Here is a 110,379-nt window from a genome sequence, read left to right as displayed (position 1 = left end):
CCACCGAACAGCAACGCACCGCCCATCAGCGCGCCCTGGAGGCGTTCGCCGACCTCGACGACGGCAATCGGCTGCGTCTCGCCGGGGGCGACGTTCTCGACGAGTCCGGCGATGAAGCCCTGGGGGACGGCGGCGCTCATCACGATGAGCACCAGCGCGTAGATGACGGTCACGAGGACGACGCTGCCGATGACGGCCCGCGGGAGGTTCTTGCCGGGGTCCTTTATCTCCTCGGCGACGCTCGTAATCTGGACGAAACCCAGGTAGGAGACGAAGATGAAGCCGGTCGTCCCCAGCGTCTCGCTGACCGTGCTCGCCCGCGGGAGGTTCGCGGGGTCGGCCCGCAGCGTCCCGAGCAGCGTGAAGACGAACAGAATCCCCACCAGCACGATGACGATGATGTTCTGCAGGCGGCCCGTCTCCTTCGCCCCGACGTAGTTGATGAGCACGAAGAACGCGCCGCCGACGAGTGCCGCCAGCGTGACGACAGAGATGGAGAGGGGACCGATTCCGACGCCGCCGCTGACGCCGAAGATGCGCGAGATGTAGCGGCCGAAGCCGACCATGTAGAACGCGCTGGCGAAGGCCAGCCCCAGCCAGTTCGCCCACCCCGCAACGGAGCCGAACATCGGTCCGAGCGCGTGGTTTACGTAGTAGTACGCGCCGCCGGAGCGAGGCATCGCCGTCCCGAGTTCGCTGGCCGACAGCGCGGTGAAAATCGCGATGACGCCGCCGAGGACGAACGCGACCGACGCCAGCGAGCCGGCCCGGAGGATGGCCTCGCCCGGGAGGACGAAGATACCCGCACCGATCATCGTCCCGACGCCGATGGTCAGCGCCGCCAGCGGGCCGAGGTCCTTCGCCAGTTCGGTGTCGTCACCGCTCACGCCGCGTCACCTCCGTCCTCAGCCGTCTCCTCGGTCGCCGCATCGCCGTCCGTCTCCGGTTCTTCGGGGACGTCCGGCAGGACGACGACCGGTCTATCCGTCTCGGTCACGAGGTCCAGCGCGACGTCGCCGGTCAACAGCCGGACCCATCGGCTCCCGCCCCGCGGCGTGATGATGATGGCGGTCGCGTCGTGGTCGCTCGCCGCCGCGAAGATGGTCTCCGAGACGTCTGTACCGTACCGCAGGTCCGTCTCGACGTCCCGGTCGTCGTCGAGCGCGTCGTGGACGGCCGCGAATATCTCCTCGGCGCGCTCCTCGCGTTGCTCGACGCTGGCCTTGTCGGGCGCGCCGCCGGCCTTCTCGATGACGTGGACGGCGACGACGCTGCCGGTCAGGTACTGGCGGGCCGCCCGGCAGGTGGCGACGGCGTCCTCGACGGTGGCGACGGGCAGGAGCACCCGTTCGAAGATGTCAGCCATGGTCGTGGTGGTACTGCAGTGTTCGTTCTGCGTTCTCCCGTCCGTGGAGAGCCTGGGCGATTGCTGCGTGCATGCGAGTCCGGATGTTCGGACGAACCTTAATTGTCACGTCGTGGGAACGCGTGACGTGGCGCCGGTATTCGCCGAATAGAAACCGACTTAGGGCGGGGGCCAGAATGCTCCCGCCATGGAACATCCGGGGGGCCGACGATGCGAATCGTAATCGTCGGCGCTGGCGAAGTCGGCTCCTCCATCGCGAAGAGCCTCTGTGACACACACGAGGTCGTCGTCGTGGACAACGACCCCGAGCGGGTCGAGTCCGTGACCTACAACATCGACGTCCTCGCTATCGAGGGCGACGGGGTCACGCTGTCCACGCTGGCGGAGACGGACGTGGCGGAGGCGGACATCCTCATCGCCAGCACCGACGACGACGAGACGAACATCATCACCTGCGGGACCGCGAAGACGCTCGGTGACCCGTTCACCATCGCCCGCGTCAGGGACACGAAGTTTCTGGACACCTGGCAGCAGGCCGAGGGCGCACTCGGCGTGGACTTCATGGTCGGCACGACGCTGCTGGCCGCCCGGTCCGTCGTCCGCGTCATCGGCCTGCCGTCGGCCCGCGACGTCGACACCTTCGCCGGCGGGCGCGTGCAGATGGCCGAGTTCGAGATTCCGCCGGACAGCCCGGTCGCCGGCCAGACCGTCCAGGAGGCGGACCGCTTCGAGTCGCTGACCTTCGCGGCCATCCTCCGCCCGGACGACGTCGTGATTCCGAGCGGCCAGACGCGAATCGAGGCCGGCGACGAGGTGGTCGTCATCGGCTCCGAATCGAGCGTCCAGGCCCTGGCGGCCGAAGTGTCACCCCACGCCGGCACGGTGGACGACATCCTCATCGTCGGCGGGACGGACATCGGCTACCAGATCGCAAAACTGCTCGGCGAGCAGGGGCTGACCCCGCGCCTCGTCGAGCGCGACCACGACCGGGCGCGCGAACTCGCCGAGTTGCTGCCGAACACGACGGTCCTGGAGAGCGACGGGACCGACCGGGACTTCCTGGAGCGCGAGCACATCTCCGAGGTCGACACCGTCGTCTCGGCGCTGAACCGCAACGAGCGCAACCTGCTCGCCTCGCTGCTGGCCAAGCGCCTGGGTGCCGAACGCGCCGTCGCCATCGTCGGCGAGATGGAGTACGTCGACCTCTTCGAGGCCGTCGGCGTCGACGTGGCAATCAACCCGCGGGAGGCGACCGCAGAGGAGATTACCCGGTTCACCCGCGAGCGCCGCGCAGAGAACGTCGCGCTCATCGAGAACGACCGCGCGGAGGTCATCGAGATAGAGGTCGACGAGGACAGCGTGCTGGCCGGCAAGCCCATCCAGGAGTCGGTCGTCGACCTCCCCGACGGCGTCGTCATCGGCGCGATAACGCGCAACGGCGACTTCGTCATCCCGCGCGGTGGCACAGTCGTCGAACCCGGCGATACCGCCGTTCTCTTCGTCGACGCGGATGTCGTCGAGGAGGCGACGGCGGTGCTCTGAGAGCCCCCGATGAACCTCCGCGTCGACTGGCGAGCCAGCGTGAGTCTCGTCGGGTCCGTACTCAAGTACCTCTCCCTGCCGCTCGCTCTCCCGGCAGCGGTGGCCATCGTCTACGACAACGGCGTCCTCGCCTTCCTGCCGGTCATGGCGCTGACGCTGGTCGCCGGGGTGGGGCTGGAACGCCTCGACCCCGACCCGGACATCGGGGCCCGCGAGGGCTTTCTGATGGTGGCGCTGACGTGGCTCGCGGTGGCTCTCGTCGGGATGCTCCCCTACGTCATCGCGGGCATGGGGACCGAATCGACGCTCGCGGACCCGGTCAACGCTCTCTTCGAGAGCATGAGCGGGTTCACGACGACTGGCGCGACGGTCATGGGCTCCATCGGGTTCGACCACCACTCCCACGCGCTCATGCTCTGGCGGCAGTTGACCCAGTGGCTCGGCGGCATGGGTATCGTCGTCCTCGCCGTCGCCATCCTGCCGGAGCTGTCGGTCGGGGGCGCGCAGTTGATGGACGCGGAGGCTCCGGGGCCCGGCATCGAGAAGCTCACGCCCCGCATCGCGGAGACGGCGCGGGTCCTGTGGCTCATCTACCTCGGGTTCACTGTCCTCCAATTTCTGCTGCTGTACGGCCTGCACCACGCCGGACTGGCCCCGAACATGGGACTTTACAACGCCATCGCACACCCGCTGACGACGATGCCGACCGGCGGGTTCTCGCCGGAGGCCCGCAGCATCGAGGCGTTCTCGTCCGTCGTCCAGTGGGTCATCATCCCCTTCATGGTCGCCGCGGGGACCAACTTCGCGCTGTTCTGGAAAGCGCTCAACGGGGACGTGCGCTCGGTTTTCCGGGACAGCGAGTTCCGCTTCTACGCCGGGACGCTCGCCGTCTTCGCGGCGCTGGGTGCCGGATTGCTCTACGGGGGTGTCGGCGTCGGCCTCGCCGAACTCCCCGTCGAGGTGCCCCCGATTGCCGGTGAGTTCGAGGATGCGCTGCGCCACAGCACCTTTCAGGTCGTCTCCATCGTCACGACCACCGGCTACGCGAGCATGGACTTCAACACCTGGAGCCCGGTCGCGCAGTTCCTGCTGGTGTTCGGGATGTTCATCGGCGGGTCGGCGGGGTCGACCGGCGGTGCCATCAAGATGGTCCGGACGCTGGTCATCCTGAAGTCGCTCAAGCGGGAACTGTTCACGACGGTCCACCCGGACGCCGTCTCGCCGGTGCGCCTGGCCGGGAAGCCACTCGACGAGCGTGCGCTCCGGGGCATCTACGCGTTCACGCTGCTGTACGTCGTGCTCTTTTTCGTCGCCTCGGGGCTGGTCCTGCTGGACGCGACGCGGATTCCCGAGTCGGTGACGGCCTTCGAGGGGATGTCCGCCGTCGCGGCGACGCTCGGCAACGTCGGACCGGGCGTCGGCATCGTCGGGCCGATGAACAACTACCTCGCGTTCCCCGACACGTCGAAACTGTTCATGGTGTTCCTGATGTGGGTCGGCCGGTTGGAGGTCATCCCGGTCTTCGTGTTGCTGACCGGGGCCTACTGGCGGTCCTGAGCCGCGGGAAACGACAGGTTTTCTTCCGTTCCGTCCAAGGTTCAGTCATGACCACAGGGGTCGTTCTACTGAACTTCGGCGAGCCGTCCGTACCCGAGCGAGAGCCAGTCGTCGACTACCTCGAACGCATCTTCATGGCCAACGCCGACCTCGAAGAGTACGACTCCAGGGAGGCCGCCCGGAAGCGCTCGCGGAAACTCGCCGAGCGCCGCGCCCCCGGACTGCTGGAGGAGTACGAGAACATCGGCGGGTCGCCGCTCAACGAGCAGGCCAAGGCCCAGGCCGACGCCCTGGAGACCACGCTCCAGAACCGCGACTTCGACGTCCTGACCTACCTCGGGATGCAGTACATCGAGCCGTTCATCGGGGACGCCGCCGCGGACGCGATGGCGGACGACGTGGACCGCGTCATCGGCCTGCCGATCTTCCCGCTGTGTGGCCCCTCGACGAACGTCATCTCGCTGGACGAACTCGAAGACGAGATGGAGGAGATGGGCTTCGACGTCCCCTTCCAGGCCATCACCGGGTGGCACAAACACCCCAAGTACAACCGCGTCCGCGCGGAGAACATCGCCGACTTCGCCGACGACGAGGGCGTCGACCTCCACGACGAGGACACCGCGCTGGTCTTCTCCGCCCACGGCACCCCCAAGCACTACCTGGAGGAGGGGAGCCGCTACGACATCTACGTCGAGGAGTACTGCTCGGTCGTCGCCTCGCTGCTCGGCGTCGACGACTACCACATCGGCTTCCAGAACCACGAGAACCGCGACATCCCCTGGACCGAACCCGACGTGGAGGACCTCATCGAGGACATCGACGCCGAACGCGTGGTCGTCGAACCCGTCAGTTTCCTCCACGAGCAAAGCGAGACGCTGTCGGAACTCGACGTCGAACTCCGCGAGGAGGCCGAGGAGGTGGGACTGGACTTCTACCGCGTGCCCATCCCCCACGACGACGAGCGCATCCCCGAAGTGTTCGCGGACCTCGTCGAGCCGTTCCTGGCCGATTTCGACCCCGAGTACTACCAGTTCCGGCAGTGCCAGTGCCGCGACGAGCCGGGGACGATGTGCCTGAACGCGCCACAGACCACGTCCCACGTAGAGGGCGAGGAAGCGCCAGCCGAGACGGACGACTGACATGCGCGTCGCCGTCGTCGGCGCGGGCATCACGGGGCTCGCGCTCACGCACCACCTCGCCGAGCGGGGTATCGACTCGGTCACGTACGAGGCCGACAACCAGCCCGGCGGCGTCATCCGCTCGGAGACAATCGACGGCCGCACGGTCGAGGTCGGGCCGCAGCGGCTCCGACTGACGCCCGGCGTCGAGGACCTCGTGGAAGCTGTTGGTCTCTCCGACGCCGTCGTCGAAGCCGGGGAGGAGCACCTGTTCGTCTACGCGGACGGCCGACTCCGGGAGGCCCCGCTAGACCGCGAGGCGTTCCTCCGGACCGACCTGCTCTCCTGGCGCGGGAAACTGCGCCTGCTCGCGGAACCGCTGACCCGCGACGGGATGCGCGAGGAGTCCGCCGCGGAACTGTTCACCCGGAAGTTCGGCCGCCAGGCCTACGAGCGGTTCATCGGGCCGCTGTACGGCGGCATCTACGGCTCGGACCCGGCCGAGATGCCGGCGACCTTCGCGCTGGACGGGCTGCTGAAACGCGAACAGGAGACGGGCAGTTTCCTCCGGGCGTTCCTCAAGCGCGTCGGCCAGGGCCAGCAGTCCCCGCCTATCTCCTTCGAGGCCGGCAACCAGCAGTTACCCAATGGGCTCGCGGAGGCGTACGCCGACCGCATCGAACTCGGGACAGCGGTCACGGACGTTCGACCGGCTGCAGGCGACGCGGGGACGGACCGGCAACCGGCCGCAGCGACGGACGGCGGCGGTCAGTACGTCGTCGAGACCGACAGCGGTGCGGAGACGTTCGACCACGTCGTCGTGACGACGCCGGCGGGAGTCACCGCCGACATCCTCGACGGCGTCGCAACGGGGACCGAGGGCCTCGCCAACCTCACCTACAATCCGCTGGCGATGGTCCACCTCGACGCCGACTGCGAGCAGGAGGGCTTCGGCTACCAGGTCGCCTACGGCGAGGACATCCACACGCTCGGCGCGTCGTGGAACGACAGCATGTTCGACCGCGAGAACCTCTACACCGTCTTCCTCGGCGGGATGCACGAACCCGACATCGTCGACCGGCCGGACGAGGAAATCGGTGCTATCGCCGCCGAGGAGTTCGAACAGGTCATGGGTTCGCCCGCGGAGGTCCTGAACGTCGCCACCCGCGAGAAGTGGTTCCCGGCGTACGACCGGTCGTGGTACGCGCTGGAGGCCTTCGAGGCGCCGCCGGGCGTCCACCTCGCGACGAACTACACCGCGCGGATGGGGATTCCCAGCCGCGTCCGGGAAGCGCGCGAACTGGCCGAGGAGCTGGCGGCCGGGGCCTGAGCGGGTCGCAAGTCACAGACCCACTTCTCCGTCTCTCAGCCGGCAAATACCGAGGAACCGAGAGGGGCTACCCGCCTCAATCGGGACAATCGACGGTGCGAGTGAGCGTCGTTGCCAGTCCGTCAGTCGACGCCACCACGGTAATCGTGGAACCACACTCGACGGATTCGAACCTGGCGGTCCCCGTCTCCTCCGCGTCGAACGTCTCGTCTGCCGTCATGTCGGTCGTCTGGCCGTCGACGGTGACCTCCAGGCCCGTCAGTGTCGTGCCGGAAGGGAACTGGTTGGTCAGCGCCACCGTGAGGTTCGTCGTCCCGTTTGCCGTCCCCGAGGCGGACTGTTCGAAGGTGAGATACGCAGAGAGGTCGCCGGTGGTGGCCAGTTCCAGGTCCCTGTCCGCCGTCATCGACGTCACGCCGCTGGTTCCGCTGACGAGCGTTACCGTCAGGACGAGGATAGCGATCAGAACGACCTGTCTGCTGGTCACCATCACTCGCCCACCTCCGGCGGCCTGTCACGCGCCCCGAGGCGCATTCGATAGTAGTTGTCGTAGAAGTGTGCGACCGAGGAGACGGTCAGCGTCGTGCTGAGGAAGACGCCGTACATCGTCGGTGGGACGACCGAGAGCGGGTACACACCCGCCCAGAGGCCGACGAGACAGACAACACTCAGCGCCGAGAGCCCGAGATAGTACACGCCCCAGGGGATGCTGGCTCCAGTCAGCGAGTCGACGTAGAAGTTGGCGTTCGATGCCGCGTCGGTGAGTCGCACCGTACCCCGCTGAGCGTCGTACTCGATGAAGCCGCACTCGTCCATCTTCGGCAGGTGGAACTGCCGCAGGGCGTTTCGGACGCGCTTTCGCTCCTTGTGAGAGAGCGCGTCGACTGGCTTGCCGTTCTCCCAGCTCGCGACGGTATCCGTGAGTTCGGACACCGTGACACGACCGCTCCCGTTCTGCTTGAGCATGTGCACGACGAAGCGGCGTCGCTGATTGCTGAGCACCTCCAGCGTGGTGTCCCTGGAAAAGTCGTTTCCGGTCGTCCGTGACGACTGTGTGCCCGCGCTCGCGCTACTCATGCCGTACCCCCTCCCGTTTTCGCATCCGTTCCTCTGCGAACCCCATTCTACCAGAGTTGTTGTCAGAATACCATTTTAGTATACAGTCCCCTCGGGGGGAGCAATCGGTCATTGATTGTCTCCGAGAGGGAACATCTCCACGCGCCGCCCGATTCGGAGGAACCGCTCTCGTCCGTGGTTATACTGTTTCTAAACACGCCGCTGTGGTACTGTAACCAAACAATCACATCCCGGTGAACGACCGTTCTCTCGGCCGCCGAAGTGTTAGGGAGACTACGGTTGCACAAACGGTGACTGTGCGCGCCACAGGGGGTGCATGCGGATTCACCAGAGGTCGTATGTGGCCGTTGCAAAGCCTCTATCCGATATTTTCTGGCAGTTCATTCCAAAGTGGGTACATCCCCATTGCTGGAATGCGTGCCTGGACGAGGGGGAGCGGTCACCGCCGAGACGGACTGTCGCCCACACGGGTGCGCACCAACGGAGACAACAAACAATGAAACGACGCAAATTCGTTGTCGGACTCGGATCGCTCGCAGCCGGTGCCGGTACTGCCATGGGGACCGGCGCGTTCTCGGGACAGAGCTCGAAGCGCAAGTTCTACATAGCGTCTAAAGGTGACGCGGATGCCTTCACGAAGTTGAAGAAGGTGACGAGCTGGCCCCACAGTGCCGAGTACACCTACTACGACGGCGGTCACCTTGTGGTTGACATCCCGCGGCTGAACTCGGACAGCAAGTGGTACTTCAAGAAGCTGTTCAAGCTTGGAGCGAACCTGACGAAAAACGACGGTAAGCACAAGTACTGGATCAAGAACAAGTACAGCCAGTACTGCAAGGACAACGGAGGCACGCACTACGACGGAAAACAGCGTGTCCGCTGGTTCTGTACGTCGATTTACAATGGGAACGACAATAAGAAGAGGGACTGTGATGACGACTACATTCACATCCCCAAACCGTCCGGCGGAAAAAAGAAGATCGGTGTGGAGTGGCTCAGCGGTGGTGATTACCTGAAGCTCTCGCCCGGAGACTACTGCGCTGTGGGCGTCTGCATCAACACCCGCGGTCTGAACGTCGACGACTGGAAGGACAAGGAGCCCATCCTCAAGAAGGCGTACGTCCAGGCGAAGGCAGCGGACCACGAATAAACCAGGCGACCTCGCAGTAGGTCAGCCAAGCCCGTTTTTTGACCAGCTTTTCGATAATGAAGTGACTTACAATACGAGAACGACTGGAGTTTTCGCCAAGACACGCTATGGGAATCAGACGACTCCTCGCGACGCTGGTCACGGCTACGCTCGTGCTCGCAGCCCTCGCCCTGGTGCTCGGGAGCCTGCTGGGCCAGCCGATTCTCCTGAGCTACGTCGAGACGGAAAGCATGCAGCCGACGCTGGACCCCGGCGACGGGTTCGTCGCCGTCCCCAGCGCCGTCGCTGGTCCGGTCGAACAGGGTGACGTCGTCGTCTTCCAAGCACAGGAACTCCACGGCGGCGGGCTGACGACGCATCGCGTGGTGGGACGGACCAACCAGGGATACGTGACCGGCGGCGACAATAACCCGTTCACCGACCAGGCCGGTACGGAGCCACCCGTAGCGGACGAACAGATCGTAGCCGAAGCGTTGAAAGTCAACGGCGAGGTTCTCGTGATTCCCCACCTCGGGGACGTCGTGACCGGCCTCTCCGGGGGGCTCGAAGACGTCCGGTACTGGCTGGCCGCGTTCACGGGGCTCGGGATTTTCGCCGGGCCGCAGGGCCTGCCAGCCCTGCTGATACTCGGGCTGGTGCTGTACTACGCCGTCGACGTCCTGCGAGAACGCGGACAGCGACAGTACGACCGGACGACCGAGCGCGAGACGGGGCTGAACACCAGACTCGTGGTCGGCGCGCTCGCGGTCTTTCTCGTTTTCTCCGCGACGATGGGTATGGTCGGACCGTCCGGGACCAACGAGTACGGCATCGTCAGCGCGGCCTACGAGGACGAGCGTCAGGACGTCGTCCCGGCGGGCGAGTCGAAGAACAACACGCTCGGCGTTACCAACGGCGGGTTCCTCCCGGTGGTCGTCTTCTACGAACCTGGCGATATGGCGGACGTCCACCCCAGGGAGGTGTACGTCCCGGCGCGGGGCGAGGCGAACGTGACGGCGACGTTCACCGCGCCGCCAGAGACCGGGGGATACAGCAGGTACATCGTCGAGCGCCGCTACTTCGCGGTGCTTCCGGTCTCGGTAATCCGCTCGCTCTACCAGGTCCACCCGTGGCTCCCCATCGTCGCCATCGACCTCCTGCTCGGGGTCCCGTTCTACGTCGCCGGGCGCAAACTGCTCGGCTCCGGCCGGATACGTGAGCGGACTCGCGACCGGGGACTCTCGCGGCTCGCGTCGCTCAAGCGAGCGCTCAGGGGCCGCGAGTGAGTCCGTGGGTCGGGCCGCGAACACGGGTCCGTTCTCCCTGTGGAGACCAGCCGTCGATAGACCACCTCGCAGGTATTCGTCGGTAGGCGGTTATTATCCCTGTTCAGACGGTGCATAACAAACGCTCATACGTGTCTTGTCGGCTACAATGGCTGACTGGAAGTTACGCACTCGGCACGTCATCGATAATTCCATCTCGATTATCGTGGGTGCTCTCGTTCTCCTCGCTCTCCTCGGTGGCTGGCTCACCTACACTACCTACGCTGCGCCAGCGACCACGACCGAACAGCGGCCGGGGCCGTCGTCGGAGACGAGAGCGTGGTTCAATCACTCGGCGACGGTTACCGAGAACAACTCGGTCTACCCCGTCGGGACGACACTCGCCGACCGGCAGGTCTACTTCTCCAGTATCACGCCCTCGCTGAACGGGTCATACTCGTTCACCTACCAGGCGAGCGAGAGCGGTCAGCTGAACGCGACGGTCGCGCTCGACCTCGTGTATCGCGGTGTCGAGGACGGCGAGGTGGGCGACAGAGTCGTCTGGGAGACGACGCGAACGCTCCGGGGAACCGTAAGCAAGTCGCTCGGGCCAGGCGACACGCTCACCGTTCCGTTCTCGGTGGACGTGAACCGGACCGGACAGCGGCTGGCAGCTATCGAGGAGCAACTCGGGGACCCACCCGGGCAATCCCAGGTGCGGGTCCGCGCACGGACTACCCTCCAAGGGACGGTCAACGCCGAGCCGGTCGACAGAACGACGCCGCACACCCTGCCGATAGACCTCGGGGGTAGCACCTACCGCATCGGTCAGCCTGGACCGATGACGGACAGCGAGGAGACCACCAGAACGGTCACCGTCGAGAAGGAGTACGGACCGGCACGGAGCGTCGGCGCACCGGGTCTGCTCCTGGTCTCGCTCTCCGGCCTCGTCGGGCTTGGCTTCGTGAGATACACTGACCGGCTGGGACTCTCCCGGGCAGAAAGGCGCCGTCTGACGTACGAGGAAGACAAACGCGAGTACGACGACTGGATATCGAGGGTCCAGTTGCCGGAGGAGGCGCTGGCCCTGCCGCGGGCGACGACAACCTCCCTGGCGGCCCTCGTGGACTTCGCCATCGACACCGACAATCGCGTCATCGAGGACCCGCAGGAACAGACGTACTACGTCGTTCACGACGGCTACCTCTACGAGTATCGCCCGCCCACCCGCGGGCCGGCGGGTGAATTTACGCTCCCGCCCAGTGCTGGCTCCGGCACGCGTCCACCGAGAGACGGCGACTCGCCGTCAGTGACGGCAGAATCGGAGAATGGGGACGAGCCGGTCAACTCGCCCAGCGAGACTCACCCCGAGGACTAGCGGCGCGTCGAGCGGCCGGGCCTGACTCAGACCTCGCGCTCTATCGACTTCGCCGTCTCTACGAACGCCCGCACCGACTCCACCGGCGTGTCCTTGTTCACACCGTGTCCGAGATTCAGGATGTGCCCTTCGGGCCCCGCAGCCTCGATGACCTCACGCGTCTTCTCCCGAACGAACTCCGGCTCGCCGAACAGATACGACGGGTCCAGATTCCCCTGCACCGGCATCTCTCCCAACTGCTCCCGCGCCTCGGCCATGTCCACGGTCCAGTCCAGCGCCACGGCGTCCGCGCCGCTGTCGGCCAGCAGGTCCAGCCGGCCGTTCATCCGCCGGACGAAGACGATGGTCGGCGCGTTCAGGTCAGACAGAATCTCCCGGTGCAGCGGCAGCACGAACTCGCGGTAGTCCTCGGGCGTCAGCGTCCCGGCGTAGGTGTCGAACAGTTGCACCACGTCCGCGCCGTTGCCAATCTGGAACGCCAGGTAGTCCTTCACGACGTCGGCGAACGCAGACAGCAGCGTCCGGAAGGCGTCGGGATGCTGCGCGCGGAGTTTCCGCAGCGGCATGTTCGTCCGCGAGGGACCGCCGGCGACGGCGTAGGAGGCGAGCGTGAACGGGCCGCCAGCGAAGCCGATGATGGCCGTCTCGTCGCCGACGCGGTTGTTCAGGCGAACGAGCAGTTCGCCGACGTAGTCCAGTTCGCGGGCCACGTCGCCGTGGGAACGGTCAACGTCGTCGGGGCCGGAGACGGGGTTCTCGACGACGGGCCCGACGCCGCTCTCGATGTGGTAGGAGAAGCCGAGCGGTTCGAGGACGGTCAGGATGTCCGAGAACATGACGAGGCCGTCGGGCTCGTAGTACTCCCAGGGCAGCAGAGTTATTTCCTCGGCGACCTCGGGCGTCTTGATGGCCTCCAGGAAGGAGTAGTCCTCGCGAATCTCGCGGTACTCGGGGATGTGCCGCCCGGCCTGACGCATCAGCCACACCGGCGGGCGCTCCGTCCGCTCTCCGCGGGCAGCACGCACGAGCAGGTGGTCCATTGCCCGACCGTTGGCGGGTCGGAGGCTAAGGGTTTCGGATGTCTGTCCGTCAGGCGCCGGCGAGTCTGTCCCGCAGTCCGGGAAGCACGCGCCGGTAGCCCAGCAGGTACAGGCCGCCATACAGGGCGAGGGCACCGACGTAGACGTACCAGAGTCCCAGCGTTTCGCCGCTGGTCACGCTCGCCACGCCGGTCTGCTCACTGAGGATACCGACGGTGGTCAGGATGCCAGCCAGGACGATTTCGAGAGCGAAGACGACGGTTTCGGAGACGAACTCCACCAGTACTTCTCGCATGGGGGAGTCCAGCCCACACGGCGGAATATGCGTTACGGTCGGTCCGTCTGTCCCCGATTGGTCGGCGGTGCCGGTTGCTGCCACGCCCGGTCAGAAACGTTTACGTGTCACCTTGGCGGAGGCGTCGATATGGCGCACACGAGTTCGATGGACTACGGCAAGCGCGCGAAGCAGGGTTTTCTCCTCGGGGTCGGGCTCTTCGCGTTCGGCGCGCTCGGGGAGATTCTCGTCCACTCGGTCTTCGGAGGGGTTCCGGGCTGGGAGCGAGCACTGTTGTTCGACGCCGAGGTGCTCGGGATTCTCATCGGGTTGCTCTCCCCGTTCGTCTTCGGCATCGCCCTGCCGCTTATGGAGTGAGTGAGTCCCACTCCGTGGGGCGCTCGGGTTTGGACAATGATTTAACCCCGGCCGGGGAAACGCGGACTATGAGCGCACCGCGAGTACTCATCCTCGGACCGCCCGGCGCAGGTAAGGGCACACAGAGCGGCCGCATCGCCGACACCTACGGCGTCGAACACATCACGACCGGCGACGCGCTCCGTGCCAACAAGGACATGGACATCTCCGACATGGACACGGAGTACGACACGCCGCGTGAGTACATGGAGGCCGGCGACCTCGTCCCGGACGCCGTCGTCAACGCCATCGTCGAGGAGGCACTCTCACAGGCGGACGGCTTCGTACTCGACGGCTACCCGCGGAACCTCGACCAGGCCGAGGAACTGGAGGACATGACTGACCTCGATATCGTCCTCTCGCTGGACGTGAGCCGCGAGGAACTCATCGACCGCCTCACCGGTCGGCGGGTCTGCTCGGAGTGTGGCACGAACTTCCACGTCGAGTTCGACCAGCCGGAGGAGGAGGGCGTCTGCGACGAGTGCGGCGGCGAACTCATCCAGCGCGACGACGACAACCGGGAGTCCGTCGAGAACCGCCTGGACGTCTTCGAGGAGAACACCCAGCCAGTCATCGACCACTACAGCGACCACGACGGATTCGTGTCGATCGACGGGGAGCAAGCCCCCGATGACGTCTGGGCGGACATCGAGGACGCCATCGACGCACAGGAGTAAAAGATTGATTAACGCGCGTCGCCCTATAGGATACTAATGCCGCGGACAGCACAGAAAGTAGACGAACTCGCCGAGGAGGGGGAGGCGATGACCGACGCCCTCACCACCGTCCTCAACGTGGCCGACGAGAAGGGCACGGTCACGTGGAGCGACGTGAGCGACGACCTCACCAGCGGCCAGTGGGGCCGCCTCATCGAGAAGGGGCTGCTCATCGACGCCGGCGGCGAGGGGTTCGTCGTCGACGACCCCGACGGTGTGCGGGACGCCCTCGGCGAGGCGGACCCGGCCAAGAGCAGCGACGACGACGATGACCTGAGCTGGTCGACGTACGACAAAGTTGCCGCGCTGGGCGTGGTCGCCCTGTTCCTGGGCTACTCCATCTCCTCGGTTCGCGCCCAGATTGCCTCCGTCATCGACATCTTCATGGGGCCGCTGGAGGCGAATCTCCCCTTCTACCTGGTCGTGATGATTCTCGCCATGCTGACCGGCGCGTACACGACCATCCTCCAGGACAAGCTGATGGATTCGAGCGTGATGGAGGGCTATCAGGAGAAGAACAAGGCACTCCAGGAGAAGCGCAAGCGCGCCAAGGAGCGCGGCGACGACGAGGCCCTGGAGGAGATTCGCGAGGAGCAGATGGAGATGCTCTCGGAGAACACGGGCATGTTCAAGGCGCAGTTCCGCCCGATGGTCTGGATCATGCTGCTGACCATCCCCGTGTTCCTCTGGCTGTACTGGATGGTGCTCGACGTGGGCATCTCGGCCAGCGAACCGGTGATGGTACTCCCAATCTTCGGTGAGGTCGCCACCTGGCAGACGGCAGTGCTGGGGCCCATCCAGATATGGCTGCTCTGGTACTTCGTCTGCTCGATGGGGTTCAACCAGATCATCCGGAAGGCGCTGAACGTCCAGACCGGAATGAACTGACGGCGACGACTCGCAACCTCTTTTAGCCCGACCGACGCACGTAGGGTATGTTGATTACCGTCTCCGGACCGGGAGGCAGCGGCAAGAGTACGCTCGCCGCGAACCTCGCCGCCCACCTGGGGTACGACCACGTCTCGGGCGGGGACATCTTCCGAGAGATTGCAGACGAACGGGGCCTGACACCGCTGGAACTCAACAGGCACGCCGAGGAGGACGACCAGATAGACCGCGACCTGGACCGGCGACTGCGCTCGACCGCCCGCGACCGCGAGGACCTCGTGCTCGAATCCAGACTCGCCGGGTGGATGGCCGGCGACTACGCCGACCTCCGCGTCTGGCTGGACGCGCCGCTTTCGGTCCGAGCCGCTCGCATCGCCGACCGCGAGGAGAAGTCCGCCGAGATGGCCCGCGAGGAGACCACGGCCCGCGCCGAGAGCGAAGCGCTCCGCTACCGTGAGTACTATGGCATCGACATCGACGACCTGGGCATCTACGACCTCGTCGTGAACACGGCCCGCTGGGGCCCGGAGGGCGTGCTCGCGCTGGTGACGCTTGCTGCCGAGCAGTACGCCCCCGAAACCGACGAGGAAGACGCCGGTCACCGGGGTCGACTACGACTTCGACTGATGGCACTGCGTGGCCCACCCGCCGACCGCTCGCCGGCGGCCCTGTTGCAATTTGGCGTCGTCAACCTCGACAAGCCGCCGGGCCCGTCGGCCCACCAGGTCGCCGGGTGGGTCCGCGATATGGTCGGGGACAGACTGGCAGAGGCGGGCCACGAGCCAATCGACCGGGTAGCACACGGCGGGACGCTGGACCCGAAGGTCACCGGCTGCCTGCCGATTCTGCTGGGCGACGCTGCCCGCTGTGCCCGGGTCTTCGACGACAGCGTGAAGGAGTACGTCGCGGTCCTGGAACTTCACGGCCCGGCGCCCGCAGACCTCGAATCCGTCCTCACCGAGTTCGAAGCGCCGCTGTACCAGAAGCCGCCACGGAAGAGCGCGGTCCGCCGGCAGCGACGCGTCCGGGAGATACACGACCTGGAACTGCTGGAACTGGACGGCCAGCGTGGCCTGCTGCGGGTGCGCTGTGAATCCGGCACGTACGTCCGGAAACTCTGTCACGACCTCGGACTGGCGCTGGGGACGGGCGCGCACATGGGCGACCTCCGGCGGACCGCGACCGGAACCTTCGACGACCGCTCGCTGGTCACGATGGAGGACCTGGCCGACGCGCTGGCCTTTGGGCGGCAGACGACGACACCGACCCGCTCCGGGACGTCGTCGCCCCCGCCGAGCGCGCCCTGGAGACGCTGCCCCGCGTCACAATCGCGCCGAGTGCGGCGCGTGAAGTCGCGGAGGGGGCGCCGGTGTACGCGCCGGGAGTCCTGGGAACGGCCGCCGCTCCAGTAGACGGCGCGACACCCGAGGACGGCGAGCTGGTCTGCTGTGTCACCCCCGACGAGGCGGCGGTCTGTCTCGGGACGCTCGTCGGCGACCCCGAAGCCGAGCGCGGGACGGTCGTGGAACTCGAACGCGTGCTGGTCTGAGACGCGGCGTGCTCGGCGGATGACGCAACTGTTATCGGGCCATTGGCGCAATCACGGGCAATGACAGCCGACGACGACCGGACGGCGACGTCCCACTCCGGTGGAGAGCCCGGCGACGACGGCGGTCACTCGTCCCGTCGGGAGTTTCTCAAACTCGGGACGGCGGTGACCGTCGGTGCCACCGCTGGCTGTGCGCGATTCGCCCCGACGGCCCCGCCGAGGGAACTCGACGAACCGACCGCCGAGAGCCGCGCCCTCCCGACGCGGCCGGACACCATCTTCATGGGAGACGTCGAGCGCACGGGCCACTGGCCCGACCAGTCTGTGCCCGACGCGGTGGAACTGGCCTGGTCGGAGCCCGGCATCAACACCGGCAGCCACACGGCGGCGAAGTCCTCGCCGCTGTACTACGAGGGGAACGTCATCGTGCCCGGTGACACCGGGACTGTCCACTCCTTCACACCCGAAGGCGAGCAGAACTGGGAAGCGTCGCTGGTCCCGTCCACCCGTGGAACCCACTCGACGCCGGCCGTCGTCGACGACTACGTCTTCACCGCCGGCTACGACGGTGCCGTCTACGCCTTCGACGCCGTGACCGGGGACCGAATCTGGCGGACGCAGGTCGCCGACGCCATCGGCTCCAGTCCGGTCTACTACGACGGCGTCGTTTACTGCGCAACCGAGTTCTACACGCCAAGCGGCGGCATGGTGGCCCTCGACCCGGCGACGGGCGGGCTCATCTGGGAGGACAACCGGATGACCAACCACGCCCACTCCATCACCGGCATCGACGTGTCCTCCGGCGTGTTCGCCGCGGGCTGCAACGACGGGTCGCTGTACGTCTGGGACCTCGACACCCGCGACTTCCGGGGGACCTTCGAGACTGCCGCGCCGATAAAGGGGCCCGTCTGCATGTACGGCGGGACGGCCATCTTCGGGTCCTGGGACGGAAACGTCTACGCCGTCGACACGACCTCTCTCGCCGAGGTCTGGCGCTACGAGACCGGGTACAAAATCATGTCGGGTGCGGCCGTCCATCCCGACTCCGGGACGCTGGTCATCGGCAACCACGGCGGCGAACTCCTGGGTCTGGGCACTGCCACGGGCGAGCGGGAGTGGTCCTTCGACTGCGAGGGCTGGGTCATCGGGAGCGTCACGCTCGCCGGCGACACCGCGCTCGTGGGCAGTTACGACGCGACGCTGTTCGCGGTCGACGCCCGCGGCGGCGACGAGCGCTGGCGGTTCGAACGACCCCACGGCCGCGTCACCTCCGCCCCGGCCGTCCACGACGGCGACATCTACGTCACGGAGCGGGCGGTCCTCGACGGCGAGGAGACCCTCGAGGAGTCCGGGTATCTCTACAAGCTGACCGCGGCGTAGCCCACCCGAGACGTGGCCGGCGAATCGAAGGGCTTAATCCCGGCACGGGTGTCCACCAATATGCGGGACCGTGGGGTAGCGGTATCCTCGGCGCATGGGGTGCGTCGGACCTGAGTTCGAATCTCGGCGGTCCCATACACCACTTTTTGCTACGTCGGGTGTCACATACGAGCCTTCGGCTCGTGGTGCACCACTCCTCGCAAAAACGTGGGGAAAAAGCCGCTCGCGGTCGGGAGACCGCTCACGGCGAACCGGCTCACCACGTTCGCCGGATGCGTTCCCTTCTACAGATTCAGGCCGTCAAAGACGACTCGCGTACCTCGGCTGTCCCACTTTTCACGAAGCGACCACAGGACCACGAGAGTGAGCTATGCGAGCGCTTGGCAGTCCATTCCGCTTTTCACGTGGCTCTACACAGTCAGGAGCAACAGCTTGGTGCGGGACTCCACGATAGAGAGTCGGAAATAGCCGTCTCTCATACTGCAGGGACGGTCAGAGTGAGTGGGCCCTCGGAGAAATCCCAGACGACACACTCGTCTGCAGCTATCGTGCTCAACACCACGGTCGCTGTGCAGCGCCGGAAAATGTCCCGAAAGAAATCCCGGTGATGACTTTCGGAACGCTGTCAGAGGCTGTGGGAACTTCTGCACCCACGATACCCATTATATTTCGAATCCATTTAAACATATTTGCTTGCCAATGAAGAATTTTTCAATAGAGGCGCGGCGGGAAACCCCCTCGCGAAACTGGTCCCGACTGGCGGAGCGAAACGTCCGGGCGGTTGTCGACACGCCGAGTGACCGGCCCGTCGAGCCCGATGCGCACGCGTTCCAGCGTCTTCTCACAGTCGTGGGGCGACAGCCGCCCGGTGGACATCCCGACACAGGCAACTCCGAGATGGGGAAAATCCCCGCTGACGGGACGGCAACCGTCGATTCGACCGGCTTCGGCGAAGGATGAACGGCAGGCTCTCGGACCTGTCGCTCACCTGTCGCTGCTGACGCACGCTCGCCGGGCCAGTCTGCCATCACCGTTTTGTGAGCGCGGCCCCAACCCGATGCAATGGGATTCTTCAACGACCTCGGCAGGAAGGCCGAGAAACTGAAACAGGAGGCGACCGCCGCCACGGAAGCGGAGGCGACCCACGGCTGCCCCGACTGCGAGACGCTGCTGTACACCGACCACGAGGAATGTCCCGAGTGCGGAGGCGGGAACGTCGGCGAACTGGGCGGCGAGTAAGGAAGGCCGACACAGCGCCGCTTCGAAACGACACCAGGTTCGACCCCGGCTACTCACATGACGCAGACGACCCGACGCTTCTTTCTCGTGATGCTGGTCGTCCTCGCCGGCTGTAGCGTGAACGTGACCGAGACCGGCCCGACAGCGACGGGGACGGCGTCGTCCGGGGTCGGCGCTGGGGACGCAACGACGTCGCCGGCCTTCGAGCCGGCGGAACGGATTCCGGTCCGCGTGACGGACGTGGTCGACGGCGATACAGTCGACGTCGTGCTGCCGGACGGGAGCGAGGAGACGGTCCGGTTGCTCGGGGTCGATACACCGGAGGTCCACACAGAGACGACCCCGCCGGAGTTCGAGGGCGTCCCCGACAGCGAGGCGGGACGGGCCTGTCTCCGCGAGGCCGGCCAGAACGCGAGCGAGTACCTGCGAGGGCACCTCTCCGGCGAGGACGCGACGCTGCTCGTCGACCCCGTCTCGGACCGCCGCGGCGGGTACGGCCGTCTGCTGGCGTACGTCTCCCACGACGGCCGGAACCTGAACTACGCGCTCGTGGGCTCCGGCCACGCCCGCGTCTACGACTCGCAGTTCGCGCTCCGCACGGCGTTCTACGACGCGGAGGTCGACGCCAGGGAGGCTGGACGCGGCGTCTGGCGGTGTCGGAGTCCCGTCTGAAGCTACCCGCTGACGAGGACGTAGAGCGCGACGAGGACGCCCCCGAAGACGGCCGCCGCCCCGACGGTCACCAGCGTATCCTGGACGAGGACGGCAGCGAGTAGGGCAACGGCGAGCGCGAGACCGCCCAGCGCGAGCACCGGGAGTTCCGGGCCCTCGAAGGTCGGCGTTCTCGACTCCGTCCGGTCAGAATCCGGTGGCTTCGACAGCGACTCGTCGACTTCGACCGGCGTCCCGGCGGGCGTCGGTGACGAGAGCTGGACGTCGACCCAGCGGGTCTCGGAACCGTACGCGGAGACGACTTTCAGCTTCCCGAAGACCCCGTCGTCGGGCAGGCTGTCGGTGTCTACGGTGATGCGGACGGCCCGGCTCGCGTCGCCCTCGACGTAGTGGTTGTTTGCGTCGAGGCGAGCCACGTCCGAGAGCGAATCGTCGAGGTGGAGGTGGACGTGCAGCGAGGGGCCGTGGTTGACGAGCACCACGTCGAAGGAGCCGTCGGTCTCGAACGCGTCCGGAATCTCGATGGCGTGGAGGTCGTGACGGCTGACGTGGACGGCGAGCTCGTCGGGCACGGGTGCGACTCCGTGGGCACCGAAGAAAAAACTTCAGGCTGGGGCTTCGTCGCGCATGTCCGGCGGCAGGAGGTTCGGGATGCCGTCCTCGATGGGGTAGGACTCGCCACACTCCGTGCAGACGAGTTCGCCCGTCAGAATCTCCTCGCCGTCGCGTTCGCCCACGTCGAGTTCGAGGTCGTGTTTGTCCACCGGACAGCAGAGAATCTCCATCAGTTCCTCTTTCATACGCTCCCCTCGGCCCGGACGCCCTAAAAACGTGCTGTCTGGCGCGGGACGGGCCGGCCGGGTCGCGTTAGAAGGGGCGCTGGCGGACGATGGCCTCGTCGCGGTTCGGGCCGACGCCGATGGCGTAGGCGGGCGTGTCGAGTTCGTCCTCGATGTACTCGACGTATGCCTGTGCGTTCTCGGGGAGTGCCTCGTAGCCCTCCTCGGCGATGGCGGCCCAGTCGCCGTCGTCCCAGCCGTCGAAGGTGCGGAAGGTGGCCTCGCAGGCCTGCCACTGCTCCGTCGTCGATGGAATCGTGTGCATCTCCTCGCCGTCGAGCGTGTATGTGTGGCCGACCTTCACCTCGTCGAGGCCGGCGAGGACGTCGAGGTGGTTGATGGCGAGGCCGGTAAAGCCGGAGACGCGCGTGGCGTGGCGCAGCATCGGCATGTCGAGCCAGCCGACGCGGCGCGGGCGACCGGTGACGGTGCCGTACTCGCCGCCCTCCTCGCGGATGTAGGTGGCCAGTTCCTCGTCGTCGCCCTCGCCCTGCTCCTCGTAGCCCGGCGTGTCGCCGACGACGCCGCCGAGTTCGGTCGGCAGCGGGCCGCTCCCGACGCGGGTCAGGTACCCCTTCACGATACCGATTATCTCGCCGCCGCCGACGAGGCCGGGGCTGAGTCCGGTGCCGACCGCCGCGCCGCCGGCCGTCGGGTTCGAGGAGGTGACGTAGGGGTAGTTCCCATGGTCGATGTCGATGAGCGTCCCCTGTGCGCCTTCGAGCATGACGTTCTGGCCCTCCTCACTGGCGGCCGTGAGGAACTCGCCGGCGACGACGGTCATGTCGTCGTCCTCGAAGCGGCGGCCAAACTCGCGGAACTCCTCGAAGAGCGCGTCCACGTCGAACGCATCGGGGTCGTCAGGTCGGCCACGTCGAGGCCGTAGACGTCCTCGACGAGCGCACGCTTCTGGGGGACAACGTATTCGAGGCGGTCGCGGAGCACGTCCGAGTCGAGCAGGTCGCCGACGCGGACGCCGCGGCGGCCGGCCTTGTCCTCGTAGGTCGGGCCGATGCCGCGGCCCGTCGTGCCGACCTCGTCGTCGGTCTCGCTTTTGACCTCTTCCTCGATGCCGTCGAGGACGCGGTGGTACGGGAGGATGACGTGCGCACGCTCGGCGACCCGCACGTCGGGGTCGAGGCCGCGGTCGCGCAGCGTGTCGAGTTCGTCGAACAGCGTTCGCGGGTTGACGACGCACCCGTTGCCGAGTACGCCGACCTTGCCGCGGATGGCGCCGCTCGGGACGAGCGAGAGCTTGTACTCCTCGCCCTGGTGGACGACGGTGTGGCCGGCGTTGTCGCCGCCCTGGTAGCGCGCGACGACGTCCGCCGCGTCGCCGAACAGGTCGACGATGCCGCCCTTCCCTTCGTCTCCGAGCTGTGCGCCCACGATTGTAACGGTCATCACGGCGACGTTCCGCCCGTCCCGGTAAACAGATTACGGTCCAGCCCCGCCGCTGTATGTGAACAGTTGTATTTAAGTATCCGCTCTGAGAAGCCCCAATCTGTTAGCAGTCACCATGGTAGGAACTCTGCGACGGATGTGGCGTCATTCCTCGGCAACTGGGACCAAACCCCACCATTCATTACCGTCGAGACCCAACCCTGGGACTGTGTCGCACACGAAACGGCTGCCACGAAAGCAACTTTTAAATCCGGCCAATACAAGTTAACAATTGCCATGATAGACAGACTTGAGAAGGAAGTCGACATGCTGGAACGCCATCTGCAGGTGCTGCGGATGGTCATCGAGAACGAACCGATCGGCATCGTGAAGATGTCTAACGAGACGGGATACCCGCATCACAAGGTGCGCTACTCGCTCCGCGTCCTCGAAGAGGAGTCCCTCATCGAGCCGTCCAGTCAGGGTGCAATCACGACGGAGGAGACAGAGGAGTTCGTCGAGGACCTAGACGGAAAAATCGACCACATCATCGAGAAGCTCGAGGGCATGAAAATCGAGGGTGTGGCGGAAATCGAAGGCTAGAGTTCCGGCACTTCTAGGTGGAAGTTCTCGTTTCTCGCCTCGACGAGACAGAGGTGGTACCCGCGCTTGCGGGAGAGGTTCACGAAACTCTTGCGCTTGTCACGACTGAGCAGCCCCCCGCGCGTCGCGTCGGCCACCGTCTCCAGGGCCTCCGGTTCGAAGAAGCTCTGGGTGACGAGGAACGCGGCGGCGAAGGCGTCGCTGGTCCGGCCGACCCGCTCGGCGGCCGTGATGAGTGATTCCATCATCGCCTCGCTCGCCCCCTGTCTGGAGTCGTTGATGTTCGCCACCAGCAGTGGGTCGCCCATCCGCGCGCGGAAGACCAGGTCGAACGTCTCCTGGCGCTCGTTCTCCTCCGCGTCCGTCGTGGTGACGACCCCGTTGAGTTCGATGCGGTTTATCTCCGGGAGCGCGTCGTAGAGGTCCTGCAGCGTCTCCGTGTGGCCCGTGCTCTGTATCTCGAACAGCAGGTCCTCCACGACCCACTTCACGAAACTGTACTCGACGGTCTCTTCGAGGAACTGGTCGTAGGCCTGGCCCCCGACCGACGCCGCCGCGGCGTCGAACTGGGTGTGTTTCTCCAGGCGGAGGTTGTCGGTGACGTCCTCCCGGCGCTGTCCCGAATCGTGGGCCTTCTGGAGCGTGCTCTCGCCCTTCGAGCGGTAGCGCACGAACAGGTCCGTCCCCTGCAGTGCCTCCTGGGGCGTGATGCGGCGCTCGGCGTCGGTCTTCGCTCCGAGTTCCTCCTCCAGCCGCCGGAGTTCGCTCTCCAGACGCTCGACCTCCCGCTCCAGTTCGTCGCGCTCCTCCTGGACCGTCGCCAGGTTCGCGCGCGCCTCGTCTCGCGCGTCCGTCGCCGCCTGCAGGTCGCTCTCCAGGCGCTCGATTTCCGCGCGGCGCTCGGCCAGCTCCGACCGGAGGGTCTCCACCTCCTCGCTGTCCTCCTGCGTCGGCTCCGCGCTCGACTCCGCTGTGGACTGCTCGGCCGTCTCCCCGTCGGACCCGGGCGAGTCCGTCGACGGGGCGTCCCCGGGCGTCGACTGGTGCTGGCGCGACTGACGCTGCGGCTGCTGTGGCTCCTCACGCGTGGCGGTATCATCGGCCCGCCCGCTGTCACGCGACTGTTCGGGCGCGCGGTCGCGCGACTCCTCGCGGCCGCGCCCGGGCGCGTCGCCGCGCTGGCCGGCTTCGCTCCCGGCCTGGGACCCGCGGACCGTCTCGCTTCGCTCCGGGTCCAGCGACGGAATCGCCTTCATCTCCAGGTCGTCCGGCGACCCCGGAGCGGGACGTGCGTCTGTCGGTGCCCCAACCTGGTCCGCTGCCTGCCCGGACTCCCTCCCGGGGGACCGTCCAGCCGTCGACGGCTGGGGACTCGGCTCCCCGCCCGGCGTCGGCTGCTGACCCGTCGACGCTTGCCGATTCGAGGTGTCGGGGTCGGTCCCGACCGGTCCCGTTTCCGAACTGCTCCGGGGCTCCGGAGTCGTCCCCTGTCTCGACGGCTCGCCCGGTGGCTCCGTCGCTACGTCTGTGTCCCTGCTCTCCGGCGGCGACGATGGCTCCCCGGTCGCCGGTTCCGGCTTCCGGTCGTCCCTGTCCACTCCCTCGCCGGACGCCGGCACCTCGTCGCCGTTCGGGTCACTCTGCGCATTCGCGGGGTCCGCGGGCTCGGACGGCTCCGGACTCCGGTCACTCACGGGCCCCTCGGACGACTCCGACGTGGGGGGCGCGTCCGCATCGGCCGCTGGCGCGTCATCTGGACTGTCGGTCGCAGCCGGTTCGTCCCCGTCGTCAGTCTCGGGCGGTTCGTCGGCGGCGACCGGTTCCGTCTCGACGGTGGTCTCCGCGTCGGCGGCACTCTCCTCGCCGTCATCTGGTTCAGCCTCGGCAATCGCGCCCCCGGACGGGTCCGCTGCCGGTTCCTCGACCTCCGGAATCTCGATGGCGTCGATGCTGACCGGCTTCACCTCGTAGATGCCGACCTCGTCGTCGGCCTGTTCGAAGGCCTCGTCACCCTCGATGAGCCGCTTCGAGTTGCCCACGAAGGCGACGCTCATCGAGCGTCCGCGGTGGTAGACCAGGTAGTAGTCGCCGCTGAGAACGTTCTCCGAAAGTTCGACGAAGCCGGTGAAACCGCCGTCTTCGAGCGTCCGGTCGACTTCGGACACCGGCGTCTCCTCGGTGTAGTACTGTGCCCTGACCTCCTCGCTTCGCTCCTGCATGATGGCCAGCAGGGGGAGTGCCGGCGTCGGGGCAGTGTAGACCGACCCCGAGGCGTCTTCGAAGGACTCGATGGTGCCCCGGCGGATACCGATGACGACCCCTTTCGTCACGAAAAGCTCCGCACCGCCGGCGCGGACCACGCCGGAGAACTCCCGATCTGCGAGGTCGTGCAACCCACTGTAACCGCCACTGAACGACTGCTCGTCCCAGTCGTCGACTCGCTCGACCACGCGTGTGCTCATTAACTTGGAACATGCCGATGCGTGACTAATACTTTGTGGGGCTCCGCGGCCGGAGCGATGGACACTTGCTTCTCGATTCCCTATGTGCGTCCATGAGTGACGAGGTGGGCGACGACGTCGGCGAGGTGAGTCCCGGCCTCAGCGAGCAGTACCGGAAGGCGAGCCCGTGGCCGATGCTGGTCGCGTTCGGCTTCGTCATCTCGGAGATCGGCGTCGTCCTCGGCATCTTCCCGATAACTGTCGGCGGGCTCCTGCTGTTCGGGGGCACGGTCGCCGGCATCCTGAAGGAGTCGGCGTACGTCTCCCGGACCTGGCTCTCCCTCGGTGTCATCGCCGCGATACTCGCCGTCCTGGGGGGACTCGCCGTCGGGCTGAACATCGAACCCTCCGCACTCTCGGTGGAAGCGTTGCTTGACCCCGCCCGGCCGTTCGTCTACCGGGGCACGTCGATTCTCGCCGCCTCGGTAGTCATGCTGGGCGTCGCCGCGACGCTGTGGCTGCTGGGCGAGGACCTGGCCTGAAACCAACACGCTATTTACGCGGTCGGCCGAAAGGGCATCCATGTCAGAGAAAGTGTTCGACCGTGAAACACTGCTCGACCTCACGGTCAACGTCATCCCGTTCATCATCCTGGCGTTCTTTTTCGTGGCGTTCATCGTGTTCACACCCTTTGGATTCGACAGCGTCATCTCCAGCATCCAGCTCGCCATCATCGCCCTCTCCGGCATCGGCCTGATGGTCCTGACCTACTACTCGGGCCGGGCCGTCTCGAAGGCAGAGAAGGCCGAGGAAGCGGCCGCCGAAGAGTAGTCGACGGTCACCGCCGACGGTTTCACGGAAGGTTCTCGACACATCCCTTCTCAGGGGCTGACACCCCGGCGAGCGGCGGTCTCGAAGCCGCCGCGGCCTTCCGGTACGGGCGGAACCTAAGCTTTGATAACCCTGTAGTCCTGAAGGGAATCCATGGCAGGAGAACAGCTTCTACTGACGGCGCTTATGGGGATTCTGCTGATAGGCGTCGTCGTCCTACTGACACGCATCGAGGACTGGCGGTCGTACACGCCACTCGCCGGCGGTGGCGTCTACGGCGGCGAGACCGGAGTCGCACACGAGGAGAAGCCGTCGGGACTGATTCGGTGGTTCACGACTGTCGACCACAAGGACATCGGCATGCTCTACGGGCTGTACGCCATCATCGCCTTCGTCGTCGGCGGCCTGATGGCGGTCGGCATCCGCCTCCAGCTCATCACGCCCGAAGGGGCCGTCTTCGGCAACAACTTCTACAACGCGATTCTGACGAGTCACGGCATCACGATGCTGTTTCTCTTCGGAACGCCCATCATCGCCGCCTTCGCGAACTACTTCGTCCCGCTGCTCATCGGCGCGGACGACATGGCCTTCCCCCGCATCAACGCCATCGCCTTCTGGCTGCTGCCACCCGGTGCACTACTCATCTGGGGCGGCTTCTTCCTCGAACCGGTGACGGCCGGCGCGATAGAGGCGGCACAGACCTCCTGGACGATGTACACGCCGCTTTCGGTCGAGCAGGTCAACCCCGGCGTCGACCTGATGCTGCTCGGGTTACACCTGACAGGCGTCTCAGCGACGATGGGTGCGATCAACTTCATCGCGACCATCTTCACCGAGCGCGGTGACGACGTCTCCTGGGCCAATCTGGACATCTTCTCGTGGACCATCCTCACCCAGTCCGGCCTCATCCTATTCGCGTTCCCGCTGCTGGGCAGCGCGCTCGTCATGCTGCTGATGGACCGGAACCTCGGCACGCTGTTCTTCGCGGTGGAGGGCGGCGGCCCGATACTGTGGCAACACCTGTTCTGGTTCTTCGGCCACCCCGAGGTGTACATCCTCGTGTTACCCCCGATGGGTATCGTGAGTCTCGTGCTCCCCAAGTTCGCCGGCCGGAAGCTGTTCGGCTTCAAGTTCGTCGTCTACTCGACGCTCGCCATCGGCGTCCTCTCCTTCGGCGTCTGGGCCCACCACATGTTCTCGACCGGGATGGACCCGCGCCTCCAGGCGAGTTTCATGGCGGTCTCGCTGGCAATCGCAGTGCCCAGTGCCGTCAAGACGTTCAACTGGATTACGACGATGTGGAACGGGCGCCTGCGGCTGACGACGCCGATGCTGTTCTGTATCGGCTTCGTCTCGAACTTCATCATCGGCGGCATCACCGGCGTCTTCCTCGCCACCGTCCCCGTCGACCTCATCCTCCACGACACCTACTACGTGGTCGGTCACTTCCACTACATCGTCATGGGGGCTATCGGCTTCGCCGCCTTCGCCGGCCTGTACTACTGGTTCCCCATCTTCACCGGGAAGATGTACCAGAAGAAACTCGGGAAGGCACACTTCTGGCTGTCGATGGTCGGCACCAACGTGACCTTCTTCGCCATGCTGGCGCTGGGCTACCTGGGCATGCCGCGGCGGTACGCGACCTACCAGTTCGACGCCGCCATCGCGTCGCTGGACCTCGTGACGCTGATGCACCAGGCGGCCTCCGTGGGCGCGATCATCCTGCTCATCGGGCAGATCATCTTCGTCTGGAACTTCGTGCAGTCCTGGCTCGAAGGCCCCGAGGTCAACGAGAGCGACCCGTGGGACCTCGCGGAGACCGGCCAGAAGACCAAGGAGTTCGACTGGTACGGCGACAAGATTTCGACGGCCCTCACCGACGGCGGCGAAGAGGACGAAGTCGCCACCGACGGCGGCGAACCGGTCGCGGAGGACGCGGCCGCTGCGGCGGACGAGGACGCACAGGATAACTGACGGACAGTCCGTATTTTACGCGGCGTTCACGACGAGCACGATACCCGTCAGAAACATCATCAGGGCGATGCCGCCCAGCACGAGCATGAGCAGGTCTTTCTCGGCCATACCCAAGCAACGGCCGGGACGTGTAAAGCCTATTCGTCTCCGGGTCTAATTGGAGTCCGATGCACGCCACAGAGAAGTGGGAGGGCCCGCAGTTCGTCGTCGTGCTCTACAGTCTGCTGGTCCTGTTGACCGGCGTCTTCGGCTACGTCATCGGGCTCATCCGCCCGGCCGACATCGACCCGAAGCTGTTCATGCTCGTCGAGATGCCGCCGACGCCGTTCGGGATGGCCCTCTACGGGATGGTGACGGTCGGGACGATTCTCGGTGTCCTGCTGCTGGCGGTCCGGTACGTCGCCAGCGAGTACGACACCGCAGGAGAGTAGCACCGATTCCGGTCGAGTTGTCGAGTCGCTCCGTTATCCCTGGCCGACCATCCGGTCCTCGTCGTCCCACTCCTGCTCGCGGAGTTCGTACTTCTGGACCTTGCCGGTGGCCGTCGTCGGGAGTTCCGCGACGAACTCGAACCGGCGGACGATCTTGTAGCGGGCGAGCCGTTCCGAGGTGAACTCCTGGAGTTCCTCCTCGGTCACACCGGGGTTCTCGGGGTCGCCGGTCTCCGGCACGACGAAGGCCTTCGGTGTCTCGCCCCACTCGTCACTGGGCGAGGGAATGATGGCGACGTCGGAGACGTCGGGGTGGTCGAAGAGCGTGTCCTCCAGTTCGAGGCTGGAGATGTTCTCCCCGCCGGAGATGATGATGTCCTTCTTGCGGTCCTGGATGGCTACCATCCCGTTCTCGTCGACGGTGGCGAGGTCGCCCATGTGGTAGTAGCCCTCGACGCGGTCGTTGAACGCCGCCTCGGTCTCCTCGGGCTTGTTCCAGTAGCGGTCCATCACCTGGTTGCCGCGGACGACGATTTCGCCGATTGTCTGGTCGTCCCGCGGGACGTCGTTGCCGTCCTCGTCGACCACGCGGACGTCGGTGCCGTGGACGCCCATCCCCTGCCGTTTCTTGATGTCGAAGCGGGTCTCCTCGTTGATGCGGCGCTTGGCGTCGGAGATGGTGATGAGCGGGCCGGTTTCGGTCGCGCCGTAGAGGTGCTTGAGGTACCAGCCGAAGTCGTCCTCGACGTCGCGGATGGTGGCCTCGGGCGGGGCGCTGCCCGCCGTCGTCACGCGCACGTCGTTGTCGCCGGTCATCGGCGGTTCGTCGTTCTCGTTGTAGTAGTCGATGAGCTGGTTCAGGACCGTCGGGGCCGCACAGAGGAAGGAGACGTCTTCGCTGGTGATGGTGTCGACGATTTCGCCGGCGTCGATGCCACGCGTACAGATGTGCTTCGCGCCGGCCCCCGTGACGGCGTAGATGTGTCCCCAGCCGTTGACGTGGAACATCGGGAGCGTCCAGAGGTACACGTCGTCGTCGGTAATCTCGTGGTACATCGTCACGAGGTAGGCGTGCAGCGTCTCGGTGCGGTGGGTGCGACAGACGCCCTTCGGGTCGCCCGTCGTGCCGGAGGTGTAGTTGATGGTGATTATCTCGTCCTCGGCCATCTCGGGGCGCTCGTAGTCGGTCCCAGCCTCGGCCAGCAGATCGTCGAAGGACTCCCAGTCGCCATCGACGGCGTCGGCGTCGTTCGTGATGAACGTCTCCGTGGGCACCTCGTCGCGGATTGCCTCCACCTTCTCCGCGAAGTCGTAGTCGGCGACGATGACGTCCACGCCGGCGTCGCTGAGGATGTACTCGTAGTCCTCGGGGATGAGCCGGTAGTTCAGCGGCGTGTGGACGGCACCGATCTGCATCGCGCCGTAGGCGGCTTCGAGGTGGTAGTGCGTGTTGGGGTCCAGCACCGCCACGCGGTCGCCCTTGCCGATGCCCTTCTCCTGCAGGGCGGCAGAGAAGCGGTCCGCGCGCTCGGCCAGTTCGTCGTAGGAGTACCGTTCACCGGTCGTCGCGACCACTGCCTCCTGGTCGCCGTAGTACTTCCGTGCCCGGTCCAGAAACTCTGTTACTACGAGGGGTTTCTGCATAATAGATTCTCATACACGCGGGACAAAAACGCTCGGGTTTTTCTCAGTCTCCGGGCCGCGTCCCCACGCCGTGGGACATTCTCATGGGACAGGGCGTTGACACTCGCCGGGAGACGAGCGACCTCATCGCCGGGAGACGAGCGGTGGTCGTGGCGGGGTGGCCCAGTCCCGGGTCACCCTTCCTGCAGTCGCTTCGTCGTCTCGACGAGCGGGTGGTGGGCGTAGTCGACCGCCTCGATGTCGGCTATCGTTTCGAGGTTCTCCTTCTCCGCGGTCTTCGCCATCCCGAGGTCGACCGGTTCGTCGATGACGATGACGTAGGCGTCCATCTCCTCGATATCGAGTTTGCTGGCGGCCTTCACGCGGTGGTGGCCGTCGGCCAGCAGGAAGGCCTCCTCGCTGTCGATGACGACCAGCGGCTCTGCAAGGCCGCGTTCGAGTTCGTACCGCCGGCCCTCCAGTTCGTCGGCGTAGACCTTCCCCTGTGTCGGCGTCAGTTCCGCCAGTTTGACGTCGCGGCGTTCCTCGCGGGCCTCGACGCCGTGGATGTTCTCCAGCGTCCGCATCAGCTTGTCGACCTTGCTGGGGGTCGCGCGCTCTATCTGGCTGCGGATGACATCGGCGTTGGAGATGATGCCGACGAGATTGCCGGCGTCGTCGACAACCGGCAGGCGTCTGATGCCCGACCGGAGGATGACGCGCGCGGCGTCTGTCAGCGCCATCTCCGGGTGCGCGACCAGCAGGTCCGTCGTCATCACCTTGAATATCGGTTCGCTGTCCTCTCTCAGCAGGAGGTCGCGCGCGCTGATGAACCCCTCCACGTGGCGGCCGTCACAGACCGGAAAACCGCTGTGTTCGTCGCTCTCGGCGATGCGCTGACTCACTTCCGCCACTGTGTCGTCCGGCGACACGGTCGCGACGTCGCGGGTCATGTAGTCCTGAACGGTCGGCTTCCCCTCGTCTGCCATCGTCCCTAGCGAACGGGCGACGGCGACAAAAGCCTCCCGGCTACGGTTCGTCGGCCGCTGCGGCCTCGTCCGGCTCGCGACCCGGCAGCTCCTCCTCGGCGACGAGGTACTCGTCGGCGCTCTCGTCCGGCACGTACACCGGCGCGACAGTCTGGCCCGTCTGGGCGTCCAGGGCTTCGAGGAACCGGTCCGCGATGACCGCCTCCACGATCTCCCTGAGCGATTCGTCGCGGTCCTCGACCGACTCCAGGACGCCCATGGTTATCTGGGCCCCCGCCATGTCGGCGTGGCCGCCCGCGCTCCCGATGCGGCCAAAGGCGTCGCGCAGCACCTCGCCCAGGTCCACGTCCATCCCCTGGGCGCGCCCCGAGACGTATATCGTCCCCTCCTGGATGCCGTACACGAGCGTCGCCGAGACGCCCTCCATCATGAGCAGGCGGTCGGCGGCCTGGGCCAGCGAGTCCCGGTCGCGCATACGGCCGACGCAACTCAGCAGTACCGGCCCCTCCTGGCGACGGTTCCGGATTGCGCTCCCGATGGTGTCGAACGTCTCGGCGCTGATGCTCGGCGACTCGATGCGCTCCAGCAGTCCGAGGTCCGCTGCCGGCAACAGCCGCGCCGCCGCCTCGAAGTCGGCTGCGGACACCTCGCGGGTGAACTCCCGCGTGTCGACCCGGATGCCGAACAGCAGCCCCGTCGCCACGTCCTCGGACATCTGTATCCCGAGTCGCTCCAGGTAGTCCACGAGCAGCGTGCTCGTCGCGCCCACCCCGCTCCGGAGGTCGACGAACCGCGCCTCGACGGGCGCACGCGGCGGATGGTGGTCGATGACGACGTCGATGGGCAGGTCTTCCGGCAGCCCGTCGTTGACGCCCGGCCGTGAGTGGTCGACCAGCGCGAACCCGTCGTAGGCCTCCAGAAGCGAGTCCGGCTCCAGGTTCCGGAGGTCGAACTCGAGCAGGTTCACGAACGCCCGGTTCTCCTGGTGGGTGATGTCGCCGTAGTAGCAGAGGTCGACGGTGCAGTCGGTCTGCTCGGCGATACGGCCGAGTGCGACGGCGCTGGCGATGGCGTCCGGGTCGGGGTTGTCGTGGGTGACGATGGCCAGGCGGTCGATGCTGCGGAGGACGCGGGCGAGCTGGCGGACCTTGAGTCCGCTGTCGCTGACCCGCGAGAGCAGGTGGTCGGTGAGCGTCGCCGCGGGGTCGACGATAGTGTCCGCGACTGTTTCGAGCGTCGCTTTCTGCGGCGTCGCGTCGAACCCGGTGTAGGCGAGGAGGTGCGCGTCGGGGAACGCCTCGCGGGCGGCGCGGGCGGCGGCGACGTTCACCGTCGGGTCCTCGTCGGCGACGATGACGACGTCCACGGGGGCCAGGTCCTGCAGGGTCTCCCTGTCGGTCGGGTCACCGACGTGGACGGTGACGTCCTCGTCGTAGACGTCCGCCCGGTTCTCGTCGGGCGTGACGAGCAGGAGTCGGCCGGGCCGGTCCAGCAGCGACCTGACGAGCCGCGAGCCCAGCGACCCGTTCCCCAGGACCAGCCGGTCAGTCATGTTGGTTCCTCCGTGACGTACCGTCTAAAAAGGTCAGGCTTCGCCGGTCCGGGAGGGGTCCCGCTGTCACTTGAGTCGTTCCTGGAGGAAGGACGGGTGCGCGGCGCTGACGCCGTCCAGCGACGCGATGTGTTCGTTGATGACGTCGCCGAGTGCGTCCCCGTCACTGGCGCGGATTTCGGCCATCAGCATGTGGTCGCCGCTGGAGGTGTACAGCGCCTCGATGGATTCGAGGTCCTTCAGCGCCCGCGTCACCTCGACGTAGCGTTCGCTCTCGACGTCGACCCCCACGATGGCGATGGACTGCCCGGACAGTTTCTTCGGGTCCACGTCCGCAGAGTAACCGACGATGACGCCCTCCTCTTCGAGGCGCTGGATGTACTTTCTGACCGTCGGTTTCGACACTCCTGCGCGTTCTGCGATCTCGGCGTACGACGCCTGGGCGTCGTCCTCCAGGACCGACAGAATCCGCTGCTCCGTGGACTCGGCGCTCATAGGGCTATGTTTTGCTCCGGAGAAAAAATATCTTCCGAACCGAAAAACTCCCGCCGTCGCACCGGAACCGGCCGACGACACCCGTGTAGTGTCGGCTTACCGGCGACGGGGGTCGTTCGGCCTACGTGTGCCGGTCGATGAGTTCGTCCGCGGTCCGTTCCCACTGGGCGTCGTCGTCGAAGTACCGCTCCGCGAGCGGGTCCTCGGGCATCTCGCCGACGCTGCGCTTCTCCGCGCCGTAGGACGGCCGGTCGGCGTCGTGGTAGAAGCGGCCGGTCAGCACCTCGCCCTCCCAGAGTCGCGACTCGGCCTCGTACATCATCTCCGCGGCTTCCATCCGGTCGCCGGTGTCGAAGTCGAACTCGTCGTCGTCCTGGATGTCGGTGTAGGGGACGTACTCCTTGGCGTCCTTGTTCCAGGTGGGACACTGGGTGAGGAAGTCGACGTGTGCGAACCCGTCGTGTTCGATCGCTTCCTGCAGAATCTCCTTCGCCTGCCGCGGATTGACCGCGGCGGTCCGCGCGACGTACGACGACCCCGACGCCAGCGAGAGGGTGAGCGGTCGCACCGGGTCCTTGGCGCTGCCGTGGGGTTGCGTCTTCGACTTGTGGCCCTTCGGGCTGGTGGGTGAGGTCTGGCCCTTCGTCAGCCCGAAGATCTCGTTGTTGAAGACGATGTAGGTGATGTCGTGGTTCTCGCGGGCGGTGTGCATGAAGTGGTTGCCACCGATGCCGTACCCGTCGCCGTCACCGCCGGCGGCGATGACTTCCAGTCCCGGATTAGCCAACTTCGCTGCCCGCGCGATGGGGAGCGAGCGGCCGTGAATCGAGTGGTAGCCGTAACAGTCGAAGTAGCTGTTGAGCTTGCCCGAACAGCCGATACCCGTCACGAGCAGCGTCTCGTCGGGCGTCCGACCCACTTCGGGCATGGCCTGTTTCAGCGCCTTCAGGACGCCGAAGTCGCCACAGCCCGGACACCACGTCGCCTGCGGCTCTATTCCCGGTGTGAACTCCTCTCTGTCTGTCTCTCTGTCCTCTCCGATTGCTGAGAATGCGCTCATTGTCAGTCACCTGCCGCTGGGACGTACTTCACGTTGTGTGGGGCGGGCTGACCGCCGTCGATGCTCGATTCGACCCCCTCGACGATTTCGTGGGGCTCGAACGGTTCGCCGTCGAACTTCAGGAGGCTGGACATCTTGGGTCCGAACCTGCCCAGTTCGCGCTGGGTCAGCCCGCGGAACTGGCCCGTCGCGTTCATTTCGACGACGACGCACTCCTCGACGCTCTCCAAGAACTCGGTGACCTCCGCTTCGGGGTAGGGCATCATGTCGCTGACGCCCAGCGCCTTCACGGAGACGCCCTTCTCGTTGAGGCGGTCGACGGCCTCGAACACCGTGTCCTGCTGGCTGCCCCACGTCAGGATGCCGTAGTCGGCGTCCTCGGGACCCTGGTAGGTCTGGTGTGAGGAGTCCTTGGCGTCGAGTTCCTCCCGGATGCTGGTGAGCTTCCGGGCGCGGCGGCTCATCTGTGCCACGCGGTTGTCCGGGTCCTCGCTGATGTGCCCGACCTTGTTGTGCTCGTTGCCGGTCGCGAGGAAGCGCCCGCCCTTCTGGCCGGGAATCGACCGCGGGCTGACGCCGTTCTCGGGGTCGTGTCGGAACCGCTCGAACTTGCCCGACTCGTGGTGGGCGGCCTCCGCAATCTCCTCCTCGGTCAGCGTCGCGCCGAGGTCCGGTGCCGGTTCGCGGTCGAACAGGTCCGTCGAGACGTTGCGCATCTCCCCGCCGAGCTTCTGGTCGTAGATGACGATGGCCGGGAGCTGGTAGTCGTAGGCGAGTTCGAACGCCGCGCGGGTCTGCTCGTAGGCCTCCTCGACGTTGGCCGGCGCGAAGACGACGCGGTTGGAGTCGCCCTGGCTCGTGTAGAGGACGAAGTCCAGGTCGCCCTGTTCCGGCTTCGTCGGCATGCCGGTCGACGGACCGGCCCGCATTGCCTCGACGAGGACGATGGGCGTCTCGGTCATCTCCGCCAGGCCGAGCGGTTCGCTCATCAGCGCGAAGCCGCCGCCGGAGGAGCCCGACATCGCCTTCACGCCGGCGTGGGACGCGCCCAGCGCGAGCGCGGCCGCCGCGATTTCGTCCTCGACCTGCTCGGAGATGCCGCCGAACTCGGGCAGGTTCTGGGACATGATGGTGAACACGTCGGTCCACGGTGTCATCGGGTAGCCCGAGATGAACCGACAGCCGGCGTCCAGCGCGCCGTACGCGATGGCGTTGCTGCCGGTCATCAGCGCCTGCTCGCCGTCGTGGGTGCCCGTCGGGACCCGGAGATCGTGGCTCTCGTCGAATTCCTCGACCCGGTCGTAGGCGGCTTCGAGAATCTCGATGTTCGCGTCGAGAATGTCGCCGCTCATCGTGTCGCGCATCAGGTCCTCGAAGTGGCCGGGGTCCATGTCCAGCAACGCGGCGGTCGCACCGACGCCTGCGGTGTTGCGCATCACGTCGCTGCCGTGTTCGCGCGCTATCTCCCGCAGGTTCATCGGGTAGACGTGCCAGTCGTTCTCCTCGGCGCGCGCTTCCAGGTCGACCTCGGCGAGTTCGTCGTCCTCTATCTGCCCGGTGTCGTAGACGATGACGCCGCCCTCGTTGAGGTCGTCGAGGTTCTCGGTCAGCGGTTTCAGCTCCTCGTTGCCGTAGTAGGCTCCCTCCTGGGGGTTCCTGGCGAAGCTGTCGCCAAGCGCCAGCAGGAAGTTGAAGCCGTCGCCGCGCGACCGTACCGGTTCGTCGGATGCCCGTACTTCGACGTACGTATGACCGCCCCGGATTCGGGACGGGTAGTGGCGGTGCGTGAACACGTCCAGCCCGGCGCGCATCAGCGCCTTGGCGAAGTTCTGGCTGGTCGAGTCGATGCCGTCGCCGGAGCCACCGGCTATACGCCACATCAGTGTGTCGTTGGTCATGTGTAGGTCCTCGGCCCCGCCTGGGGTGCCGTAATTGAACTGAGGTGAGGTCCCGACTAAAGACTTATCACGATGAATAATGATTATCGTTACCAGTTGGCAAAGATAGGAACAGTATCGAGGAGTGAAAGTGGACAGACGTCCACTTTTCGGGTGCAGATTCCTGATGCCGGCGGAACATCTAACCCCGTGGGGAGCCTTCGGACACCTGTACTATGTCCCTGTCGGAACTCATCGGCGGCGTCGAGGACCACGAGAAGACACTGACGGTCTTCAACGCCGAGGCGTCGGTCGTCGACGAGTTCCGCGCGGCCTTCGCCGACCGGAACATCGAGGTGACGAGCGAGCGGACCGCGAGCGGCAGACCCGGCGAGTTCGTCACGCTGAGCGAAGACGGCGACGTCGTGACGGCCACGGGACTGGAAGAACTCCGGGCGCTGCTGGCCGAGGAAGCGACGCTGGACTTCGAGGAGCGGCCGTACCAGCCGCTGCTCGACCACCTGGACGAGACGATGTTCACCTCCTGGGACACCGAACGGATGGTCGCGGCGTCGCGGGAGATAGAGGACCGCGCGTTCCGCGTCGGCACCGGCCGGCTCCACGCCGGGTTCCAGTACGTGTCGACGCTCCGGAACGAACTCCCCATCTACGAGCGTCTGGCCTCGACGGACGTCGACGTCCACGCCTACGCCGTCCCCGACGAGGACCCGCCCGAGCACGACGGAGTCACGCTGCACCTCGAACGCGCACGGGAGATAGAGAACTCCTGGTTCGTCGCCTTCGACGGCGGCGACGACGAGTGGGCGACCTGTGCTCTGCTGGCGGAGGAGCGCGAACCCCGCAAGTTCTACGGGTTCTGGACCTACGACAGGTCGACCGTCGACTGGATTATCGAGCACCTCGATACGACGTACGGGCCGCTGACGCCCTGAGACGGGAGACGGAGCAGGCCTACCGCGGTGCCTGGTTGTAGATGAGGTTGCGCTGGACGGCGTTTGCCCCCTCGTAGATGACCGGGATGCGCACGTCGCGGTAGACGCGGGCGATGCGGTTCTCCGTCAGCACCGACCGGCCGCCGTGGAGTTGCATCCCGCGCTCGGCACAGAACACCGCGGACTCGGTGGCGTCGGCCTTCGCCAGCGCCGCCCAGTAGCCCGGATAGTCCTGGTCGGCGACCTTCTCTGCCGCCCGCCAGGTCAGCGCCCGCGAGGCCTCGAACTCCATGCGCATCTCAGCGAGGTCGTGTTGAACCGCCTGGAACTCGTCGACGGAGCGCCCGAACGCCTCGCGGTCGTGGACGAACGCCGACGCCTCCTCGATGGCCGCAGCTGCAAGCCCCAGCCCGTGACCGGCCACGATGACGCGGCCGTGGTTGAAGAACTCGGCGAGCATGTAGAACCCCGCTCCCTCGGCCCCGACGAGGTTCTCCGCGGGAACGCGGCAGTCGTCGAAGACGATGTGGGCCTGCTTCGAGGCCCGGAACCCCATCTTCTCGGGGATGTGCTCGGCGTCGTAGCCCTCGGTGTCCGTGGGGACGATGAACATCGAGTAGTTGCCGTAGCGGTTGTTCTCGTCGTCGCCGGTCTTCGCGTAGACCGTCACCCAGTCGGCCTCGACGCCGTTGCCGATCCAGTACTTCTCGCCGTTGAGCACGTACTCGTCACCGTCTTTCTCGGCGGTGGTTGCCATCCCGGCGAGGTCGCTGCCGGTCTCCGGCTCCGAGACCGCCAGCCCGGTTATCTGGTCGTTCTCGGCGACGGGGCGGACGTACTCCTCGATTTGCTCCTCGCTCCCGTGCTCGTAGACGATTTCGGCCCCGAAACTCGCCAGTTGGAGCGTCAGCGCGATGCCGGCGTCGGCCCGGTAGAACTCCTCGGCGATTGCCAGCACCTCAGCCAGCGAGAGCCCGCGCCCGCCGTACTCCTCGGGGACGTCCTGTGCGACCAGGCCGGCCTCCATCCCGGCCTCCAGTATCTCCCAGGGGTACTCGCCCGACGCGTAGTACTCCGCCGCCGCTGGCGCGATGTGCTCCTGTGCGAACTCCCGTGCTTCCGCCTTGACCGCCCTGACCTCCTCGGGGACGATGCTGTCTTCCAGTAGCTCCATGTCCCGTGGTAGGCCTGGACTCACATATACGGTCGGAAACGCGGATAAATCGAGAACTCGTTTTCAGTTCATCAACCGGGTGAACGCGTCAGACTTCGATTTCCTGCATCAGCCCGACCAGTTCTTCGAGTTCCGGGAAGGTGTAGACCTTGACGTTGATGTCGGACTCCAGCGCGTGGACGCGGGAGTCGAACATCAGCGCCATCTCGTCGTTGCGGCCGCCGACCAGGTCGTCGACCATCCCGCTGCCGGGGCCGTACGTGAACGACGGCGTCGACATGTCGATGGTCGTGTTGAGCACGTTGGCCCACCCGTCAATGAATCCGGAGGTCATGATGTTGCCGATCTCCTGGATGGCGGACCGTTCCATGTCGGTGAAGCCGGTCTCGGAGGGGTCCGTGTCGCCCATGTCGCCGATCATGCCGTGGGCGAGTTCCTTCGCGCTCGCGGCGTTGAACAGAAAGAGGATGTGCCCGTGGGGCGGTTCCAGCATCTCGATGCTGATGCCGATTTGCTTCTGGTGGCCGACGTGGGTCTTGATGTCCGGGATGTCGATGAAGTTTATCTTCGTTATCTCCATCTCCGTCTCCATCCCGGTCATCTGGCTCAGGTGGCTCGCGACCGTGTTGCCGCCCTCCTTCGCCATCTTGTTGAACAACCCGAGCTTCCGGATATCGATCATCAGGCTCATGAATGGAACTGGCTACTGGCGGTGGGTTGCCAGCGGACGCATATAACTCATCGCCCCCGATTTTTACAATCGAGAACTCTACGACGCTCCCCTTTGTGGGTTCAGTCGCTCACTCGACGACGGTCACCGCGACGCCCTCCCCGAGCGGCAACAGGGCCGTCTCGCAGTCATCCTGCCCGCGGACGTGGGAGAGATAGTCGGCGATGCCCCTGCTGCCCGAGGCCGCGTCGGGACGTTCCTCGCCCCGGAGTAGCCCCAGCACGTCCTCGCTGTCGACGATGCCGGCAGTGATGGCGTTGTCCGCGACGACGACACCGCCGGGGCTGACCTTCTCCCGGACCGCCTCGAACGCCTCCCGGTAGCGCGGTTTCTCGTTGTCGACGAGCACTACGTCGAAGGGGCCGTCGTAGCGCTCGACGGTGTCGATGGCGTCGCCGTGTTCGAAGCTTGCGCGGTCGGCCAGACCGCCGCGCTCGAAGTACTCGCGAGCGTCGGCCAGTTCGTCGGCGTCGACCTCCGTGAGCACGACTTCGCCGTCCTCGGGGAGCGCACGCGCGAACCAGTACGCGGAGTAGCCGAAGCCGGAACCGAACTCGAAGACGCGGCGGGCGTCGACGAGGCGGGCGAGCAGGGCCAGCCACCCGCCGACAGCGGGGCCGACCGTCGGGAACCCCTCCTCGTCGGCGCGGCGGTCCATCTCCCGGAGGACGTCGTCCCGGTCGGGACCCAGTTGCTCCGCCAGCGATGCGACCGTGCCGTCGATGTACCCGGCCGTCATGCGCCCGCCTACGCACCTCGGCCCATTAACGTGAGTGCCCAGGCGTCACCGCTCGCCGGCGGCCGCCACGAGGCGCTCGACGCGCTCGGGGTCGACCGGCTCTCTGGTCGCGCCGCCTTCCTTCAGCGCCGTGCCGACGATGAGTCCGTCAGCGAGGGCCAGCAGGTCGGCCGCGTTCTCGGGCGTGACGCCGCTGCCGACGAGGACGGGGACGTCGGCGTCGACGTCGTCACGGGCGTCGAGGACGGTCCGGAGTTCGTCTGTCTCGGTGCGTGCGCCGGTCGCCGGCCCGGAGACGACCAGTCCGTCGGCGAGTCCGCGGTCGATGGTCTCTGTCGCCAGTTCTCCCACGTCGCGCTCGGCTATCGGCGCGGAGTGTTTGACCGCCACGTCGGCGAGAATCGCGACGTCGGCGTCGATTCGCTCCCTCTGTCTGAGGGTTTCGTGGGCCTGCCCGTCGAGGACACCCTGGTCCGTCACCCGGGTGCCGGTGTGGACGTTGACCCGGACGAACGCCCCGCCGCTGGCGGCGGCCACCGAGAGCGCGGCCCCGGCGTCGTTCCGGAGGACGTTGACACCGTGGGGGCAGTCGACTGCGTCGCCCACCGCCCCGGTGGCGGCGGTCATCTCCGCGACGACGTGGTCCGGTACCGTCTCCGGGTAGAACGGCGCGTCGCCGAAGTTCTCGACCAGGACCGCGTCGACCCCCCCGTCGGCCAGAGTGGTCGCATCTCCCAGTGCGCGGTCGTGGATGTGCTCGCGACTGCCGCCGAACTGCGGCGCTCCGGGCAGCGCCGGCAGGTGTACCATTCCGACCACCGGCGACGCGCTCCCGAAACGTGACTGGAGGTCCATACGCGGGCCTGGGAGTGCGTCCGGGAAAACTGTGTCCGGTGCTCGCCGCGATATCGTGGTTGTTACTACCAAACAAATTTCAATAAGGTTTAATATCTACCCCGCCCTACCTGAGAGTGCGCGGAAACCCATCCGGGCCAACTGGACGGTCTGCCGAAGACCGCAATTGCGGGAAGCGGCAGGCTGGGAACGGCCCGTAAAATCATAAGCGGCCGGTCCGAAGGAGAACCACACCACACCGAGTGTGTCCCTTCCGGAGGGGGCACATGAAGGCCAAGTACCGCTGGTCGAGCAATCGGCCGGTGAGAAACTGACGGCACGCCGGTGAGATTCCAGCGGTTGTCAGAAGGGCTGTAATGGAGGTGGGGAAAACGTCTCCAGTCCAGGTCTGGTTGGGTACCGCGCTACCATTCATACCGTATTCGCGCTCAGGAGCGACAGCGACGCACGCCGCCCGCTCACCCGCTCAGTTCCAGTACTCCGGTTCGTTGCCGTCCTTCCACTTTATCGAACAGCCCCGCGAGGGGCGGAACTCCTCGTCGACGGACTCGCCGGCGAGCACACTGTCGATGTGCTCTTTCATCTCCCGCTCGGTCGGTTCCTCCTCGGGGTTCAGCGCGTCGTCCAGCCGTCCGTGGTAGACCAGCCGGAACGTCCCGTCCTCGCGCGCGAACAGGAACGGGTCAGGCGTGCACGTCGCGCCGTAGGCGGCGGCGACCTCCTGGCTCTCGTCGAACAGGTACGCGTCGTACTGGACGGTCCCGTCCGCGACGTACTCCTGCATCTTCTCGAAGGAGTCCTCGGGGTACTCCTCGGGGTCGTTGGAGCTGATACCCACGACGGCGACGTCGTCGTACTCCGCTGCCAGCGCGTTCAGTTCGTCGAACTTCGCCTGCGCGTACGGGCAGTGGTTGCAGGTGAACACGACCAGGACGGCCTCGTTGTCGGCGAAGTCCGACAGCGAGTACGTCTCGCCGTCCGTCCCTGGGAGTTCGAAGTCCGGTGCCTCGTCGTCGCGCTCGAGTACTTCCACGGAGTCTGCTGCGACCATACCCGTCCGTTCGCCTCCCACGGCCTAACGCCTTCGGCCCGCGGCAAGCACCTGCCCGGGTCAGTCCTCGACCTGCCCGGGTCGGTTTTCGTTTAACTCCCTCGCGGCCGTAGCTCCGATATGCCGACCGTCCAGACCGACGACCTCGCTACCTACTACGAGTCCCGTGGCAGCGGCCCGCCGGTCGTCTTCGTCCACGGGGCAATCGTCGACCACACCCAGTGGGCACCACAGGCGGCGGCGCTCGCCGACGAGTACACGACGATATCTTACGACCTGCGCGGTCACGGCCGGACGGGCGGTTCCGATAGAGACGCCTACTCGGTAGAGTTGTTCGCCGACGACCTCCGCGGACTCTGTGAGGCGCTGGGCGTCGAGCGGCCGGTCGTCTGCGGGCTCTCGCTCGGAGGCGCTATCGCACAGGTGTACGCCGCCCGGCACCCCGACCGACTCGCCGGGCTCGTCCTGGCCGATACGTTCGGTCCGGAGCCGCTCAGTCGGGGCGAACGCCTCCAGCGCCGGCTGTTGGTGCGTCTCGTCCCCCTCGTCCGACTCGTCGGCTACGAGTGGGTCGAGCGCGCCATGGTCGCGGTCCAGGAACGGTTCGACCGCGGCGTCAGCGGCAACTACGGGTCCATCGAGCGCATCCGTGCCGAGGGGCCGCGGATGGCGACCGACGAGTTCGACAAGGTGGTTCGGGCTCTCGCCGCCTACGAGGACGTCGACGTCGACCTCTCCACCGTCGCGGTCCCGTCGCTGGTACTCTACGGCGCGAACGAAGCGTCGTTCATCCGCCTGCACGTCTCGCGACTGGCGTCGACACTCCCCGACGCTACCGTCAGGGAGGTGCCCGGCGGGGGCCACGCCTCGAACCTGGACAACCCCGACTTTGTCACCGACGCTCTCCGGGAGTTCCTGGCTGGCGTCGACTGGTCCGAATCCCGCGGTCCCGTGGTCGGAGACGCCTGACAGAACGTCCGGTAGTTCCGCCTGTCCGGCGTCTCGCCGGCTCAGTCGTCACCGGGCTGTGGTCGCGCGACGGACCCCCCGCCGGCGGCCCTGAGCACGACGGCCGTCATCGCGAGCGAGAGCAGTCCCAGGCCGGCCATCGCCGCGAACGACGAGGCGGTTCCCATGGTGTCGGAGACGTAGCCGAGCACCGGCGGGGCGACGGCCGCGCCGCCGGAGATGCCGATGGTGACGAGCCCGAAGTTCTTCCCGATGTTGTCCGACTGCGAGAACTGGTCCGCCAGCGTCGCACGCGCCGGGCGGCTGTAGTCGATGGTCGCCGCGAGCACGAGCACCAGCCCGCCGGCAAGGACGTACGGGACCATCCCCGAGGCGAGCGCGCCGGTGACGGCGACCAGCGCGAGGTAGCCGGCCACGAGTACCGCCGCCGGCGAGTACCGGTCGGTGAGCCAGCCGCCGCCGAACATCAGGACGGCACCGACGACGAACATCGCGGAGACGAGCACGTTCGCGGTGGCCTCCTCGAAGCTGTAGACGCCCGTCAGCAGCGGGAGCGTCTGGGTCTTGATGCCCCAGGCGGCCATCGAGGTGACGAGCCAGAGTACCGTCAGCAGGACGATGCCCGAGTCCGACAGCATCTCCCGCAGACTCGCTGTTGCCCGCCCGGGGAGTTCGCGGACGCGGGCCACCGTCCACGGTTCGTCGGCGCGGCTCGTGTCGCTCGGGGCGGTAATCTCGTCGTCGACGTAGCGCCGGAACGTCGTCACGCAGACGACGGCGTAGACGGTGCCGATGGCGGCGATGGCCCCGAGCGCGGTCCGCCAGTCGCCACCCAGCGTGACGACGGCGGCGACGATAGCGGGCGGCGCGGCGAACCCGAGCGCCCCGGTGAAGCCGTGGACGCTGAACGCTCTGCCGCGCGTCCCGGGGTCGGTGGCCGACGACAGCAGCGGGTAGTGCGCGGGGTGGTGTCCGGCGACGCCGACGCCGAGGACCACCTGGGCGGCGAGCAGCGTCGCGTAGCTCTCCGCCGTCGCGGTCATGATGGCACCGACGGCACCGAACCCGAGTGAGATGGCGAGCATCGGCGTGCGCCCCTTCGTGTCGGAGAGGTGTCCAAAGGGGAGTTGCAGGGCCGTCACCACGAACCCGAGCAGGCCGACGGCCAGCCCGATCTGGGCGACGCCGACGTCCAGGTCCGTCGCGAGCGCCGTCGTCACTGGCGGCAACAGCATGAAGTACATGTGGTTGACGACGTGGGAGCCGCCGACGAGACCGACGACGAGCGCGCCCTGGGTGTCACGAAACGGGACCACAGTATCACGAGGAAGCCCGCGGACCGACTAATGTGTCACGGAACGGCCGTTCGGACGCTCACTCGGCCTCGACGTCGAGGCTCTCTGCCAGCGCGCGGTCGAACTTCCGGGCCGCGGCCAGCGCGTCGCTGCCCTCGTTCAGGACGAACCTGGCCTCAGTGTCCTCGCCCTCGTCGTCGACGCGTTCGAGCATCCCCGCGTCCACGAGGTCGCCAATCGTGTCGTCGAGGTAGAGCGTCTTGAGAGCGATGTTCGCGGCGTCTGCGAGTTCAGAGCGGGTGTACTCCTGGGTCCCGTCGAGGTCGACGAGCGCTTCGATGAGCTTTGCCGCTTCGTCCTGCTCGGCGACGAGCGACCAGCCGGAGTCGGGGAGGTCCTGACGCATGTGCGAGGGATTCGGAGCCGTCGTTTATAAAGGGTGCAGAGACGGTCCGCCCGCGGTAGCAATTCTTATGTCGCTGGTCCGGTGGCCTATGAGTATGAGTACTCGCGACGACGTGCTCGACCTGCTCCGGGAGAACGCCCGCTTCACCGTCGAGGATATCGCCCGTCAGACCGGCAGCGACGCCGCAGAAGTCGAGGAGGTCATCGCAGACCTCGAAGCGTCGGGCGCCCTCCGGGGATACCGCGCCGTCGTCGACTGGGACGAACTCGACCGCGAGCGCGTCCGTGCGGTCGTGGAACTCAACGTGAAACTCGACCGCGAGACCAGCTACAACGACGTGGCCGAGCGTATCGCGAAGTTCCCGATGGTCGAGTCGCTACATCTCGTCAGCGGCGACTACGACTTCATGATGGAGGTCGAGGGCGAGTCGATGAGCAAGGTCTCCCACTTCATCAGCGAGAAGGTCGCTCCCGTCCCCGAGATTACGCAGACGGTCACCCACTACGTCATGGAGTCGTACAAGGAGAACGGCATCGTCTTCGGCGGCGGCGACGACGACGACCGCCTGTCTATCTCCCCATGACGTTCGACATCGCCGACCGCGTCGAACAGGTCCCGCCGTCGGGTATCCGCCGGTTCTTCGAACTGGCCGAGGAGATGGACGACATCATCTCCCTGGGGGTCGGTGAACCGGACTTCTCGGCGCCGTGGGCGGCCCGCGAGGCGGCCATCGCGTCGCTGGAGCAGGGCAAGACCTCCTACACGGCAAATCGCGGCCGCAAGGACCTCCGACAGGCCATCTCCGGCCACGTCGCGGAGCGCTACGACCTCGACTACGACCCGGACGACGAGATTCTGGTCACGGCGGGCGCGAGCGAGGGCATCGACCTCGCCTACCGGGCGCTGGTCGACCCCGGCGACACGGTCGCCGTCGCCGAACCCTGTTACGTCTCCTACGTCCCCGGCGTCATCTTCGCTGGTGGGGAGGTGCTGTCTGTCCCGACCCGCGCCGAGGACGAGTTCAAACTCACCTACGAGCGCCTGCAGGAGACCGGTGCCGAGGAGGCGGACGTGCTGGTGATGTGTTACCCCAACAACCCGACGGGGGCGACGATGACGGGTGAGGAACTGGAGCCGATAGCGGAGTTCGCCCGCGAACACGACCTGACGGTGTTCTCCGACGAAATCTACGCGGACCTTACCTACGAACACGAACACACCTCCATCGCCACGCTGCCGGGCATGCGCGAGCGGACTGTCGTCTTCAACGGCTTCTCGAAGGCCTACGCGATGACCGGGATGCGACTGGGCTACGCGATGGCCCCCGCCGAGGCGACGACGGCGATGAACCGCATCCACCAGTACACGATGCTCTCTGCCCCGACCACCGCCCAGTACGCGGCTCTGGAGGCGCTGGAGACCTGCGACGACGAGGTCCAGAGCATGGTCGCCCAGTACGACCGGCGGCGCAACTTCGTCCTCTCGCGGTTCGAGGAGATGGGGCTGGAGTGTTTCCCCGCCGCGGGCGCGTTCTACGCCTTCCCCGAGTGCCCGTGGGACGACGCCGACGAGTTCGCCGAGGCGCTCCTGCAGGAGCAGGGCGTCGCCGTCGTCCCCGGGTCTGCCTTCGGTGAGGGCGGCGACGGGCACCTCCGCGTCTCGTACGCGACGGGACTGGCCGAACTGAAAGAGGCGATGGCCCGCATCGAACAGTTCATCAGCTGACGGGTTCGTTCTGTCATTCTGAGGGGTAAGGTGTGCTTATCGGCAGCGGACGGACGCCGCCGCTGCGTTTCCCCGTGACGTAAAGTTTTTTCACTCTAAGGGGTAGATGATGCGTAATGGCAATCGATGACACAGGGGGCGGGGACGAGCAGGCCACGTCAGGGGTGGACGTGGGCGGCGAGGACTCGGTTGCAGTCGGGTCGTACTCCTGGAGCGACTTCCGTCGCGAGGAGCACGACGGGGGAGAGTTCGACCGCGGCGAGTACCTCGGGTTCGAGCCGCGGGACCTGCCGCGGAAACTGGAGGCGGGGGCCAGCGCGGCCAAGACGCTGCGGGAGCCCTTCGAGGAGTACTGCGACCCGGGGACCACTCCCACGGTCAAGGGGGAGTACACCTGGGAGCACTTCAAACGCGAGTACTACTACGCTGCCGACGGCTCCGTACCCCGCGACAGCGAGGGCCGCCAGGAACCGTTCGAACCGGAACAGTACCTCCGGTTCGACCCGGCGGAGGTGGACGAACGCCTGAGCCAGGGCGAGTCGCTGGCCAGTGACCTGGCGTCGCTGGTCGACGAGCGGACCGTCGACGTCGCGGAGGACCTGGACGAGGACGACTTCTTCTCTACGCGCGAGGGGCACACGACGGTCGTCAACCGCTACGACCTGGAGAAGGCGGTGCCGCTGGAGAAGAAGACACACTTCGTCGAGGAGAACCGCTACTGGGTCAACAAGCCCTACGCCTGCGTCGTCATCTTCCACTCGCGCAAGGAGAACGAGCGGAAGTACTACGTCGTCGAGCCGTACATGAACAGCATCGAGGCGGAGCTTCAGGACTTCCTGTCCGGCAAGCTCAAGACGGCCATCAAGTACTCCGAGGACGACGTCATCGTCCAGGGCAGCGAGGCCGACCGTGCAGAGGTCATCCAGCGCGAGGCCGAGCGACTGCTCAAGCGGTACGGGCTCTACGAGGGGCCGTCGAGAGCACCGACGACCAACGGCGACGAGAGCTTCATCGGCCAGATGAAGGGCATCCTGGGGATGAGCGAGGAGTCCGGCCCCGTGGACGTCGAGGAGACGGGGCTCGACGGCATCTCCGTCCGTCCCGAACCCGTTCTGCTCGAAGAGGACGGCGAGACGCTCTCGGAGTACCAGGTCGACAAGATACTCTACATCCTCAAGCGCAACTTCATCGGCTACGCGAAGATAGACGCCGTCAAACACGACATCAACGTCGAGGACATCTCCTGTGACGGGTACAACTCCCGCGTGTTCGTCTACCACACCGACTACGAGCAGATTATCTCGAACATCGAACACGGCGAGACGAGCCTGGACGACTTCGTGGTCAAACTCGCCCAGCGCTCGGGCAAGGGCATCTCCAAGCGCCAGCCCCAGGTCGACGCCACCCTGCCCGACGGCTCGCGTGCCCAGCTCACGCTCGGCCGGGAAGTGTCGGACCACGGGACCAACTACACAATCCGCCAGTTCAAGGACGTCCCGTTCACCCCCGTCGACCTCGTCAACTGGAACACGTTCAACCTGGACGAGATGGCCTTCCTCTGGCTGTGCATCGAGAACCACAAGTCGCTCATCTTCGCCGGTGGTACTGCGTCCGGGAAGACGACCAGCCTCAACGCCGTCTCGCTTTTCATCCCCTCGAACGCGAAAATCGTCTCCATCGAGGACACCCGCGAGGTCGAACTGCCCCAGCGCAACTGGGTCGCCAGCGTCACCCGGCCCTCGTTCGGCAAGGACGACACCGGCGACGTCGACGAGTTCGACCTGCTGGAGGCCGCGCTCCGGCAGCGCCCGGACTACATCGTGATGGGTGAGATTCGTGGCGAGGAAGGCCGGACCCTGTTCCAGGTCATGTCGACCGGGCACACCACCTACACGACGTTCCACGCCGACTCCGTGGGCGAGGTCATCAAGCGGTTCACGACCGACCCCATCAACGTCTCCAAGACGCTGTTCACGGCGCTCGACCTCGTCTCCATCCAGACCCAGACCCGGGTGGGCGGCCAGAAGGTCCGCCGGACGAAGGTCCTGACCGAGATAAACGAGTACTCGCCGGAGAACGACGAGATAAACGTCCGCGACGTCTACGAGTGGCGCGCGGAGACGGACAACTACATCCAGATGGGGTCGTCGTCGACGCTCGAAGAGATCAAGTTCGACCGCGGCTGGGCACAGGAGCGGCTGGACGAGGAACTGTTCAAGCGCAAGGTCGTGCTCTCGTATCTCATCCAGGAGGGGCTGAACACCTACACCGAGGTGGCGGCGACCATCCAGGCATTCATCAACGACCCCGACACGATTCTCACCATCATCGCCAACGACTCGCTGGCCCGCTCGCTGGAGGACCTCCGCGAGATGGAGTCGGTCCAGATAGACATCGAACCCGAGAAGGAGGAACTGGTCCCGCGCCCGGAGGCGTCGGACGCGGTCCTCGACGAGACCAGCGAGATTCTGGAGAACGCCGGGCCGCTGCTCGAACGCTACCGCGAGATGGAGTCCTCTGACATCGCGTCGGCGCTGTCCGGGCTCCAGGACGACTCCGGCACCGGCACTGAGGAGGAGGCCATCGACTTCGGCCAGTTCGTTCCCAAGGCTGGGTCGGAGGACGACGAGGAATGAGCCTCGACACCCGCACCGAGGGGGAGTTCGGCGGCGGTGCCCGCTCACCCCTGGGAGACACCTTCTACCCGCTGTTCAAGTGGCTCTACGGCGACGACAGTTCGTTCGTCGCCAGCGTCCAGAAGAAACTCGCACAGGCCCGGATGGCCGACAACGTCGAACTGTTCCTCTCGCGGGCGCTGGGCGTCGGCGCTATCGCCGGCCTGGCGCTGTGGGCCCTCGGCGTGTTCGCCGGGTACCTCGCCGTCCAGCTGTTCGGCGTCCCCTCGATTCTCCCCTTCGAGCTGCCCGACGCCGTCGTCGCGCTGAAGACGCCGGCGGTCATCCTCTTTGCCGGACTGGTCTTTGGCTCCATCGGGTTCGCAATCGGCTTTGGCTCGCTCGTCTCCATCCCCTATCTGCGGGCCAACGCCCGCGAACGGGAGATCAACACGCTTCTGTCTGACTCCATCTCTTTCATGTACGCGCTGTCGGTCGGCGGGATGAACCAGCTCGAAATCCTCCAGGCGATGGCACAGGGCGACGACACGTACGGCGAGGTGGCAAAGGAGTTCCAGTCCATCGTCTTAGAGACCGAGTACTTCGATACGGACTACCGGACGTCGATACGGAACCAGGCGCTGGAGACGCCCAGCGACGAACTCTCGCAGTTCCTGACCGACATGCTCTCCATCATCAACTCCGGGGGGGACATGACGGACTTCCTGGAGGACCAGAAGGACAAGCACATGCGGACGGCCAAACAGGAGCAGGAGAAGCTGCTGGACACGCTGGAGCTGTTCGGCGAGATGTACATGACGCTGTCGCTGTTTCCGCTCCTGCTCATCATCATCCTGGTCATCATGAGCCTGATGGGCTCGGGGAGCCAGAAGAACCTGCTGTACGGCACGGTCTACGGCCTGATTCCGCTCATCGGCGTCGGCTTCCTCGTGCTGGTCTCGACGGTGACGCAGGACGAACTCGGCGACGGCTACCTCCGGCCCGACAACGACCAGGAGTTCATGGTCAACGAGGGCATCGGCGTCTTCAATCCGGGACTCGTCGAGCGCTACACCGGCGAATACAGCGTCTTCGACCGTATCAAGCGCCGCGAGGGGACCCACGAGCTGATGGAGATTCTCCGGGCACCCCACCTGTTCTTCCGTGACCACCCGCGGATGGTGCTGGTCGTGACCGTCCCGCTCACCGTGCTGGCGATGATCGGTGCGATTGCGACCAATCCGGACCTGCTGACGCTGGATTACCTGAAACGGAACGTCATCTACGGGACGGTCATCTGGGTGTACCTGCCGCTGTACCTGAATCTGCTCCCGCTGGGCATCTTCTACGAGTGGAACGTCCGCTCGCGGCGTGGCGTGCTCACGAATCTCTCGGAGAACCTCCGGAAGCTCGCCAGCGCCAACGACACGGGCATGACGCTGCTGGAGTCCGTTCGCATGGTCTCCGAGACCTCATCCGGACGGCTGGCCGACGAGTTCGAGACGATGCACGCGAAGGTGAAATACGGCACGAACCTGAAGGGTGCGCTCCGGGAGTTCAACAACAAGTACCACATCCCCCGGCTGGCTCGCACGGTGAAGCTCATCAGCGAGGCCCAGGAGACGTCGAGCCAGATTCAGGACGTGCTGTCGACGGCCGCGCAGTCCTCCGAGAACCAGGACGACATCGACCGCGAGCGCAAGTCGCGCACCCGGATGCAGACTGTCATCATCATCATGACCTACCTGACGCTGCTGGGAGTGATGGCGCTGCTCCGGGTCCAGTTCATCGAGGTCATCGGCGGGCTGAGCCTGTCGGGTGGCAGCGGTGCCCCGACCGGCGGCGCGCTCGGCGGCGGCGGTGGCGGCTCAATCGATCCGGAACTGATGTCGATGCTGTTCTTCCACGCGGTGACGCTCCAGGCGATTATCTCGTCGTTCATCGCCGGCTACATCCGCAACGTACAGCTCATCTCCGGCGTGAAGTACGCGCTCGCGCTCGCGACCATCTCGCTTGTGGTCTGGATTGCCGTCGAACAGGTGGCGAGCGGGGACGGGAGCTCCGCAGAGGCGCTGCTCCTGCTGGTCGGCTCGACCGGCGTCTCCCTGTCCGGCACCAGCGAGCGCGAGAACAGCGACGTCGCCCGCTCGCGCGCTCCACGAGAGGTGGAGACAGGGCGACGACATCGTCACGCGGGACAGACAGGGTCCGGCGGCAACCGCGACGCGTGACTGTCCGGTGAACGAGGGAGTGTATCCGTCGACCGTCGCTCGCTATCTGTGACCACCCGGCCACCAACCGGGGGTGGATGGGGAGTACCAACGCAGGATTACCGCGGGATACCGTATCTATAACCAAGGGCGCAGCGGCGGGCTCTTCGGTGAGATGAGACAGTTATCAGTATCCGGACTCGCAGTGGCAGTCGTCGCGCTGACACTGTTGGTAGGAACAGTCGCGGCGACCGGGCCGGTGGAGTCGCCCCGGCAACTCGCCAACGAAACCGGCGACAACGCCACCGACGGCCCGGCGACGGCAAACACCACACTCCAGTTCGACAACCAGACGCTGCTCGACTCCAACGTCACGGTCGCGTCCGCGAACCTCTCCGACGGCGGTTTCGTCGCCATCTATAACGAGACCGGCGGCATTCTCGCCGCCTCGGAGTACCTCGAACCCGGGCCCCAGACGAACGTGACGGTGACCCTTCCGACGCCGCTCCCACTGGGCGATGAGGAGGGCAACCTGACGGCGAACGTCTCCGACGGGCAGGCCACCGACGGCAACCGGACGGTTACCCTCGTCGCGCTCGCACACCGCGACACGAACGGCAACCAGACCTTCGACTTCGTGACGACCAACGGGACCGAGGACCTGCCGTACGTCGCGGTCGACGACGCACTGGTCACTATCCCGGAGAACGACACGACCGGCGGGCAGGACAACGTGACAACCGACGGGGAAACGGCAGGACAGGGGTCAGCCGCCGAATAGAGAGGGGCGCCCGCGGCGACTTGCCGACCCTCCGACCATCTGAATAAACCGGGTGGCCGGTGACAACGCTTACGCAGTGGCGGTCCCAGCGGGGATACATGGACGCACCAGTCGGTTCGCTCCCGTCGCGCCCGCTCCGACGGGACGAGGTGGACCGCTTCACCGAGTTCGGATCCATCGACGGCGTCTTCCCTATCTTCGACGCGGTGGCGGGAGACGGTGAGACGGCACGCGGCGTCGCCCTCGCGGCTGACGGCCGTCTCTACGCGCTCGCCTATCGCGACGGCGAGTGGCACGAAGTCGAATCGGCCGCCATCACGCCGCTCCCGGAGGACGAGGATGGGCCGTCCGGTATCCACGTCGACGACCGCCACACGCTAGAGGAACTCCACGACGAGATTCGGGCGTTTCTCGGCCGGTAGCGGGTGGGTCCCGGCGTCTGCCCGCCGGGTGCAGATGGGTACCTGTAAACCGGGGCACGACGAGACTGTGGACATGGACGCTGGTTCCTTCCGCCGCGGGGTTCGTGACATGGCACCCCTGCTGCTCGGTGTCGCGCCCTTCGGCATCGTCGCCGGGATTGCAGCGATGGACGCAGGCCTCTCGCTGGTGCAGGCCGTCGGGATGTCTGTCGTCGTCTTCGCCGGGGCATCGCAACTCGCCGTCCTGGAGCTTCTGGACCAGGGGGCGCCGCTGTCGGTCGTCGTCGTCACCGCAGTCGTCATCAACCTCCGAATGTTGATGTACTCGGCGTCGATTGCGCCGTACTTCCAGTCCTTCGCCGCGCGGACGAAGGCCAGCCTGGCGTACCTGCTGACCGACCAGGCTTACGCGCTCTCGATATCGCGCTATCGCTCGGCGGACGGCGTCGACCGGGTCGCCTACTACCTCGGTGCTGCGAGCGCGCTCTGGGTCGTCTGGCAGATAACGACTGTGGCTGGTGCGGTGGCCCAGGCAGGCATACCAGAGTCGCTGGGGCTCGAATTTGCCGTCCCGCTGGTCTTTCTCGCCCTGCTCGTGCCGGCGATGGAGGACGGGCCGACGATCGTCGCCGGACTCGTCGGCGGAACCGTCGCCGTCGTCGGGACCGGGCTCCCGCTGAACCTCGGACTGCTCGTCGGGGCCACCGTCGGCATCGTCGCCGGCCTCGCAGCCGAGACGCGCATGGAGGTGGACGCGAGCGATGCCCACTAGCTACGCCGACCCGGCGCTGTGGGCCGTCATCGGCCTCATCGGCGTCCTCACGTACGTGATTCGCGTCTCCTTCATCGCGCTGTTCGGCTACTTCGAGGACATCCCGCCCCGGCTGGAGCGAGCACTGCGGTACGTCCCGGCAGCAGTTCTCGCCGCGCTCGTCCTGCCGTCGTTCGTCGCACTCGACGCCGGTGGCGCGGGTCCGGAAGTCGACAGGCTCGCCGCCGGCGCGCTCGCCGCGGGGGTGGCCTGGCGGACGGAGAACGTCTTCGCCACGATGGCCGTCGGAATGGGGACACTGTGGGTGGTTCGATTTCTGGTGTTGCCCGCGGTGTAGTGAGGGGCAAAGTCCCTTCGTGTCGACGGACGACCCTCAGTAGACGGCGAGTCTCGACAACTAATTCACTGTCGTCTGGTCGAGTGAGGAGGGAGAAAACGCGTGATGGACTCGCCGGGGTTCTCGCGAGCAGAGCGAGCGAGAAGTCGGCGAGAGAACGAACGGATGTGAGTGGACTCGCCGGGTTTCAAGCGATAGCGAGTCCCGCCGGCCGAAACTATTGAATAGGTGAACACGGCTCCTCCATTCTGTTGTATTGGGGGCAACATAAACTCCCTTGCCACATTGAGTCATGTCTACGGCCCCTCCCACAACTCGCGCCGAACACGCATTTTCTCGCGCTCGCTCCGCTCGTCGTAGTGTTTGTCCAGAATGTCGGCCGACACGTTCATTCTGTCAGACACGACCTCTTGGGGCGTGCCCTCGCGGAGAGCGGCCGTGATGCTACCACGCCGAATAGGGTGAGGCGATAGACTCGACGGACACTCCGAGAGCGAGTCGTAATTACGGTACTCGCACGACTCCGGCTCTTTGTCGTGGGGACACTCGCCGTAGGTACACGGTTGCGTCAGCCGGTAGACCCACGTCCGAACAGTCCCCTCAGTGGGGCGACCCTGCTCCGAGGTAAGTAGCGGCTCCCGTCCGTAGTCGTCCGTCACGTCGTTGCGGTTGTGGTCTATGTAGTCCGAAATGACGGCCCGGTAATGCTCGCCGACGTGAATACTCCGCTCCGCTTTCTCAGCGTTCTTGAGCGGCGTCTCCGACTCCGGCCGGTGTCGAACCTCAAGGCACGGCTCCCCGGTGTCGAAGTCGTCCACGTCAAGCGCCCGGAGCGTCCTTAGCCGAACACCCGTGTGCCACAGGATGCCGAAAACGACGTGTTCTCGACTTGCGTATTTGAACCGATTCAGGTAGTCGAGAATACGCTCCGCCCGCTCCACCTCAATGTATACGTCCTTTGACTCCTCCTCGTCGCTCGTCTCAGGAATGAGTACCTGCTCGCGCAGGCCCGGCTCCACCGCGTCAATGCTCGCCGCGAACTCCAAAAACGACCGGAGCGTCCGTAACTCGTTCTTTAGCGTCATTATTGCCACGTCGCGCGTCCGCCAACTCCGATAGAGGTGGAGATCGCGCCCCGTGAGCGTGTTCAGATTGTCAATGTCCTGCTCCTCACACCACTCCAAAAACGTGTCAAGCCGGTTTCGGTAATTGTAGACCGTCTTTTGCGACAACTCGGCCTTTCGAGTGTCAAAATACAACTCGACACCCTCGCTCGGTGCAAGTGGCTCTAATTGTCCGCTCGGTGCGTCAGTCCGGTGCCCGGTGTTGGGCGCGTCCTTTCGTTCGGACATGGGTCGAAGCCACGCGACACCGAACACCAGAAAAAAGCCAAACCCTTTGTGGGTGGGGCTACAACCGTTAAATGGACTTTCAGCGGTTGTAGCCGGCTTTTCCCGGCTCATTTATTCTCGCTTTGAGAGCGATGTGTCGCGCTTACTCTCCACGTTATTGCTGAGAGTTTATAGTTATTTGGTTCTGCAGCAAGTTTATTTGACGTAGCTTTTTGCGCAGCATAGAAAATAATTTGTACGTCGGAAATTAATGTAGGTGCATGGATAGGCCACCAATGCCGAAGTCCATGCAGGAGATAGAAACCGCCATACGAACAATTTGTAGCGGCGAACGACCGTTTGCCACCGCGAGCGATATTGCTGAAGTAACAGGTTATTCTAAACAGACGGTTTTGAACAACGCCGACGGAGTGGTATACCGGTTTGATGAAATACGAAAGGCAACTGTAGGACAGGCTAATGTTTATTATGTCAAACATAACCGTTTAGATGAATTTGAGGGAGAAAATACAATTTCAGCACATGACTTGAGAGACGCCGACGGAGACGCTAGATATGTCACAATAGAGGAAGCACCCGAAGACAGCCAATTCGACTTAGAGGCACATTGGTACGATTGGCAAGCAAACGAGATGTCCGGCTACCATCCTAGTTCTGAGGAAATAGGCCGGCCCGCAGCGGCATACGCCACCAAACCAGATGCTATCAAATATTGGGATGAGGAGGAGGTAGAATTTGAGGACGAACTCTTAGAAGAGAGTAAGGAGGATTCAGAATGACCGAAAGCGAACCCGCCGACTCATTCGACCTCCCCGAGCATTGCGTCCACGACGCCGTAGTGATCTACGAGAACCCCAACCCCTACCAACCACCATACCGCGCTACTCCATTCGATTACGTCGGCGACGACGAGCGAGGGAACGGTTATTTCGAGGAACCTGAGGAGTACATTATTACTGAGGCGTACCGCGAAGCCGTCGCCGAACGCGCAAGCATGGACATAGACGACGTGAGACTCCGCCAACCACCCACGCCCGACCCGGAGGATGTCGAACCCCTATGAGCCAGCACGAACCAGACCCCGAGGACGCCGAGGACGTGCCCGACATTGACCTCGCCGACCCCGACGACTACCACCGTCGCCAGCGGCTCAAAGAGATTCACAAAGCCCGTCAGCGCGTCCACAAAGTGATGGACAACTTCGACAAAACCGAACGCCTCAGCGAAGGTAGGCAAGAACGCCGAGAACTCGCTTACGCCGTGAGCCTGTACGTCTCAGAACTCGAACCGATTATGAACGACATTGACGCTGACACCTCTCTCCCCGACCATTGGCCTCACGACACCATTCTTCAATACGCCGACTCGCTCGGCGCTCTCCCCTCTGACGCCGACCTCCCCGAGAAATACAGCAAATTGCGATACACTCCCCGGCAGAACTCCGTTCAAGTCTACCGCATTTGTAACCAGATTCTCGCCGACGTGAAGCCGCTCATCACCGAGGACGAAAGCGACGAATGGGAGGTATGACATGGCAACTACCGAGGACTCCATGACCGACGCCGAGGAGATCGAGGACTACCCGACACTCGGCGAGGACAACCCGTTCGGCAAATTGTACCGAAAGCGCGTCGCACAGAACCGTGACCTCACCGTGTTAGTCGCTGATTGGAACCTCGAACGTGGCTCCGGTAAGACCACGCTCGCTATGCGTCTCGCCGCCGCGTGCGACCGCACAGACACCGGCATTACTGAGGACAAAGCCAGCCTCTCGGCCCGTGAATTGACCGACGCCTATACCAGCCAGCCCGTCGGCTCCTCGCTCGTCTTTGACGAGGCTATGGGTGACGTGTCTAACCGTCGCTCCATGTCGTCCGTCAATGAAGCTCTCCGCTCGATTATTGGCATGGGCCGCGTCGAACAGAAGTACCTCTTTCTCACGACTCCCGGCGTTCACATGGTGGATAAGGACATTCGGAGCATGTGCGACATGTGGATTCTTGCCCGCGAACTCGGCGAGGCTCAGATGTTTCGCGTCAAGTGGAACCCGTTCGGACAGCACGAAGAAACCCACAATTGGGGTACATTGACGTGGCCCGGCGACCTCCCCGGCGAACTACAGTCCACATACGACTACCTGACCCGTGAGAAACGCAAACGACTCCGTGGCGAAGGTGACGACGGCAAAGGCTACGTCGAAGCCTCTACCGTCCAAGAAGCCGCCGAAGAAGCCGCCGAGGACGCCCGCCGACAGAAACGCGACGAAATGCTCCGCGAACTCTACCAGAACACCGAGGACATGACTCAACAAGAACTCGCAGACGCAGTTGGGTTAAGCCGTAGCAGAGTCGGCGATATACTCTCTCAGTCTGACGCCTGAAAGTCGCTGTCGTCTGTCGCCGGACAACCGTACTATGTACACACCAGCCTGAGAGTCACCCCTGACAGACATTCACCGCGTCACACGCCGACACCTATACCAACTTCTCGACCTCACCTCGCCGCTCCGGCGACAGTCCGAACCGGCCCAAGACCTCCGGCACCGTCGGACTGTTGTTCTCACAGTACCGTCTCACCGACTCGCCCAGCTGTGGCTCGCTCCCCTCGCTGTCGAGATCGCCGCCCGACGAGGACTCAGTAAGTAGATGCTCCGGCACGGCTTCACAGAACTCTCGGTATGACATGCCCGACTCCTCGGCCGGTGGCTCCGTCGCCGGAAGCCACCCCACGTACACGCGCCCCTCGCACCCGTGTTCGACGTATTCTTTCGGACTGTCACACCACGCACCACACTCCTGACAGACCGCCTTTGCCCCGCCCCTCGTCGCCATAGCCACAACCCGCGTCGGCGCACTCGGCAGATTCAACTCTACTTTCTCCGTCGTCCCGCCCGACGCCGGTAACTCCTCGCCGTCACGTATGATACATTTCGCCGACCAGGACGGCGGCCGCTCGAAGCCTACCTGTACCGTCTCTGTCTCTGCCGACGCCGACTCCGGTATAGGAACTTCGCCCGATACCGTGTGATTTGGCGACTCCGTTTCAGTCGCGCACAATGGGCATGTGTCCGGCTCCTTGTGGTGACACTCTCGCTCGGCCGTCTCACCGCCCACGGACGCTACCGCTCGCGCCGAGGGCCACCTGTCCCGTAACTCCTCCTCGGCCTGTTGCTCGGCCGTCTCTCGGCCCGGCACGGCTCCACCGTCGGCCGCTACCTCCGGCCCCGCCGTCCGTTTCGCCGCTACCACCGTTTCGGCCTGCTCGACCTCCCACGGACTCCCGCACATGGCACACTCCACCTTGTACCCTCGCCGTGTCGAATACGTCACCTGCTCGCCGTGAGCCACGTCCTGCTCGCCCGTCGCATGCTTGTGTCGGCATTTGTCGGCCTCAATAGCATGCGTCCGGCTGTCGGTGCCGGTGGCCTTTCGCGTCCCCGTCGCCCACATTGTCGCCGCCCATGCCAGGTACTCCGGCGGCCGTTCGAGCAGATCGACCTTTTCGTTTGCCAGGTACGCCGCCGCATACGACGCCACAGACTCCTCGATTTCACCGTCTACGTGTTTCACCGCTACCGTGTCTACGTCGCCGCTCGCCCACTCCTCGCGGCTTTTGTTCAAGTCATGGGCTTTCGGCCCGGCGTACTGACACTCCGATACATGCGTCTCTATGACCTCGCGGAACGTCGCCGCCGTCACGTCTCCCTCGGCCGCCGCGCCGTCCAGAATAATGATGTCGTGAGCATGGTGATAGCCTCTGTTCTCACCGTCGCCAGGATGTGGCTCTCCCTGACTCCAGCGTACCCACTCCGAACTCTCCAGGCCCAGTTTGTCCATGACGTACCGGAGCGACCGTCGCACGCCGTCACTCCATGCGTCGGCTATGGCTCTCGCGTGATCTACCGGCGGCCGTCCCGCTCCCGAAGCCGTCCGGCCGGTGAGAACTACCACCGGCTCCTCGAACGCCCCTGACACGTACTCAGTCTCGTGTTCGTCCGGCTCGGAGCAGTACCGTGTGTCGCACTCGTCGCACGTCTCAAACCCGCATGTCTCACGCTCTAACGCTTTCAGTCGCGCCCGCTCTTTGTCCTGATATGCCGCGAACCAACTGTTCTCTAAGTCCACGTCGAGGAGCGTATGCGTCGGATCGGACTCAATGCCGTACTCTAACCTTAGCGTACTCTCATGGTACTGTTCGTGCCATTCTAACATTTCACCGACGGCCTGCCACAACGGTACGGCCGTCGCCGACACCTCCTCCTCGCGTGTTACCTCCTCGCCGTCGTCCGTGACCGTCGTATACTCCTTGTACTCTTGCTCGACACACTCCGGCCGAAGCGACCGCCCGTGTTCGGTGGAAAGTGGCACATGCGCCCGCTCGCCGAACCCGTCCAGAAACTCGCGGACTTTCTCTTGAGGCGACGGTAATTCGCACAGACTCTTGCTCCGCGATTCATGCTCGGCCGTCTCAGACCCGCTACCGGCATTTGCGGAGTTAGTCTGTGGGGGCCGAGAGCCGCCCGACGACTCCGCACTCATGCCGACACACCCTCCTTTGCGTCGACTAGCTCACCGAACTCCTCACCACAAGAGCGACACCTGTAGCCGTCGGCAGACTGCTCCCACCACGTATGACCATTCGGACACCGCCACCGCCACCGCTCCGCCGTCACTCAGCCGACACCTCCGAGGTACGGATTGTTTGCACCTCCCCGATTGGACAGCCGTACTCGATGGCGTGCCAACCGGCGTGTAACTCTGCGCTCCCCGCCGAGGACGCCGCCGGAGAACTCCACCCACACCGCCAGCACTTGGCGACGTGAATAGCGCCCTCAGCCATGCGACATACCCTCCTCGGCATGGCACGACTCGGCCACCTCTCGCCACCCGGCCGACAGACACGACTCTCGCGGCGTGTGCCGACGCTCAGACGCCGCTACGGCTTGAGAGGACTCTCGGCCTCGGCCTCGGCCGTCGGCCTCTCTGTCCACCCCTGTTACCCGGCCCTCCGCGCCCACCCACCTCCACGTCCTCGCGCTCGCACCGCTCGCGCTCGGCTTTCGCGTCAGCTGTCGCTCCGAGTGTAGCGACGACTCCTTATTCTCTGTTGACAAAACTCCCTTGCCCAAACCACCGGACGGCGTAGACCCGCGTTCGCTACACGGACGAATTGGAACCGGCGATTGACGGTTTACCCAAAGTGAATATGCCGCTAACAGCCGGCAGAGAACCTTAGCGTTAGATTTCTCTACCCTTGCTATACCGGCGTAAGAGGAATGGACTCGCCGGGATTTGAACCCGGGGCCTCTCCCATGCCAAGGGAGTGATCTACCACTGATCTACGAGCCCGCAGCAGTACCCGCTTTCCGGTCTGTTTTCTTAAACCCATCGGAACCCCGCCGTCTACGACACGCCGTCACGCGCCTCGTTTCAACGAATCGACCATAAGGGATAAATCAGTCCGCTGCATGGGTCCGCCAAGTCGGTGACATCGCGGCAGCGGGCGGGAACGACAGGGGCAGACATGGGGGCAGCGTGCCCGGCACGGGCACCGGGGGAGCGCGACCACGAGACCAACTGAGACACTATGCGGGGACAAACAACACTGGACTTTGCGACCGGCGTGAGTGTCTTTCTCCTCACCGTCCTGTTCGTCTTCATCTTCGTCCCCGGCATCCTCACGCCGTTCACTCAGACGGCCCAGGAGGAGACAGTGACGGCCAACAGGGTCGCAGACCTCGTGACGAAGGACATCGTCGCCGACCCGGCCGAGCCGTACTTGCTCGACGGGCCGTGCACGGCCGCGCTGCTGAACGGGACGTATTCGGCCGGGTCGGACTGTGGGTTCGACGGGTCGACACTTGAGGCGCGACTGGACCTGGACCAGTTCCAGTCCGTCAATATCACGCTGCGTGGGTCGCCATCCCATGGCGGCAACGAACTGATGTGCTGGGACGCGACGAACGCCGCGGTCGTGAACCAGACGGCGAGCAGACCGTGTACCGCGAGCGACGTCTTTCTCCTGCAGGCGGGCGAGGACGTTCCCGACAACAGGGGGTCGGTCGTGACCGCACGGCGCGTCGCGTCGCTGGAGGGAACGGTCGTCTCTGTGGAGGTGCGTGTGTGGTGACGGTGCCGGACACGCGCGGGCAGGCGGTGACGCTGGAGGCGATTGCCGCGGGGTTGATACTGCTGTCGAGCATCGTCTTCGCGCTGCAGATAACCGCGGTGACGCCGCTGTCGGCGAGTACGTCGAGCCAACACATCGAGAACCAGCTAGAGGCCAGTGCGGAGGGGGTCCTCGCGTCCACCGTCGCGGACGGGTCGCTGAAGCGCGCGCTGCTGTACTACAACGAGTCCCGGTCGGCGTTCGCCGAGTCTGACGGGGCACGCGGCGAGTACCGCGGGTCCCCGCCGGATATCCGGTTCGGACGGACGCTGGAGTGGGCCTTCGACGACCGCGGCATCGCCTACAACATCTACGTCACCTACGACGTCGGCGGCGCAGACCGGACCCGGCGGATGTTCTACCGCGGTGAACCGAGCGACAACGCGGTTAGTGCTTCCACGACCGTCGTCATCACCGACGAGGCCCCGCTGTACGACCACGCGGACAGCGATGGGGTTCTCGAACCCCGCTCGTTGACGGTCGGCGATACCGGCGACTACCTGATGGACAACCAATCAGGAACCGGACTCTACAACGTCGCTGAGGTGGAGGTGGTCGTGTGGCGCATCTGAACCCTCTCGCCGACGGCGGGCGAGACAGGGCCCAACTAATCATCGTCTCCGCGTTCGCGCTGGGAGTGTTGTTCGTGGCGCTGGCGCTCATCCTGAACTCGGCCATCTTCACCGAGAACCTCGCGAGTCGCGGCGAGACGACGGGCGGCGAGGACGTCGTCACGTACGAGGACGCGCTCGAACGCGGCGTCGGCGACGTCCTGACATACGAGAACACGAACGTTACGACCACGACAGTCTCACACGGGACACTAGAAACCAGGGTCACCACGGCGACGAGAGACATCAACTCGGTACTGGTCAGGCGGAACGCCAGGACGGGCGCGACGAGCACGGCGACAGTCGACAGCAAGCTCGACGGGACGCTCATCCGGCAGAACGCCACCGCCAACTTCACCAACAACGAGAGCGACGCCGACTGGGAGCTAGTGTCCTCTGTCGACAGGACGCGGGCGTTCACAATGAACGTCACTGGGGCCAACAGTTCCTGTACCCGGTTCACTTCCTGCTTTACGCTCATCGTCGACAACGGGGCCGACTGGGAACTATCAATAAATAATACAACCGGCGGGTTCGTCGTGGCGGTCGACAACGGCAGCGGCACGGCGACGTGTGGCCCGGTGAACGAACCGAGCGTCACCGTCGACGTGACCGGCGGGACGTTCGGCGGAAGACCCTGCCCGGCGATGAACTTCAGCGAGGCTCCCGATTCCGGGTACGAAATCGAGTACGAGAACGCCGACGAGATAACCGGCACGTACTCGCTGGTGGTCGACGACGCGGGGCTGTCATCGCCGCCGCTGCCGGACGACTACGCGTCGACAATCACCGAGGACCCCTTCGCCACGCCCGCGCTCTACAGCGTGAACGTCACGTTCGACTACCAGACGGCAGACGTGAACTACAACTCGACTGTCCGGGTCGCCCCGGGTGAGCCCGATGCGTGACCGCGGCGTCTCTGTCACGCTGAACTACACGCTCGTCCTCGGCATCACGGCGATTCTCGTCGTCGGCCTTCTCACCGCGGGGAGTGGCTTCGTCGAGAGCCAGCGCAACAGCGTCATCGACTCCGAACTCCGGGTCATCGGCGAGCGCCTCGCGGCCGACCTGGCGACTGCCGACCGCCTGGCACAGATCGGTGAGTCCTCGACCGCCCTGAACGTCACGGCACAGCTACCGAAGTCGGTGGCCGGGACGTCCTATCGCATCGAGGTCGTCACCGCTGGCGGGAACACGTCGCTCGAACTCACGACGGACTCGCTGGACAGGACGGTCACGGCGCGCGTGGCGAACACGACCGCAATCGAGCCGGCGGAGTTCCCGGGCGGCCCGGTCGAGATAGTCTACGCCGGCGGCAAACTGGAGGTCAGGGATGCGTAGCGACGAGCGTGCCGTCAGCGAGGTGCTGGGCTACGTGCTCGCGTTCTCGCTGGTCATCACGACGGTCGGCGTCGTCACGGTCGCGGGCTTTACCGAACTGCAGGACACCCGCGACACGGAGCAGATCAACAACGCGGAACGGGCATTCGATCTGCTGGCGACGAACATGAACGACATCGCCAAGCGAGGCGCGCCCAGTCGCTCAACCGAGATGCGACTCGCAGAGGCGCAACTCGATATCTCGAATCCCATAACAATCGGTATAGAAGTCAACGGGACGACAGCGGCCGATAACTTCACCAATTCGTACGAACTCTATCCGATAACCTACAGAGCATCCAACTCCGACCAGACCGTCGTGTACTCCGCTGGGACGATTTTCAGAAGCCAGGACGACGGTGCGAACGGGATTGCAATTCAAAAGCCATCGTTGGTCGTTCAAGATGACCGCTTCATTTTCCCCATCTACCAGACACGCTCACGGGGGACACAGAGCATCGGTGGCGGCACAGCCCGAATAAGAGGAACGGATGCAGGAACCGTTCTCATCGTGTCGGACACTTCAAGCCGGTACTCCAACATCTCGCTCAACGTCACCTCTCCCCGGTCTGGATTGTGGTTGGAGATGCTCAACGACTACGACAGTTTCGACGAGTGCGGGACAGTGACCGGCAGCAGTAACGAAATCTACTGTCGTATGGAGGACCCGAGCCGAGTTCACATTTCGCTCATACGGGTCGACGTCGAAGTTTCACCCTAGTCGAATGTGACGTATACTTCGTTTTCGGTGATATGCAGGAACGTAATAAATTGAGTTCCGGTCGCTTGGTCGAAAAGCAGTGTCCCTTCGGAACCATCTTCATTCACGGGGTTGCTTGCGCCAGGTCCGCTTCCCACTGTCAGGTCGAACTGTGGACCCAGTAAGCCGAAGTAGTGGCTGACGAGGAACCCGAGTTCCTCTTTGTCTCCGGTCGAATAGTCCCCCATATCAACGGTGCCATTGTCGTGGAAGGTGAACGACTTCGTTTCGTTGTCGACGCTCCGGCTCGAGATCTCCGTCCCGTAGTGCCACTTGGTCCCGCTGCCAGTGGCACCACTGATGTCACCCATCTCTAGTTTCGTGTCGCTAGTGATGTTGATAACAAGTGCCCCACTTTGGCAATTGAAATCGTCGGTCTCCGAAACGTCGACGGTCTGGTTTTGCCACTCTTCGTGTATTGTATCGCTTCCTGACGTGTTGTAGTAGTAGAGACTCACGTCGAGGTCACCAGTAAAGTTACCCCCATCGCATTCCGGACTGGCGGATTGAGTCCCGAAGTGCAACTCGAACTGCTCGTTTCCGTTGTCCGCGTACATCGACCAGTCGAGATTGTTAAATTTATTATTACTATTGTCCGGTGCCAGCGTGATATTGTAGGTGTTGATCGGGTGTTCACTACCGATTCCCCGGATGGCGATTGATTGGCCAACTTTTGGCATTTCGAAATCGCCCACGTTCCCGGCGATGGTCTGCAACGAGACACGGACCTGATTCTTGCTCGGGAACTCTGTGACTGCCCCTTCGGTCCGTTCGCGGAAGTACTCGGCCCAGCCGTGGTAGTACTCGGTCTGGACGGTCACGTTCACGGTCCCGTTGGCGACCGGATTCTCGTACGGGTCCCCAGTCACGTTGTACGAGGTCGCGTTCGGGAACACGCGCCGGGTCTGAGTGGCACGTCTGATGGTTGCCGTCGACCCTGCGGCCCCCCCAGCGGAGTTGTTCACCCGGACGATGGGCAACGTGAGCGTCGCCCCGCGGTAGTGGAACTCCGGCGGCGATATCATGAGTCCGACGCCCTCGTCCTGCTTGCGCCAGACACCCCCGCCCTGATAGGCGATTTTCGTGTCGTCGTTGGTGTAGACGACGGCGCCGAGAGTCTCGTTGAACATCACCTCGTCGTCGCCGCCGGCGGTGTAGTTCGCGTGGGTCACCTTGAGCCACCCCGCGTCCGGGAGACTCTCCAGGCGACCGCTGTCGCGGCCGAACTCGACCGACTGGCTCGGCGAGTTGCCGAGCGCGACCATCGAGGTGCGGGTGTTGAAAAGCGTCATCGAGTTCTCGGCCCGTTCCAGTTCCGAGGTGCTCTGGGTGTCGGACAGCGCGTCCGCACCCAGCGTCACCACCACCGCCGTCGCGGTGATGACGAGACCGATGACCAGAACCGCACCGAGCACTGTCGCCTGACTTCGTCTGTCCCCGGTCGTCCCCTGGTGCCGCCCCCCGACGGTCGAGCGCATTAGTACCCGGTATGATTTTCAGCGTGATAAGTAGCGTGGCTGATTACACCTGGATAGTAAACGGGGAACACGGACCGTGACGCAGGGGAGGGCGAACGCCCGGGCCCGCTCGAATCCGGAACGGTTTAGTGAGCGAAGGAGAAGGTAGAGCCGGGAACGCACGGCCGCAAATCTGACTCGTCGTCCGCTTGGGCGACTCGGGATTGCGGCAGTGTTCGCGTCAGGAGACGCAACACGCGGCGACAGCAGTCGCCTGCCATCGAGCGGTCTGTGCAGTTCCAACCCAACAATGGCACGAATGCACTCACGCCGCCGCGGCTCGTCCGACTCGGACAAGCCCGTGGCAGACGAACCACCGGAGTGGAGTGACGTAGACGAAGACGCAATCGAGGAGCGCGTCGTCGAACTGGCCGACGCCGGCCACAGCCCGAGCCAGATCGGGCTGAAGCTTCGCGACGAGGGCGTCCAGGGCACGCCGGTCCCGGACGTCAGCCTCGCGACGGGCAAGAAGGTCACCGAGATTCTCGAAGCGAACGACGCCGACCCGGACCTGCCCGAGGACCTGCGCAACCTCATGGAGCAGGCCATCGGCCTCCGCGACCACATGGAGGCGAACCCGACGGACTACCAGAACAAGCGCGCGCTCCAGAACACGGAGTCGAAGATCCGTCGCCTCGTCAACTACTACCGCGGTGACGAACTCGACGAGGACTTCACTTACAGCCACGAAGACGCACGCGAACTCCTCGAATAGATGTCCACAGCCGGTCGACCGGAGACGGACGCGCCCGCCGCGAGCGACGTAGCCACGCGGCTCCGCGAGGCGGATTTCGTCCGCCTCGTCGCGGCGGCCGACGGCGACGCCCTCGCCGCGGTCGGGCTGGTCGCCAGGGCACTCGACAGCGACGCGACGCCCTACCAGGCGACCGTCGCGCCCGTGCCCGACGACGCCGTCCGGGAGACCGACGCAGACCTGACAGTCGCGCTCGGCCGGCCGCTCCCGACCGCCGACCTCACGCTCGGCACCGACACGTCCGCCAGCCGCGTCGGTTACGACGTGGCGGCACAGTTCGGGGACCCCGACCCGGTGCTGGCACTCGCCGGCGTCGCCGCGGGTGGAGGCGTTCCGAGCGGCCGACCGCTCGAAGACGCCGAAGCGACCGGGCTGGGTCGCCGGCCCGGCGTGGCCGTCCCGACGACGGACCTCGTCGACGGGCTGGCACACTCGACGCTGGCCCACGGCCCGTTCTCGGGGGACGAGGAGTCGGCCGCAGCGCTGGTCGACGACCTGGACCTTCCCGACGACCCCGACGACGCGACCCACCGCCGGGTCGCCTCGCTGGTTGCACTCGCCATCGCTGGCGACGCGGACGCCACCCCACGCGGCGCGGAGGCCGTCGAACGCTTCCTCCGGCCGTACGCCGGTGCGCCGTTCGAGACGGTCGGCGGCTACGCCGACGTACTCGACGCAGTCGCGCGGACGGACCCGGGACTCGGCGTCGCGCTCGCGGTCGGCAGCGTCGACCGCGACGCCGCGCTGGCCGCCTGGCGCGACCACGGCGAACGCGCCCACGCAGCCGTCGACGGTGCGACGACGGGCCGGTACGACGGCCTGTTCGTCGCCCGCTGTGAGGGTGACGCACCCGTCGGTACCGTGGCCAGGCTCGTCAGGGACTTCCGCTCGCCGGAGCCGGTCGTCCTCGTCGTCGCGGACGGCGAGGCGGCGGCGCTGGCCGACGATGGGACGAACGCGGGCGCAGTCGTCGCAGAGGCCGCACGCGCGGTCGGCGGCGACGGCGACGGGACGGACGACTGGGGTCGCGCCAGGTTCGACGGCGACGACGCCGAGTTCGTCCTCGCGTTCAGGGAGGCACAATGAGACGGGCACGCATCACGACGACACACGGCAACGCGGATGCAGCGGCCGCAATCGCGGCGGCGGTCCGCCCGGACGACACGGCAGAGATGGACACGAGAAGTGACGAGGAGCGAGTCGTGACGATGATAGAGCGGGAGACGACTGGTGGCTTGCACGCGACGGTCGACGACTACGTCGTGAACCTCACGGTGGCAGCACAGCTTTCCGACCAGGACGGGGAAACGTCCACAGACGACACACAATCATGAGCGAACGTTCAGTATCCCGACAGAAGCAACAGAAACGCTGGTACGACGTGCTTGCCCCGGAGCAGTTCGACCGGGAAAAGCTCGGCGAGACACCGGCAGACGAACCGGACAAGGCCCTCGGCCGCACGATCGAGACGACGCTTGGCGACCTGCGCAACGACGCCAGCGAGAACAACACGAAGCTGAAATTCAAGATTACGGAGGTCGCCAGCGATACGGCGTACACCGAGTTCATCAAGCACGAACTCACCCGTGACTACCTCCGCAGTCTGGTCCGCCGTGGCTCCTCGAAAATCGAGGCGTACATCACGGTGCTGACGACGGACGACTACCGCGTCCAGATTCAGCCCGTCGCGCTGACGACGAAAAGCGCCGACGAGAGCCAGGAGAAGGCCATCCGCCGGACGATGATCGACCTCGTCGAGGAGTCCGCCAGCGAGCGGACCTTCGAGGACCTGATCGACTCCATCGTCGAGGGTCGCCTCTCCTCGGCAATCTACAACGAAGCGAAGACCATCTACCCGCTGCGCCGGGTCGAGATTCAGAAGACCACGCTGGAAGCGCGACCGGAGGAAGTCGCCGCGGAAGAGGAGACGGCGGTCGACGTCGACGAGGAAGACGTCGGCGTCGACACCGACGAAGCCGAAGAGTAACCCTTTCGCCGCACGTCCGATTTTCGGCGGAACGGTCAATTGTCTCGCGCCCTACCTCCCGGTATGTCACGTCCCCCGGAGCGACGCGCGGGCGTCGACGAAGCGGACTGTTCGGGAACGACAGCGGTCGTCACTGGGTCGACGACCGGCATCGGCCGCGAAATCGCCCTCTCGCTCGGTCGGCTGGGCGCACACGTCGTCGTCCACGGCCGCGACCGCGAGCGCGGGCGGGACGTCGTCTCCGAACTCGACGAGACGGCAGGGTCCGGCGAGTTCGTCGCGGCCGACTTCGCGACCGAGGCCGGCGTCCGGTCGTTCGCCGACGACGTGCTGGACCGCGTCGAGACCGTCGACCTGCTGTTCAACAACGCCGGCGGGTTCTTCCGCCGGGGTCGGCTCACCGACGACGGCATCGAGACGACGTTCGCTGTCAACCACCTCGCACCGTTCCTGTTGACGCACCTGCTGGCCCCGTCGATGCCGGACGACGGCCGCGTCGTCACGACGTCCTCTGGCGTGCATCGACAGGGCGGCATCGACTTCGACAGTTTCGACACCGTCGACGACTACAGCGGGATGACCGCTTACTCCCAGTCGAAACTGGCGAACGTCCTCTTCACGCGGGAACTCGCCAGCCGCGTCGACCGCCTGACGGCGAACTGCTTCCACCCCGGATTCGTCCCAGGGAGCGACTTCTCGCGGGAACTGCCCGCGCCGATTCGCGTCTCGATGAAGGCCCTCAGCGTCGTTCCCGGCGTCGGCACCAGCGTCGAGCAGGGTGCCGCGACGGGGGTCTACCTGGGCGTCTCGGATGACGTCGCAGGGACGAGCGGCAAGTACTTCGCGCACTGTTCGGAGAAGCGGCCCGCCGCGGCAGCCAGAGACGACAGGACAGCCGCCCGTCTCTGGCAGCGGAGCGAGCAACTCGTCGGTCTGACTGACGCGGAACGCATCGCCCCGCCGGCAGACGCACACTGACTGTCGCGGTCAGCCCTCGACGACGTCGATGGTGCCGAGCATCTGGACTCGCTCGTGGGGGATGCAGAAGTAGTTGTACGTCCCGGGGACGGTAAACTCGTGTTCGTAGACTTCACCGGCACCGAGAACGCCGGCGGAGCGGTTGGAGTACCGTTCGCGGGCCTCCTTCTCACTCCCGAACCCGCCCGACGCGAAGTACTCGGCGTCGTCGGGAATACCGCCCTCGTAGGCCGTCACGGTGTGGCCCTGCTTGCTGGTGTTGCGCCAGACGACCGTTGCCCCGACCTCGACCTCGAACGCCTCCGGTCGGAACCGGCTCGCTGACATGCCGATGTCGAACTCGGTCGAGTCGGCGCTGCCGCCGATACAGCCCGCCAGGCCGATGGCGGTGCCGACCCCGGCGGCGGCCGTCAGAAACCTCCGGCGGTTCATGGACGGGCTTGGGACCGGCCGGGCTTAGACCACTCGATTCGTGAAGGGAAACGCTCTTGGCCCGAAGCGTCGCACACACTCCCATGAGCAACGAGGACGACGACGAACCCGCCGGTGAACTCGACCCGGCCGACCTCGAAACGCGCCTCGACGACGCCGGGGACGCACTGGAGGCCGCAGAGACAGAAGCCGACCTCGACGACGTCGAGTCGACCCTGGACAGCATCGAATCGGACCTCGAAGCGGCGGACCTGCCCGAACCCGAGGACGACGACGAGGAGGACCCGACGGAGGCCATCGAGAGCCGCCTGTCCGACCTCCGGGACGACCTCGAATCCCAGCGCGGTCCCTACGCCGAGGACGTGAGCGACATCGTCGACGAGGCGGCGGCGACGCTGCGGGACACCCGCTGGACCGAGGACGGCGAACCGGACGCGATCGACGCCGCGGAGGCCTTTGGCGAGGCCGCGAGCGACATTCTCGACCGGGGCATCTCCGTCGAGACCAACGACGAGCACGGCGCCGCGGACAGCCTCGAAGCGGCCGCGGAGACCATCGCGAACGCGGGGCTCGACGCCGACGAGGACGCCGAGACCATCGCCGAGTTGCTGGAGGCCGCCGAACAACTCGAAGCCAACCTCGACGCCGCCGAGGAGTGGGACGACCTCACAGTCCGCGAGCAACTCGACGCGCAGGGCTTCTACGACGTCCTGAATCCGAAAAACCGCAAGGACTACCCGGCGGAGTGGAACGCGGTGAAGGTCTACGAGCAGATGCGGGACGTGCAGCCGATTCTGAAGGCACTCGACCGTTTCGAGTCGGACTTCATGGAGGAGAACATCCTCGACGCGCTGGAGCACATCGCACCCGAGGAGGCCTTCGACGCGGTCCACCAGCGCGCACAGCGCCGCGCCGTTCAGCCCATCCGCATCCTCGGCCGCATCGGCGACGACCGCGCCTGCGAGACGCTGCACGACTTCCTCGGCGGCGGCGACGTGAAACTGGAGAAGACGTCGCTGCGCGCGCTCGGCGCTATCGGCAGCGAGGAGTCGACCCAGCACGTCGCCAACCGCCTCGTCGCCGACGACCCCGAAATCCGCTCGGTGGCCGCGCGCTCGCTCGGCCTCATCGGCGACACGCGGGCCATCGAACCGCTGGAGCAGGTCCTCGAAACGGACGACGCCGACGAGGTCCGCGCCAGCGCGGCCTGGGCGCTCAACCAGATCGGCACCGAACGCGCACTCGACGCCGCCGCGCAGTACGCCGACGACCGTTCGTACATCGTGCAGGTCGAGGCCGAGAAGGCCGCCGGCGTCTGACCACCCGACTCTTTATACACGAACGGCCGACCAGGCCCGGCCATGGGCCGCGGACTCGTCCTCGTTCTCGCACTCGCGCTGGTCGCAGCACCCGTCGCCGTCGGGGCCGCGGCCGACCCAGCGGGTCGCTCCGACGGCCCGCACCTCGTCGCAGCCTACCCGAACCCCGTCTCGGCGGGTGACGCCGGCGAGTTCGTCACGCTCGCAGTCCCACCGGATACCCCCCTCGGTGAGTTCCGAATCGCCGACGGCGAGTCGTCGGTCGCGCTGCCGAACGTGACCGCAGCCGGCCGCGTCGTGCTGTCGACGGCTCCCGAACGGACGAGGCCGCTCGTCGACGACAGGGTCCGCCCGCTCGGCGACATCGAACTCGCCAACACGGGTGAGTCGCTGCGCCTCGTCCGCGACGGCGAGACAGTCGACGCGCTGTCCTACGAGGACGCACCGGAGGGGAGTCTCCGCGTGCCGGGGTCGGGCGACGGCTGGCGACCGCTCGGTGCGACGGACCGCCCGGTCGTCACCGGCGGTCCCGGAACCGTCCGCGCGTTCGTCCTGCCCGACGGCGGCGACGTCGCGGTCGACCACCTCCGACGGGCCGACGACCGGATACTGCTCGGCGCGTACACGCTGACCTCGGAGCGGGTCGCCGACGCGCTGGTGGCGGCCCACCGGCGCGACGTCAGCGTCCGCGTCCTCGTGGACGGCAGTCCCGTCGGCGGCTTCCCCCGTCGCGAGGCTCGCCTGCTGGACAGACTCGAACGCGCCGGCATCGACGTGCGAGCAGTGGGCGGACCCAGCGCACGCTACGCGTTCCATCACGCGAAGTACGCCGTCGCGGACGACCGGGCGCTGGTCACGACTGAGAACTGGAAACCGGCCGGTGTCGGTGGCGCGAGCAGCCGCGGGTGGGGCGTCGTCACCGACCAGCCCCGCGTCGTCGACGGACTTGTAGCGACGTTCCGTGCCGACGCCGGCTGGCGCGACGCCGTGCCGTGGGACCGGTTCCACGCCGACCGCTCGTTCGTCGAGACGAACGTCTCCACCGGGTCCTATCCGACCCGGTTTCCACCCGAGTCGGTCCCCGTCGACCGTACCCGGCTGCTCGTCGCGCCGGACAACGCCGAGTCCGCCGTGGTCGGCGTCGTCGACAACGCCACGGAGACGCTGGTCGTCGAGCAGGTCAGCGTCGGGGGTCGGACGTCGCCGTTCCTCCAGGCAGCACTCGATGCCGCCGAACGCGGCGTCGGCGTCCGTATCTTGCTGTCCAGCGCGTGGTACGTCCGGGAGGACAACGAGAGGCTCGTCACCTGGCTGAACGACCGGGCAGCCAGCCGGAACCTCCCGCTGGAGGCCCGAATGGCCGCTCCGCGGGGCCGGTTCGAGAAGATACACACGAAAGGCGTCGTCGTCGACGGCGACCAGGTCGTCCTCGGGAGCCTCAACTGGAACAACCACTCGGCCCGCGAAAACCGCGAGGTGGCCGTCGTACTGGACGGCGAGGCGGTCGGGACGTACTTCGGACGCGTCTTCGACGCCGACTGGCAGACCCGAGCGCCGACGCCCGTCGGCCTGTTACTCGTCGTCGCCGTCGCCGCCGTCGGCGCGCTCCTGCTCGCCCGCCGGCTCCGATTCGAGAGAGGAAGTGGAGGGATTCAACCGCCGGACGACTGACAGTCACCAGCGGTGAGCGGGAGGGCCCGGCCGTCGAGACCGTCAGTCCTCGACGGAGCGAGCGTCTGCTCGCCGTGACTCGGGCCAGAATAGTCGACTGTCGGTCCGAACTGCGCGTTCAGACCTCGTCCGGCAGCGACGCGGAACTCTGGAGGTCCTCGTCGAGTTCGGCCTCGCCCATCTTCTCGACGAGCGCGTCGAGGACGTCGTCGCGGCGTCCCTTCACGAACTTGATGGAGCCGACGACGAGGTGGCCGCCGCCGGAGACGCCGGCCCCCGGCAGTTCCGCGGTGAGTTCCGACACCATCTCGGGGATGTCCAGGCGGACGCCGTCCGACCGGAGGACTGTGAAGTCCGGCCCCACGCCGATGGTGATGACGGGGTCGCCCGTCTCCTCGACCTTCCGGTCGTGAATCTTGCCCGTCGTCTTGCCGGGCGCGGGGTAGGTGAACCGCTTTGCGTGGTTCTCGACGTCGATGCGGTAGAGGCGGGCGTCGTTGTCCAGCCGCTCCTCCTCGACGTGGGCCATCGCGGCCGAGAGCTGTTCGTCCACGTCGCGCTCGGCGCGCTCGGCCAGCAGGTCGACGAGTCGCTCGTGGCGGTCCCTGTCGTCACAGTTGACGTTCAGGATGTCGTTGACGAACTCCCGGCCGGCGGAGTAGCGCAGCCAGAACGTCGCGTAGTCCAGCGCCTCCCCGATTTCCCGCAGCCGCTCCTCGTCGTAGCCCGCCTCGGCTGCCAGGTCGATGTACTCGGGCATCGCCTCGCCCTCCGAGCGGTCGGCCAGGCCGCCGACGGCGGGGACGTGTTCGAGGTCGTCCGTAATCTCCGGGTCTATCATCCGGGCGATTTCGACGCACATCATCCCCGTCGTGATGCGGTAGTCCTCGTCGTGGAGGTAGGGGTTGACGTGGTTCTCGACGAGCGGTTCCACGGCCTCCGGGTCCGGGTGGTGGTGGTCGACGACGAGAATCGGGACGTCGTAGTGCGCGAGGTTGCGATAGGCGGGGGTGTCCTCCTCGGTGCTCCCGTTGTCGAGCATCATCAGGAGCGGCAGTTTCTGGCCGTGGCGCTTGCGGTCCTCCAGCGCGAAGTTGAGGTCGCGGGTCACGTCCTCCATCTCGTAGAAGGGGGCCTTGCTCGGCAGGCGCTTGAGGAGGTGCCGGGGGGCCTCGGGGTCCTCGTGGACCTCGGCGATGAACCGCTCCAGCGCGTACTGCAGCGGGACGCTGGCGCAGAGTCCGTCGCCGTCGGCGTGGTGGCGCATCCGGATGGGGCGTCCTTCGAGCACCGTCTCGCGCAGGCGGCGGGCGACGTCCCGGAGGTCATCGCGGAGTTTCTCGAAGGCCGGCCAGTCGGCGAGCGGTTCCACGTCGTGAGGTTCTGCGACCGATTCCGTGGCGGCGGCCAGGCGGTCGGACACGGTTGCGGCCTCCTGACCTTCGAGCAGGGTGAGCGTGTCGGCCTCGACCTGGATGCCGTCGTCGTGGGTCTCGACGGTGCCCGTCACCCTGACCACGTCGTCGACTGCGACGTCGGGATAGGCGCGGACGCCAGCCTCCTCGAAGGCGGCACAGGGAGCGATTGCGCGCTCGCCGCGGACGTGGAAGATGGTCGGACCGCCCGTCTGCTTTATCTGGACGACGCGTCCCTCGATGTGGACCGTCTCGCCGGTGTGACTCTCTGCGTCGGCGACGGGAACCTGCTGGCCGTGGCCGACGCTCCGGGTCTCGTAGTCGGCGACCTGTACCTCGGCGAAACTCACGTCGCCGTTGTCGCGGACCTCCGCGAGTTCGACGATGAGGTCGTCACCGACGTCGTACGTGCCGACCAGGTTCGATGAGTGGACCAGCCCGGAGACCGACTCCGAGAGGTCGACGAAGATGCCGTAGTCGACGATACCGTTGACCGTGGCGTGGTAGCGTCCGTTCTCTTCGAGGTCGTCGAGCGTGCAATCCGGAGCGAGGTCGTAGACGACGGGTCCCCCGTCGGGAACCGCGACACCGGAAGATTCGGTGCCATGCGTTGGAGACATTTCCCTGTAGTTCGGCGGTGGCCCGTTTTTACTCTTCGATATGGTCCGCCTGCCACTCCGGAACCCTTAGAAGGGGCGCGAACTGACAGAGGGGGTATGGGACTGTTCCGCTCGAGCGAGATTCTCGGCATCGCCGAACCCGCGCTCGAGTTCGCCCTGGCCGCCTCCGAGGAGTCCCACCCAAACGAGTACATGGGGCTCCTCCGGGGCGAGGACGCCAGCAAGGTGGGCCTCGACGAGGACGGGACCGTGCTCACGGACGTGCTCGTCATCCCCGGGACCGAGACCAACCCGGTCAGCGCGACTGTCGACACCAACATGATTCCGAACGACCTGCGCGCCGCCGGGTCGATACACTCCCATCCCAACGGCGTGCTCCGGCCGAGCGACGAGGACCTGATGACCTTCGGACGCAACCGCGTCCACATCATCGTCGGGTACCCTTACGGAAAGACCGACTGGCAGGCCTTCGACCGCGACGGGAATCCCTTCGACCTGCCGGTGCTCGACGTCGACCCGCCCGAGGACAACTTCTTCGACATCACCCAGGCCGACATCGACCGCGAACTCCGCGAGGAGGGGTTCGACGGATGAAACGCGTCGTCGCACAGGGAACCTTCGACATCCTCCACCCCGGCCACGTCCACTACCTCAGCGAGGCGGCGGCGATGGGCGACGAACTGCACGTCATCGTCGCCCGCGCCGACAACGTCACGCACAAACCCAAGCCGGTCATCCCGAGCGACCAGCGCGTCGAGATGGTCGAGGCGCTGGACCCGGTCGACCACGCGCGACCGGGCCACCCCGACGACATCTTCGTTCCAATCGAGGACATCGAACCCGCGGTCATCGTGCTAGGCCACGACCAGCACCACGACCCCGACGCCATCCGGCAGGCGCTGGCCGAGCGCGACATCGACTGCGAGGTGGTGCGCGCCTCGGCCCGCGAGGCCGCCGAAGGCGAGGAGTTCCTCTCGACCGGCCGTATCATCGAGAAGATACTGCGGGAACGCGGCCGGTGACTCAGGGGCCGAACGTCGCCGGGTGACACTCCTCCGTCTCGACCGCCGACGGGTCGTTGAGCGACAGCGTGACGGTCGTCCCGTCGTCGACAGTCACGTCGACGGAACCGCCCACGCCAGTCACCTCCCAGGCGACGAACCAGAGGCCGAGTCCGCTCGAATGGACCAGCGGCGTCTCGTAGCCCCGGTCGAGGACGGTCTGCTCGGACTCGGGGAGGCCGGGACCGTCGTCCGTGACCGACACCCTGACCGCGCCGGACTCCGTCGCGGGCGTCACCTCGAACCTGACCGTTGCCGCCGGGCCGCCGTGGACGGCGGCGTTCTCCCCGAGTTCGTACAGCACGTCCCGAATCGCCTCCGTGGCGTAGACGGCCTGGCTGTCGGGGGCCGCGACGGCGATGTCCGCGTCGGGGTAGTCCACCGCGAGCGTCTCCGCGACGTCCTCGACGACGGAGACGACGTCACGCCCCGCCGGTGCGGTCTCTTCGCTGACCGCGCTGTCGATGGCCCGTGCCTGCTCGCTGAGCGCGATGAGTTCCTGCGCGCGGTCCCGGATGGCGGTGACCGCCTCGCTGTACTCCGGCCCGAGCTGGTTCTGGAGTGCGCTCGAGTGGGCGAGGACGACGTTGAGTCCGTTGCGGAGGTTGTGCCGGAGCACCCGGTTCAGGACGCCCGCGAGTTCCTCGTGTCGCTTGCGGTCCGTGACCTCGCGCTGGAAGCCCGCGAAGTGTGTGACCTCGCCGCTGTCGTCCCGGACCGGCGAGATAGACAGTTCGTTCCAGAACGGCGTCCCGTCGTCGCGGTAGTTCAGCAGTTCCTGCCGCGCCGGTTCTTCGGCGTCGATGTGGCGTCCCAGTTCCGCCACCGCGGACTGTGCCGTCTCCGGCCCCTGCAACAGCCGGCAGTTCTGCCCCAGAACCTCACTGCGCTGGTAGCCCGTCATCTCCTCGAACCGCTCGTTAGCGTACACGAGGCTGTTGTCCCCGTCGCTCGCGTCTGCGATGGTAATCCCGACCGGTGCCGCCTCGATTGCGCGGTCCTTCACGCGGAGTTCCCGCTCGTTCTCACGGCGGGTACTGATGTCCCGCATCACGCCCTGAACGTACTCCGTGTCCCCGAGTTCGACCGTGCTGGCAGCTATCTCGACGGGCACCCGCTCGCCGTCCGGGCGCTGGAGAGACACCTGCGACCCGTCGTCGAACCTGCTCATCGTCCCGTCGCCGGTCAGGATGAACCGCTCGAACTCCGCCCAGTGACGGTCGTCCGTGCCGGGGACGTGGAAGTGGTGCATGTCCATGCCGACCAGGTGCTCGGCGGGGACGCCCACGAGGTCGGCTGCGGCCTCGTTCGCGTCGACGACGGTCCGCGTCTCGATGTCGGCCACGAAGATGGCGTCCGGCGCAGTTTCGACCAGCGACTCGTACTTCTGTTCGGACTCGTTCAGTTCCTTCTCCCGTCGGTCCAGGCGCTCGTCGCGCTCGTTCAGCTCCCGCTCGTGCCGGACGAACTCCCGCTCCCGGCCCAGAAGCCGCGCCGCGAGTTCGACGAAGGCCCGCTCGGTAGTCGAGAACTCCGTCTCCCGCTCCGGCCGGTCCGCGAAGCAGATGGTCCCCACGAGGTCACCGTCGTCGTGAATCGGGGTGCCGAGATGGCACCCGAGCCCGTGTTCCACGTACGCGGGGTCGTCCGCCCATCCCTCGCTGCGCGCGTCGGAGACCGCCAGGGAGCGCCCGGTCTCGACGCACCGCCGGCAGTAGGTTCGCGAGAGGTCGTAGACCGAACCTTCGGCCAGTATCGTCTCGTCCGTGCTGACGAGGACCTCGAACTGTCCCGACTCCGTATCGATTTCCGAGACGAAGCCGAGGCTGACACCCAGGTACTCCGTCCCGACGTCGACGATTGCCTGCCGTTTCTCCCGGAGCGACTGGTCCTCGCTGGCGACGACGTCGTACAGCCGCTCGCGACTCCTGTCGTGGTCGGCGGTGAGTGAAATCGTGTCTGACATCGACTGTCTCTCCTGGCGACTGCCGCCGGCTGTCCCGCGACGAGTCCTCTCGTGTCCGGCGTGGGACGTCGCACTGGTTCTCTCTACGACGAAGGTTCGGATAAAAAAGAGCGTGCCACCAAACTGATTAGGCAGCGACCGTCCTCAGAGCAGGTCGCCGTCGTCCAGTCGCTCGACGGCCTCCCGGAGTCGCTCCTTGCTGTTGGCGTAGGAGATGCGTGCGTACCCCGGCGTGCCGAACGCGCTGCCGGGAACGGTCGCGACGTGTGCCTCCTCGATGGCCTCCTCGCACCAGCTCTGGTCGTCCTCGTCGACGGGGAGCATCATGTAGAAGGCGCCCTGCGGCGTGGCGACGTCTTTCCCGTACTCGGCGAAGAGGTCGACGAGCATGTCGCGGCGTTCCTGGAAGGCCTGGCGCATCTCCTCGACGGCCTCGTCGGTGTTGCGCAGCGCCTCGATGCCGGCGTGCTGGACGAAGTTGACGGCACAGGAGACGGAGTGGCTGTGGATCTTGCCGGCCTGCTCGATGAGTTCCTCCGGGCCGGCGAAGTACCCGAGCCGCCAGCCGGTCATCGCGTAGGCCTTCGAGAAGCCGTTGACCGTGATGGTCCGGTCGCGCATCCCCTCCAGCGTGCCGAGGCTGGTGTAGGAGACGCCGTCGTAGACGATTTTCTCGTATATCTCGTCGGAGATGACCGTCACGTCGTGGTTGACGGCGATGTCGCGGACGCCCTGGAGTGCCGCTTCCGAGTAGACTGCGCCGTGGGGGTTGCCCGGTGTGTTGATGACCAGCATTTCGGTGTCGCTCGTCACCGCGCCGCGGAGGTCGCCCAGCGCGTCCTCCAGCCGGAAGTCGTACTGGGCGGTGTCGACGCGCTTCAAGCTCCCGCCGGCGAGTTTGACCATCGCCTCGTAGGAGACCCACGCGGGGTCCAGCAGGACGACTTCGTCGCCGTCGTCGATGAGCGTCTGGAACACCTCGAACAGCGCCTGCTTGCCGCCGGGGGTGACCATCACGTTCTCGGGGCCATACTGCGTGAGGCCGCTCTCCGTCTGGAGCTTCTGAGCGATTGCCTCGCGGAGTTCCGGGATGCCCTGCGAGGGCGTGTATCCGGTCTTGCCGGCTTCCAGCGCGCGCTCGGCGGACTCCTTGATGTTCTGTGGCGTGTCGAAGTCGGGTTCGCCGACGCTGAGGTCGACGACGTCGACGCCGTCGGCTTCGAGTTCGGCTGCCTTGTTGCTAATCGCCAGCGTGGCGGACGGTTCGACGCGTTCTACGCGGTCGGTGAAGTCGAGGTCTGTCATGATTCGAGTTCGTGTACCAAGTCTATCGCACTGTCCACGGCCGTCGCACCGTAGTCCACCCGCGCGTCGGCCTCGTCCTGGCTCATGCCCGGACCGGTGATGCCCAGCGTCACCGGCGTGTCGCGGTCGAGGCTGACCTCCGTCAGCCCCTGCGCCGCGGCGTCGGCGATGACCTGGTCGTGGTCGGTGTCGCCCGTCACGATGGCACCGATGACGGTCACCGCGTCGACGTCGTCGCGGCGCGCCAGGCGGTCGGCCGCCAGCGGGGTGTCGTACGACCCCGGCACCTCGACGGTCTCGACGATGTCGGCACCGCGGTCCTGGGCGGCCTCGCGTGCCAGGTCCGCCATCTCCTGTGTGAGTGGTCGTTCCTTGTTGAACTGGGCGACGACCAGCCCGAGCTGCACCATACCTGAGCGGGTGTGTCGTGTACTAAAAGAACTACCGTTCTCGGCACACGCGTGGCCGTTCGCAACCGCACCGGTTTTAACGGTCGGACTCGCGTGTGCGGATATGCCAGGCCCCGACGACGAGTCCCCGGACGAGGGGTCCGACGACCCCGGGCCGGCCGACGAGGTGCCCGCCGGGGACGGACGCTCCTCCATCCCCGACGGCGACGGGGGGCCGCCGACAGCGGCGGACGCCCCGACCACACCGACGCGGGAACCGCAGTCCCAACCGGAGTCGCCCGCGTGGCAGCGGGTCGACGCCGCCCGCGAGTACCTCGCCTCGGTAGACCTCGTCCGCGCCGTCGCAGTCATCACCGCGCTGGCCGTCCTGGTCCGCCTCGTCGGCCTCGGTGCCCGCCCGATGCACTTCGACGAGAGCCGGGTCGCCTACTGGTCGCTGCACTACATCGAGAGCGGGTCGCTGACCTACCGCCCGGTCGTCCACGGCCCGTTCATCCAGATTGTCAACGCCTTCACCTTCGCGACGTTCGGCGCGAGCGACTTCCTCGCGCGCCTGCCGGTCGCCCTGGCGGGCGGCCTGCTTCCGGCCACCGCCTTGCTCTTTCGCGAGCACCTGCGGAAGGACGAGACCATCGTCTTCGCCCTCTTTCTCTCGGCGAACTCGATTCTGCTGTACTACTCGCGGTTCATGCGCAGCGACGTGCTCCTGGCAGCGTTCATGTTCACGGCCTTCGCGCTATTTGTCCGCTACTACGACACCCGGCGGGTCGGCCTGCTGTACGCGGCGATGGTCTTCGTCGGGATGGGGTTTGCCTCGAAGGAGAACGCCATCGTCTACGTGCTGACGTGGCTCGGTGCCACGGCGCTTCTCGTCGACCAGGGGCTGTACCGCCCCCGGACCTACCGCAGCGGCTTCGCCGCGGCGAAAGACGCCGTCACCGACCGGCTGTCGGTCGGCTACCTCAAGTACTACGTCGGCCACGGCGTCGGTCTGGCGGTGGTGCTCGTCGGCGTCCTCGTCTTCTTCTACGCCGACCGCGGCGCGGGGCTGGCGGGTCTCCAGCGACCCCCGACGGCACCGTCCGCGGGCGCGACGGGACTGTACGAGGCGCTGGGGCAGCCACTGAGTTTCCCCGGCTACGCCGTCGACACGCTCCAGGGCGCGGCCGACGCCGCACTCGACCACTGGGGCAGTCCCGCGGGCGGCGAGGACGAGTCGCTCGTCAGCACCTACCTCACCAACATCGGCCGGGACATCGACGTGCTCGCCACGCACGGGGTCGTCGTCCTCGTCTTCGGCGTCATCGGCTTCTTCTGGGAGCGCTACGGCCGTGCCACCTCGCGCAACCTCGTGATATTCGCCGGCTACATCGGCATCGTCTCGCTGCTCGGCTACCCGCTGGCCGACGACATCGGCGGCGCACACTGGCTCCACGTCCACGTGCTCCTCCCGATGGCGATTCCCGCCGCGGTCGGCATCGCCCGTTTCGCCCGCTTTGGCAAGACAGCCACCGAGAACCGCGACCCGATAGCCGGTCTCGTCGTCGGGTTCATCCTCCTCCTGCTGGTCGCGCAGGTCGGCGCGACGGCGGTCGGCAGTTCCTACGTCGACACCACCTCCACCGACAACACGCTCGCCCAGTACGCACAGGCGGAGGCCGACGCACGGGACGCAATCGACGCCATCAACGCCATCGCGGGCACGGAGAATCCGGACGTCCTCGTCTACTCCGAGGCGTCGTTCTCCGACCGGCCGCTGGTCGGCAACGAACCGACGTTATTGACGCGCCCGATATGTCTCGGGACCGGGTGGTACTCCAGCCTGCCGCTGCCGTGGTACGTCGAGAAGGCCGACGCGAACGTCACCTGCGAGAACTCCACGTCCGCGCTGCGTGACACCGTCTCGCAGAACCCGCCGCCGCTGCTCGTCACCAACACCGCAGACGACTCGGTCCCGAAAGAGCAGTTGAACGAGCAGTACGTCTCCCGGACCTTCGAGTGGTTCAAGTACGGCCACCAGGTGACGGTCTGGGTCCGCGAGGACCGGGTGGACGAGGTGGGCTGGGCGGTGGCGACATGAGCGAACGCTTTTGACCGTCGGGTGCACACTCCGGCGACAATGACACGCAGTGCTCCCGGTACGACGCTCGGCGTCGTCGGCGGCGGCCAACTCGGCCGGATGCTGGCCGAGGCCGCCGCGCCGCTGGGTATCGACCTCGTCGTCTCCGACCCTACTCCCGACGCACCGGCCTCGCCCGTCGCGCGCGAGCAGGTCGTCGGCGACTTCGACGACCCGGAGACCATCCGCGCCGTCGCCGAACGCTCGGACTATCTCACCTTCGAGATAGAACTCGCCGACCCGGACGCGATGGAGCGAATCGCAGCGGAGACGGACACGCCGGTCCACCCCCATCCCGAGACGCTCCGGACGATTCAGGACAAGTTCGTCCAGAAGGAACGCCTCAGCGAGGCCGGCGTCCCCGTCCCTGCCTACCGGGCGGTCGACTCGGTCGCTGACCTCCGCGAGGCACTCGACGACCTCGGCTACCCGGCGATGCTCAAGGCCCGGGAAGGCGGCTACGACGGCCGCGGGAACGTCCCCGTCGAGTCGCCGGACGACGTCGACGCGGCGTTCGACGCCATCGAGGGCCCGGCGATGGTCGAGGAGTTCGTCGACTACGCGCGGGAACTCGCCGTCATCGGGTGCGTCGGCGACGGCGAGCGCGACACCTTCCCCGTCACCGAGACCATCCACCGCGAGGAGATACTCCGGGAGTCGGTCGCGCCTGCTCGGACCGACGAAGGCGTGCGCGAGCGCGCCCGAGAGGTTGCACTGGACGTCCTCGACGCGATGGACGGCCGGGGCGTCTACGGCATCGAACTGTTCGAGACGACCGGCGGCGAGATTCTCCTGAACGAAATCGCGCCGCGACCCCACAACTCCGGGCACTGGACCATCGAGGGCTGTCACACCTCCCAGTTCGAGCAACACGCCCGCGCCGTGACAGGGCTGCCGCTCGGGACCACCGAACTCAGGGACCCGACCGTCTCGGCGAACGTCCTCGGCGACGTCGAGGACCGTCAGCCGGCCAGCGTCGACGGCGCGGCCGACGCGCTCGCGACCGAGCGTCTGGCTCTGCACTGGTACGGCAAGCGCGAGGTCTACCGCCTGCGCAAGATGGGACACGTCACGCTCGTCGGTGCCGGGGACGAATCGCGTGACGACCTGCTGGCCCGTGTGCGGGGGGTCCGTGACGGCCTCACCTTCGGTGACTGAGACTCACGGTGACCGTTCGTCGAGGAGTTTGTCGATGTCGGCGGCCACGTTCCCCTCCCGTTCGACGCCCAGGCGCTCGGCCAGGTCGCCGCGGTCGAGGGCGTCTTCGAGTTCCCAGCGGGTCACGCCGGCGCGCTGGGCCGCCTCTGCGACGGTACAGTCGCTGAGCGCGAGCAGCCCCACCGCCGTCGCGAGGTCCGCCTTCACGTCCGTGACGGCAACCTTCTCTCCCATGTCGACCGTGGGTATCGCTCACACGCGCTTGAATCTACCTCCGCAATTACCAGATTTGAGATTGGGAGGCAGGCCGACGGCCGACCAGCAACGCTTAGGGGAGCGGCAGACGGAGGGGCGGACATGAACGACCAGTTGCAGTCGCTCATCGACGAACTGGAGACACAGGCCGACGAGGACCGCCCGGCCGCCGACACGCCGGACGTGGGCGTCGTCATGGGTTCGGACTCGGACCTCGACGTGATGGCCGGCTCCGAGGAGGGGCGGCCTGGGGCCTACGACGCCTTCAAGGAGCATCTCGGGTTCGCCGAGCAGACCGACTACGAGAACCCGCCCGAGGAGCGGTTCACTTTCGAGACGTTCGTGGTCTCGGCCCACAGGACGCCGGAACTGATGTACGCCTACGGCGAGACGGCTGTGGACCGCGGCATCGAGGTCATCATCGCGGGCGCGGGCGGCAAGTCGGCGGACCTGCCGAACATGACCGCCTCCATCGCCTATCCGCTGCCGGTCATCGGCGTCCCCGTCCAGGAGAAGTCCGTCGACTCCGTCATCGGCATGCCACAGGGGGCACCGCTCACGGCCGTCGACGCGGGAAAGTCGTTCAACGCGGCGCTGTCGGCCGCACAGATTCTCTCCTGCCAGCACGAGGAGCTCCGCGAGCGACTGGTGGCCTACCACGACGACCTCCAGACGGGCGTCGCGGAGGTATCGCGCGCACTCCACGAACTCGGCACCCCCGGCTTCCGCGAGAACTACGAGTGACGACGGAGGCTCCGCCGCCGGAGCCACCCTGTTCGCTCGCTCTCCAGCACCCCCGGTCATGACGTCGTGACTATCGCCGTCGTGGCCGCGACGTCGGGTGGCCGTTCGTCCACTGTCACGGCAGATTTCGCCGGAGAAAGTGAAGCTGGAGTGTCACGTGAGCGAGCGGTTGTGGCAGAGATTGACAGGCGCGGGAGCGTGGCGACATGTCGGCTGTCGGACGCTGGTAGGCGTCTGCGGCGGTTTCGGGCACGGAACCGCGACAAATGGGAAGAATCAACCCTTATATGGGACCGCTCCAAAACCAAAGACGACAGGAGAAACCAGTATGGCAAACGCATGGATAGCCATCGGGGCACTGGCGCTCGTGGCCGTCGCCATCCCGGTCGTGATGATGGTGGCATCGGCGCTGTTGCGGCCCAGCGTACCCGAACAGGGGAAACGTGCCACCTACGAGAGTGGGGAGGTCCCGACGGGGAGCAGCCGCGCGATTCGGTTCAACATCCAGTACTACATGGTCGCGCTGCTGTTCGTCGTCTTCGACATCGAGACCGTCCTCATCTTCCCGTGGACCGTCGTCTACCAGGACGCAATCAACCAGGTCGGCCTCTGGCGCGCGCTCGGGCCGATGCTGCTGTTCGTCGGCATCCTGGTCGTCGGCCTCGTCTGGGCGTGGCGCAAGGGCGCAGTCGAGTGGGTGCGGAGTCCCCGGGCTGATAGACAGCGCGTAGAGCAACAATCATGAGTAAAGAAAAAGAGCTACACGACACGCTTGCACAGGCACAGTCGACGCAGGAGGCCCGGATGGGCGAGGGCGTCGATAACCGATTCAACTCGAAGCTCCGGCAGGCATTCGGGCACACCCCCTTCATCCTCACCAAGTTCGACAAGTTCATGAACTGGGTGCGGGGGTCCTCGATGTTCATGCTGCTGTTCGGTATCGCCTGCTGTTCTATCGAGATGATGCACACGTACGCGGTCAAACACGACCTCGACCGGTTCGGCGCGGGGGTCCCACGCGCCTCGCCGCGACAGGCGGACGTCATCATCGTCCCGGGGACTATCGTCTCCAAGTTCGCTCCCCGGATGCAGCGGGTCTACGACCAGATGGCCGAGCCGAAGTTCGTCGTCTCGATGGGGTCGTGTACCATCTCCGGCGGCCCGTTCCAGGAGGGGTACAACGTCATCAAGGGAGCCGAGGAGGTCATCCCGGTGGACATCCACGTCCCCGGTTGCCCGCCCCGCCCCGAGGCGCTCATCTACGGCATCGCGAAACTGCAGGAGCGCGTCGCAAACGGCGAGACGTCGCCGGTGACGGTCAAGCCCTACGAACTCGAACAGTTCGGCGACCTCGAACAGGACGAACTCGTCGAGAAACTCACCGACGACATCGACGAGGACGACCTCGTCATGCGGTACAACTGGGTTGATTCGCCATGAGCACGCCAAGACATTCCTGCTCGCTTCGCTCCGCGGGCTGTGACTCGTCTACTCATGCTCGACACTGGAGGTGTCTCGCATGAGTCTAGAAGAACCCGACCGCCCAGAACTCGAAGCGGGCGTCACGGAGGACGGCTCGGTCGACTACGACGAACTGGCCGAGCTGCTGGGCGACCACGTCATCGACCGCGAGGAACACGTCAACGCCGAGGCCTTCGTCATCCGCCCCGACGAGGTGGAGGCGGTTCTCTCGACGCTCAAAGAGGAGGCCGGCTTCGACCACCTCTCGCTGGTCACCGCACAGGACTATCAGGACCGCTACGAATCTATCTACCACCTGACGAAGTTCGACGACCGGACCCAGGAGATATCCATCGTCGTCCCCACGTCGCGCGACGACCCCGTCAGCGAGTCGGCCGCTGGCGTCTTCGACACCGCGAACTGGCACGAGCGGGAGGCCTACGACCTCGTCGGCATCGAGTACGAGGGCCACCCTGACCTCCGCCGGATTCTGCTCCCGGAGACCTGGCAGGGCCACCCGCTCTCGATGGACTACAATCAGGACAAGCCACAGATTGTCCCCCTGCGGGAGCACGCGAACCCGATGGAGGACAAGACCCAGATTCCGGACGACCCGGACACGATGTTCGTCAACATCGGTCCGCACCACCCGGCGACACACGGCGTCCTCCACGTCAAGACGACGCTGGACGGCGAGCAGGTGGCCGACATCGAGCCGGACATGGGCTACCTGCACCGCTGCGAGGAGCAGATGTGCCAGCAGTCGACCTACCGCCACCAGATAATGCCCTACCCCGACCGGTGGGACTACATCTCGGCCGGCATCCTCAACGAGTGGGCCTACGCCCGCGCGGCCGAGGACCTCGCGGACATCGACGTCCCCGAGTACGCGCAGGTCATCCGGACGATGTCCGCGGAGCTGTGTCGCATCGCCGCGCACCTGCTGGCGGTTGCGACCTTCGCGCTGGACATCTACGGCGACTTCACGGCCATCTTCATGTACGCCATCCGCGACCGCGAGGTCATCCAGAACATCCTGGAGGACCTGACCGGGCAGCGGCTGATGTTCAACTACATGCGCCTGGGTGGCGTCGCGTGGGACCTGCCCGAGCCCCGCGAGGAGTTCTTCGAGAAGACCCGCGACTTCCTCGACGAACTGCCACAGCGCCTGGAGGAGTACCACAACCTCCTGACCTCGAACGAACTGTTCCAGATGCGCGTCGTCGACACCGGCGTCCTCCCCCCGGAGGAGGCGAAGAGCTACGGCGCGACCGGACCGGTCGCCCGCGGCTCCGGCATCGACTACGACCTGCGCCGCGACGACCCGTACGGCTACTACGACGAACTCGACTGGGACGTCGTCACGGACGACGGCTGCGACAACTTCGCGCGTGCCTCGGTCCGCCTGCGCGAGATGGAGCAGTCCGGCCGCATCATCGAACAGTGTGTCGACCTGCTGGAGGACTGGCCGGAGGAGGACCGCGAGATACAGTCCAACGTCCCCCGGACGCTCAAGCCGGACCCCGACACCGAAATCTACCGCGCCGTCGAGGGTGCGAAGGGCGAACTCGGCATCTACATCCGCTCGGACGGGACGGACAAGCCTGCACGATTCAAGATTCGCAGCCCGTGCTTCTGTAACCTCCAGACCCTGCCGGTCATGTCCGAGGGCGAGTACATCCCCGACATGATCGCCTCCCTCGGCAGCCTGGACATCGTCCTCGGGGAGGTGGACCGCTGATGGTCACGCTCCCCGAACAGCTCGCCGGGGTGCTCCCGATAGGGGGGACCGCCGGCGAGATTATCGCGGCGCTCATCGGGGCGACCATCATCGGGAGCCTCATGCTGGCGAACACGGCCGTCGCCGGCCCGTGGGCCAAGCGGAAGATTACCGCAGCGTTCACCGACCGGATTGCCGTCGAGCGAATCGGCCCGTTCGGTCTGCTCATCATCGTCGCCGACTCCGTCCGTCTGTTGTCGAAGGAACTGATCGTGCCGGAGGGCGTCGACCGCCCGGCCTGGGACCTCGCGCCCCTGGTGCTGGCGTCGTCGGCGCTGCTCGGGTACGCGGTCATCCCGATGGGGTCGATTCTGGGTATCAACCTTCAGCTTGCCGACCCCGAAACCGGCCTGGCGTACGTCTTCGCCATCGCGTCGCTGGCGTCGCTGGGGCTTGTGATGGCGGGATACTCCTCGAACAACAAGTTCTCGTTCCTGGGCGGACTGCGTGCGGTGGCCCAGAACCTCGCCTACGAGATTCCGCTCGTCCTGACGGGCGTGTCCGTCGTCATCTTCACGGGCACGCTGCAGATGAGCGAAATCGTCGCCGCACAGCAGGAGACGCTGTTCGCGCTCGGTCCCATCGCGATTCCCTCGTGGTTCGCGTTCATCAACCCGTTCGCGTTCGTCCTGTTCGTGATCGCGAACCTCGCGGAGATCGGTCGGAACCCCTTCGACATCCCGGAAGCGCCGACTGAGATTGTCGCGGGGTACCAGACCGAGTACTCGTCGGTGTACTTCGTGCTCATCTACCTCGGCGAGTTCCTGCACATCTTCCTCGGCGGTGCCATCATCGCCACCATCTTCCTGGGTGGCCCGGCGGGGCCGGTCCTGCCAGGGTTCATCTGGTTCATGATCAAGATCTGGGCGGTGTTCCTGTTCACGCAGTGGGCCCGCTCGGCAGTCCCCCGGGTTCGCATCGACCAGCTCATCCAGATCGGCTGGAAGGGGATGCTCGTGCTCTCCTTCGCGAACCTGGTGCTGACGGCGGTTATCGTCGGAGTGATCGTCTGATGTTCGGAGGTGTCACACAATGATCGGAGTCCTCAAAGGTATGGCAACGACGATGAAGCACGCGCTCGACGGGAAGACGTTCACCGTCAAGTACCCCGAAGAAACGCCGGAGGTCTCCCCCCGGTTCCGCGGCGTCCACAAGTTCAGCCAGGAGCGGTGCATCTGGTGTCGCCAGTGCGAGAACGTCTGCCCGAACGACACGATACAGATTGTCACCGACGACCAGCGCAACGGCGAGCAGTACAACCTCCACATCGGCCAGTGCATCTACTGCCGGCTCTGTGAGGAAGTCTGTCCCGTCGACGCCATCCTCCTGACGGAGAACTTCGAGTTCGTCGCCGACACGAAAGACGAGTTCGCCTTCAACAAGGAGGAACTCAAGAACGTCCCGTGGTACAAGGATATGGACCCGCTGGAGTCCCGCGAACCCGACCGCGGCGCGTGGATCGGCGAGGGCGAAGGCGAAGTCGACTACCAGTAGCTCGATTTTCCGCTGTTCGGTATCTCGTTCTCGACGGTCGTCGAGTCGGGACGCAAACTTTCGTCGTTCAGGTCAGGTTTTTTATCGGTAGGGCGTGTCAACATATCCCGCAATGGTATTCAAGAAGATAACGCTGATCGGGACGAGTTCGGAGAGCTTCGAAGACGCGACGGAGAACGCGATAGACCGGGCCGAGGCGACGCTTGACAACGTGTACTGGGTCGACGTCGTCGAACAGGGCGTCGAGATAGCGAGCGTCGAGGGGCGGGAGTACCAGGCCGAGGTCGAGGTTGCGTTCGAACTGGAGGGCTAGGTCCGGAAGCTCTCGCCGCAGCCACACTCGCTGACCACGTTCGGGTTCTCGACGTGGAATCCGGCACCCTGCAATCCACCCTCGTAGGCGAGGACCGACCCCTCGATGTAGTCGATGCTGGCGGGGTCGACGAACACGCGCAGCCCCGCGTGTTCGGTGATGGTGTCCTCCGATTCCGGTTCGTGCTCGAACCGCATGCCGTACGACAGCCCGGCACACCCACCTTGCTGGACGTACAGCCGGAGGCCGGCCTCCTCTACGTCCATCCCCTGCTGGTCCATCAGGTTGAGGGCCTCCTCCGCTGCCGATTCGGTGACCGACACGGCTGTCTCGCCGCCATCGGGACTCTCTGCGGTACTGCTCATGGACGTAGACAGGAGGTGGACGATGTTAATTGTTTGCCACGGCGTGTGCTGTCACGGCCGCTCGGTGGCCGTTACGGCGAGGTGACGGAGGTACCGCCCACGGCCGTCCCGCCGAACCCGAGGGCGAAGGTGAAGGCGACGGCCAGCGCCCCGAGGGCGAAGGTGATACCGTCGCTGTTCGTGATGGTCACCGTCGACCCGTCGACGCTCGTCTCGACGTTTTCCAGTGCAGTCTGGAACTCCTGGAGGCTCTCTGTGTCGGCACCCGGTGCCTGGGCTGTCTGCTGGAGTTGCTGCTCGAAGCTCCCGAGTCCGATGTCGATGATGCCTTTGATTCCGCTCGCGGCGTCGTTGTTCTCGGCTTCGAGGTTGACCACCATCTCGCGGCCGTTGTCGCCGTCTGTGACGGAGCCGTACCCGTACTGCAGGTTGTTGAGCGCCTGGGCGTTCATACCGCCGGAACCGCCACTCCCGCCCTCGGGGAGTTGCTGTTCGGGCACTGCGAACCCGAACTGGACGTAGCCACCCTGTGCCGAGGTGTAGGCCGTCTCGACGTCGCCGCTCGCGGCGTCGGCGCTGCCCGTCCAGGTGTCAATGATGGACTTCACGCTCTGTTCGGTCCCGAAGGCGTAGGTGCCCTCCTCGAGCAACGCGGCCCACGTTCCGCCGCCGAACGACGAGCTCGGAACGTAGACCGTCTTGTCGCCGTAGGACTCCTCGGAGTACTCCGTGTCCGACATCGCGGACGTGACCGCCGACTCCTCCCACTCCGTCCAGAGGATGGTCCCGGCCGTGCTGCCCTCGGCGTCGCCGAACGCCAGCATCTCGGTGACGTCCCGCGGGTCGAGCCCCGACTCGGCCTCCACCTGGTCGAGCGCTGCCGTGATGTTCTGCGGACCGGTGCTCTGGGTCGCCTGTTCGTCGATCAGGCCGTTCACACGCTCCTGGACGGTGCTGTCGGTGAGCATCGCAGAGACGCTGACGTGGAGAACGAACGTCGAACCCGCCGGGACCTTGTCGATGCGCTGGTCTGCGTTCGCGCTGCCCCCACCGCCACCGACGAAGGGAATGGAGGAACAGCCGCTGAGTGAGCCGACGGTGGCGAGGCTCGCCACCGCCGCTCCCGCTTTCAGTACGGACCGTCTACTGGTCGTATCGTCGTGCATAGATTCCGGTTCGTGGCCACTTACCTAAACCTTGTCACTCTTTCATCTCCCCGGCAGTGTCACTGCTTCCGGATTCCAACCAGGAACGAAGCGAGGACGTGGCCGACGACCGCCGCGAACTCCCCGTCGTCGGCCCGGTAGGTCGCCCGCATGAGTTTTCCGTCCGTGGTCGTTTCGAGACCGCGAATCACTCCCTCGTAGGGCTGCAGTGCGGGCCTGTCGAGGCCCTGTGCCCGGGCGATGCCGACGAAGCTGTCGACCTGCGCCGAGAGCTGTTCGGCCTTGCCCGCCGAGCCGAGTTTCGTCACGACGCGGAGGCCACGGCGGTCGCCGTCCTCGAAGACAGAGCCGCGGACGTACCTGATGGCCGAGAACGGCACCGCGTCGACGGCCTGCTGTCCGAGGACCCGGGCGGCGACGGCGGCCATGTCCAGGTCGACGCCGAAGCGCACGTACTGGCCGCTCGCGGCGTCGAACGCGCTGCGGAGGCGGCCACCGACGCCGCCTTCGGTCCCGTTCGCGACGTCGACTCCGTCCCGGACGGCCGTCTCGCTCCCCAGCACGACCTTCCCGTCGCCGAGAACGGCGAGGTGTTCCGGCCCGATGCCAAGCACCGTCGTCCCCGCGTGTGTCGCCTCCCTCACTCTGGCGGGTGCCGCGTTCCGGAACGAGCGCAGCATCTCCTCGCGGCCCCAGTCCGTGTCGCCGACAACGCCCCAGTAGGGAGGCGACGGCGTCTCCGTCGGCGTCTCGACTGCTCCCCGTCCGACGAACGCGAGCGCCCGGTTTAGTTGGCGCGGGTCCAGGTCGTAGACGCCCGCGAGTCCGTCCAGGGCGGCCGTCACCGACGGCGGCACCTGCGAGTTCGCGCCACCGCGCTCGCCCAGTTCGGCGTTCGCCGCGTCGACGAACGACTCCGTCTCGCGCAGCGCCTGGAAGTCTACGGACAGCAGCGCGCCCGCCCTGTCGGGGACGTCCGCTGCGGGGCTGTCGGCGTCGCTCCCCTCGGTTCCACTGCCCCCGAAGATGCCACAGCCCGCGATGCTGGCTGCCGTCCCGAGGCCTGCCAGCCCGCCGGTAGCGCGGAGCACGTCGCGTCGCGTTCGGGGACTCATACCAGGGGTAAGCTCCGCCCGGCGGTTAACTACTTTGGGTCTACTCGAACCGCTTCTCGACGCTCTCGGCGTGAGCCTCCAGCCCTTCGGCCGTCGCCAGCGTCGTTATCGTCTCCCTGAGGTCGCCCAGCGAGTCCGCAGAGAGCCGCTGGACGGTCGTCGAGCGCAGAAACGTGTCGACGGAGAGGCCGCCCACGAGGTGGGCGCGCCCACCGGTCGGCAGCACGTGGTTCGGCCCGCTGGCGTAGTCGCCCGCGGCGACCGGGCTGTACGGCCCCAGGAACGCGGACCCGGCGCTGTCGATGCGGTCCAGCAGTTCCTCGTCGTCCTCGGCCTGGATGGCGAGGTGTTCGGCGGCGTACTCCTCGGCGAACAGTGCCGCCTCGCTCATCGAGCGGGCGAGGAAGACGCCGCTGGCGTCACTGGCGAGCGCGCCCTCGATGACGTCGGCCCGCTCGCGCTCCGGTACCTGTGCCTCGACGGCGTCGACGATGGCCGCGGCCAGGTCAGCGTCGTCGGTAACTGCCACGACGGAGGCGTCGGTGTCGTGTTCGGCCTGCGCGACGAGATCCGCCGCCACCAGGTCCGGGTCGGCCGTCCCGTCGGCGACGACCAGCAACTCGCTCGGCCCCGCCAGGAAGTCTATCTCGACGTCCCCACGGACCTCGGCTTTCGCCGCCGTCACCCAGCGGTTACCCGGCCCGACCACGACGTCGACGGCGCTGACGGTCTCAGTGCCGTACGCGAGCGCGCCGACGGCCTGGGCCCCGCCGACCTGGTAGACGGCGTCGGCTCCGGCCACGTCGATGGCCGCGAGCGTCGCGGGGTTCATCTCCTCGGCGGGTGGCGTCGCCACGGCGACGTGTTCGACGCCGGCGACCTTCGCCGGGATGACGCCCATGAGCGCGCTGGAGGGGTAGGCCGCGGTTCCGCCGGGGGCGTAGACGCCGGCGCTTTCGAGCGGGCGATAGCGCCGCCCAAGTTCCCGACCGTCGAAGTCCTCGCGCCAGTCGTCGGGCATCTGTCGTTCGTGAAACGCCCGGATATTCGTCGCGGCCGTCTCGATGGCCGCCAGCAGGTCGTCGCTCACCTGGTCGCGGGCCCGCGCCGCGCGGTCCGTGACGTCGATGTTCCCCACGTCGACGCCGTCGAACTCGCTGCTGAACTCCCGGAGGGCCACGTCGCCTTCCGCCTGCACCCGGTCAAGGATGTCTCTGACGTCCTCGCGGACCGCGTCGACGCCCGCCTCGCGTTCGAACAGTGCGGCCCGCTCCGCGGGCGAGAGGTCCGCAACACTGCGTACGTCCATGCCCACACGTACCGGCGGCGCGTACAAACGGCTTGCCATCGTCCCCGTCAGGAGTACAGTTGCGAGATGACGTGGACGACCGAGACGAAGACCACCAGCCCCAGGACGAGGACGACCACGACGAGCGCGGGCAGTGAAAGGTCCAGGTGCGTGTCCGCCTGCACGAAGGTGACCCAGGCGGTGGCTACCGCGCTCAGGATGAAGACGACGTGGATGAACAGCCAGGGGCCGACGGCCCGCACGACCCCGAGGATTCGCCGGCCAAGGGGAGGGTCGCCCGCCCCGACGTCCGTGTTCACCCGACGGTATGCCCTGGAGGCGTACTGCCAGTCCTCGCCGCTGGTCGCGGTGGTCGCTGTCCGGCCGCTCCGGGCGCTGTGCCGGCGCTTGCGGTAGGTGCTGCTGGCCGTTCGCTCTGCCTTCGTCGGGCCACCGTCGTCGCCGAGCCACGCCGTCCGGTCGTACCCGTCGGACGCCTCCCCGCGACTCGACCGTCCGGCCGCCGATGGCGAGGGTCGCGCCGTCGGGGAGGTATCGGACTCTGTGGTCGACTCGCTGGCCCACAGGTCCGAGCTGGCGTGGTTCGCGACGTACTCCTCGTGGCCCAGGCGGTCGTACCGGGAGCGTTCCTCGCTGTCGGTGAGCACGTCGCGTGCGGTCGTCAGGCGCTTGAACTGCTCGCTGGCGTCGGGGTCGTCGCTCACGTCCGGGTGTGCCTCCTTGACGAGTTCCCTGTACGCACGGCGTATCGTCTCCACGTCCGCGTCCTCGTCCACCCCGAGCGTGCTGTAGAGGGTCTCTGCCATCCCGACGGGTACCTCGACGCCTCGGTCTACGGCGTTGTCCGTCAAGAATCTGTCTGCACGCCGGGACGTCTCACGGGTGCGACGACGAGACACCGTTCGGGCGGCGAGTCCGACCACCTATACCGCCACTCGCCGTAGCGGGTCCATGACGACACCGACCCGCTGCCACCGCTGTGGAACCCGGTACCGGGAGGCCGGACGGCGGCGCTGTGACTGCGGCGAGCCGGTCTGGTACGACATCGACGTGGCCGACTTCGACTGGGACGACTGTACGGACGCCGACGGGATGTGGCGCTACGCACCGATACTCCCTGTCTCGGAGCCGCGCGGTCTCGCCGCGGGTGCCGGGGGGACGCCGCTGCTTCGCAGTCCGCGGCTGGATTCGGTTGCCGGCTGTCGCGTCTTCATCAAGGACGAGGGCGAGCAACCGACCGGGGCGTACAAGGACCGGGGGTCGGCCGTCGCCGTCTCGGAGTGGGACGAGACCGACGCGCAGGCCATCGGCACCGTCTCCTACGGCAACATGGCGATGAGCACCGCCGCCCACGCCGCGAGCGTGGGGGCGGACTGCGTCGTTCTAGTCCCGGCGGAGACTTCGGCCGTCCGCCTCTCGCTCATCGAGCAGTACGGCCCGACAGTCCTCCGGGTCTCCGGCGACTACGGTGCGCTGTACGACGACGTGCTGGGACTGGAGGACGTCCCCGTCGAGTTCTACCTCTCGGACCCGCCCGCACGAACCAGCGGCTACCGGACTGCCGTCTTCGAAGTGTACGAGCAGTTGCGCCCCGACGAGCCCGACGCGCTCGCGCTTCCGGCGAGTTCGGGCGGCTTCGCGAGCGGCGTCTACCAGGGGGTGCGTGACCTCCGAACGGCGGGTCTCATCGACGACCTGCCGCGGCTGTACCTCGTGCAGACGGCCGCCGCCGACCCAATCACCCGCGCGTTCGAGGGCGACGACGACGAGGTGGGAACGCTCGCGCCGGAGGAAGTGGGGGAGACTATCGCCCACTCCATCGGTAATCCGGCCCCGCCGAGCGGCACCGTCGCACTGGCGGCCGCGCGGGAGACCGGCGGTGCCGTCCTCTCTGTCTCCGACGACGAGATTCGCCGTGCCCAGCGGCAATTCGCAACGCGTGCGGGCGTCTGCGTCGAGCCGGCGTCTGCGACGACGCTGGCGGGCGTGCGTCGCCTGTCCGAGCGCGGCGACGTCGGGCCGGAAGAACGGGTCGTCCTCCTCCCAACCGGCACTGGCTTCAAGGAGGCCGGCACCGGTGAGACTCTCGACCCCGACAGCGTCGAGGCAGTCGAGCGCACCGACGTCCCCTCCCGACTCGCGACGCTGTTCGAGGCGGAGTGAGCCGTCGGGCCACTTGGCTGTTGTGTGGTACCTAACACCACTGCTATTATTCTAGCTGACGAATCGACCAATATGGTGTTCGGATACATCGGCCGCGAGATGGCGGCTGAGGAAATTGACGACTTCCTGCGTTCGGCGGGCCACGGGCTCCTCTCGCTGGCCCGGGACGACGTGGCGTACGGGATTCCGATGTCGTACGCCTACGAGGGGGAGACGAAGACCTTCGTGATGGAGTTCCTGTTCCAGACCGAGAGCCGGAAGCGCCGGTTCCTGGTCGAGACGGAGGAGGCCTCGCTGTGCGTCTACGACTGGGAGGGACGGGACGACTGGCAGAGCGTCATCGCCGGGGGGACTCTGGAGCAGGTCGAGGACGACCAGCGCATACGGGACATGGCGTCGCTGCTCGCCGAGCAGTGTTCCGACGTCGCACCGTGGTGGCTCCGCTTCTCCGACAACCGCCAGCGCGACCACGCCTGGTACGTCCTCCGCGCGATGTCGCTGGAGGGCTACTGCGCCGACTGAGCCCTGTGACCGTCGTGCAGTGACTCGACTGGGAAGACACGGACCGTGCTCTACGTAGTGTTGGTACGAGGGTGAGGTTCGGCAGGGACACTACTGGACGAGAGACTACTAGTAGCCGCGGAGGAAGTGAAAAATCACGGTGCTGCGAATCGAGAACAGAGGGACGTGATAACGCTATTCGTGTTCGAGGGCGTCGTAGATCTCTCGATGTTCGTCCCGGTCAGCCTTGGCGACTCGCAACACGAGCTCTCGACGAATATCCTCCATCACGTCGTCGAGCGGCGTTCGTTCCCCCGTCTTCTCTTCCGGCGCCATGTATACCTCTTGACCACGAATCCGGTTAATCGTTCGGGTCCGATGATTCACCGGATAGCTGAGCAAGTCCATACTCGACGAGGCCGCCTCGCCATCGTTCGACCACTTCGCTCAAATCGACTTCGGTCGTGTGTGTTCGGAGATACTCGAGCACGTTTTTCTCATCGACAGTCGTCTCGTCCGTTCCGAACTGCTTCAGTATCTCCCGCATTTCGTCATCGTACTCGAACCGATAACCGTTGAGCAGATAGAATACGACCCTCACGTTGAGTGCGGTTCGTGAGTGCGGTTCGCTTGTTGCCGTCCACGAACGGATGGTTGGCGACGAGGAGTCGAAGCAGGTGAAACGCCTTCTCGTGGATCGTCTTCGGGACCGACCCGAAGCTCCCTTCGCTGATGTACTCCAGGGCGAATTCGATGTCGCCACGGCGCTGGACGCCTGAACTGGTGTCCGGGTACTCCGAGACAATGTCCTCGTGGATGTCGAGGACGTCTTCGACCGACGGATACCAGAACGAGTCGGTCATTATCGGAGGTACACATCCGAATACCCTATCGTGTTCTCTCTCCGAACGAACGATTCTCGGAGGGATTCTGCATATCAGTTCGGCCTATCTCCGATACTATCGAAAGGATGTACGCCCGGAACACTACCAGGTGAGTTTCTGCTAGTAGGCCCGGTGGGAGTGGACTCGGCCCCGTCGGTTGGTCGCCGACAGACAGAACTGTTACTCATCTACTTCCGAGAGGGCGCGTGCATAGAGGTCGTCGGAAATCCAAAAGCCGACTTCGCGGAGAGCATCGAGTTCCTGCTCCAACTCTACTTCATTGGTTTTCGCTCCACGAAGAAGAATACCAATGACGCCGGTAACCTCCAAGTCGTGTCTCCGAGCGACGCGTCGTCCGTCCCGCTCGTCAAGCAAAACGAGGTCAGCGTCGTGTTCGACCGCATAGCAGATTGCTGCCGTCTCCCCGAGGTCGAGTTCGTGAAACACTTCGACGAACAGGTTCGAACGCTCTACCTCGACGATGCGCAAGAAACTGTCATCGCGTAACTCTCGCAGCGGTTCCAGACCCTCCTCCCCCTCGGCCAGTTCGTCCCAGACGCGGCGTGGGACGGTAACGTCGGCGAACTGCGTTCGGAGAAGGTCGAGACGGTCGATAAGCGCGAGGTTCAGGAGTGGCGACGTGTCAGAAACGACCAGCCCGCTATCCGGCATAGTCGAGATCTTCTTCGAGTTCCCGTTCGCCGTAGTGCCGGGCGATTTCACGTTCGCCGAGGAGTTCCTGAAACTCCCGTTTCGACATCTCCGCCAACGTACGGGCTTTCCCGAACGAGAGGATATCGCGGGCGTACAGCGATACCGCCAACTCCCGCTTCATCGCGGGCGAGCGCTCCCCCTCCGGGAGCTGTAACGCCTCGTAAACGTCGTCGTCGATCTCTATCGTCGCCATACCTGAAATACGTGTACGCGATTCTTGAGTGTTTGGCTGGGGGTTCGCAAGCGGACGGCGTGCAAAGCAAGCGCTCGATGCGGTCGAAATGTGCGCCCGGAACACTACCGGACGAGCTTCTACTAGTAGATCCGGTGGAAGTGAAACCGGACAAAAGCCCAGTCCAGACGTTCAAGTATGATGGCGGCGTAACGCACAGTATGAGCCAGGTGACGAGGCGTATCGTGCGGGAAATCCACGACGAGCCGCATCTCGAAGGCCGACGGATTACCGTTCAGTTCCTCAAAGAACAGGTCGAAGACCGAGGACTCTCCCCGAGAACGGTCGCCGATCGCCACGACCTCGACGTGGCCGATGTCTATCGGGCGCTCACGTACTACCACGACCATCCCGAGGAGATGCGGACGATCGAACGCCAGCGGCAATCCGCGATTGAAGAACACGACCACTTGACGACTGATCCCGACAGTGTGCGTGACTAATGGAGTATCGCATCCTCGCTGACGAAAACGTCGAGCAGGCGACGATCAACTACTTGCGGAAACTCGGTCACGATGTCGAATGGGTCGGTGATGTCGAAGAACTCGGTCTCGGCGCTGACGACGGAGCGATCGCTACGTACGGAAGCGAGACAAACCGCCTCATTCTCACTCAGGACGACGACTTCTTTACCCAGTTGGATATTGGGGGTACAGCTGGCGTTCTCTTTCAGAAGGATCAGACACTTTCGGCCCGAGAGGTTGGAGACATCGTACACGAACTCTCCGAGTACATCGACCAGTCCGACGTGACGCTCGAATACGTGAGTCGGAACTGGCTATAGCGGTTACTTTCATCGAATATATGAAATATACGCCCGGAACACTACCGGGTGAATTTCTACTAGTAGGTTCAGAGAGATGTGAACATACCGTATATACAGCTGAAGCTTGCGAATTCTGAGGATCCGTGAGCGATCTGACCGCACAACCGAATTGTATTTCTGGTGATATATTTTGGGAGTAGTGATGGATGTAGGGGGTCTAGTCAGCACGTCATTCTGGCAGACGGGTGACAGCCTCGATCACTGAGAGCATCGAGATTCTCGGAACGCTGGAATGAGGGATAAACCGTTGTACATACCGAATCAAAGTTCTCACATGAGCAGTGAAAATCGTGGTCGTCCAGCGGGGCGTCTCGGTCGGTTAGCACGCACCGCAACGCCGTGGGGGTTTCCGCTCCTCTATTTGGGGTGGGCATTTCTGTTCTGGGCTCCGATTGTGCTATCAGACGAGTCTGTCTGGTCGTTTCCCAACGTCGGACTGTTCCTCGTCGGCGGCCTGAGTCCATTGTTGGCGGGGTTGCTGTTGGCGTGGCTTACCCGGGGCTGGGACGGCCTATCAGACCTTGGCAAGCGACTGATCGAAGTCGGACGAATCGAGCCGCGCTGGGGGCTCGTCATCGTCCTGTACTGGCCACTGTTCAATCTCTTCTTGGCGGGTGGAGCGCTATTGTTCGGGGTTACCGTGGAGCCGCTGGAGTTCATTTCGACTGATCGCTTGTTCGATCCAGCGGCGCTGTTCTCGCTCGTCGCGTTTGCCTTTGTCTTCCCCCTTGTCGAAGAGATCGGGCTACGCGGGTACTGGCTTGATCGGTTGCAAGAACGCTGGAGTGCGCTTACTGCAGGAGTCATCAACGGTACGACCTGGGCGATCTGGCACGCACCCTTCGTTTTCTTTCCCGGGTACTACGCCAACACGACTTTCGAACCGGAACTGTCGTGGTGGGTCCCAATGCTCGTGCTCTATACCATCATCCTCGTCTGGGTCTACAACAATACTCGTCGGAGCATTCTGGCAGTACTGTTGTTCCACGCGTTCGGAAACATGACCGGCGAACTGACGGGGTTTGCACCCGAGATGTACCCGTTTATCCTCTCGGGCTATGCACTCGTTGTGGTGATGCTCGTGGCTGGCTGGAGTCCGGGATCGCTCCGCGGGTGGGGAGTGCAGTTGCCACTAGCAAAGACAGAAACCAAGCGTTCATGAGGGGCTCTGTCAGGGCCTACTGAGAGGTGTATCTCTGGGATTTTACGCCTGGCAAACCAAGAACAGGAAGTATAACCCGTCTTGCTATAGTGAAGAAATCAGATCGAACGCTGATCTGCTGAAGACGAGCCCTCTATTCAGCAATCGAAACGTGACGTACTCCGAACAGGATACGCCAGCATCACGATCGCGCCGAATTATCTGCAAATAATACTCTTAACTTTCAGAAATGTACGCCCGGAACACTACCGGGCGAGAAACTACTAGTAGGCACGGTGGAAGTAGAATTGAGTGCTAAGTGGCCTGAAACGTTATAATCTACCACGAGTACCTTGGAAAGAATCTAGGAGTACAGCCTTCCGAATGCGTGCATAATTGGTTGTGGATTTCAAAAACCTATCGAGATAGTGTCAGAAGGTGCGTGTAAGATATAGAGGCTGTATGCAGCACGGGCTCCTAGTGTGCTATTCGTTCAGCTTCCATCGGCTGTCCTGAGCATAGTTGTCGGTGGGCCTTCTATTCGAACTGATGATGTTCGTAGGTATCATAGAACTGTTCGAATGGATGTGCTTTCAGCTCTGAGGGCCGTGAACCGGCTACTCAGTATGCGTGCGTATCAATCGTCGACCCTAGTGTTATTATTGTATTGAACGAACATGTCCATGTGTCAGAAAGAACAGTACAACGAACCCCGGTAGATATTCGAAAAGTATCGGAGTTCCTCGTCCTCACGTTTGCTATCTCCTGGGGTGGTGTGACTGTGCTCTATTTCGCCAATGTCGATATCGGAAGTAGCACCGGGCAGGGCATTGGTACTATTGTCTTCATGGGGGCCCCTGCCATCGCGGCAATTACACTTCTCCGGTATCGCCGAGCATCCATTCGGAAGGGAACTGGTTTTTACCGAGGGCGCATTCGGTGGATTGTTTTCGCCTGGATAGCACCGGTTGGGCTTACTGCCGCGATGATTGGCGTCGGTCTTGCGCTTCCGGGCACGACGTTTACGACAGAATATTCGGCGTTCTTGCTCGAACTCGGTTTCACAGAGGCGGAGGCCGTTGACACGATTGCCGAACTGGAACAGACCGGCGTTCCGGTAGTCGTCCTCTTGGCCGGACTGGGACTCGTCCTCGGGGGAACGCTCTTCGCGCTCGCCGCCCTCGGCGAAGAACTCGGCTGGCGGGGGCTGTTGCTTACGGAATTGGCACCACTCGGATTCTGGAAACTGTCGCTATGGACGGGTTTGGTCTGGGGGATCTGGCACACCCCGCTCATCCTTCTCGGACTCCAGTTCCCGAACCAACCAGTGGTCGGGATATTCACGATGACTGTCGCAACTGTGGCTTTGTCGCCGATTTACACCTACCTGACCGTCCGGGCCCAATCGGTGCTCGCCGCGACGTTTTTTCATGGCTCATTCATCCTGGGTGTATTCACGTCGGTGTTCCTGGTAAACGGGAGCGAACTCGTGATTTCCTCCTTTGGCGTCGTCGGAATCGTGGCCGCGCTGTTTGGCATTGTAGCATGTCTGGTACACGATCGGCTCCTTGCTGATGAGCAAATTACGACAGGTGGTCCTCTGAGTCCCTGGTCCCGTACTGAAGCGTGAACTGCCGTGTCCGGTTGAGCAGATGCCGGGAGGGTATCATAGAATCCACCTCATAGCTTCTTACCGTTTGGGTCGGCTTCTCGATCACACCGGTGGATACTGATGGGGGACTGCTCCACGCTCTCTATCAGATGATTCGTTCAGGGAACTCTTGACTCGGCTTTCGTGACCGATACGCGCGCTGTATTGAGCACGGTCATCCAAATCTGACAGATATCAGTATTCCCTGCAGACCTCATTCCGGGCTCGTCATTATCGGCGGTGTCAGAAATTCGGCGAGAAAGAGCGGCTACTACGGGAGAGCCTCATTCAACGATAGACCCAGACTGAAGCAATATATATTATTTGTAGATGTTTCTAATAGCATACTCAAAATGTACGCCCGGAACACTACCGGAAGAGTTTCTACTAGTAGGGTCAGTGGGAATAAAATCGCACGTTCTAGCTACTGACACATAATAATTCGATTTATGTCAAGATGCAATTGTTGAATATGGATTAGTAGAACTTTCTGAGTGTGATGGACGAATATCTGGACTGGGTAGTGGACGGAAACAACACTCCATTGAGGCCTCGACCCAAACACTATTATTCAATACACGAATTATATATTGTATGTCGAAGACAGCCGGAGATTCCGAGCGGGCCGTCAACGGCCTCCTGTCGGTTGCCCAGCTTTTGGAGGAGCCGCGGCTGGCACGACTGTACACATTTGTCCTCAGGGAAGGCGAAGTCACAATCGATGGCATCGTTGATGCACTCGAGATGCCGCGGACGACTGCGTACTCGGACACGGGTACACTCGTCGAACTCGGCGTACTGGCGCGAGATGAGGAACAGAAAACGCACACGTATTCGGCGGTTCCAATCACACTCACCGCCAACCTTGACGGAGACGAGTACACAGTGACACCGACCCTTATCGAGGCGTTCGGACGTTCACCCCAAGACCAAGACCTTGATCTCCTGCTCGAAAAGCACGGTATGGGAAAACTCGCGGCCGCACTCACATACGCAATCCCCTATGCTGAAGGCGAGATGTCTGAACGAGTGGCTGCCCGCGAGCTTGATCTACAACATGCCTTCGCTATTGCTGTCTTGCAGGCTCTTCGAGAAGTCGTACTAGAGATGAAGTCTGTCGATCCGTACTTCGAGGATATCCGGAGTGCACGTGATCAGCCGCCTGAGACAGAGGTCTGACGGCTAGCACAGATGAGTAGGACATTCGCTCCGATGCAGGAGGGTGTCGTCTGGGTCGCGGATACAGGGCTGTTCGTCGCCTGTGGCCGCCAGCAGAATAACAAGTACGCTGCACTGGAGCGCTTCGCCCAGCGGAACGATCTCTCATTCGTGATTCCACAGCGTGTGTACGACGAACTTGGTGGTGCTCCGGATCGGAGTACACCGGGCCAGACCCCGATCAACAGCGCGATCGACGCAGGGTGGGTGACGGTCGCTGACGAACCGGACTACAGGAACAGTTCCGTGTCACAAGTGATGGACGACACGCGGACGTTTATCGCTCAGTCGTCGAACCGGCCGGAGGACCAAATCGAGAAAGCAGATACTGCGCTCGCAGCAGTTGCAGCAGAGCGTCTCGACGCGGGTGATGTAGAATTCGCGTGTATAGTGACGACTGATATCGACGCTGGTGAGGGTATCGTCTCTGCACTCTCACGAAATGGGTTCGACGATCGTGTTCAATTCAAGAATGGCTTCGAGTTGATTGAGGACGTCACCTGATTGGGCGTAATTTGCACTCTCTCAGGGACTCTTCACGTCGTTCTTTCTTCATTGCTTGATCTGCTTCGGGGAGAGTGTCAGAGTACGATTCAGAATATATTGTCTTCACTCAAAACTCGGCAAATAAGTCGTTAGAATGAGTGTGCGTATTGAACAGAAGAACTCGTCTCGGAGCAGTACTTGACCGCCAAAAATATCAAATGTCATTACAGTAGCATTTGTATGGACGAGTCTGCCCTCCAACCCCGACTCGACGCGATTGAACGACGCCAGTCCTATATTCTCTTATTACTCGTGGGAGGATACGTATTCGCCGGGACTTGGCTTCTCATCGATACAATCCCCGCCGTCACGGTGTGGAACGCTGTGCTCGGGTGGATTATTCTTGCTGTCCTCGCATCGATGCTCGGAATCTATCGCCGACGAAAGGCGAGTTCGTGACGGCGTACACTTGATTGTCTGTATCGAGCGATTCACTTCTCTGGAAGCGAGGAAGAACTCCGTGCAAGTTTCGCGTGGTGTATACAGCACGGTCATCCGAAGCCGACAGTTGCCAGTACTCCCGGCGGACCTCATTCCAAGCTCGTCATCATCGGCAGTTTCTGCGATTCGGTGAGAAAGAGCGGCTACTACGGGTGAATCTCATTCAACGGAAGACTCTGACTGAAGCTATTTATATTATTTGCAGATAATAATATTAGAATATCTGAAATGTACGCCCGGAACACTACCGGACGACAATCTACTAGGAGGCTCGGTGAAAGTGGAAACGACATATTGCGAGGGGCTCTGTTGGACATCACCATCAGACGATACGAATGGCGTGCTGAATATAGAGGGTGAGTCCATCACGAGCCTTCTATTGGTTACTCGGCTTTGCAAGTTGAAGTAGACGGTCGCATGAACGGATGATGCCGATAACAGACTTTTCGGACTAACGTACAAAGCCGAGTTATTTCAGACCGACGGTCCGAACTTGTCGAGCACGGCGTTGACGACTTTTCCTTCCGCCTTCTGGAGGTGATCGCTGGCCGTCACGGGTGCACACCCTAGTTCTTTGGCCACGTCCTCGTGGGTCGCGCCGCGAGGCTGGTCGTAGTAGCCGAGTTCCTGCGCGATTTTGAGCGCCTCCTGCTGCCGGTCGCTCAGCGTCGATACGGGGTCGTCTAGCCCGCCACGGAAGCGGCCAATTTCGTCGATCTGGACATCGAGCGCGTCCGGCGTGTCTTCGAGTGCCTGCTGCAGCGGTTTCGGATCGCCGACGCCGCGACCGTACAGTTTCCCGTCACGGTAGATCAGTGGCGTCCGTATCACGAGCCCGCCCTGGGAACTTGCTCGCTGGATGGCGTCGTACATCGGCGTCTCCAGGGAGTTGACGACGACGACAGCGTAGGTGATCCCATTGCGAGTCTCGGAGAGATCGACTGACGCGACGCCTGGCGTGTCGGTGGCCTCCTCGGCGAGGGTCGTGGGGTCACCGATAATCGCAAACAGGTAGTTGTCGATGCCTTCCAGCGTCGTATTCACGTCGAGCACCCGCGCTTCCTCGATCTTGGGCGAGTTCGCAAGTAGATTGAAAAACGTCGGTGCCTCGTCAGGGTCAACCCGAACGGTGGCCTGGATGTATTTCATACGCCGCATATCAGACGGTTCATTTAAAAAACCCACATCGATACCTCACAGAACTCTCTCGGAGCAGTACCGGGAAAAATTCAAACGCATGGTAAAACCGAGTTGCTCTTACACCGCAGACGACACGAGGAACAAACTCACCGACCGGGAGCCTTCGGTGGCGGTTGAGGATCTATCGCTCACCTACTCGGATGGGACAGAGGCAGTCAAGGGCATCTCGCTGTCGATTCCGAAAGGCGAGTTCTTCGGCTTTCTCGGGCCGAACGGGGCGGGCAAGACGACGACAATCAAAATGCTGGCGACGCTACTGGAACCAACCGCCGGAACGGTACGAATCAACGGCTATGACGTAACGTCCGAACGGACCGCCGTCAGAGGGACGATCGGATACATGGCTCAGGAGACAAGCATCGACGAGGAACTGACTGCCAGAGAGAACCTCCGGTTTGCGTGTGAAGCCTACGGAGTCGCCCGCGCCCAGCGGGAGGGTCGGATCAACGAGCTCCTCGAACTGGTTGACCTCGCGGACGCCAGCGACACCCCTGCCGAACAGTTCTCGGGCGGGATGAAAAAGCGTCTCGACGCCGCCACGGCGCTCATCCACAACCCGGAACTCGTTTTCCTAGACGAGCCGACGACCGGTCTCGACCCCAAGGCGCGCAACCGACTATGGGCTTACTTCGAGCGTATCAACGAAAACGGGACGACGATATTCCTCACGACCCAGTACCTTGAGGAGGCCGACGCGCTCTGTGACCGTCTCGCAGTCATCCGCGAGGGGACTCTCGTCGAAGACGGATCTCCCGACGAACTCAAACGGCGCGTCGGCGGAGAGAGACTTGAAATCGACATCGACGGTGGCCCGGCGGCGGTCACGGAGGCCGCAGACATCGCGCGCAACAGCGACCTCTTCGGAGCCGACGTGACCATCGATACCACCGAGGACAGTCTCAGGGTGGCCACACAGTTTGCCAGCGACCGCGGGACAGAACTCCTGGTTGCGCTGCAGGACGCGGGAATTTCCGTAATTGGGTTCGACATCGAAGAGCCCTCGCTGGACGATGTCTTCCTCGCCATCGCGGACGACCAGATCGCCGATCTCGAACAATCAGGGGAGGGGGAAGCGTGAGTCTGCCTGGCCTCGACTCCGAATCCTCGCGTGTGTCATCGCCGTCCGGCAACGGCGTGGTCGGAGACATCTGGGTGAACTTCAAGCGCTGGAACCGTAAGGCAATCCGGGATCCGACCGCCGTCTTCCTCGACGTCGTCATGGCGGTTCTCTCGCTGTTGATGTTCGCTGCAGTCTTCGGCGAGGCCGGCGCACTCGCCCTCGAACAGAGCGGTCTCGGAGATGTCGGGTACGTGTCCTTCCTCGTGCCCGCCGTCTTGATTCAAGTATCGATGGCCTCCTCTGTCTCCTCGGGGATGGGTCTCGTCGAGGACCTCCAGACCGGCATGTTCGAGAAGGTGGTCGTCACACCGATGAACTGGACCGCCGTCTTCGCTGGCAAGGCCGCCGCCGAACTCCTTCGCATCGTCCTCCAGGTGCTGATCGTCTTCGGCCTCGCCCTAACTATGGGCGCGCGCATCGAGACCGGGCTCCCCGGCGCCCTCGGCATCGTCTTTGTCTGTCTCCTGTTCGGGACGTGGTACATGTCGCTCTCGAACATTCTTGCTCTCCTGACGCGGGACCAGGAAGCGCTTGACGCGGCCGCGTATGCCCTACTGTTCCCCTTGCTTTTCATCTCCTCAGCGTTCCTGCCTGTCTCCTCGCTGTCGGGGCCCACGCAGATGATCGCCAAACTCAACCCGGTGACCTATGCGGTCGACGCGGTCCGCGCACTTGTGCTTGACCGCGACGTGATGACCGTTCTTGAGATCTCCGAATTCGGCGGCATCTATGACACACTCGTTCCCGCGCTGGCCGTGCTTGTCACGCTCAATATTGTCTTCGGTACCACTACAATTACGATGCTCTCACGGGCCAGTAGTTCGAAGGCGGATTGAGTGTCACGGCTTCTTTCGCCCGTCACATCGAACGGTCGTGCGCCGCTCCGGAGTGGCGAGTTCGCCCAGCGAGTCCAGTCAGAGAGGAGAATGCCTCGGTTGTCGAGGGGGGTCATAACCTCCAGCTATATATCACAGAATCCCATCAGTCGAAGTTCAGTACTTAGCGATTCGACGCCGCACTCTTGACCGATACGCGCGTTCAATTCAGCACACACATCCACGCCTGACAGGTAAATGGTACTCCCGGCAGACATCATTCCAGGCCCGCTATCATCGACTGTTTCCCTGAAAATACGGCAATGAGGGAGCTCCCCGCGAGAAATACGGTCTCAATAATAGACTGCAGTTGACGCTATACATATCATTCACAAATAATTTCAATAGTATACTCAAAATGTACGCCCGGAACACTAACGACCGACGTCATTCCTGGCGGTGTGCCGTGTCAGTCGGCTAACCCTCGTGCCGGGCGGACTCCGCTACGCGGAGTCGTGTGCCGAGACGGCTGTCGCCGTCTCCGCAGGTGACCGTGTGACGGCCACCCATCGCGCGAACGGGCGGTGCCCGCGAGCGCGCTGCGGGACGCCGAAGCGTCCCAACTGCGAGTGTCGCGTGCCCGGGTTCGCCGCGCTGTCATCGCACCCATGCAGGTCCGCTCTGGCGGGGACTAAAGGCACGCACTCTCGAGTAACCGGCCCAGACAGATGAACTTCGCGGGAACAGACTCACGTGGGGTCCCCTCCAAAGGGAGACAATGACTGACAACACGGACCCGTTCGCTCCGTTCAGACGGATGTTCGAGCAGTTCGACGCGACCGGCACGGGGGACGTCCCGCCGGCGCTTGGCTTCCCGCTGTCGCCGTTCCCGATGCCGGGTGCGGGGACGCCGACGCTGTCTCCCGAAGACAGCACGAAGCGGACGGTCAGACAGCTCTACGGGACGCTCGCGGGGTTCTCGAAGGGGTCGCCTGGCGGCACCCTCGTCGACGCCTGGGAGCAGTACGCCGACATGTTCGACATCGACACCTCGCTGTCGAGTACGCCCGAACAGGTCGGGGCGGCGGCGATGAACACCTACCGCGTGTGGTTCTACAGCCTCTCGCAGATTCTCGTCGAGAGCTACACGCTGCATCTCGTCCACGACGAACTCGTCGTCCCGGACCACCGGCGGACGACGAGCACGCAGAAGTGGCTCTGGGGACTGTCCCAGGCCGAGCGCGAGCAACTGCTCCTGCGGTGTACCGACGTCGAGGACGACCTCGTGGAAGCCATGCAGACCGCCCGCAAGCACCGGGACAAACTCCTCTACGATTTCGGCTCCTGGAGCGAAACCGACGTCGAAGGGTCGCTGGCCGACGCGCGTCGCTACCTCCGCGTGTTGACGGCCCTGGACGACCACGCGACCGAGGGCAGTCCGTTCTCCTTCTTCCCGCGGGGCGTCGACCGCTCCGACAGCCGGGACGACCCCCAGGACGAACTGGACGATAGCGCGAGCGGAAAAGCGACCGGGCATGACAGTGGCGGAAACCCCGACGAGGACGGGACTACGGACGGCAGCTAAGACCCCGACGAGGACGGGACTACGGACGGCAGCTAAGACCCCGACGAGGACGGGACTACGGACGGTCTAGATGACGTACTCGTTCTCCCGGAACTGGGCGTAAGCACCGTTCGCGTAGCCCCGTTTGCGCTGTCTGTACTGCCAGGCGAGTTTCACACCGGTTATCCCCGACTTGAGCACGCGCAACAGCGAGAAGTGACCACGGTTGAGCATCGTGTCGGCGGCTCTGAAACCGCGGTCCCAGTCCGCGGGGCCGTAGTCCGCGACGATGTCGGCCATCGTGACGTTGCGGAGGAACTCGTCGCCGAGCGCGTCCTGCCAGGCGTCGTTGTACTGCTCCAGGCGGCCCGTCGCGGCGAGTTCGCCAGCCAGTTTCCCGGTGCGAACGGCGACGTGGTCGCCACCCTCGTGGAAGGCGGAGGTGCCGCCCATCGCGCCGCCGACGACGGCGATACCGGCCGCCGTCGGTGACTCGACCGGGCGCGTCGAGGAGATGGGGTAGGTCTCGGTGCCGCCGCGCTTGCCGCGGTCCTCGACGAGCGGGAAGTCGTCGAGGCTGTACCCGGGGTACTCGCGCTCGATGAGGCGCTCGATGTACTCGCCGCCCCTGGGGATGTCGGTGTCGTCGTCCCGAAGCAGTGCCCACTCGGAGCGGTCGAAGTCGTCGACGTCCAGGCCGATGGGCATCGTCAGCCCGATGCGAGCGACGTTGCCGTCGTTCGGGAACACCCACGGGTAGGCGGTGTGGCCCGGCATGATACCCCACCAGAACTTCAGGCGCCCGGGTTCGAGCAGTTCCTCGGGGACCTCCCGATGTTCCTGGTAGGCGATGTGGTTGGCCGTCCGCGGGCCGAGGTGGTCACTCATGGAGCGGCCCTCGGGGGTGAACTGGTCAAGCACGTCCAGCGTGACGGTCCGCTGGGGGCCGTCGGCGAGGACCAGGTACTCCGCGGCTATCTCCTCGCCGTTCGAGAGCGAGACGGTGTGGACCTGGTCCCGGTGCTGGTCGCCTCGCAGGTCGGTCTCGACGCCGGTCACCGAATCGCCGACGGTGTAGGTCGCACCGGCGGCTTCGGCCTCCTCGCGGAGCCAGTCGTCGAAGCGCGCACGGTGGAAGGCGAAGCCGAAGTCGGGGTAGGAGCACTCGATGCCGGTGGCCTCGATACCGAGTTGCTCTGTCGGGCCGATGAAGTCGGCTCCGTCGAGCGTGTGGAGGACGATGTCGTCGGGGATGTCGCCGGGGTCGAAGTCCATGAGGTCGACCCAGTAGTCGAGCATACCCGCGGCGTCGGTCGAGTCCGGGCCCAGTCGGTCGCGGTCCGCTCGCGGCACTCCCTTCTCGACGACGAGGGCGTCGGCTCCGGCCTCGGCCGCTTTCCAGGCGGCCGACGTGCCGGCGGGTCCACCCCCGACGATAGCGACGTCGACGCGTTCCATACCACATTCCCGACCCGGCCCAGTATAAATTCCCTGCCATCGGGTGGCCTGATTGTGGCGCCTTGCCAACGGTTACCCGGCCAGCGTGGCCGCAATCAGGGATGGAGCTGGAGGCGAGTCCCCTGAGTCGCCGCCACCTCGCAGGTCCTGAAGGCGACGGCCCAGTCGGACCCCGCCTCCTCGATGGCCCGGTCGACCTCTGCCCGCTTCTCCGCGACGCGGTTTCGCAGGCGCGCGTACTCTTCGCTCGCGGCGAGTTGACCGTCGCTCTTGGCCGTCTCCAGCGTCGCGAGCCTCGCTGTCAGCGCGAACAACTCGTCCAGGGCCGTCTTGTACGTCTCCTGGCGCCGGAACCGTGCGACGACCTCCGCGAGTTCACCTCGCTCGACCGGCTTCCGGACGTACTCGTCGATGGGCGTCTCGACGATGTCGAAGTCCGGCGCTCTCGACGTCACCATCGCCACGTAGGGGTCGTGGTCGCCGTCGGCGATGCGTCGGGCGACCTCCCGGCCGGAGGGTCCCGGCATCTCGCGGTCGAGCAACACGACGTCGACGCTCTCGTCGAGTTCGTCGAGTGCACGCTCCCCGTCGGTCGCGGTCCTGACCGCGTGGTCGTCGCGCAGCCAGAATGCGAACAGTTCCCGGCAGTCACGGTCGTCGTCGACCACCAGAAGCGTCAGTTCGTCCCCCATCATCGTGCGTCTCTCGACCGCGTAGACCCATCAATGGATTACACGTTTCGAACCGTTCAAAACCGTTCAAACAGTTGAAAGCAGTTTCGAGGGAGCCGCTATCCGCCAGACTGCGGCCGAGGTCGGAGAGCGGCTACAGGTAGCCGTTTTCGAGCAGGAGTTCGCCGTTGAGAATCGACGCGCCGGCCGCGCCGCGCATCGTGTTGTGCGCGAGGCAGTTGAACTGCAGGCCGCCCTCGGTCTCCTGGAGGCCGCCCGTCGCGATGGCCATCCCGTTCTCCCTGTCGCGGTCCAGGCGTGGCTGTGGTCGGGACGGGTCGTCGAAGACGTGGATGAGCTGGTCCGGCGAGGACGGCAGGTCCAGCGACGGGTACTCCTCCATCGCGGCCTCGGCCTCGGCGGCGGTCGCGCTCTCGGCCAGGTCCGTCCAGACGTTCTCCAGGTGGCCGTCCAGCGTCGGAATCCGGTTGCAGGAGGCGTCGACGCGGGCGTCGTGCCAGCTGACCTCCGCGCCGTCGAAGGTACCCAGGAGCTTGCGGGACTCGGTCTCCATCTTCTCCTCCTCGCCGCCGATGTGGGGGATGGCGTTGTCGATTATCTCCATCGACGTGACGCCGGAGTAGCCCGCGCCCGAGACGGCCTGGAGCGTCGAGACGGTGACCCGCTCCAGCCCGAAGGCCTCGTCCAGGGCGGCCAGCGGCGGAACCATCGTGATGGTCGAGCAGTTGGGGTTCTTCACGAGTGCGCCGTCCCAGCCGCGTTCGTCGCGCTGGACCTCGATGAGGTCGATGTGGTCGGCGTTGACCTCCGGGACGGTCAGCGGCACGTCGGGGTCGGTCCGGGCGTTCGAGGAGTTCGAGGAGACGACGTAGCCTTCCTCGCAGAATTCGGGTTCGACGGCCGCGCCGACGGACGAGGGTAGCGACGAGAAGATGATGTCGAGGTCGTCGGGCACCGCGTCCGGCGACGTCTCGCCGACGGTCATCTCGGCGACGTCGTCGGGAATCTGCATGTTGATGCGCCACTTGGCGGCGTCGCGGTACTGCTTGCCGGCGCTGTCGCCGCTCGCGGTGAGTGCGGCGATTTCGAAGTCGGGATGCGGGTCGAGCAACTGGATGAGCCGCTGTCCGACGGCTCCGGTCGCGCCGAGGATGCCTGC

General features: G+C 65.0%; 111 protein-coding genes, 2 tRNA genes and 3 pseudogenes (2 of these 116 cut by a window edge). 70 read left to right on the top strand and 46 right to left on the bottom strand.

Features of this window, described 5'->3' with window-relative positions:
- Together WDJ57_RS20245 and WDJ57_RS20240 are read right to left on the bottom strand one after the other, a co-directional pair.
- On the bottom strand, window positions 1–887 hold the 5' end (the start) of the coding sequence (locus WDJ57_RS20245; RefSeq protein ID WP_380630229.1) for an amino acid permease. Its footprint begins 1,378 nt before the window's first position; only the first 887 of its 2,265 coding nucleotides appear in the window; its start codon is at window positions 885–887; its stop codon lies beyond the left edge, outside the window.
- Entirely contained in the window at window positions 884–1,366 is a 483-nt protein-coding gene (locus tag WDJ57_RS20240; protein ID WP_338902837.1) for a universal stress protein, read from the bottom strand. The genes WDJ57_RS20245 and WDJ57_RS20240 overlap by 4 nt, the downstream gene beginning before the upstream one ends.
- A 210-nt stretch (window positions 1,367–1,576) precedes the next feature.
- On the opposite strand from WDJ57_RS20240, the gene trkA reads away from it, so the two are divergent.
- Genes trkA through hemG form a run of 4 tightly spaced genes read left to right on the top strand, consistent with a single transcriptional unit; the run spans window position 1,577 to window position 6,913 of the window.
- Window positions 1,577–2,908, top strand: coding sequence for a Trk system potassium transporter TrkA (gene trkA, locus WDJ57_RS20235; protein WP_338902836.1), 1,332 nt, complete (start codon window positions 1,577–1,579; stop codon window positions 2,906–2,908).
- A 9-nt stretch (window positions 2,909–2,917) separates the two neighbouring features.
- Window positions 2,918–4,465 carry a TrkH family potassium uptake protein gene (locus WDJ57_RS20230; RefSeq protein WP_338902835.1) on the top strand — a complete coding sequence of 516 codons (1,548 nt, stop codon included), beginning with the start codon at window positions 2,918–2,920 and terminating at the stop codon, window positions 4,463–4,465.
- 47 nt (window positions 4,466–4,512) lie between these two features.
- Window positions 4,513–5,604, top strand: a complete 1,092-nt coding sequence (gene hemH / locus WDJ57_RS20225; RefSeq protein WP_338902833.1) for a ferrochelatase — start codon at window positions 4,513–4,515, stop codon at window positions 5,602–5,604.
- Window position 5,605: 1 nt separating this feature from the next.
- Entirely contained in the window at window positions 5,606–6,913 is a 1,308-nt protein-coding gene (gene hemG, locus WDJ57_RS20220; protein ID WP_338902832.1) for a protoporphyrinogen oxidase, read from the top strand.
- A 76-nt stretch (window positions 6,914–6,989) separates the two neighbouring features.
- Here hemG and WDJ57_RS20215 read toward each other — a convergent pair whose 3' ends face one another.
- On the bottom strand, window positions 6,990–7,403 hold the full coding sequence (locus WDJ57_RS20215) for a hypothetical protein (protein ID WP_338902831.1): 414 nt from the start codon (window positions 7,401–7,403) through the stop codon (window positions 6,990–6,992).
- On the bottom strand, window positions 7,403–7,990 hold the full coding sequence (locus tag WDJ57_RS20210) for a DUF7344 domain-containing protein (RefSeq protein WP_338902829.1): 588 nt from the start codon (window positions 7,988–7,990) through the stop codon (window positions 7,403–7,405). The genes WDJ57_RS20215 and WDJ57_RS20210 overlap by 1 nt, the downstream gene beginning before the upstream one ends.
- Before the next feature lie 496 nt (window positions 7,991–8,486).
- Between WDJ57_RS20210 and WDJ57_RS20205 the strand changes: the two genes are divergently transcribed.
- From WDJ57_RS20205 to WDJ57_RS20195, 3 genes are all read left to right on the top strand, one after another.
- On the top strand, window positions 8,487–9,140 hold the full coding sequence (locus WDJ57_RS20205) for a hypothetical protein (protein ID WP_338902828.1): 654 nt from the start codon (window positions 8,487–8,489) through the stop codon (window positions 9,138–9,140).
- Window positions 9,141–9,247: 107 nt separating this feature from the next.
- Window positions 9,248–10,405 (top strand): signal peptidase I, encoded by a 1,158-nt coding sequence (locus WDJ57_RS20200; protein ID WP_338902827.1) that lies wholly within the window; start codon window positions 9,248–9,250, stop codon window positions 10,403–10,405.
- 148 nt (window positions 10,406–10,553) lie between these two features.
- Complete coding sequence (locus WDJ57_RS20195) at window positions 10,554–11,762, top strand: DUF5305 domain-containing protein (RefSeq protein WP_338902826.1); 1,209 nt, start codon at window positions 10,554–10,556, stop codon at window positions 11,760–11,762.
- A 26-nt stretch (window positions 11,763–11,788) separates the two neighbouring features.
- Here WDJ57_RS20195 and hemE read toward each other — a convergent pair whose 3' ends face one another.
- Both hemE and WDJ57_RS20185 read right to left on the bottom strand, forming a co-directional pair.
- The gene (gene hemE / locus WDJ57_RS20190; protein ID WP_338902825.1) at window positions 11,789–12,802 is read right to left on the bottom strand and encodes a uroporphyrinogen decarboxylase; all 1,014 of its coding nucleotides are present in this window, start codon (window positions 12,800–12,802) and stop codon (window positions 11,789–11,791) included.
- 49 nt (window positions 12,803–12,851) lie between these two features.
- Window positions 12,852–13,097, bottom strand: coding sequence for a hypothetical protein (locus WDJ57_RS20185; RefSeq protein WP_338902824.1), 246 nt, complete (start codon window positions 13,095–13,097; stop codon window positions 12,852–12,854).
- A gap of 129 nt (window positions 13,098–13,226) precedes the next feature.
- On the opposite strand from WDJ57_RS20185, the gene WDJ57_RS20180 reads away from it, so the two are divergent.
- The 9 genes and pseudogenes from WDJ57_RS20180 to WDJ57_RS20140 all read left to right on the top strand — a co-directional run bounded on the left by WDJ57_RS20180 (window position 13,227) and on the right by WDJ57_RS20140 (window position 19,937).
- Window positions 13,227–13,454 (top strand): hypothetical protein, encoded by a 228-nt coding sequence (locus tag WDJ57_RS20180; protein ID WP_338902823.1) that lies wholly within the window; start codon window positions 13,227–13,229, stop codon window positions 13,452–13,454.
- A gap of 68 nt (window positions 13,455–13,522) precedes the next feature.
- A complete protein-coding gene (locus WDJ57_RS20175) occupies window positions 13,523–14,170 on the top strand; it encodes an adenylate kinase (protein ID WP_338902822.1) in 648 nt (215 codons plus the stop codon).
- A gap of 36 nt (window positions 14,171–14,206) precedes the next feature.
- Complete coding sequence (locus tag WDJ57_RS20170) at window positions 14,207–15,097, top strand: DUF106 domain-containing protein (RefSeq protein WP_338902821.1); 891 nt, start codon at window positions 14,207–14,209, stop codon at window positions 15,095–15,097.
- 47 nt (window positions 15,098–15,144) lie between these two features.
- Window positions 15,145–15,588 (top strand): annotated as a pseudogene (gene cmk / locus WDJ57_RS20165) ((d)CMP kinase); the annotation flags it as partial.
- Window positions 15,589–15,723: 135 nt separating this feature from the next.
- A pseudogene (locus WDJ57_RS20160) lies at window positions 15,724–16,646 on the top strand (RNA-guided pseudouridylation complex pseudouridine synthase subunit Cbf5).
- 60 nt (window positions 16,647–16,706) lie between these two features.
- Entirely contained in the window at window positions 16,707–18,026 is a 1,320-nt protein-coding gene (locus tag WDJ57_RS20155; protein WP_338902820.1) for a PQQ-binding-like beta-propeller repeat protein, read from the top strand.
- Window positions 18,027–18,090: 64 nt separating this feature from the next.
- Window positions 18,091–18,161 (top strand) — tRNA-Pro (locus tag WDJ57_RS20150).
- 927 nt (window positions 18,162–19,088) lie between these two features.
- On the top strand, window positions 19,089–19,265 hold the full coding sequence (locus tag WDJ57_RS20145; protein WP_338902819.1) for a hypothetical protein: 177 nt from the start codon (window positions 19,089–19,091) through the stop codon (window positions 19,263–19,265).
- A 57-nt stretch (window positions 19,266–19,322) separates the two neighbouring features.
- Window positions 19,323–19,937, top strand: a complete 615-nt coding sequence (locus WDJ57_RS20140) for a thermonuclease family protein (protein WP_338902817.1) — start codon at window positions 19,323–19,325, stop codon at window positions 19,935–19,937.
- A gap of 2 nt (window positions 19,938–19,939) precedes the next feature.
- Here the strand turns inward: WDJ57_RS20140 and WDJ57_RS20135 are convergent, their stop codons facing one another.
- From WDJ57_RS20135 to WDJ57_RS20125, 3 genes and pseudogenes are all read right to left on the bottom strand, one after another.
- The gene (locus WDJ57_RS20135; RefSeq protein ID WP_338902815.1) at window positions 19,940–20,509 is read right to left on the bottom strand and encodes a DUF7524 family protein; all 570 of its coding nucleotides are present in this window, start codon (window positions 20,507–20,509) and stop codon (window positions 19,940–19,942) included.
- A 33-nt stretch (window positions 20,510–20,542) separates the two neighbouring features.
- Window positions 20,543–20,737 (bottom strand): methytransferase partner Trm112, encoded by a 195-nt coding sequence (locus WDJ57_RS20130; protein ID WP_338902814.1) that lies wholly within the window; start codon window positions 20,735–20,737, stop codon window positions 20,543–20,545.
- 67 nt (window positions 20,738–20,804) lie between these two features.
- Window positions 20,805–22,180 (bottom strand): annotated as a pseudogene (locus WDJ57_RS20125) (adenylosuccinate synthase).
- A 276-nt stretch (window positions 22,181–22,456) separates the two neighbouring features.
- Between WDJ57_RS20125 and WDJ57_RS20120 the strand changes: the two are divergent.
- Window positions 22,457–22,762 carry a hypothetical protein gene (locus WDJ57_RS20120; RefSeq protein WP_338902813.1) on the top strand — a complete coding sequence of 102 codons (306 nt, stop codon included), beginning with the start codon at window positions 22,457–22,459 and terminating at the stop codon, window positions 22,760–22,762.
- Here WDJ57_RS20120 and WDJ57_RS20115 read toward each other — a convergent pair.
- The gene (locus WDJ57_RS20115; RefSeq protein WP_338902812.1) at window positions 22,759–25,224 is read right to left on the bottom strand and encodes a DUF7527 domain-containing protein; all 2,466 of its coding nucleotides are present in this window, start codon (window positions 25,222–25,224) and stop codon (window positions 22,759–22,761) included. The genes WDJ57_RS20120 and WDJ57_RS20115 overlap by 4 nt on opposite strands.
- A 92-nt stretch (window positions 25,225–25,316) precedes the next feature.
- On the opposite strand from WDJ57_RS20115, the gene WDJ57_RS20110 reads away from it, so the two are divergent.
- The 4 genes from WDJ57_RS20110 to WDJ57_RS20095 all read left to right on the top strand — a co-directional run bounded on the left by WDJ57_RS20110 (window position 25,317) and on the right by WDJ57_RS20095 (window position 28,439).
- Entirely contained in the window at window positions 25,317–25,745 is a 429-nt protein-coding gene (locus WDJ57_RS20110) for a DUF7541 family protein (protein ID WP_338902811.1), read from the top strand.
- Between the two features lie 40 nt (window positions 25,746–25,785).
- Window positions 25,786–26,034, top strand: a complete 249-nt coding sequence (locus WDJ57_RS20105) for a DUF6684 family protein (RefSeq protein WP_338902809.1) — start codon at window positions 25,786–25,788, stop codon at window positions 26,032–26,034.
- A gap of 153 nt (window positions 26,035–26,187) precedes the next feature.
- Window positions 26,188–28,008 carry a cytochrome c oxidase subunit I gene (locus tag WDJ57_RS20100; protein WP_338902807.1) on the top strand — a complete coding sequence of 607 codons (1,821 nt, stop codon included), beginning with the start codon at window positions 26,188–26,190 and terminating at the stop codon, window positions 28,006–28,008.
- 167 nt (window positions 28,009–28,175) lie between these two features.
- Window positions 28,176–28,439, top strand: a complete 264-nt coding sequence (locus WDJ57_RS20095) for a DUF7520 family protein (RefSeq protein ID WP_338902805.1) — start codon at window positions 28,176–28,178, stop codon at window positions 28,437–28,439.
- A 33-nt stretch (window positions 28,440–28,472) separates the two neighbouring features.
- Here the strand turns inward: WDJ57_RS20095 and WDJ57_RS20090 are convergent, their stop codons facing one another.
- The 6 genes from WDJ57_RS20090 to WDJ57_RS20065 all read right to left on the bottom strand — a co-directional run bounded on the left by WDJ57_RS20090 (window position 28,473) and on the right by WDJ57_RS20065 (window position 36,056).
- Window positions 28,473–30,083 carry a long-chain-fatty-acid--CoA ligase gene (locus WDJ57_RS20090; RefSeq protein ID WP_338902804.1) on the bottom strand — a complete coding sequence of 537 codons (1,611 nt, stop codon included), beginning with the start codon at window positions 30,081–30,083 and terminating at the stop codon, window positions 28,473–28,475.
- A 173-nt stretch (window positions 30,084–30,256) separates the two neighbouring features.
- Window positions 30,257–31,051, bottom strand: coding sequence for a CBS domain-containing protein (locus WDJ57_RS20085; RefSeq protein WP_338902802.1), 795 nt, complete (start codon window positions 31,049–31,051; stop codon window positions 30,257–30,259).
- Window positions 31,052–31,091: 40 nt separating this feature from the next.
- Window positions 31,092–32,603, bottom strand: a complete 1,512-nt coding sequence (locus tag WDJ57_RS20080; protein ID WP_338902801.1) for a DHH family phosphoesterase — start codon at window positions 32,601–32,603, stop codon at window positions 31,092–31,094.
- 66 nt (window positions 32,604–32,669) lie between these two features.
- Window positions 32,670–33,098, bottom strand: coding sequence for an HTH-type transcriptional regulator LrpA1 (gene lrpA1, locus WDJ57_RS20075; RefSeq protein WP_338902800.1), 429 nt, complete (start codon window positions 33,096–33,098; stop codon window positions 32,670–32,672).
- A 121-nt stretch (window positions 33,099–33,219) separates the two neighbouring features.
- On the bottom strand, window positions 33,220–34,158 hold the full coding sequence (locus WDJ57_RS20070) for a thiamine pyrophosphate-dependent enzyme (protein ID WP_338902799.1): 939 nt from the start codon (window positions 34,156–34,158) through the stop codon (window positions 33,220–33,222).
- A 2-nt stretch (window positions 34,159–34,160) separates the two neighbouring features.
- Window positions 34,161–36,056, bottom strand: a complete 1,896-nt coding sequence (locus WDJ57_RS20065; RefSeq protein WP_338902797.1) for a 2-oxoacid:acceptor oxidoreductase subunit alpha — start codon at window positions 36,054–36,056, stop codon at window positions 34,161–34,163.
- Between the two features lie 215 nt (window positions 36,057–36,271).
- Between WDJ57_RS20065 and WDJ57_RS20060 the strand changes: the two genes are divergently transcribed.
- Window positions 36,272–36,988 (top strand): DICT sensory domain-containing protein, encoded by a 717-nt coding sequence (locus WDJ57_RS20060; RefSeq protein WP_338902795.1) that lies wholly within the window; start codon window positions 36,272–36,274, stop codon window positions 36,986–36,988.
- A 19-nt stretch (window positions 36,989–37,007) separates the two neighbouring features.
- Here WDJ57_RS20060 and WDJ57_RS20055 read toward each other — a convergent pair whose 3' ends face one another.
- The 5 genes from WDJ57_RS20055 to WDJ57_RS20035 form a co-directional block, all read right to left on the bottom strand.
- On the bottom strand, window positions 37,008–38,162 hold the full coding sequence (locus WDJ57_RS20055) for an acyl-CoA dehydrogenase family protein (RefSeq protein WP_338902793.1): 1,155 nt from the start codon (window positions 38,160–38,162) through the stop codon (window positions 37,008–37,010).
- An 88-nt stretch (window positions 38,163–38,250) separates the two neighbouring features.
- Complete coding sequence (locus WDJ57_RS20050; protein WP_338902792.1) at window positions 38,251–38,853, bottom strand: chemotaxis protein CheC; 603 nt, start codon at window positions 38,851–38,853, stop codon at window positions 38,251–38,253.
- A 109-nt stretch (window positions 38,854–38,962) separates the two neighbouring features.
- On the bottom strand, window positions 38,963–39,631 hold the full coding sequence (locus WDJ57_RS20045) for an O-methyltransferase (RefSeq protein ID WP_338902791.1): 669 nt from the start codon (window positions 39,629–39,631) through the stop codon (window positions 38,963–38,965).
- Between the two features lie 45 nt (window positions 39,632–39,676).
- Window positions 39,677–40,486 (bottom strand): BtpA/SgcQ family protein, encoded by an 810-nt coding sequence (locus tag WDJ57_RS20040; RefSeq protein WP_338902790.1) that lies wholly within the window; start codon window positions 40,484–40,486, stop codon window positions 39,677–39,679.
- Window positions 40,487–40,952: 466 nt separating this feature from the next.
- The gene (locus tag WDJ57_RS20035; RefSeq protein WP_338902788.1) at window positions 40,953–41,537 is read right to left on the bottom strand and encodes a thioredoxin family protein; all 585 of its coding nucleotides are present in this window, start codon (window positions 41,535–41,537) and stop codon (window positions 40,953–40,955) included.
- Window positions 41,538–41,657: 120 nt separating this feature from the next.
- Here WDJ57_RS20035 and WDJ57_RS20030 point away from each other — a divergent pair, with 120 nt between their 5' ends.
- The gene (locus tag WDJ57_RS20030; protein ID WP_338902786.1) at window positions 41,658–42,506 is read left to right on the top strand and encodes an alpha/beta fold hydrolase; all 849 of its coding nucleotides are present in this window, start codon (window positions 41,658–41,660) and stop codon (window positions 42,504–42,506) included.
- Window positions 42,507–42,547: 41 nt separating this feature from the next.
- Here WDJ57_RS20030 and WDJ57_RS20025 read toward each other — a convergent pair whose 3' ends face one another.
- Both WDJ57_RS20025 and WDJ57_RS20020 read right to left on the bottom strand, forming a co-directional pair.
- Window positions 42,548–43,822, bottom strand: a complete 1,275-nt coding sequence (locus tag WDJ57_RS20025) for an MFS transporter (protein ID WP_338902784.1) — start codon at window positions 43,820–43,822, stop codon at window positions 42,548–42,550.
- A 58-nt stretch (window positions 43,823–43,880) separates the two neighbouring features.
- Window positions 43,881–44,207, bottom strand: coding sequence for a hypothetical protein (locus WDJ57_RS20020; protein ID WP_338902782.1), 327 nt, complete (start codon window positions 44,205–44,207; stop codon window positions 43,881–43,883).
- 94 nt (window positions 44,208–44,301) lie between these two features.
- Here WDJ57_RS20020 and WDJ57_RS20015 point away from each other — a divergent pair, with 94 nt between their 5' ends.
- The 8 genes from WDJ57_RS20015 (at window position 44,302) to WDJ57_RS19980 (ending at window position 53,069) form a co-directional block, all read left to right on the top strand.
- Window positions 44,302–44,790 carry an Lrp/AsnC family transcriptional regulator gene (locus WDJ57_RS20015; RefSeq protein ID WP_338902781.1) on the top strand — a complete coding sequence of 163 codons (489 nt, stop codon included), beginning with the start codon at window positions 44,302–44,304 and terminating at the stop codon, window positions 44,788–44,790.
- Window positions 44,787–45,932 (top strand): pyridoxal phosphate-dependent aminotransferase, encoded by a 1,146-nt coding sequence (locus WDJ57_RS20010; protein WP_338902780.1) that lies wholly within the window; start codon window positions 44,787–44,789, stop codon window positions 45,930–45,932. Before WDJ57_RS20015 ends, WDJ57_RS20010 begins: the two co-directional genes overlap by 4 nt.
- Window positions 45,933–46,048: 116 nt before the next feature.
- Complete coding sequence (locus WDJ57_RS20005) at window positions 46,049–48,568, top strand: type II/IV secretion system ATPase subunit (RefSeq protein ID WP_338902778.1); 2,520 nt, start codon at window positions 46,049–46,051, stop codon at window positions 48,566–48,568.
- Window positions 48,565–50,778, top strand: a complete 2,214-nt coding sequence (locus WDJ57_RS20000; RefSeq protein WP_338902777.1) for a type II secretion system F family protein — start codon at window positions 48,565–48,567, stop codon at window positions 50,776–50,778. Before WDJ57_RS20005 ends, WDJ57_RS20000 begins: the two co-directional genes overlap by 4 nt.
- 184 nt (window positions 50,779–50,962) lie before the next feature.
- Window positions 50,963–51,538, top strand: coding sequence for a DUF7282 domain-containing protein (locus WDJ57_RS19995; protein WP_338902776.1), 576 nt, complete (start codon window positions 50,963–50,965; stop codon window positions 51,536–51,538).
- 98 nt (window positions 51,539–51,636) lie between these two features.
- Window positions 51,637–51,960: a hypothetical protein gene (locus WDJ57_RS19990; RefSeq protein ID WP_338902775.1), complete on the top strand. Its 324-nt coding sequence runs from the start codon at window positions 51,637–51,639 to the stop codon at window positions 51,958–51,960.
- 73 nt (window positions 51,961–52,033) lie between these two features.
- Window positions 52,034–52,732, top strand: a complete 699-nt coding sequence (locus WDJ57_RS19985) for an AzlC family ABC transporter permease (RefSeq protein ID WP_338902774.1) — start codon at window positions 52,034–52,036, stop codon at window positions 52,730–52,732.
- Window positions 52,722–53,069 (top strand): AzlD domain-containing protein, encoded by a 348-nt coding sequence (locus WDJ57_RS19980; protein WP_338902773.1) that lies wholly within the window; start codon window positions 52,722–52,724, stop codon window positions 53,067–53,069. Before WDJ57_RS19985 ends, WDJ57_RS19980 begins: the two co-directional genes overlap by 11 nt.
- A 296-nt stretch (window positions 53,070–53,365) precedes the next feature.
- On the opposite strand, the gene WDJ57_RS19975 is transcribed toward WDJ57_RS19980, so the two are convergent.
- On the bottom strand, window positions 53,366–54,421 hold the full coding sequence (locus WDJ57_RS19975; RefSeq protein ID WP_338902772.1) for a tyrosine-type recombinase/integrase: 1,056 nt from the start codon (window positions 54,419–54,421) through the stop codon (window positions 53,366–53,368).
- A gap of 260 nt (window positions 54,422–54,681) precedes the next feature.
- Here WDJ57_RS19975 and WDJ57_RS19970 point away from each other — a divergent pair, with 260 nt between their 5' ends.
- From WDJ57_RS19970 to WDJ57_RS19955, 4 genes are read left to right on the top strand one after another with little or no spacing between them, the layout of a single operon-like run.
- The gene (locus tag WDJ57_RS19970; protein ID WP_338902771.1) at window positions 54,682–55,200 is read left to right on the top strand and encodes a hypothetical protein; all 519 of its coding nucleotides are present in this window, start codon (window positions 54,682–54,684) and stop codon (window positions 55,198–55,200) included.
- A complete protein-coding gene (locus WDJ57_RS19965; protein WP_338902770.1) occupies window positions 55,197–55,484 on the top strand; it encodes a hypothetical protein in 288 nt (95 codons plus the stop codon). The genes WDJ57_RS19970 and WDJ57_RS19965 overlap by 4 nt, the downstream gene beginning before the upstream one ends.
- A complete protein-coding gene (locus WDJ57_RS19960; protein ID WP_338902769.1) occupies window positions 55,481–55,951 on the top strand; it encodes a hypothetical protein in 471 nt (156 codons plus the stop codon). The genes WDJ57_RS19965 and WDJ57_RS19960 overlap by 4 nt, the downstream gene beginning before the upstream one ends.
- A 1-nt stretch (window position 55,952) precedes the next feature.
- A complete protein-coding gene (locus WDJ57_RS19955; RefSeq protein WP_338902768.1) occupies window positions 55,953–56,801 on the top strand; it encodes a hypothetical protein in 849 nt (282 codons plus the stop codon).
- 94 nt (window positions 56,802–56,895) lie between these two features.
- Here WDJ57_RS19955 and WDJ57_RS19950 read toward each other — a convergent pair whose 3' ends face one another.
- Complete coding sequence (locus tag WDJ57_RS19950; protein ID WP_338902767.1) at window positions 56,896–58,959, bottom strand: hypothetical protein; 2,064 nt, start codon at window positions 58,957–58,959, stop codon at window positions 56,896–56,898.
- A 738-nt stretch (window positions 58,960–59,697) separates the two neighbouring features.
- Window positions 59,698–59,769 (bottom strand) — tRNA-Ala (locus tag WDJ57_RS19945).
- Between the two features lie 238 nt (window positions 59,770–60,007).
- Here WDJ57_RS19945 and WDJ57_RS19940 point away from each other — a divergent pair.
- From WDJ57_RS19940 to WDJ57_RS19920, 5 genes are read left to right on the top strand one after another with little or no spacing between them, the layout of a single operon-like run.
- Complete coding sequence (locus tag WDJ57_RS19940) at window positions 60,008–60,550, top strand: DUF7287 family protein (protein WP_338902766.1); 543 nt, start codon at window positions 60,008–60,010, stop codon at window positions 60,548–60,550.
- Complete coding sequence (locus WDJ57_RS19935) at window positions 60,544–61,161, top strand: DUF7288 family protein (protein WP_338902765.1); 618 nt, start codon at window positions 60,544–60,546, stop codon at window positions 61,159–61,161. Before WDJ57_RS19940 ends, WDJ57_RS19935 begins: the two co-directional genes overlap by 7 nt.
- Entirely contained in the window at window positions 61,149–62,108 is a 960-nt protein-coding gene (locus WDJ57_RS19930; protein ID WP_338902764.1) for a hypothetical protein, read from the top strand. Before WDJ57_RS19935 ends, WDJ57_RS19930 begins: the two co-directional genes overlap by 13 nt.
- Complete coding sequence (locus WDJ57_RS19925) at window positions 62,101–62,541, top strand: DUF7266 family protein (RefSeq protein ID WP_338902763.1); 441 nt, start codon at window positions 62,101–62,103, stop codon at window positions 62,539–62,541. The genes WDJ57_RS19930 and WDJ57_RS19925 overlap by 8 nt, the downstream gene beginning before the upstream one ends.
- Window positions 62,534–63,301, top strand: coding sequence for a DUF7289 family protein (locus WDJ57_RS19920; RefSeq protein ID WP_338902762.1), 768 nt, complete (start codon window positions 62,534–62,536; stop codon window positions 63,299–63,301). Before WDJ57_RS19925 ends, WDJ57_RS19920 begins: the two co-directional genes overlap by 8 nt.
- Here the strand turns inward: WDJ57_RS19920 and WDJ57_RS19915 are convergent.
- Window positions 63,298–64,818 carry a DUF7289 family protein gene (locus tag WDJ57_RS19915; RefSeq protein WP_338902761.1) on the bottom strand — a complete coding sequence of 507 codons (1,521 nt, stop codon included), beginning with the start codon at window positions 64,816–64,818 and terminating at the stop codon, window positions 63,298–63,300. The genes WDJ57_RS19920 and WDJ57_RS19915 overlap by 4 nt on opposite strands.
- Before the next feature lie 289 nt (window positions 64,819–65,107).
- Between WDJ57_RS19915 and WDJ57_RS19910 the strand changes: the two genes are divergently transcribed.
- The 5 genes from WDJ57_RS19910 to WDJ57_RS19890 all read left to right on the top strand — a co-directional run bounded on the left by WDJ57_RS19910 (window position 65,108) and on the right by WDJ57_RS19890 (window position 68,576).
- Window positions 65,108–65,572: a 30S ribosomal protein S15 gene (locus WDJ57_RS19910; protein WP_338902760.1), complete on the top strand. Its 465-nt coding sequence runs from the start codon at window positions 65,108–65,110 to the stop codon at window positions 65,570–65,572.
- Window positions 65,573–66,697 (top strand): hypothetical protein, encoded by a 1,125-nt coding sequence (locus tag WDJ57_RS19905; protein WP_338902759.1) that lies wholly within the window; start codon window positions 65,573–65,575, stop codon window positions 66,695–66,697. It begins immediately after the preceding gene.
- The gene (locus WDJ57_RS19900) at window positions 66,694–66,945 is read left to right on the top strand and encodes a KEOPS complex subunit Pcc1 (protein WP_338902758.1); all 252 of its coding nucleotides are present in this window, start codon (window positions 66,694–66,696) and stop codon (window positions 66,943–66,945) included. The genes WDJ57_RS19905 and WDJ57_RS19900 overlap by 4 nt, the downstream gene beginning before the upstream one ends.
- Window positions 66,942–67,598: a 30S ribosomal protein S3ae gene (locus WDJ57_RS19895; RefSeq protein WP_338902757.1), complete on the top strand. Its 657-nt coding sequence runs from the start codon at window positions 66,942–66,944 to the stop codon at window positions 67,596–67,598. The genes WDJ57_RS19900 and WDJ57_RS19895 overlap by 4 nt, the downstream gene beginning before the upstream one ends.
- Window positions 67,599–67,661: 63 nt before the next feature.
- Window positions 67,662–68,576 carry an SDR family NAD(P)-dependent oxidoreductase gene (locus WDJ57_RS19890; protein ID WP_338902756.1) on the top strand — a complete coding sequence of 305 codons (915 nt, stop codon included), beginning with the start codon at window positions 67,662–67,664 and terminating at the stop codon, window positions 68,574–68,576.
- 9 nt (window positions 68,577–68,585) lie between these two features.
- On the opposite strand, the gene WDJ57_RS19885 is transcribed toward WDJ57_RS19890, so the two are convergent.
- On the bottom strand, window positions 68,586–69,008 hold the full coding sequence (locus WDJ57_RS19885; RefSeq protein ID WP_338902755.1) for a plastocyanin/azurin family copper-binding protein: 423 nt from the start codon (window positions 69,006–69,008) through the stop codon (window positions 68,586–68,588).
- Between the two features lie 83 nt (window positions 69,009–69,091).
- On the opposite strand from WDJ57_RS19885, the gene WDJ57_RS19880 reads away from it, so the two are divergent.
- The gene (locus tag WDJ57_RS19880) at window positions 69,092–70,327 is read left to right on the top strand and encodes a HEAT repeat domain-containing protein (RefSeq protein ID WP_338902754.1); all 1,236 of its coding nucleotides are present in this window, start codon (window positions 69,092–69,094) and stop codon (window positions 70,325–70,327) included.
- 42 nt (window positions 70,328–70,369) lie between these two features.
- Window positions 70,370–71,998: a phospholipase D-like domain-containing protein gene (locus WDJ57_RS19875; protein ID WP_338902753.1), complete on the top strand. Its 1,629-nt coding sequence runs from the start codon at window positions 70,370–70,372 to the stop codon at window positions 71,996–71,998.
- Window positions 71,999–72,116: 118 nt separating this feature from the next.
- On the opposite strand, the gene WDJ57_RS19870 is transcribed toward WDJ57_RS19875, so the two are convergent.
- A complete protein-coding gene (locus WDJ57_RS19870; protein ID WP_338902752.1) occupies window positions 72,117–74,033 on the bottom strand; it encodes a DHH family phosphoesterase in 1,917 nt (638 codons plus the stop codon).
- 96 nt (window positions 74,034–74,129) lie between these two features.
- Here WDJ57_RS19870 and WDJ57_RS19865 point away from each other — a divergent pair, with 96 nt between their 5' ends.
- Together WDJ57_RS19865 and WDJ57_RS19860 are read left to right on the top strand one after the other, a co-directional pair.
- Window positions 74,130–74,627: a Mov34/MPN/PAD-1 family protein gene (locus WDJ57_RS19865; RefSeq protein WP_338902751.1), complete on the top strand. Its 498-nt coding sequence runs from the start codon at window positions 74,130–74,132 to the stop codon at window positions 74,625–74,627.
- A complete protein-coding gene (locus WDJ57_RS19860; protein ID WP_338902750.1) occupies window positions 74,624–75,055 on the top strand; it encodes an adenylyltransferase/cytidyltransferase family protein in 432 nt (143 codons plus the stop codon). The genes WDJ57_RS19865 and WDJ57_RS19860 overlap by 4 nt, the downstream gene beginning before the upstream one ends.
- 1 nt (window position 75,056) lies before the next feature.
- On the opposite strand, the gene WDJ57_RS19855 is transcribed toward WDJ57_RS19860, so the two are convergent.
- The 3 genes from WDJ57_RS19855 to ribH all read right to left on the bottom strand — a co-directional run bounded on the left by WDJ57_RS19855 (window position 75,057) and on the right by ribH (window position 78,775).
- Window positions 75,057–77,060: a PAS domain S-box protein gene (locus tag WDJ57_RS19855; protein WP_338902749.1), complete on the bottom strand. Its 2,004-nt coding sequence runs from the start codon at window positions 77,058–77,060 to the stop codon at window positions 75,057–75,059.
- 144 nt (window positions 77,061–77,204) lie between these two features.
- Window positions 77,205–78,365, bottom strand: a complete 1,161-nt coding sequence (locus WDJ57_RS19850; RefSeq protein WP_338902748.1) for a pyridoxal phosphate-dependent aminotransferase — start codon at window positions 78,363–78,365, stop codon at window positions 77,205–77,207.
- A complete protein-coding gene (gene ribH / locus WDJ57_RS19845) occupies window positions 78,362–78,775 on the bottom strand; it encodes a 6,7-dimethyl-8-ribityllumazine synthase (protein WP_338902747.1) in 414 nt (137 codons plus the stop codon). The genes WDJ57_RS19850 and ribH overlap by 4 nt, the downstream gene beginning before the upstream one ends.
- A 103-nt stretch (window positions 78,776–78,878) precedes the next feature.
- On the opposite strand from ribH, the gene WDJ57_RS19840 reads away from it, so the two are divergent.
- Both WDJ57_RS19840 and WDJ57_RS19835 read left to right on the top strand, forming a co-directional pair.
- The gene (locus WDJ57_RS19840; RefSeq protein ID WP_338902746.1) at window positions 78,879–80,855 is read left to right on the top strand and encodes a flippase activity-associated protein Agl23; all 1,977 of its coding nucleotides are present in this window, start codon (window positions 78,879–78,881) and stop codon (window positions 80,853–80,855) included.
- Window positions 80,856–80,894: 39 nt separating this feature from the next.
- Entirely contained in the window at window positions 80,895–82,052 is a 1,158-nt protein-coding gene (locus WDJ57_RS19835) for a 5-(carboxyamino)imidazole ribonucleotide synthase (RefSeq protein WP_338902745.1), read from the top strand.
- A 3-nt stretch (window positions 82,053–82,055) separates the two neighbouring features.
- Here the strand turns inward: WDJ57_RS19835 and WDJ57_RS19830 are convergent, their stop codons facing one another.
- Entirely contained in the window at window positions 82,056–82,286 is a 231-nt protein-coding gene (locus tag WDJ57_RS19830; protein WP_338902744.1) for a hypothetical protein, read from the bottom strand.
- 123 nt (window positions 82,287–82,409) lie between these two features.
- Here WDJ57_RS19830 and WDJ57_RS19825 point away from each other — a divergent pair, with 123 nt between their 5' ends.
- From WDJ57_RS19825 to WDJ57_RS19795, 7 genes are all read left to right on the top strand, one after another.
- Entirely contained in the window at window positions 82,410–83,051 is a 642-nt protein-coding gene (locus WDJ57_RS19825; protein ID WP_338902743.1) for an AIR carboxylase family protein, read from the top strand.
- A 328-nt stretch (window positions 83,052–83,379) separates the two neighbouring features.
- A complete protein-coding gene (locus WDJ57_RS19820) occupies window positions 83,380–83,796 on the top strand; it encodes an NADH-quinone oxidoreductase subunit A (RefSeq protein WP_338902742.1) in 417 nt (138 codons plus the stop codon).
- Window positions 83,793–84,491, top strand: a complete 699-nt coding sequence (locus WDJ57_RS19815) for an NADH-quinone oxidoreductase subunit B (RefSeq protein ID WP_338902741.1) — start codon at window positions 83,793–83,795, stop codon at window positions 84,489–84,491. Before WDJ57_RS19820 ends, WDJ57_RS19815 begins: the two co-directional genes overlap by 4 nt.
- 79 nt (window positions 84,492–84,570) lie before the next feature.
- On the top strand, window positions 84,571–86,253 hold the full coding sequence (locus WDJ57_RS19810; RefSeq protein WP_338902740.1) for an NADH-quinone oxidoreductase subunit D: 1,683 nt from the start codon (window positions 84,571–84,573) through the stop codon (window positions 86,251–86,253).
- Window positions 86,253–87,305: a complex I subunit 1/NuoH family protein gene (locus tag WDJ57_RS19805; RefSeq protein WP_338902739.1), complete on the top strand. Its 1,053-nt coding sequence runs from the start codon at window positions 86,253–86,255 to the stop codon at window positions 87,303–87,305. Before WDJ57_RS19810 ends, WDJ57_RS19805 begins: the two co-directional genes overlap by 1 nt.
- A gap of 19 nt (window positions 87,306–87,324) precedes the next feature.
- Window positions 87,325–87,786: a NuoI/complex I 23 kDa subunit family protein gene (locus WDJ57_RS19800; protein WP_338902738.1), complete on the top strand. Its 462-nt coding sequence runs from the start codon at window positions 87,325–87,327 to the stop codon at window positions 87,784–87,786.
- A 112-nt stretch (window positions 87,787–87,898) separates the two neighbouring features.
- Entirely contained in the window at window positions 87,899–88,099 is a 201-nt protein-coding gene (locus WDJ57_RS19795) for a dodecin (protein WP_338902737.1), read from the top strand.
- Here the strand turns inward: WDJ57_RS19795 and WDJ57_RS19790 are convergent.
- The 5 genes from WDJ57_RS19790 to WDJ57_RS19770 form a co-directional block, all read right to left on the bottom strand.
- Window positions 88,096–88,464: a HesB/IscA family protein gene (locus tag WDJ57_RS19790; RefSeq protein WP_338902736.1), complete on the bottom strand. Its 369-nt coding sequence runs from the start codon at window positions 88,462–88,464 to the stop codon at window positions 88,096–88,098. The genes WDJ57_RS19795 and WDJ57_RS19790 overlap by 4 nt on opposite strands.
- A gap of 71 nt (window positions 88,465–88,535) precedes the next feature.
- A complete protein-coding gene (locus WDJ57_RS19785; protein WP_338902735.1) occupies window positions 88,536–89,630 on the bottom strand; it encodes a hypothetical protein in 1,095 nt (364 codons plus the stop codon).
- Window positions 89,631–89,689: 59 nt separating this feature from the next.
- Window positions 89,690–90,745: a hypothetical protein gene (locus tag WDJ57_RS19780; protein ID WP_338902734.1), complete on the bottom strand. Its 1,056-nt coding sequence runs from the start codon at window positions 90,743–90,745 to the stop codon at window positions 89,690–89,692.
- A gap of 40 nt (window positions 90,746–90,785) precedes the next feature.
- The gene (gene hisD / locus WDJ57_RS19775; protein WP_338902733.1) at window positions 90,786–92,054 is read right to left on the bottom strand and encodes a histidinol dehydrogenase; all 1,269 of its coding nucleotides are present in this window, start codon (window positions 92,052–92,054) and stop codon (window positions 90,786–90,788) included.
- A 47-nt stretch (window positions 92,055–92,101) separates the two neighbouring features.
- Window positions 92,102–92,860 carry a DnaJ domain-containing protein gene (locus WDJ57_RS19770; RefSeq protein ID WP_338902732.1) on the bottom strand — a complete coding sequence of 253 codons (759 nt, stop codon included), beginning with the start codon at window positions 92,858–92,860 and terminating at the stop codon, window positions 92,102–92,104.
- A 145-nt stretch (window positions 92,861–93,005) separates the two neighbouring features.
- Between WDJ57_RS19770 and WDJ57_RS19765 the strand changes: the two genes are divergently transcribed.
- Window positions 93,006–94,217 (top strand): threonine synthase, encoded by a 1,212-nt coding sequence (locus WDJ57_RS19765; RefSeq protein ID WP_338902730.1) that lies wholly within the window; start codon window positions 93,006–93,008, stop codon window positions 94,215–94,217.
- A 72-nt stretch (window positions 94,218–94,289) separates the two neighbouring features.
- Window positions 94,290–94,739 carry a pyridoxamine 5'-phosphate oxidase family protein gene (locus WDJ57_RS19760; protein WP_338902728.1) on the top strand — a complete coding sequence of 150 codons (450 nt, stop codon included), beginning with the start codon at window positions 94,290–94,292 and terminating at the stop codon, window positions 94,737–94,739.
- A 174-nt stretch (window positions 94,740–94,913) separates the two neighbouring features.
- Here WDJ57_RS19760 and WDJ57_RS19755 read toward each other — a convergent pair whose 3' ends face one another.
- From WDJ57_RS19755 to WDJ57_RS19740, 4 genes are all read right to left on the bottom strand, one after another.
- Complete coding sequence (locus tag WDJ57_RS19755) at window positions 94,914–95,054, bottom strand: hypothetical protein (RefSeq protein WP_338902727.1); 141 nt, start codon at window positions 95,052–95,054, stop codon at window positions 94,914–94,916.
- 215 nt (window positions 95,055–95,269) lie between these two features.
- Window positions 95,270–95,581, bottom strand: coding sequence for a type II toxin-antitoxin system death-on-curing family toxin (locus WDJ57_RS19750; RefSeq protein WP_338902726.1), 312 nt, complete (start codon window positions 95,579–95,581; stop codon window positions 95,270–95,272).
- A 201-nt stretch (window positions 95,582–95,782) separates the two neighbouring features.
- On the bottom strand, window positions 95,783–96,274 hold the full coding sequence (locus WDJ57_RS19745) for a DUF3368 domain-containing protein (RefSeq protein ID WP_338902724.1): 492 nt from the start codon (window positions 96,272–96,274) through the stop codon (window positions 95,783–95,785).
- Window positions 96,264–96,509, bottom strand: coding sequence for a UPF0175 family protein (locus tag WDJ57_RS19740; protein WP_338902722.1), 246 nt, complete (start codon window positions 96,507–96,509; stop codon window positions 96,264–96,266). Before WDJ57_RS19740 ends, WDJ57_RS19745 begins: the two co-directional genes overlap by 11 nt.
- Before the next feature lie 200 nt (window positions 96,510–96,709).
- Here WDJ57_RS19740 and WDJ57_RS19735 point away from each other — a divergent pair, with 200 nt between their 5' ends.
- The 7 genes from WDJ57_RS19735 (at window position 96,710) to WDJ57_RS19705 (ending at window position 102,329) form a co-directional block, all read left to right on the top strand.
- A complete protein-coding gene (locus WDJ57_RS19735) occupies window positions 96,710–96,991 on the top strand; it encodes a DUF433 domain-containing protein (RefSeq protein WP_338902721.1) in 282 nt (93 codons plus the stop codon).
- Complete coding sequence (locus tag WDJ57_RS19730; RefSeq protein ID WP_338902720.1) at window positions 96,991–97,332, top strand: DUF5615 family PIN-like protein; 342 nt, start codon at window positions 96,991–96,993, stop codon at window positions 97,330–97,332. The genes WDJ57_RS19735 and WDJ57_RS19730 overlap by 1 nt, the downstream gene beginning before the upstream one ends.
- Window positions 97,333–97,648: 316 nt before the next feature.
- Window positions 97,649–98,536, top strand: a complete 888-nt coding sequence (locus WDJ57_RS19725) for a CPBP family intramembrane glutamic endopeptidase (protein WP_338902719.1) — start codon at window positions 97,649–97,651, stop codon at window positions 98,534–98,536.
- A 664-nt stretch (window positions 98,537–99,200) separates the two neighbouring features.
- Window positions 99,201–100,145 carry a CPBP family intramembrane glutamic endopeptidase gene (locus WDJ57_RS19720; protein WP_338902717.1) on the top strand — a complete coding sequence of 315 codons (945 nt, stop codon included), beginning with the start codon at window positions 99,201–99,203 and terminating at the stop codon, window positions 100,143–100,145.
- A gap of 615 nt (window positions 100,146–100,760) precedes the next feature.
- A complete protein-coding gene (locus WDJ57_RS19715; protein ID WP_338902716.1) occupies window positions 100,761–101,345 on the top strand; it encodes a DUF7437 domain-containing protein in 585 nt (194 codons plus the stop codon).
- 12 nt (window positions 101,346–101,357) lie between these two features.
- The gene (locus tag WDJ57_RS19710) at window positions 101,358–101,888 is read left to right on the top strand and encodes a hypothetical protein (RefSeq protein WP_380630227.1); all 531 of its coding nucleotides are present in this window, start codon (window positions 101,358–101,360) and stop codon (window positions 101,886–101,888) included.
- A gap of 222 nt (window positions 101,889–102,110) precedes the next feature.
- A complete protein-coding gene (locus WDJ57_RS19705) occupies window positions 102,111–102,329 on the top strand; it encodes a hypothetical protein (RefSeq protein WP_338902714.1) in 219 nt (72 codons plus the stop codon).
- A gap of 516 nt (window positions 102,330–102,845) precedes the next feature.
- Here WDJ57_RS19705 and WDJ57_RS19700 read toward each other — a convergent pair.
- Entirely contained in the window at window positions 102,846–103,520 is a 675-nt protein-coding gene (locus WDJ57_RS19700) for a helix-turn-helix domain-containing protein (protein WP_338902712.1), read from the bottom strand.
- Between the two features lie 88 nt (window positions 103,521–103,608).
- Between WDJ57_RS19700 and WDJ57_RS19695 the strand changes: the two genes are divergently transcribed.
- The 3 genes from WDJ57_RS19695 to WDJ57_RS19685 all read left to right on the top strand — a co-directional run bounded on the left by WDJ57_RS19695 (window position 103,609) and on the right by WDJ57_RS19685 (window position 107,091).
- On the top strand, window positions 103,609–104,649 hold the full coding sequence (locus WDJ57_RS19695) for an ATP-binding cassette domain-containing protein (RefSeq protein ID WP_338906320.1): 1,041 nt from the start codon (window positions 103,609–103,611) through the stop codon (window positions 104,647–104,649).
- A complete protein-coding gene (locus tag WDJ57_RS19690; RefSeq protein ID WP_338902711.1) occupies window positions 104,646–105,527 on the top strand; it encodes an ABC transporter permease in 882 nt (293 codons plus the stop codon). The genes WDJ57_RS19695 and WDJ57_RS19690 overlap by 4 nt, the downstream gene beginning before the upstream one ends.
- A gap of 757 nt (window positions 105,528–106,284) precedes the next feature.
- Window positions 106,285–107,091 carry a hypothetical protein gene (locus WDJ57_RS19685; protein WP_338902709.1) on the top strand — a complete coding sequence of 269 codons (807 nt, stop codon included), beginning with the start codon at window positions 106,285–106,287 and terminating at the stop codon, window positions 107,089–107,091.
- Between the two features lie 66 nt (window positions 107,092–107,157).
- On the opposite strand, the gene WDJ57_RS19680 is transcribed toward WDJ57_RS19685, so the two are convergent.
- From WDJ57_RS19680 to asd, 3 genes are all read right to left on the bottom strand, one after another.
- Entirely contained in the window at window positions 107,158–108,528 is a 1,371-nt protein-coding gene (locus WDJ57_RS19680) for an NAD(P)/FAD-dependent oxidoreductase (RefSeq protein WP_338902707.1), read from the bottom strand.
- 95 nt (window positions 108,529–108,623) lie between these two features.
- Entirely contained in the window at window positions 108,624–109,223 is a 600-nt protein-coding gene (locus WDJ57_RS19675) for a response regulator (protein ID WP_338902705.1), read from the bottom strand.
- Window positions 109,224–109,353: 130 nt separating this feature from the next.
- On the bottom strand, window positions 109,354–110,379 hold the 3' portion of the coding sequence (asd, locus tag WDJ57_RS19670) for an aspartate-semialdehyde dehydrogenase (RefSeq protein ID WP_338902703.1). The gene runs 12 nt beyond the window's last position; only the last 1,026 of its 1,038 coding nucleotides appear in the window; its start codon lies off the right edge, out of view; the stop codon is at window positions 109,354–109,356.

This window comes from Salinibaculum sp. SYNS191, assembly GCF_037338445.1.
Classification (GTDB): Archaea; Halobacteriota; Halobacteria; order Halobacteriales; family Haloarculaceae; genus Salinibaculum; species Salinibaculum marinum.
The sequence above is the reverse complement of the archived record's forward strand: the minus strand, read 5'-3'. Positions and strand labels throughout refer to the sequence as shown.

What these genes read in the sequence shown, in the direction of transcription:
- WDJ57_RS19740 (WP_338902722.1), bottom strand. Translation starts at nt 96,509, where the DNA reads ATGGCGACGATAGAGATCGACGACGACGTTTACGAGGCGTTACAGCTC.
- WDJ57_RS19980 (WP_338902773.1), top strand. Translation starts at nt 52,722, where the DNA reads ATGCCCACTAGCTACGCCGACCCGGCGCTGTGGGCCGTCATCGGCCTC.
- WDJ57_RS19810 (WP_338902740.1), top strand. Translation starts at nt 84,571, where the DNA reads ATGAGTCTAGAAGAACCCGACCGCCCAGAACTCGAAGCGGGCGTCACG.
- WDJ57_RS19800 (WP_338902738.1), top strand. Translation starts at nt 87,325, where the DNA reads ATGATCGGAGTCCTCAAAGGTATGGCAACGACGATGAAGCACGCGCTC.
- WDJ57_RS19790 (WP_338902736.1), bottom strand. Translation starts at nt 88,464, where the DNA reads ATGAGCAGTACCGCAGAGAGTCCCGATGGCGGCGAGACAGCCGTGTCG.
- WDJ57_RS19745 (WP_338902724.1), bottom strand. Translation starts at nt 96,274, where the DNA reads ATGCCGGATAGCGGGCTGGTCGTTTCTGACACGTCGCCACTCCTGAAC.
- hemE (WP_338902825.1), bottom strand. Translation starts at nt 12,802, where the DNA reads ATGGACCACCTGCTCGTGCGTGCTGCCCGCGGAGAGCGGACGGAGCGC.
- WDJ57_RS19870 (WP_338902752.1), bottom strand. Translation starts at nt 74,033, where the DNA reads ATGTCTCCAACGCATGGCACCGAATCTTCCGGTGTCGCGGTTCCCGAC.
- WDJ57_RS20095 (WP_338902805.1), top strand. Translation starts at nt 28,176, where the DNA reads ATGCACGCCACAGAGAAGTGGGAGGGCCCGCAGTTCGTCGTCGTGCTC.
- WDJ57_RS20240 (WP_338902837.1), bottom strand. Translation starts at nt 1,366, where the DNA reads ATGGCTGACATCTTCGAACGGGTGCTCCTGCCCGTCGCCACCGTCGAG.
- WDJ57_RS20205 (WP_338902828.1), top strand. Translation starts at nt 8,487, where the DNA reads ATGAAACGACGCAAATTCGTTGTCGGACTCGGATCGCTCGCAGCCGGT.
- WDJ57_RS19820 (WP_338902742.1), top strand. Translation starts at nt 83,380, where the DNA reads ATGGCAAACGCATGGATAGCCATCGGGGCACTGGCGCTCGTGGCCGTC.
- WDJ57_RS19750 (WP_338902726.1), bottom strand. Translation starts at nt 95,581, where the DNA reads ATGACCGACTCGTTCTGGTATCCGTCGGTCGAAGACGTCCTCGACATC.
- WDJ57_RS20080 (WP_338902801.1), bottom strand. Translation starts at nt 32,603, where the DNA reads ATGACTGACCGGCTGGTCCTGGGGAACGGGTCGCTGGGCTCGCGGCTC.
- WDJ57_RS19785 (WP_338902735.1), bottom strand. Translation starts at nt 89,630, where the DNA reads ATGCACGACGATACGACCAGTAGACGGTCCGTACTGAAAGCGGGAGCG.
- WDJ57_RS19755 (WP_338902727.1), bottom strand. Translation starts at nt 95,054, where the DNA reads ATGGCGCCGGAAGAGAAGACGGGGGAACGAACGCCGCTCGACGACGTG.
- WDJ57_RS19955 (WP_338902768.1), top strand. Translation starts at nt 55,953, where the DNA reads ATGGCAACTACCGAGGACTCCATGACCGACGCCGAGGAGATCGAGGAC.
- WDJ57_RS20180 (WP_338902823.1), top strand. Translation starts at nt 13,227, where the DNA reads ATGGCGCACACGAGTTCGATGGACTACGGCAAGCGCGCGAAGCAGGGT.
- WDJ57_RS20175 (WP_338902822.1), top strand. Translation starts at nt 13,523, where the DNA reads ATGAGCGCACCGCGAGTACTCATCCTCGGACCGCCCGGCGCAGGTAAG.
- hemH (WP_338902833.1), top strand. Translation starts at nt 4,513, where the DNA reads ATGACCACAGGGGTCGTTCTACTGAACTTCGGCGAGCCGTCCGTACCC.
- WDJ57_RS20195 (WP_338902826.1), top strand. Translation starts at nt 10,554, where the DNA reads ATGGCTGACTGGAAGTTACGCACTCGGCACGTCATCGATAATTCCATC.
- WDJ57_RS19835 (WP_338902745.1), top strand. Translation starts at nt 80,895, where the DNA reads ATGACACGCAGTGCTCCCGGTACGACGCTCGGCGTCGTCGGCGGCGGC.
- WDJ57_RS20065 (WP_338902797.1), bottom strand. Translation starts at nt 36,056, where the DNA reads ATGACCAACGACACACTGATGTGGCGTATAGCCGGTGGCTCCGGCGAC.
- WDJ57_RS20070 (WP_338902799.1), bottom strand. Translation starts at nt 34,158, where the DNA reads ATGAGCGCATTCTCAGCAATCGGAGAGGACAGAGAGACAGACAGAGAG.
- WDJ57_RS19705 (WP_338902714.1), top strand. Translation starts at nt 102,111, where the DNA reads ATGGACGAGTCTGCCCTCCAACCCCGACTCGACGCGATTGAACGACGC.
- WDJ57_RS20145 (WP_338902819.1), top strand. Translation starts at nt 19,089, where the DNA reads ATGGGATTCTTCAACGACCTCGGCAGGAAGGCCGAGAAACTGAAACAG.
- WDJ57_RS20200 (WP_338902827.1), top strand. Translation starts at nt 9,248, where the DNA reads ATGGGAATCAGACGACTCCTCGCGACGCTGGTCACGGCTACGCTCGTG.
- WDJ57_RS20060 (WP_338902795.1), top strand. Translation starts at nt 36,272, where the DNA reads ATGTCCCTGTCGGAACTCATCGGCGGCGTCGAGGACCACGAGAAGACA.
- WDJ57_RS19970 (WP_338902771.1), top strand. Translation starts at nt 54,682, where the DNA reads ATGGATAGGCCACCAATGCCGAAGTCCATGCAGGAGATAGAAACCGCC.
- WDJ57_RS19760 (WP_338902728.1), top strand. Translation starts at nt 94,290, where the DNA reads ATGGTGTTCGGATACATCGGCCGCGAGATGGCGGCTGAGGAAATTGAC.
- WDJ57_RS20090 (WP_338902804.1), bottom strand. Translation starts at nt 30,083, where the DNA reads ATGCAGAAACCCCTCGTAGTAACAGAGTTTCTGGACCGGGCACGGAAG.
- WDJ57_RS19730 (WP_338902720.1), top strand. Translation starts at nt 96,991, where the DNA reads ATGGAGTATCGCATCCTCGCTGACGAAAACGTCGAGCAGGCGACGATC.
- WDJ57_RS20140 (WP_338902817.1), top strand. Translation starts at nt 19,323, where the DNA reads ATGACGCAGACGACCCGACGCTTCTTTCTCGTGATGCTGGTCGTCCTC.
- WDJ57_RS19865 (WP_338902751.1), top strand. Translation starts at nt 74,130, where the DNA reads ATGGGACTGTTCCGCTCGAGCGAGATTCTCGGCATCGCCGAACCCGCG.
- WDJ57_RS19920 (WP_338902762.1), top strand. Translation starts at nt 62,534, where the DNA reads ATGCGTAGCGACGAGCGTGCCGTCAGCGAGGTGCTGGGCTACGTGCTC.
- WDJ57_RS20020 (WP_338902782.1), bottom strand. Translation starts at nt 44,207, where the DNA reads ATGCGTCAGGACCTCCCCGACTCCGGCTGGTCGCTCGTCGCCGAGCAG.
- WDJ57_RS19795 (WP_338902737.1), top strand. Translation starts at nt 87,899, where the DNA reads ATGGTATTCAAGAAGATAACGCTGATCGGGACGAGTTCGGAGAGCTTC.
- WDJ57_RS19985 (WP_338902774.1), top strand. Translation starts at nt 52,034, where the DNA reads ATGGACGCTGGTTCCTTCCGCCGCGGGGTTCGTGACATGGCACCCCTG.
- WDJ57_RS19890 (WP_338902756.1), top strand. Translation starts at nt 67,662, where the DNA reads ATGTCACGTCCCCCGGAGCGACGCGCGGGCGTCGACGAAGCGGACTGT.
- WDJ57_RS19685 (WP_338902709.1), top strand. Translation starts at nt 106,285, where the DNA reads ATGACTGACAACACGGACCCGTTCGCTCCGTTCAGACGGATGTTCGAG.
- WDJ57_RS20100 (WP_338902807.1), top strand. Translation starts at nt 26,188, where the DNA reads ATGGCAGGAGAACAGCTTCTACTGACGGCGCTTATGGGGATTCTGCTG.
- WDJ57_RS19840 (WP_338902746.1), top strand. Translation starts at nt 78,879, where the DNA reads ATGCCAGGCCCCGACGACGAGTCCCCGGACGAGGGGTCCGACGACCCC.
- WDJ57_RS20050 (WP_338902792.1), bottom strand. Translation starts at nt 38,853, where the DNA reads ATGAGCCTGATGATCGATATCCGGAAGCTCGGGTTGTTCAACAAGATG.
- WDJ57_RS20085 (WP_338902802.1), bottom strand. Translation starts at nt 31,051, where the DNA reads ATGGCAGACGAGGGGAAGCCGACCGTTCAGGACTACATGACCCGCGAC.
- WDJ57_RS19855 (WP_338902749.1), bottom strand. Translation starts at nt 77,060, where the DNA reads ATGTCAGACACGATTTCACTCACCGCCGACCACGACAGGAGTCGCGAG.
- WDJ57_RS19780 (WP_338902734.1), bottom strand. Translation starts at nt 90,745, where the DNA reads ATGAGTCCCCGAACGCGACGCGACGTGCTCCGCGCTACCGGCGGGCTG.
- WDJ57_RS19830 (WP_338902744.1), bottom strand. Translation starts at nt 82,286, where the DNA reads ATGGGAGAGAAGGTTGCCGTCACGGACGTGAAGGCGGACCTCGCGACG.
- WDJ57_RS20230 (WP_338902835.1), top strand. Translation starts at nt 2,918, where the DNA reads ATGAACCTCCGCGTCGACTGGCGAGCCAGCGTGAGTCTCGTCGGGTCC.
- WDJ57_RS19735 (WP_338902721.1), top strand. Translation starts at nt 96,710, where the DNA reads ATGAGCCAGGTGACGAGGCGTATCGTGCGGGAAATCCACGACGAGCCG.
- WDJ57_RS20130 (WP_338902814.1), bottom strand. Translation starts at nt 20,737, where the DNA reads ATGAAAGAGGAACTGATGGAGATTCTCTGCTGTCCGGTGGACAAACAC.
- WDJ57_RS20120 (WP_338902813.1), top strand. Translation starts at nt 22,457, where the DNA reads ATGATAGACAGACTTGAGAAGGAAGTCGACATGCTGGAACGCCATCTG.
- WDJ57_RS20030 (WP_338902786.1), top strand. Translation starts at nt 41,658, where the DNA reads ATGCCGACCGTCCAGACCGACGACCTCGCTACCTACTACGAGTCCCGT.
- WDJ57_RS19925 (WP_338902763.1), top strand. Translation starts at nt 62,101, where the DNA reads ATGCGTGACCGCGGCGTCTCTGTCACGCTGAACTACACGCTCGTCCTC.
- WDJ57_RS19895 (WP_338902757.1), top strand. Translation starts at nt 66,942, where the DNA reads ATGAGCGAACGTTCAGTATCCCGACAGAAGCAACAGAAACGCTGGTAC.
- WDJ57_RS19975 (WP_338902772.1), bottom strand. Translation starts at nt 54,421, where the DNA reads ATGTCCGAACGAAAGGACGCGCCCAACACCGGGCACCGGACTGACGCA.
- WDJ57_RS19815 (WP_338902741.1), top strand. Translation starts at nt 83,793, where the DNA reads ATGAGTAAAGAAAAAGAGCTACACGACACGCTTGCACAGGCACAGTCG.
- WDJ57_RS20115 (WP_338902812.1), bottom strand. Translation starts at nt 25,224, where the DNA reads ATGAGCACACGCGTGGTCGAGCGAGTCGACGACTGGGACGAGCAGTCG.
- trkA (WP_338902836.1), top strand. Translation starts at nt 1,577, where the DNA reads ATGCGAATCGTAATCGTCGGCGCTGGCGAAGTCGGCTCCTCCATCGCG.
- WDJ57_RS20110 (WP_338902811.1), top strand. Translation starts at nt 25,317, where the DNA reads ATGAGTGACGAGGTGGGCGACGACGTCGGCGAGGTGAGTCCCGGCCTC.
- WDJ57_RS19725 (WP_338902719.1), top strand. Translation starts at nt 97,649, where the DNA reads ATGAGCAGTGAAAATCGTGGTCGTCCAGCGGGGCGTCTCGGTCGGTTA.
- WDJ57_RS19960 (WP_338902769.1), top strand. Translation starts at nt 55,481, where the DNA reads ATGAGCCAGCACGAACCAGACCCCGAGGACGCCGAGGACGTGCCCGAC.
- WDJ57_RS19770 (WP_338902732.1), bottom strand. Translation starts at nt 92,860, where the DNA reads ATGGCAGAGACCCTCTACAGCACGCTCGGGGTGGACGAGGACGCGGAC.
- WDJ57_RS19675 (WP_338902705.1), bottom strand. Translation starts at nt 109,223, where the DNA reads ATGATGGGGGACGAACTGACGCTTCTGGTGGTCGACGACGACCGTGAC.
- WDJ57_RS19900 (WP_338902758.1), top strand. Translation starts at nt 66,694, where the DNA reads ATGAGACGGGCACGCATCACGACGACACACGGCAACGCGGATGCAGCG.
- WDJ57_RS19965 (WP_338902770.1), top strand. Translation starts at nt 55,197, where the DNA reads ATGACCGAAAGCGAACCCGCCGACTCATTCGACCTCCCCGAGCATTGC.
- WDJ57_RS19950 (WP_338902767.1), bottom strand. Translation starts at nt 58,959, where the DNA reads ATGAGTGCGGAGTCGTCGGGCGGCTCTCGGCCCCCACAGACTAACTCC.
- WDJ57_RS19915 (WP_338902761.1), bottom strand. Translation starts at nt 64,818, where the DNA reads ATGCGCTCGACCGTCGGGGGGCGGCACCAGGGGACGACCGGGGACAGA.
- ribH (WP_338902747.1), bottom strand. Translation starts at nt 78,775, where the DNA reads ATGGTGCAGCTCGGGCTGGTCGTCGCCCAGTTCAACAAGGAACGACCA.
- WDJ57_RS20010 (WP_338902780.1), top strand. Translation starts at nt 44,787, where the DNA reads ATGACGTTCGACATCGCCGACCGCGTCGAACAGGTCCCGCCGTCGGGT.
- WDJ57_RS20015 (WP_338902781.1), top strand. Translation starts at nt 44,302, where the DNA reads ATGAGTACTCGCGACGACGTGCTCGACCTGCTCCGGGAGAACGCCCGC.
- WDJ57_RS20155 (WP_338902820.1), top strand. Translation starts at nt 16,707, where the DNA reads ATGACAGCCGACGACGACCGGACGGCGACGTCCCACTCCGGTGGAGAG.
- WDJ57_RS20005 (WP_338902778.1), top strand. Translation starts at nt 46,049, where the DNA reads ATGGCAATCGATGACACAGGGGGCGGGGACGAGCAGGCCACGTCAGGG.
- WDJ57_RS20170 (WP_338902821.1), top strand. Translation starts at nt 14,207, where the DNA reads ATGCCGCGGACAGCACAGAAAGTAGACGAACTCGCCGAGGAGGGGGAG.
- WDJ57_RS19825 (WP_338902743.1), top strand. Translation starts at nt 82,410, where the DNA reads ATGAACGACCAGTTGCAGTCGCTCATCGACGAACTGGAGACACAGGCC.
- WDJ57_RS20105 (WP_338902809.1), top strand. Translation starts at nt 25,786, where the DNA reads ATGTCAGAGAAAGTGTTCGACCGTGAAACACTGCTCGACCTCACGGTC.
- WDJ57_RS20040 (WP_338902790.1), bottom strand. Translation starts at nt 40,486, where the DNA reads ATGGACCTCCAGTCACGTTTCGGGAGCGCGTCGCCGGTGGTCGGAATG.
- WDJ57_RS19715 (WP_338902716.1), top strand. Translation starts at nt 100,761, where the DNA reads ATGTCGAAGACAGCCGGAGATTCCGAGCGGGCCGTCAACGGCCTCCTG.
- hemG (WP_338902832.1), top strand. Translation starts at nt 5,606, where the DNA reads ATGCGCGTCGCCGTCGTCGGCGCGGGCATCACGGGGCTCGCGCTCACG.
- WDJ57_RS19940 (WP_338902766.1), top strand. Translation starts at nt 60,008, where the DNA reads ATGCGGGGACAAACAACACTGGACTTTGCGACCGGCGTGAGTGTCTTT.
- WDJ57_RS19700 (WP_338902712.1), bottom strand. Translation starts at nt 103,520, where the DNA reads ATGAAATACATCCAGGCCACCGTTCGGGTTGACCCTGACGAGGCACCG.
- WDJ57_RS19860 (WP_338902750.1), top strand. Translation starts at nt 74,624, where the DNA reads ATGAAACGCGTCGTCGCACAGGGAACCTTCGACATCCTCCACCCCGGC.
- WDJ57_RS19880 (WP_338902754.1), top strand. Translation starts at nt 69,092, where the DNA reads ATGAGCAACGAGGACGACGACGAACCCGCCGGTGAACTCGACCCGGCC.
- WDJ57_RS20055 (WP_338902793.1), bottom strand. Translation starts at nt 38,162, where the DNA reads ATGGAGCTACTGGAAGACAGCATCGTCCCCGAGGAGGTCAGGGCGGTC.
- WDJ57_RS19765 (WP_338902730.1), top strand. Translation starts at nt 93,006, where the DNA reads ATGACGACACCGACCCGCTGCCACCGCTGTGGAACCCGGTACCGGGAG.
- WDJ57_RS19875 (WP_338902753.1), top strand. Translation starts at nt 70,370, where the DNA reads ATGGGCCGCGGACTCGTCCTCGTTCTCGCACTCGCGCTGGTCGCAGCA.
- WDJ57_RS19850 (WP_338902748.1), bottom strand. Translation starts at nt 78,365, where the DNA reads ATGACAGACCTCGACTTCACCGACCGCGTAGAACGCGTCGAACCGTCC.
- WDJ57_RS19885 (WP_338902755.1), bottom strand. Translation starts at nt 69,008, where the DNA reads ATGAACCGCCGGAGGTTTCTGACGGCCGCCGCCGGGGTCGGCACCGCC.
- WDJ57_RS20045 (WP_338902791.1), bottom strand. Translation starts at nt 39,631, where the DNA reads ATGACGGCCGGGTACATCGACGGCACGGTCGCATCGCTGGCGGAGCAA.
- WDJ57_RS19710 (WP_380630227.1), top strand. Translation starts at nt 101,358, where the DNA reads ATGAGTAGGACATTCGCTCCGATGCAGGAGGGTGTCGTCTGGGTCGCG.
- WDJ57_RS20185 (WP_338902824.1), bottom strand. Translation starts at nt 13,097, where the DNA reads ATGCGAGAAGTACTGGTGGAGTTCGTCTCCGAAACCGTCGTCTTCGCT.
- WDJ57_RS19695 (WP_338906320.1), top strand. Translation starts at nt 103,609, where the DNA reads ATGGTAAAACCGAGTTGCTCTTACACCGCAGACGACACGAGGAACAAA.
- WDJ57_RS19990 (WP_338902775.1), top strand. Translation starts at nt 51,637, where the DNA reads ATGGACGCACCAGTCGGTTCGCTCCCGTCGCGCCCGCTCCGACGGGAC.
- WDJ57_RS20215 (WP_338902831.1), bottom strand. Translation starts at nt 7,403, where the DNA reads ATGGTGACCAGCAGACAGGTCGTTCTGATCGCTATCCTCGTCCTGACG.
- WDJ57_RS20035 (WP_338902788.1), bottom strand. Translation starts at nt 41,537, where the DNA reads ATGGTCGCAGCAGACTCCGTGGAAGTACTCGAGCGCGACGACGAGGCA.
- WDJ57_RS20210 (WP_338902829.1), bottom strand. Translation starts at nt 7,990, where the DNA reads ATGAGTAGCGCGAGCGCGGGCACACAGTCGTCACGGACGACCGGAAAC.
- WDJ57_RS19910 (WP_338902760.1), top strand. Translation starts at nt 65,108, where the DNA reads ATGGCACGAATGCACTCACGCCGCCGCGGCTCGTCCGACTCGGACAAG.
- WDJ57_RS20000 (WP_338902777.1), top strand. Translation starts at nt 48,565, where the DNA reads ATGAGCCTCGACACCCGCACCGAGGGGGAGTTCGGCGGCGGTGCCCGC.
- WDJ57_RS19680 (WP_338902707.1), bottom strand. Translation starts at nt 108,528, where the DNA reads ATGGAACGCGTCGACGTCGCTATCGTCGGGGGTGGACCCGCCGGCACG.
- WDJ57_RS19805 (WP_338902739.1), top strand. Translation starts at nt 86,253, where the DNA reads ATGGTCACGCTCCCCGAACAGCTCGCCGGGGTGCTCCCGATAGGGGGG.
- WDJ57_RS19905 (WP_338902759.1), top strand. Translation starts at nt 65,573, where the DNA reads ATGTCCACAGCCGGTCGACCGGAGACGGACGCGCCCGCCGCGAGCGAC.
- lrpA1 (WP_338902800.1), bottom strand. Translation starts at nt 33,098, where the DNA reads ATGAGCGCCGAGTCCACGGAGCAGCGGATTCTGTCGGTCCTGGAGGAC.
- hisD (WP_338902733.1), bottom strand. Translation starts at nt 92,054, where the DNA reads ATGGACGTACGCAGTGTTGCGGACCTCTCGCCCGCGGAGCGGGCCGCA.